Annotated in this window: 110 protein-coding genes and 1 pseudogene (2 of these 111 only partly in view); 50 read left to right on the top strand and 61 right to left on the bottom strand. The window is 60.0% G+C overall.

Annotation, left to right across the window (positions count from 1 at the left end; translation table 11 throughout):
- The 5 genes from AC3I0A_RS24160 to AC3I0A_RS24140 all read right to left on the bottom strand — a co-directional run.
- Positions 1 to 166, bottom strand: the beginning of a protein-coding gene (locus tag AC3I0A_RS24160) for a potassium channel family protein (protein ID WP_489375074.1). The gene continues 869 nt to the left of window position 1, outside the view; 166 of the gene's 1,035 nt are visible here — the first part of the coding sequence; it begins with the start codon at positions 164 to 166; the stop codon falls past the left edge of the window.
- Positions 167 to 238: 72 nt separating this feature from the next.
- Positions 239 to 802, bottom strand: a complete 564-nt coding sequence (locus tag AC3I0A_RS24155) for a rhomboid family intramembrane serine protease (protein ID WP_489375073.1) — start codon at positions 800 to 802, stop codon at positions 239 to 241.
- A 171-nt stretch (positions 803 to 973) separates the two neighbouring features.
- A complete protein-coding gene (locus tag AC3I0A_RS24150; protein ID WP_489375072.1) occupies positions 974 to 1,672 on the bottom strand; it encodes a PspA/IM30 family protein in 699 nt (232 codons plus the stop codon).
- 24 nt (positions 1,673 to 1,696) lie between these two features.
- Positions 1,697 to 2,278, bottom strand: coding sequence for a YjfI family protein (locus AC3I0A_RS24145; RefSeq protein WP_489375071.1), 582 nt, complete (start codon positions 2,276 to 2,278; stop codon positions 1,697 to 1,699).
- A 250-nt stretch (positions 2,279 to 2,528) separates the two neighbouring features.
- Positions 2,529 to 3,101 carry a cysteine hydrolase family protein gene (locus AC3I0A_RS24140; RefSeq protein ID WP_489375070.1) on the bottom strand — a complete coding sequence of 191 codons (573 nt, stop codon included), beginning with the start codon at positions 3,099 to 3,101 and terminating at the stop codon, positions 2,529 to 2,531.
- A 98-nt stretch (positions 3,102 to 3,199) separates the two neighbouring features.
- Here AC3I0A_RS24140 and AC3I0A_RS24135 point away from each other — a divergent pair, with 98 nt between their 5' ends.
- From AC3I0A_RS24135 to AC3I0A_RS24125, 3 genes are all read left to right on the top strand, one after another.
- Entirely contained in the window at positions 3,200 to 4,207 is a 1,008-nt protein-coding gene (locus tag AC3I0A_RS24135; protein ID WP_489375069.1) for a GlxA family transcriptional regulator, read from the top strand.
- 179 nt (positions 4,208 to 4,386) lie between these two features.
- The gene (locus tag AC3I0A_RS24130; RefSeq protein WP_489375068.1) at positions 4,387 to 5,496 is read left to right on the top strand and encodes a DUF3182 family protein; all 1,110 of its coding nucleotides are present in this window, start codon (positions 4,387 to 4,389) and stop codon (positions 5,494 to 5,496) included.
- Positions 5,486 to 6,241 (top strand): alpha/beta hydrolase family protein, encoded by a 756-nt coding sequence (locus AC3I0A_RS24125; RefSeq protein ID WP_489375067.1) that lies wholly within the window; start codon positions 5,486 to 5,488, stop codon positions 6,239 to 6,241. Before AC3I0A_RS24130 ends, AC3I0A_RS24125 begins: the two co-directional genes overlap by 11 nt.
- A gap of 128 nt (positions 6,242 to 6,369) precedes the next feature.
- Here AC3I0A_RS24125 and AC3I0A_RS24120 read toward each other — a convergent pair whose 3' ends face one another.
- The 5 genes from AC3I0A_RS24120 to AC3I0A_RS24100 all read right to left on the bottom strand — a co-directional run bounded on the left by AC3I0A_RS24120 (position 6,370) and on the right by AC3I0A_RS24100 (position 14,817).
- The gene (locus tag AC3I0A_RS24120) at positions 6,370 to 7,356 is read right to left on the bottom strand and encodes a lysylphosphatidylglycerol synthase domain-containing protein (protein WP_489375066.1); all 987 of its coding nucleotides are present in this window, start codon (positions 7,354 to 7,356) and stop codon (positions 6,370 to 6,372) included.
- Entirely contained in the window at positions 7,353 to 8,639 is a 1,287-nt protein-coding gene (gene clsB, locus AC3I0A_RS24115; protein ID WP_489375065.1) for a cardiolipin synthase ClsB, read from the bottom strand. The genes AC3I0A_RS24120 and clsB overlap by 4 nt, the downstream gene beginning before the upstream one ends.
- Positions 8,636 to 9,439 carry an endonuclease/exonuclease/phosphatase family protein gene (locus tag AC3I0A_RS24110; RefSeq protein ID WP_489375064.1) on the bottom strand — a complete coding sequence of 268 codons (804 nt, stop codon included), beginning with the start codon at positions 9,437 to 9,439 and terminating at the stop codon, positions 8,636 to 8,638. Before AC3I0A_RS24110 ends, clsB begins: the two co-directional genes overlap by 4 nt.
- Positions 9,436 to 10,362: a DUF72 domain-containing protein gene (locus tag AC3I0A_RS24105; protein ID WP_489375063.1), complete on the bottom strand. Its 927-nt coding sequence runs from the start codon at positions 10,360 to 10,362 to the stop codon at positions 9,436 to 9,438. The genes AC3I0A_RS24110 and AC3I0A_RS24105 overlap by 4 nt, the downstream gene beginning before the upstream one ends.
- A gap of 132 nt (positions 10,363 to 10,494) precedes the next feature.
- Positions 10,495 to 14,817: a DEAD/DEAH box helicase gene (locus AC3I0A_RS24100; protein ID WP_489375062.1), complete on the bottom strand. Its 4,323-nt coding sequence runs from the start codon at positions 14,815 to 14,817 to the stop codon at positions 10,495 to 10,497.
- Positions 14,818 to 15,131: 314 nt separating this feature from the next.
- On the opposite strand from AC3I0A_RS24100, the gene AC3I0A_RS24095 reads away from it, so the two are divergent.
- Entirely contained in the window at positions 15,132 to 16,016 is an 885-nt protein-coding gene (locus AC3I0A_RS24095; RefSeq protein WP_489375061.1) for a sugar nucleotide-binding protein, read from the top strand.
- Positions 16,009 to 16,938 carry an NAD-dependent epimerase/dehydratase family protein gene (locus AC3I0A_RS24090; RefSeq protein ID WP_489375060.1) on the top strand — a complete coding sequence of 310 codons (930 nt, stop codon included), beginning with the start codon at positions 16,009 to 16,011 and terminating at the stop codon, positions 16,936 to 16,938. The genes AC3I0A_RS24095 and AC3I0A_RS24090 overlap by 8 nt, the downstream gene beginning before the upstream one ends.
- Before the next feature lie 156 nt (positions 16,939 to 17,094).
- Here the strand turns inward: AC3I0A_RS24090 and AC3I0A_RS24085 are convergent, their stop codons facing one another.
- The 5 genes from AC3I0A_RS24085 to AC3I0A_RS24065 all read right to left on the bottom strand — a co-directional run bounded on the left by AC3I0A_RS24085 (position 17,095) and on the right by AC3I0A_RS24065 (position 21,375).
- Positions 17,095 to 17,778 carry an OmpW/AlkL family protein gene (locus AC3I0A_RS24085; RefSeq protein ID WP_489375059.1) on the bottom strand — a complete coding sequence of 228 codons (684 nt, stop codon included), beginning with the start codon at positions 17,776 to 17,778 and terminating at the stop codon, positions 17,095 to 17,097.
- Between the two features lie 350 nt (positions 17,779 to 18,128).
- On the bottom strand, positions 18,129 to 18,647 hold the full coding sequence (locus tag AC3I0A_RS24080; protein WP_489375058.1) for a DUF3299 domain-containing protein: 519 nt from the start codon (positions 18,645 to 18,647) through the stop codon (positions 18,129 to 18,131).
- A 25-nt stretch (positions 18,648 to 18,672) separates the two neighbouring features.
- Entirely contained in the window at positions 18,673 to 19,938 is a 1,266-nt protein-coding gene (locus tag AC3I0A_RS24075) for an ABC transporter permease (RefSeq protein ID WP_489375057.1), read from the bottom strand.
- A gap of 1 nt (position 19,939) precedes the next feature.
- Positions 19,940 to 20,650, bottom strand: coding sequence for an ABC transporter ATP-binding protein (locus AC3I0A_RS24070; protein ID WP_489375056.1), 711 nt, complete (start codon positions 20,648 to 20,650; stop codon positions 19,940 to 19,942).
- Between the two features lie 146 nt (positions 20,651 to 20,796).
- Positions 20,797 to 21,375: a DUF2796 domain-containing protein gene (locus AC3I0A_RS24065; RefSeq protein WP_489375055.1), complete on the bottom strand. Its 579-nt coding sequence runs from the start codon at positions 21,373 to 21,375 to the stop codon at positions 20,797 to 20,799.
- Between the two features lie 132 nt (positions 21,376 to 21,507).
- Here AC3I0A_RS24065 and AC3I0A_RS24060 point away from each other — a divergent pair, with 132 nt between their 5' ends.
- A complete protein-coding gene (locus AC3I0A_RS24060) occupies positions 21,508 to 21,855 on the top strand; it encodes a hypothetical protein (protein ID WP_489375054.1) in 348 nt (115 codons plus the stop codon).
- Between the two features lie 16 nt (positions 21,856 to 21,871).
- On the opposite strand, the gene trxA is transcribed toward AC3I0A_RS24060, so the two are convergent.
- From trxA to AC3I0A_RS24045, 3 genes are all read right to left on the bottom strand, one after another.
- Entirely contained in the window at positions 21,872 to 22,744 is an 873-nt protein-coding gene (gene trxA, locus AC3I0A_RS24055; RefSeq protein WP_489375053.1) for a thioredoxin, read from the bottom strand.
- Positions 22,745 to 22,920: 176 nt separating this feature from the next.
- Positions 22,921 to 23,577 carry a class I SAM-dependent methyltransferase gene (locus tag AC3I0A_RS24050; RefSeq protein ID WP_489375052.1) on the bottom strand — a complete coding sequence of 219 codons (657 nt, stop codon included), beginning with the start codon at positions 23,575 to 23,577 and terminating at the stop codon, positions 22,921 to 22,923.
- Positions 23,574 to 24,035 carry a hypothetical protein gene (locus AC3I0A_RS24045; RefSeq protein WP_489375051.1) on the bottom strand — a complete coding sequence of 154 codons (462 nt, stop codon included), beginning with the start codon at positions 24,033 to 24,035 and terminating at the stop codon, positions 23,574 to 23,576. Before AC3I0A_RS24045 ends, AC3I0A_RS24050 begins: the two co-directional genes overlap by 4 nt.
- 128 nt (positions 24,036 to 24,163) lie before the next feature.
- On the opposite strand from AC3I0A_RS24045, the gene nrdR reads away from it, so the two are divergent.
- From nrdR to AC3I0A_RS23995, 10 genes are all read left to right on the top strand, one after another.
- Positions 24,164 to 24,628: a transcriptional regulator NrdR gene (nrdR, locus tag AC3I0A_RS24040; protein WP_489375050.1), complete on the top strand. Its 465-nt coding sequence runs from the start codon at positions 24,164 to 24,166 to the stop codon at positions 24,626 to 24,628.
- Complete coding sequence (gene ribD / locus AC3I0A_RS24035; protein ID WP_489375049.1) at positions 24,625 to 25,758, top strand: bifunctional diaminohydroxyphosphoribosylaminopyrimidine deaminase/5-amino-6-(5-phosphoribosylamino)uracil reductase RibD; 1,134 nt, start codon at positions 24,625 to 24,627, stop codon at positions 25,756 to 25,758. The genes nrdR and ribD overlap by 4 nt, the downstream gene beginning before the upstream one ends.
- 46 nt (positions 25,759 to 25,804) lie before the next feature.
- On the top strand, positions 25,805 to 26,482 hold the full coding sequence (locus AC3I0A_RS24030; RefSeq protein ID WP_489375048.1) for a riboflavin synthase: 678 nt from the start codon (positions 25,805 to 25,807) through the stop codon (positions 26,480 to 26,482).
- A gap of 16 nt (positions 26,483 to 26,498) precedes the next feature.
- Positions 26,499 to 27,590: a bifunctional 3,4-dihydroxy-2-butanone-4-phosphate synthase/GTP cyclohydrolase II gene (ribBA, locus tag AC3I0A_RS24025; protein ID WP_489375047.1), complete on the top strand. Its 1,092-nt coding sequence runs from the start codon at positions 26,499 to 26,501 to the stop codon at positions 27,588 to 27,590.
- Positions 27,591 to 27,680: 90 nt separating this feature from the next.
- Entirely contained in the window at positions 27,681 to 28,157 is a 477-nt protein-coding gene (ribH, locus tag AC3I0A_RS24020; protein WP_028944446.1) for a 6,7-dimethyl-8-ribityllumazine synthase, read from the top strand.
- Positions 28,154 to 28,654, top strand: a complete 501-nt coding sequence (nusB, locus tag AC3I0A_RS24015; protein ID WP_419116606.1) for a transcription antitermination factor NusB — start codon at positions 28,154 to 28,156, stop codon at positions 28,652 to 28,654. Before ribH ends, nusB begins: the two co-directional genes overlap by 4 nt.
- A 28-nt stretch (positions 28,655 to 28,682) precedes the next feature.
- Positions 28,683 to 29,648: a thiamine-phosphate kinase gene (gene thiL / locus AC3I0A_RS24010; protein ID WP_489375046.1), complete on the top strand. Its 966-nt coding sequence runs from the start codon at positions 28,683 to 28,685 to the stop codon at positions 29,646 to 29,648.
- Positions 29,645 to 30,148 carry a phosphatidylglycerophosphatase A family protein gene (locus AC3I0A_RS24005; protein ID WP_489375045.1) on the top strand — a complete coding sequence of 168 codons (504 nt, stop codon included), beginning with the start codon at positions 29,645 to 29,647 and terminating at the stop codon, positions 30,146 to 30,148. Before thiL ends, AC3I0A_RS24005 begins: the two co-directional genes overlap by 4 nt.
- A 145-nt stretch (positions 30,149 to 30,293) precedes the next feature.
- A complete protein-coding gene (gene ribA / locus AC3I0A_RS24000; RefSeq protein WP_489375044.1) occupies positions 30,294 to 30,911 on the top strand; it encodes a GTP cyclohydrolase II in 618 nt (205 codons plus the stop codon).
- Complete coding sequence (locus AC3I0A_RS23995; RefSeq protein WP_489375043.1) at positions 30,908 to 31,327, top strand: MFS transporter; 420 nt, start codon at positions 30,908 to 30,910, stop codon at positions 31,325 to 31,327. Before ribA ends, AC3I0A_RS23995 begins: the two co-directional genes overlap by 4 nt.
- A 208-nt stretch (positions 31,328 to 31,535) precedes the next feature.
- Here the strand turns inward: AC3I0A_RS23995 and dxs are convergent, their stop codons facing one another.
- From dxs to AC3I0A_RS23970, 5 genes are all read right to left on the bottom strand, one after another.
- Entirely contained in the window at positions 31,536 to 33,434 is a 1,899-nt protein-coding gene (dxs, locus tag AC3I0A_RS23990; protein ID WP_489375042.1) for a 1-deoxy-D-xylulose-5-phosphate synthase, read from the bottom strand.
- Between the two features lie 110 nt (positions 33,435 to 33,544).
- Entirely contained in the window at positions 33,545 to 34,432 is an 888-nt protein-coding gene (gene ispA, locus AC3I0A_RS23985) for a (2E,6E)-farnesyl diphosphate synthase (protein WP_489375041.1), read from the bottom strand.
- Entirely contained in the window at positions 34,429 to 34,671 is a 243-nt protein-coding gene (locus AC3I0A_RS23980; RefSeq protein ID WP_489375040.1) for an exodeoxyribonuclease VII small subunit, read from the bottom strand. The genes ispA and AC3I0A_RS23980 overlap by 4 nt, the downstream gene beginning before the upstream one ends.
- Before the next feature lie 638 nt (positions 34,672 to 35,309).
- Positions 35,310 to 36,674 (bottom strand): sigma-54 dependent transcriptional regulator, encoded by a 1,365-nt coding sequence (locus tag AC3I0A_RS23975; protein ID WP_489375039.1) that lies wholly within the window; start codon positions 36,672 to 36,674, stop codon positions 35,310 to 35,312.
- Between the two features lie 150 nt (positions 36,675 to 36,824).
- On the bottom strand, positions 36,825 to 37,973 hold the full coding sequence (locus AC3I0A_RS23970) for a Fic family protein (RefSeq protein WP_489375038.1): 1,149 nt from the start codon (positions 37,971 to 37,973) through the stop codon (positions 36,825 to 36,827).
- Between the two features lie 162 nt (positions 37,974 to 38,135).
- Between AC3I0A_RS23970 and AC3I0A_RS23965 the strand changes: the two are divergent.
- Positions 38,136 to 38,626 (top strand): annotated as a pseudogene (locus tag AC3I0A_RS23965) (PDDEXK nuclease domain-containing protein); the annotation flags it as partial.
- A gap of 300 nt (positions 38,627 to 38,926) precedes the next feature.
- On the opposite strand, the gene AC3I0A_RS23960 reads toward AC3I0A_RS23965, so the two are convergent.
- From AC3I0A_RS23960 to exaC, 9 genes are all read right to left on the bottom strand, one after another.
- Complete coding sequence (locus AC3I0A_RS23960) at positions 38,927 to 39,673, bottom strand: S24 family peptidase (protein ID WP_489375037.1); 747 nt, start codon at positions 39,671 to 39,673, stop codon at positions 38,927 to 38,929.
- A gap of 230 nt (positions 39,674 to 39,903) precedes the next feature.
- Entirely contained in the window at positions 39,904 to 40,431 is a 528-nt protein-coding gene (gene ppa, locus AC3I0A_RS23955) for an inorganic diphosphatase (RefSeq protein ID WP_489375036.1), read from the bottom strand.
- A 111-nt stretch (positions 40,432 to 40,542) separates the two neighbouring features.
- On the bottom strand, positions 40,543 to 41,355 hold the full coding sequence (locus AC3I0A_RS23950; protein ID WP_489375035.1) for a M90 family metallopeptidase: 813 nt from the start codon (positions 41,353 to 41,355) through the stop codon (positions 40,543 to 40,545).
- A gap of 6 nt (positions 41,356 to 41,361) precedes the next feature.
- A complete protein-coding gene (locus tag AC3I0A_RS23945) occupies positions 41,362 to 42,018 on the bottom strand; it encodes a DedA family protein (RefSeq protein ID WP_489375034.1) in 657 nt (218 codons plus the stop codon).
- Between the two features lie 366 nt (positions 42,019 to 42,384).
- The gene (locus tag AC3I0A_RS23940; RefSeq protein ID WP_489375033.1) at positions 42,385 to 42,843 is read right to left on the bottom strand and encodes a GNAT family N-acetyltransferase; all 459 of its coding nucleotides are present in this window, start codon (positions 42,841 to 42,843) and stop codon (positions 42,385 to 42,387) included.
- Positions 42,844 to 42,936: 93 nt separating this feature from the next.
- On the bottom strand, positions 42,937 to 43,773 hold the full coding sequence (gene eutC / locus AC3I0A_RS23935; RefSeq protein WP_489375032.1) for an ethanolamine ammonia-lyase subunit EutC: 837 nt from the start codon (positions 43,771 to 43,773) through the stop codon (positions 42,937 to 42,939).
- Positions 43,774 to 43,784: 11 nt separating this feature from the next.
- A complete protein-coding gene (locus AC3I0A_RS23930; protein ID WP_489375031.1) occupies positions 43,785 to 45,179 on the bottom strand; it encodes an ethanolamine ammonia-lyase subunit EutB in 1,395 nt (464 codons plus the stop codon).
- 232 nt (positions 45,180 to 45,411) lie between these two features.
- Positions 45,412 to 46,782, bottom strand: coding sequence for an ethanolamine permease (gene eat, locus AC3I0A_RS23925; protein ID WP_489375030.1), 1,371 nt, complete (start codon positions 46,780 to 46,782; stop codon positions 45,412 to 45,414).
- 240 nt (positions 46,783 to 47,022) lie between these two features.
- Complete coding sequence (gene exaC, locus AC3I0A_RS23920) at positions 47,023 to 48,543, bottom strand: acetaldehyde dehydrogenase ExaC (RefSeq protein ID WP_489375029.1); 1,521 nt, start codon at positions 48,541 to 48,543, stop codon at positions 47,023 to 47,025.
- A 305-nt stretch (positions 48,544 to 48,848) separates the two neighbouring features.
- Between exaC and AC3I0A_RS23915 the strand changes: the two genes are divergently transcribed.
- The 4 genes from AC3I0A_RS23915 to AC3I0A_RS23900 all read left to right on the top strand — a co-directional run bounded on the left by AC3I0A_RS23915 (position 48,849) and on the right by AC3I0A_RS23900 (position 53,222).
- On the top strand, positions 48,849 to 50,765 hold the full coding sequence (locus AC3I0A_RS23915; RefSeq protein ID WP_489375028.1) for a sigma-54-dependent Fis family transcriptional regulator: 1,917 nt from the start codon (positions 48,849 to 48,851) through the stop codon (positions 50,763 to 50,765).
- A 201-nt stretch (positions 50,766 to 50,966) separates the two neighbouring features.
- Complete coding sequence (gene mpl, locus AC3I0A_RS23910; protein WP_489375027.1) at positions 50,967 to 52,316, top strand: UDP-N-acetylmuramate:L-alanyl-gamma-D-glutamyl-meso-diaminopimelate ligase; 1,350 nt, start codon at positions 50,967 to 50,969, stop codon at positions 52,314 to 52,316.
- The gene (gene ubiX, locus AC3I0A_RS23905) at positions 52,313 to 52,945 is read left to right on the top strand and encodes a flavin prenyltransferase UbiX (protein ID WP_489375026.1); all 633 of its coding nucleotides are present in this window, start codon (positions 52,313 to 52,315) and stop codon (positions 52,943 to 52,945) included. Before mpl ends, ubiX begins: the two co-directional genes overlap by 4 nt.
- Entirely contained in the window at positions 52,938 to 53,222 is a 285-nt protein-coding gene (locus AC3I0A_RS23900; RefSeq protein ID WP_489375025.1) for a YceK/YidQ family lipoprotein, read from the top strand. Before ubiX ends, AC3I0A_RS23900 begins: the two co-directional genes overlap by 8 nt.
- 132 nt (positions 53,223 to 53,354) lie before the next feature.
- Here AC3I0A_RS23900 and AC3I0A_RS23895 read toward each other — a convergent pair whose 3' ends face one another.
- From AC3I0A_RS23895 to AC3I0A_RS23885, 3 genes are all read right to left on the bottom strand, one after another.
- Complete coding sequence (locus AC3I0A_RS23895; RefSeq protein WP_489375024.1) at positions 53,355 to 53,996, bottom strand: oxidoreductase; 642 nt, start codon at positions 53,994 to 53,996, stop codon at positions 53,355 to 53,357.
- Positions 53,997 to 54,023: 27 nt separating this feature from the next.
- Positions 54,024 to 55,742: a C13 family peptidase gene (locus tag AC3I0A_RS23890; RefSeq protein WP_489375023.1), complete on the bottom strand. Its 1,719-nt coding sequence runs from the start codon at positions 55,740 to 55,742 to the stop codon at positions 54,024 to 54,026.
- Positions 55,743 to 55,841: 99 nt separating this feature from the next.
- Positions 55,842 to 56,297, bottom strand: coding sequence for a MaoC family dehydratase (locus AC3I0A_RS23885; RefSeq protein ID WP_489375022.1), 456 nt, complete (start codon positions 56,295 to 56,297; stop codon positions 55,842 to 55,844).
- Between the two features lie 181 nt (positions 56,298 to 56,478).
- On the opposite strand from AC3I0A_RS23885, the gene AC3I0A_RS23880 reads away from it, so the two are divergent.
- Genes AC3I0A_RS23880 through AC3I0A_RS23870 form a run of 3 tightly spaced genes read left to right on the top strand, consistent with a single transcriptional unit; the run spans position 56,479 to position 58,155 of the window.
- Positions 56,479 to 56,841, top strand: coding sequence for a CidA/LrgA family protein (locus AC3I0A_RS23880; RefSeq protein ID WP_489375021.1), 363 nt, complete (start codon positions 56,479 to 56,481; stop codon positions 56,839 to 56,841).
- Complete coding sequence (locus AC3I0A_RS23875; protein WP_489375020.1) at positions 56,838 to 57,554, top strand: LrgB family protein; 717 nt, start codon at positions 56,838 to 56,840, stop codon at positions 57,552 to 57,554. Before AC3I0A_RS23880 ends, AC3I0A_RS23875 begins: the two co-directional genes overlap by 4 nt.
- Positions 57,555 to 57,564: 10 nt before the next feature.
- Complete coding sequence (locus AC3I0A_RS23870) at positions 57,565 to 58,155, top strand: LON peptidase substrate-binding domain-containing protein (protein ID WP_489375019.1); 591 nt, start codon at positions 57,565 to 57,567, stop codon at positions 58,153 to 58,155.
- Between the two features lie 40 nt (positions 58,156 to 58,195).
- On the opposite strand, the gene AC3I0A_RS23865 is transcribed toward AC3I0A_RS23870, so the two are convergent.
- Entirely contained in the window at positions 58,196 to 59,410 is a 1,215-nt protein-coding gene (locus tag AC3I0A_RS23865; protein ID WP_489375018.1) for a type II toxin-antitoxin system HipA family toxin, read from the bottom strand.
- Positions 59,410 to 59,715 (bottom strand): helix-turn-helix domain-containing protein, encoded by a 306-nt coding sequence (locus AC3I0A_RS23860; RefSeq protein WP_489375017.1) that lies wholly within the window; start codon positions 59,713 to 59,715, stop codon positions 59,410 to 59,412. Before AC3I0A_RS23860 ends, AC3I0A_RS23865 begins: the two co-directional genes overlap by 1 nt.
- A 228-nt stretch (positions 59,716 to 59,943) precedes the next feature.
- On the opposite strand from AC3I0A_RS23860, the gene AC3I0A_RS23855 reads away from it, so the two are divergent.
- Positions 59,944 to 60,135 (top strand): hypothetical protein, encoded by a 192-nt coding sequence (locus AC3I0A_RS23855; protein ID WP_489375016.1) that lies wholly within the window; start codon positions 59,944 to 59,946, stop codon positions 60,133 to 60,135.
- Between the two features lie 75 nt (positions 60,136 to 60,210).
- On the opposite strand, the gene AC3I0A_RS23850 is transcribed toward AC3I0A_RS23855, so the two are convergent.
- A complete protein-coding gene (locus AC3I0A_RS23850) occupies positions 60,211 to 61,527 on the bottom strand; it encodes a bifunctional DedA family/phosphatase PAP2 family protein (RefSeq protein WP_489375015.1) in 1,317 nt (438 codons plus the stop codon).
- A gap of 106 nt (positions 61,528 to 61,633) precedes the next feature.
- Positions 61,634 to 62,320, bottom strand: a complete 687-nt coding sequence (locus AC3I0A_RS23845; RefSeq protein WP_489378593.1) for a DNA-3-methyladenine glycosylase — start codon at positions 62,318 to 62,320, stop codon at positions 61,634 to 61,636.
- A 176-nt stretch (positions 62,321 to 62,496) separates the two neighbouring features.
- Here AC3I0A_RS23845 and AC3I0A_RS23840 point away from each other — a divergent pair, with 176 nt between their 5' ends.
- From AC3I0A_RS23840 to AC3I0A_RS23780, 13 genes are all read left to right on the top strand, one after another.
- A complete protein-coding gene (locus AC3I0A_RS23840; RefSeq protein WP_489375014.1) occupies positions 62,497 to 63,768 on the top strand; it encodes a glutamate-5-semialdehyde dehydrogenase in 1,272 nt (423 codons plus the stop codon).
- Positions 63,737 to 64,459: a nicotinate-nucleotide adenylyltransferase gene (gene nadD, locus AC3I0A_RS23835; protein ID WP_489375013.1), complete on the top strand. Its 723-nt coding sequence runs from the start codon at positions 63,737 to 63,739 to the stop codon at positions 64,457 to 64,459. The genes AC3I0A_RS23840 and nadD overlap by 32 nt, the downstream gene beginning before the upstream one ends.
- 70 nt (positions 64,460 to 64,529) lie before the next feature.
- Complete coding sequence (gene rsfS, locus AC3I0A_RS23830) at positions 64,530 to 65,024, top strand: ribosome silencing factor (RefSeq protein ID WP_489375012.1); 495 nt, start codon at positions 64,530 to 64,532, stop codon at positions 65,022 to 65,024.
- Positions 65,025 to 65,033: 9 nt separating this feature from the next.
- Positions 65,034 to 65,501: a 23S rRNA (pseudouridine(1915)-N(3))-methyltransferase RlmH gene (gene rlmH, locus AC3I0A_RS23825; RefSeq protein WP_003185785.1), complete on the top strand. Its 468-nt coding sequence runs from the start codon at positions 65,034 to 65,036 to the stop codon at positions 65,499 to 65,501.
- Between the two features lie 12 nt (positions 65,502 to 65,513).
- Positions 65,514 to 67,409, top strand: a complete 1,896-nt coding sequence (gene mrdA / locus AC3I0A_RS23820) for a penicillin-binding protein 2 (protein WP_489375011.1) — start codon at positions 65,514 to 65,516, stop codon at positions 67,407 to 67,409.
- 31 nt (positions 67,410 to 67,440) lie between these two features.
- A complete protein-coding gene (gene rodA, locus AC3I0A_RS23815) occupies positions 67,441 to 68,544 on the top strand; it encodes a rod shape-determining protein RodA (protein WP_489378592.1) in 1,104 nt (367 codons plus the stop codon).
- A 17-nt stretch (positions 68,545 to 68,561) separates the two neighbouring features.
- Positions 68,562 to 69,572 (top strand): lytic murein transglycosylase B, encoded by a 1,011-nt coding sequence (gene mltB, locus AC3I0A_RS23810; protein ID WP_489375010.1) that lies wholly within the window; start codon positions 68,562 to 68,564, stop codon positions 69,570 to 69,572.
- Positions 69,572 to 70,582: a septal ring lytic transglycosylase RlpA family protein gene (locus AC3I0A_RS23805; RefSeq protein WP_489375009.1), complete on the top strand. Its 1,011-nt coding sequence runs from the start codon at positions 69,572 to 69,574 to the stop codon at positions 70,580 to 70,582. Before mltB ends, AC3I0A_RS23805 begins: the two co-directional genes overlap by 1 nt.
- 177 nt (positions 70,583 to 70,759) lie before the next feature.
- Entirely contained in the window at positions 70,760 to 71,917 is a 1,158-nt protein-coding gene (locus AC3I0A_RS23800; protein ID WP_489375008.1) for a D-alanyl-D-alanine carboxypeptidase family protein, read from the top strand.
- A gap of 79 nt (positions 71,918 to 71,996) precedes the next feature.
- A complete protein-coding gene (locus AC3I0A_RS23795; RefSeq protein WP_489375007.1) occupies positions 71,997 to 72,272 on the top strand; it encodes a DUF493 domain-containing protein in 276 nt (91 codons plus the stop codon).
- Positions 72,272 to 72,919, top strand: a complete 648-nt coding sequence (gene lipB / locus AC3I0A_RS23790) for a lipoyl(octanoyl) transferase LipB (RefSeq protein WP_489375006.1) — start codon at positions 72,272 to 72,274, stop codon at positions 72,917 to 72,919. Before AC3I0A_RS23795 ends, lipB begins: the two co-directional genes overlap by 1 nt.
- A 1-nt stretch (position 72,920) precedes the next feature.
- Positions 72,921 to 73,946 (top strand): lipoyl synthase, encoded by a 1,026-nt coding sequence (gene lipA, locus AC3I0A_RS23785; protein ID WP_489375005.1) that lies wholly within the window; start codon positions 72,921 to 72,923, stop codon positions 73,944 to 73,946.
- A 164-nt stretch (positions 73,947 to 74,110) separates the two neighbouring features.
- Positions 74,111 to 75,061: a S66 peptidase family protein gene (locus AC3I0A_RS23780; protein WP_489375004.1), complete on the top strand. Its 951-nt coding sequence runs from the start codon at positions 74,111 to 74,113 to the stop codon at positions 75,059 to 75,061.
- A gap of 112 nt (positions 75,062 to 75,173) precedes the next feature.
- Here AC3I0A_RS23780 and AC3I0A_RS23775 read toward each other — a convergent pair whose 3' ends face one another.
- From AC3I0A_RS23775 to leuS, 5 genes are all read right to left on the bottom strand, one after another.
- Entirely contained in the window at positions 75,174 to 76,496 is a 1,323-nt protein-coding gene (locus AC3I0A_RS23775) for a lytic murein transglycosylase (RefSeq protein WP_489375003.1), read from the bottom strand.
- Between the two features lie 61 nt (positions 76,497 to 76,557).
- Positions 76,558 to 76,722: an alternative ribosome rescue factor ArfA gene (arfA, locus tag AC3I0A_RS23770; RefSeq protein ID WP_489375002.1), complete on the bottom strand. Its 165-nt coding sequence runs from the start codon at positions 76,720 to 76,722 to the stop codon at positions 76,558 to 76,560.
- Positions 76,723 to 76,958: 236 nt separating this feature from the next.
- Positions 76,959 to 77,996, bottom strand: coding sequence for a DNA polymerase III subunit delta (gene holA, locus AC3I0A_RS23765; protein ID WP_489375001.1), 1,038 nt, complete (start codon positions 77,994 to 77,996; stop codon positions 76,959 to 76,961).
- Positions 77,997 to 78,035: 39 nt separating this feature from the next.
- Positions 78,036 to 78,641, bottom strand: coding sequence for an LPS-assembly lipoprotein LptE (locus tag AC3I0A_RS23760; protein WP_489375000.1), 606 nt, complete (start codon positions 78,639 to 78,641; stop codon positions 78,036 to 78,038).
- 90 nt (positions 78,642 to 78,731) lie between these two features.
- A complete protein-coding gene (gene leuS / locus AC3I0A_RS23755) occupies positions 78,732 to 81,338 on the bottom strand; it encodes a leucine--tRNA ligase (RefSeq protein WP_489374999.1) in 2,607 nt (868 codons plus the stop codon).
- A gap of 271 nt (positions 81,339 to 81,609) precedes the next feature.
- Between leuS and AC3I0A_RS23750 the strand changes: the two genes are divergently transcribed.
- Complete coding sequence (locus AC3I0A_RS23750) at positions 81,610 to 81,930, top strand: hypothetical protein (protein ID WP_489374998.1); 321 nt, start codon at positions 81,610 to 81,612, stop codon at positions 81,928 to 81,930.
- Between the two features lie 129 nt (positions 81,931 to 82,059).
- Positions 82,060 to 82,821, top strand: coding sequence for a YdcF family protein (locus tag AC3I0A_RS23745; protein ID WP_489374997.1), 762 nt, complete (start codon positions 82,060 to 82,062; stop codon positions 82,819 to 82,821).
- Between the two features lie 171 nt (positions 82,822 to 82,992).
- On the opposite strand, the gene lnt is transcribed toward AC3I0A_RS23745, so the two are convergent.
- The 5 genes from lnt to miaB all read right to left on the bottom strand — a co-directional run bounded on the left by lnt (position 82,993) and on the right by miaB (position 88,428).
- On the bottom strand, positions 82,993 to 84,516 hold the full coding sequence (lnt, locus tag AC3I0A_RS23740) for an apolipoprotein N-acyltransferase (RefSeq protein WP_489374996.1): 1,524 nt from the start codon (positions 84,514 to 84,516) through the stop codon (positions 82,993 to 82,995).
- Positions 84,517 to 84,524: 8 nt separating this feature from the next.
- Complete coding sequence (locus tag AC3I0A_RS23735) at positions 84,525 to 85,364, bottom strand: CorC family transporter (RefSeq protein ID WP_419116661.1); 840 nt, start codon at positions 85,362 to 85,364, stop codon at positions 84,525 to 84,527.
- 5 nt (positions 85,365 to 85,369) lie between these two features.
- Positions 85,370 to 85,864, bottom strand: coding sequence for an rRNA maturation RNase YbeY (gene ybeY / locus AC3I0A_RS23730; protein ID WP_489374995.1), 495 nt, complete (start codon positions 85,862 to 85,864; stop codon positions 85,370 to 85,372).
- Positions 85,857 to 86,873, bottom strand: a complete 1,017-nt coding sequence (locus AC3I0A_RS23725) for a PhoH family protein (protein ID WP_489374994.1) — start codon at positions 86,871 to 86,873, stop codon at positions 85,857 to 85,859. The genes ybeY and AC3I0A_RS23725 overlap by 8 nt, the downstream gene beginning before the upstream one ends.
- A gap of 226 nt (positions 86,874 to 87,099) precedes the next feature.
- Positions 87,100 to 88,428 carry a tRNA (N6-isopentenyl adenosine(37)-C2)-methylthiotransferase MiaB gene (gene miaB, locus AC3I0A_RS23720; protein ID WP_489374993.1) on the bottom strand — a complete coding sequence of 443 codons (1,329 nt, stop codon included), beginning with the start codon at positions 88,426 to 88,428 and terminating at the stop codon, positions 87,100 to 87,102.
- 133 nt (positions 88,429 to 88,561) lie between these two features.
- Between miaB and AC3I0A_RS23715 the strand changes: the two genes are divergently transcribed.
- Positions 88,562 to 88,888 carry a DUF1820 family protein gene (locus AC3I0A_RS23715; RefSeq protein WP_489374992.1) on the top strand — a complete coding sequence of 109 codons (327 nt, stop codon included), beginning with the start codon at positions 88,562 to 88,564 and terminating at the stop codon, positions 88,886 to 88,888.
- Between the two features lie 158 nt (positions 88,889 to 89,046).
- Here AC3I0A_RS23715 and AC3I0A_RS23710 read toward each other — a convergent pair whose 3' ends face one another.
- From AC3I0A_RS23710 to AC3I0A_RS23695, 4 genes are all read right to left on the bottom strand, one after another.
- The gene (locus AC3I0A_RS23710; RefSeq protein ID WP_489374991.1) at positions 89,047 to 89,601 is read right to left on the bottom strand and encodes a tetratricopeptide repeat protein; all 555 of its coding nucleotides are present in this window, start codon (positions 89,599 to 89,601) and stop codon (positions 89,047 to 89,049) included.
- Positions 89,602 to 89,826: 225 nt separating this feature from the next.
- A complete protein-coding gene (gene hemL, locus AC3I0A_RS23705; RefSeq protein WP_489374990.1) occupies positions 89,827 to 91,110 on the bottom strand; it encodes a glutamate-1-semialdehyde 2,1-aminomutase in 1,284 nt (427 codons plus the stop codon).
- Between the two features lie 18 nt (positions 91,111 to 91,128).
- Positions 91,129 to 91,752: a thiamine phosphate synthase gene (thiE, locus tag AC3I0A_RS23700; RefSeq protein ID WP_489374989.1), complete on the bottom strand. Its 624-nt coding sequence runs from the start codon at positions 91,750 to 91,752 to the stop codon at positions 91,129 to 91,131.
- Positions 91,753 to 91,770: 18 nt separating this feature from the next.
- Positions 91,771 to 92,568, bottom strand: coding sequence for a hydroxymethylpyrimidine/phosphomethylpyrimidine kinase (locus tag AC3I0A_RS23695; RefSeq protein WP_489374988.1), 798 nt, complete (start codon positions 92,566 to 92,568; stop codon positions 91,771 to 91,773).
- Between the two features lie 424 nt (positions 92,569 to 92,992).
- On the opposite strand from AC3I0A_RS23695, the gene AC3I0A_RS23690 reads away from it, so the two are divergent.
- The 4 genes from AC3I0A_RS23690 (at position 92,993) to AC3I0A_RS23675 (ending at position 99,570) form a co-directional block, all read left to right on the top strand.
- Complete coding sequence (locus AC3I0A_RS23690) at positions 92,993 to 95,383, top strand: hybrid sensor histidine kinase/response regulator (protein WP_489374987.1); 2,391 nt, start codon at positions 92,993 to 92,995, stop codon at positions 95,381 to 95,383.
- A 75-nt stretch (positions 95,384 to 95,458) separates the two neighbouring features.
- The gene (locus AC3I0A_RS23685; RefSeq protein WP_489374986.1) at positions 95,459 to 97,108 is read left to right on the top strand and encodes an acyl-CoA dehydrogenase family protein; all 1,650 of its coding nucleotides are present in this window, start codon (positions 95,459 to 95,461) and stop codon (positions 97,106 to 97,108) included.
- A 249-nt stretch (positions 97,109 to 97,357) separates the two neighbouring features.
- On the top strand, positions 97,358 to 98,857 hold the full coding sequence (gene amn, locus AC3I0A_RS23680; RefSeq protein ID WP_489378590.1) for an AMP nucleosidase: 1,500 nt from the start codon (positions 97,358 to 97,360) through the stop codon (positions 98,855 to 98,857).
- Between the two features lie 71 nt (positions 98,858 to 98,928).
- Positions 98,929 to 99,570, top strand: a complete 642-nt coding sequence (locus AC3I0A_RS23675; protein ID WP_489374985.1) for a pseudouridine synthase — start codon at positions 98,929 to 98,931, stop codon at positions 99,568 to 99,570.
- Here AC3I0A_RS23675 and AC3I0A_RS23670 read toward each other — a convergent pair.
- From AC3I0A_RS23670 to AC3I0A_RS23650, 5 genes are all read right to left on the bottom strand, one after another.
- Positions 99,565 to 99,774: a DUF2788 domain-containing protein gene (locus AC3I0A_RS23670; protein WP_008022976.1), complete on the bottom strand. Its 210-nt coding sequence runs from the start codon at positions 99,772 to 99,774 to the stop codon at positions 99,565 to 99,567. The two genes, AC3I0A_RS23675 and AC3I0A_RS23670, sit on opposite strands and share 6 nt — an antisense overlap.
- Before the next feature lie 218 nt (positions 99,775 to 99,992).
- Positions 99,993 to 100,472 (bottom strand): Lrp/AsnC family transcriptional regulator, encoded by a 480-nt coding sequence (locus AC3I0A_RS23665; RefSeq protein ID WP_489374984.1) that lies wholly within the window; start codon positions 100,470 to 100,472, stop codon positions 99,993 to 99,995.
- 345 nt (positions 100,473 to 100,817) lie between these two features.
- Positions 100,818 to 101,312: a GreA/GreB family elongation factor gene (locus tag AC3I0A_RS23660; RefSeq protein WP_489374983.1), complete on the bottom strand. Its 495-nt coding sequence runs from the start codon at positions 101,310 to 101,312 to the stop codon at positions 100,818 to 100,820.
- 52 nt (positions 101,313 to 101,364) lie between these two features.
- Positions 101,365 to 103,218, bottom strand: coding sequence for an Lnb N-terminal periplasmic domain-containing protein (locus tag AC3I0A_RS23655; RefSeq protein WP_489374982.1), 1,854 nt, complete (start codon positions 103,216 to 103,218; stop codon positions 101,365 to 101,367).
- Positions 103,219 to 103,309: 91 nt separating this feature from the next.
- Complete coding sequence (locus AC3I0A_RS23650; protein ID WP_489374981.1) at positions 103,310 to 103,798, bottom strand: DUF3015 domain-containing protein; 489 nt, start codon at positions 103,796 to 103,798, stop codon at positions 103,310 to 103,312.
- A gap of 278 nt (positions 103,799 to 104,076) precedes the next feature.
- Here AC3I0A_RS23650 and AC3I0A_RS23645 point away from each other — a divergent pair, with 278 nt between their 5' ends.
- The 5 genes from AC3I0A_RS23645 (at position 104,077) to bamJ (ending at position 108,988) form a co-directional block, all read left to right on the top strand.
- The gene (locus AC3I0A_RS23645) at positions 104,077 to 106,515 is read left to right on the top strand and encodes a Lon protease family protein (RefSeq protein WP_489374980.1); all 2,439 of its coding nucleotides are present in this window, start codon (positions 104,077 to 104,079) and stop codon (positions 106,513 to 106,515) included.
- 323 nt (positions 106,516 to 106,838) lie between these two features.
- Entirely contained in the window at positions 106,839 to 107,159 is a 321-nt protein-coding gene (locus tag AC3I0A_RS23640; protein ID WP_489374979.1) for a PA4575 family protein, read from the top strand.
- A 181-nt stretch (positions 107,160 to 107,340) separates the two neighbouring features.
- Positions 107,341 to 107,829: a TIGR00645 family protein gene (locus tag AC3I0A_RS23635; protein ID WP_489374978.1), complete on the top strand. Its 489-nt coding sequence runs from the start codon at positions 107,341 to 107,343 to the stop codon at positions 107,827 to 107,829.
- Between the two features lie 109 nt (positions 107,830 to 107,938).
- Positions 107,939 to 108,244, top strand: coding sequence for a DUF6482 family protein (locus AC3I0A_RS23630; RefSeq protein WP_489374977.1), 306 nt, complete (start codon positions 107,939 to 107,941; stop codon positions 108,242 to 108,244).
- A 126-nt stretch (positions 108,245 to 108,370) separates the two neighbouring features.
- Positions 108,371 to 108,988: a BamJ family beta-barrel-assembly machinery protein gene (gene bamJ, locus AC3I0A_RS23625; RefSeq protein ID WP_489374976.1), complete on the top strand. Its 618-nt coding sequence runs from the start codon at positions 108,371 to 108,373 to the stop codon at positions 108,986 to 108,988.
- A 133-nt stretch (positions 108,989 to 109,121) separates the two neighbouring features.
- On the opposite strand, the gene AC3I0A_RS23620 is transcribed toward bamJ, so the two are convergent.
- The 3 genes from AC3I0A_RS23620 to AC3I0A_RS23610 form a co-directional block, all read right to left on the bottom strand.
- Entirely contained in the window at positions 109,122 to 109,379 is a 258-nt protein-coding gene (locus AC3I0A_RS23620) for a PA4570 family protein (RefSeq protein ID WP_489374975.1), read from the bottom strand.
- Between the two features lie 207 nt (positions 109,380 to 109,586).
- Positions 109,587 to 109,928, bottom strand: coding sequence for a zinc ribbon domain-containing protein YjdM (locus AC3I0A_RS23615; protein WP_007901863.1), 342 nt, complete (start codon positions 109,926 to 109,928; stop codon positions 109,587 to 109,589).
- Positions 109,929 to 110,117: 189 nt separating this feature from the next.
- On the bottom strand, positions 110,118 to 110,487 hold the final stretch of the coding sequence (locus AC3I0A_RS23610) for a polyprenyl synthetase family protein (protein ID WP_489374974.1). It continues 599 nt past the right edge of the window; the window shows 370 of its 969 coding nt (coding positions 600–969); the start codon falls outside the window, past its right edge — the gene reads right to left on this strand; it ends in the stop codon at positions 110,118 to 110,120.

Here is a 110,487-nt window from a genome sequence, read left to right as displayed (position 1 = left end):
AGAAGTAGATAAACGTGGCGGGGGGCGTGAGGTGTTGTTCGCCCAGCAATACCAGGCCCAGATAGGCCGTGACGATGTGTATGCCCAAGGCAATGGCCAGGCCCGCCCAGCCAAATTTATGGAAAAAGGACGACGCGTATGCGCGCAATAAAAGAAAAATCGACATTTCGTCCCTGGCTCCTTGGGTTGACTCAATCCTGGCGAAGTAACCGCCCCGGATCTGAAAGCTCAAATGCGTTTACCGGACGGCATTAAACCTGCTGCGCGGCGCAGATAGAAGTACCTTCGCTGCAATAAATCCGGCGAATGCACCAAAGATATGTCCTTCGAATGAAGTGCCGTGACGGGGAAGGAAGCCAAAGATCAATCCGCTATAGAGCAGGACCACGACGCTGGCGGCGATCAGATTGCCCCAGCTTTTCTGGAACCAGGCGCGCCACAGGATATATGCCCACAGCCCGAACACCCAGGCGCTGGCGCCAATGTGCGAGCCGGGAAAGCCGAACAGCCAGACAAGCGAACCACCCAGCAGAATGATAATCGCGCTGACGGTAATGAACCGGTTGAGCCCTTCGACGATGACCAGCGTGCCCAGCATCAGAAAGGGAATCAGGTTTGCGCCCAGATGGGCAAAGGAGCCATGCAAGAAAGGCGAGGTGATGATGCCTGTCAGGCCGTGGAGTGTTCTCGGAACCAGGCCGAATGCAACGAGGTGGTTGCCGGTCGCAGCATTCAGCAGCTGCACCGCAACCATGAAGATGGCCAGGCCGGCGATTATCTTGAAGCCCTTCAGGGTATCCATTCTTGCCCTCGACTCGGCAGCCGGTAAGTTAAGCCGCAGAACCTGTGGGAGCGTGGCTTGCCCGCGAAGAACGATGACGCGTAATGCCTGAAAAACCGCGGTGTTTTCTTCGCGGGCAAGTCGGATCGCCGCACCGCCGCTCCCACAAGATATCGTCGTGTTACCTGGTGGTTACTCGGCCGATTTTTTCTTCAGGCGGTCCAGGATCGCGCTGGCGCTGCCCTGGTCCGGGGTAATGCCGGCCTCGCGCAGCTTGCGCTCCAGGTCGGTGCCGGTCGATGCGTCGGCCAACTCATCGTGGGCTTCCAGCTCGGCAGCGCGTTGCTGCTGCTTGGCCTGGAGGCGATTCAGGGTGCCGACAGCCGTTTCCAGCTTGCCGTTGGCGCCGCCACTGGCGATCGAGGCGCTGACCTGGGCTTTTTGTACGCTCTCCCGGGCCTTGGCCATATCCACTTGTTGGCGCAGGCTTTTGATGCGGCTTTCGGCTTTGCTGATGTCTTTACGCATTTTCTCTGCGTAAGCGCCGAATTCGCTGCTCTGCTTTTGCTCGGCATCGAGTTCGTTGGTCAGGGTCGAAATGGCTTCGGCCACTTCCAGCGCCAGATCTTCACGGTTGGCCTGGATCGCGGCCATGGCCTTGGACTCCAGGTCCTTGATCTTGGCGTTGTACTCGCCCACGCGATCGGTCGAGAGTTTGTGCTTGGCCATAATGGTGACCAGCTCACGCTTGGCGTTGGCCAAGGCGCCGTCGGCGTCGCGGATTTCCTGATCGAGGATGCGCAGGGCCTGTTGGTCGGCGATGGCTTCGCCGACTTCGCTGGCGCCGCCGCGCAGCGCGGTGAACAATTTGCTCCAGATGGACTGAGTCATTGGATATTTCCTGTTCCCGAAAAATTAAATGAAGAAGCGTTCAAAGGCTTCGCTGGCGCGCTGGACGTTGTCGACGAGGATTTTGACCTCGGTGACGACGTTGGTCAGGCTGGAGTCGGAGCTCAGTGCGCCGAACATGTTGTAGACGGTCTGCCCGTTCGGCATGGATTCGATGCCAATCGAGGACAGCGGGAACATTTCCCGGCTGCGCAGTACGGCATCATTGAATGCCTGCACGTCGTTGATCGATTCGAGGTCGACCAGGACGGTGTCGACAATGATCTGTTCGCCAACGACCGCGATGTAAATCGGCAAGCCACCGAAATCGTTCATTTCCAGCTTGATGCTGGGTTCCGAGCCCTGGACGAGGGACAGGGTGATGTCGTTCGAGACCACGTCATCAAGGGCCTGAAGGGCGCTGAAGAGGCGATCGATGTTCCAGTTGTTACCTGCGCTCATGTAATCCTCCGACATGAATGAGCCAGCCAGAATCGGTTGGCGTAGCTGTTTCTCCATCTGCTTGAGCAGGCTTCGGTTTTCGGGAAGCACCCAAGTCTCGTGTTTCACATAACCGGCGGCAGCCAGGCCCGCGCGCATCTGCTTCATATAAAAGCTGGATGGTTTTTTCGCGGACGGTTTCGAGCGCTCTCCCTTTTGGCTCTCTGATGCAGTAACGGGCTCGGCGGGCGAACCTGATGGAGAGCGGTTTTTCATGCAGTGACTCCGTTGTAAAAAAATCTCACGCGTGAGAAACACTACAGGTAATTTTTACAATCATCAATAGCTCACGCGTGAGCTGCACCGCGACAGGAAAAATGGCCCGCAGCGCTAAAACGCGGTGGGCCATCGGGTCGGATCAGCCTTTGGCAAACGCCTTCATGTTGGCAGCCAGGAAATCGTTGGTGGACACCACGCTTGCATAGGCAAAGCCCAGTGCCGACATGAAGGCGGCATGCACGTAGGCGGCCGGAACGGTAAGGCCATTGAACTCAAGATCACGAGTGGCACAGGCGTCGTGGATCACCATGACCTTGTAGCCAAGGTCGGCCGCGGCTCGAGTAATGCCATCGACGCACATGTGGCTCATGTTGCCGACGATCACCAGGTTCTCGATGTCCTGCTGGTCGAGGATTGACTGTAGTTCGGTTTCGCGGAACGAGTTGACGAAGTGTTTGAGCACCACCGGCTCGTCGGCGCGGTTGATGACTTTAGGGTGCAGGTACGCGCCTTCAGAGCCAGGGGTGAAGAACGGCGCTGCGTCGCAGGTGAATTCATGGCGGATGTGCACCACCGCGTCACCGGCATCGCGAAAGGCCTGAATCAGCCGTGCGGCGTTGTCGGCGGCGGCTTCGACGCCCACCAGCGGCCATTTTCCGTGGGGAAAGTAGTCGTTCTGGATATCGACTACGATGAGTGCTTGCTTGGCCATGGGTGTTTCCTCGGAAGTGTTTGTGTGGAATCAAGTATTGGGTCTGGTCGGCCGTTCGAGGATTGGCCGCACCGACAATAGAAGGGGGAAAACTGACAATGGGCGTAGAACGCGCAGTCGTCGAATTGGGCGTGCTGATCTATCCCGGCGCGCAGATGGCGGCGGTACATGGCTTGACCGATCTGTTTGGTGTGGCAAACCGCATTGCTGCCGAACATCAGGCTACGCAACTGCCGCTGCTGCGGGTCAGTCACTGGCGCGCAGATGCCTTTGAGGCGCCGGTGCGGGTCTTCGACAGTCATCCGGGGCCTGATCAGGCGTTGATGGCGGTGCTCATCCCGCCGTCGATTGCCGGCTTTTCTGCCGGTCAGGCGCCGTCAGCGGTGATCCACTGGATTCGCCAGCAACACGCCAGCGGTGCGACCCTCGGCGGGGTGTGCGTGGGTTCTATTCTGATGGCCGAAAGCGGTTTGCTGAATGGCCGCAGCGCGACCACTCACTGGACCTCGGCGAAACAATTCGCCGAGCGTTACCCGGCGGTCAAACTCAACGCCGACAAGCCTATTGTCGATGACGGTGACCTGATCACCACTGCGGGCCTCATGGCGTGGGCCGAACTGGGTTTGCGCCTGGTGGACCGTCTGCTCGGGCCGAGCATTGCGACCAGCACTGCGCGGTTTCTGGTGGTCGAGCACAGCGACAGTGCGAGCCAGTGCGGCAGTAACTTTGCGCCGATACTCGGCCATGGCGACCCGACGATTCTCAAGGTCCAGCATTGGCTGCAAGGTAACGGTGCGGTGGAAGTCTCGCTGGCCGCGATGGCGCAGCAGGCCGGGCTGGAAGAGCGCACCTTCCTGCGGCGCTTTCGGACGGCGACCGGGCTGAAACCCACCGAATACTGTCAGCACCTGCGAGTCGGCAAGGCCCGGGAGATGCTTGAGTTCACCAACGCTACCATCGACCATATTGCCTGGACCGTCGGCTACCAGGATCCGAGCGCTTTTCGCGCGACCTTCAAAAAGATCACCGGTCTTGCCCCCAGCGATTACCGGACCCGCTTCGGCGTCAGTGCGCCAGCGGTGGCGGCGAGGGTGGAACAGGGCTGAAACACGTATCGTGCAAAATGCGCTGCCCACGACAGTGGTCGTGCAAAATAAAACAGGCCAAATGCCAGTAGCCGCCCATCAACCCGCTGATCTGGGGGCGTGTTGTCACCTGCCTTATTGGCCTGATCCCTGCAGACATCAGGGAATACTCATTACGCGCATTGCCAGAGGGGGAACGCATGACCCCGGCACAACGCAAGAAACTGGTGGTCGCCCATTCGGTCCGACCCCAGGCACCGCTGCATGAAGTCGAAACCAACCGTGCGCTGGCGCGATGGTTGGCGCAGATTCTCGGGCTCAAGTTCGGCGGCAGTTATGACGTCGAGCGACACGCCACTCGCGACCTTTATCTGGTGCCGACGCAAACTATCGTCGGCGCCGAGGGCGCAAGGCAGTTTGGGCTCAAGGGCCCGGATGACCTGTGGGGCGGTTATGTCGAGCACGCCTTTATCTGCACCAAAGCCATTACCCATGGGCTGTTGAATAAAGACGCGGTAGCGCCCGAGGGCTGGTCGCCGCTGTTTTGCGAAAGAGTTCGCACCGTGGTGCTGGACGGCATCAGCGTCTTTTCGCTGAGGGATGCGCGGCCAGCGGCAAGCCATCTGCTCTATAGCGGCCCGATCCGGATGAAACCGATTCACGCCTGCGCGGGTCGTGGTCAGAAAGTTATCAACAGCCTCGACCAATTCGATGAAGTCGTTGCCCGGCCTGATGCCGCGAAGCTATTCAGCGAGGGTGTGGTACTCGAGCAGGATCTGCACAACGTCATGACCCACAGCGTCGGCCAGACTTCTATCGCCGGCAAACTCTTGAGCTATTGCGGCGAGCAGTACCTGACCGAAGACGGCCAGGGTGAAGAGGTCTACGGCGGCTCTGACTTGCTGGTGGTGCAGGGCGGTTATGACGATTTGCTCGCCCTTGAACTGCCGGATGACGTGCGTCTGGCGATCCGCCAGGCGCGAGTGTTCGATGCGGCGGCGGACGAGGCTTATCCGACGTTCTTCGCGTCGCGGCGCAATTACGACATTGCCCAAGGGATGGATGCCGATGGCCATAGTCGCAGCGGCGTGCTGGAGCAGTCATGGCGCATGGGTGGCGCCAGCAGCGCGGAAGTGGCGGCGCTACAGGCATTCGTCAACGATCCTTCGATGCGCGCGATCAGGGTGTCTTCGGTGGAGACCTATACTGATCAGGCATTGCCGGCGGATGCGATCGAAGTGTTCCGGGGCCCGGCTCAATGCAGTGATTTCCTTCTCAAGTACGTAACGGTTAAATCCTATGACGGCTAGAAGCGAAACGATTCAGATCGATATCGACAATGAACAGATGAGCGGGACCTTTCTCAGCCCCAAATCGAAAGTCCCGGGAGTATTGTTTGTGCATGGCTGGGGCGGCAGTCAGGAGCGGGATCTTGAACGGGCCAAGGGCATCGCCGGCTTGGGTTGCGTGTGCCTGACGTTCGACTTGCGCGGCCATGCCGGTAACGGTATTGCGCTGTCGCAGGTCTCCCGCGAAGACAACCTGCGTGACCTGCTCGCCGCCTATGACCGCTTGCTGGCGCACCCGGCGCTCGACACCTCGGCGGTTGCGGTCGTCGGCACCAGTTATGGCGGTTATCTGGCGAGCATCCTGACCTCGTTGCGGCCGGTGCGCTGGCTGGCGCTGAGAGTCCCGGCGCTGTACCGCGATGACCTGTGGCACACCCCCAAGCGCGATCTGGATAAAGCCGATTTGCTCGATTACCGCAGCAGCCGGGTGAATGCCGCAAGCAATCGTGCGCTGCATGCGTGTGCGGCGTTTACCGGGGATGTGTTGATCGTTGAATCCGAACACGATGAGTACGTGCCCCACGCGACCATCATGAGTTATCGCGCGGCCTGTCAGCAGACTCACTCGCTGACTCACCGGATCATCGATAGCGCCGATCATGCCCTGAGCGATCCGGTTTCCCAACAGGCCTACACCTCGATTCTGGTGAACTGGGTTACCGAGATGGTGGTGGGCGAGCGGTTGAGCATCATTCAGTCGCAATGAGGTGCGATTATTCGCGAGCAAGCTCGCTCCCACAGGGGATCTGCAGCGTTCACAAATCCTGTGTCCACAGAAGATCCAGTGTGGGAGCGAGCTTGCTCGCGATGGCGGCATCAGCTTCAACGCACCTCTCAAGTCGGCTTCTTCTTCACCCGCAACGCCTTGGCCTTCGCTTCGATCAACAGATACATCAACAGCGCAATCAGCAGTGGCACAATGAAATAAATGGCGCGATAGGCAATCATCCCGGCCAGCACGCTGCTGCGCGATGCCTCATGTTGCAGCAGCGTGACGAACACCGCTTCCAGCACACCGAGCCCGGCCGGGACATGGACAATTATCACGGCGATGCTGCTGATCAGCAAAGTGCCCAGCACCATCGGGTAGTCAAGTTGCCTGGGCAGCAAGGTGAAAACCACCGCGGCCATCAATGACCAGCTGAGCGTGCCCAGTAGCAGTTGCACCAGGGCCATGCGCAACGAAGGCAGGTTGATTGCGATACCGCGTAACGTCCAGGTCCGTCTCCGGGAGAAGTGACAGGCGAGGAGATAGGCCGCACTCAGCACCAGCAACACAAACCCCACCCCTTGCAACGCATCGCTGCTGAGCTTCCAGCCTGGCGGCAGATTAACCAGACCGCTGCTGAATACTGCCCCGGCCAGGGTCATATAGCCCAGCCAGTTCGTGGCAATGCTCAGACCGAGGATCCTGGAGATATTGCCGGTGCTCACGCCCAGGTGCGAATACAGCCGATAACGCATGGCCATACCGCCGATCCAGGCGCCGAGGTTGAGGTTGAAGGCGTAGCTGATGATCCCCACCGGCAACACCTGTCGCCAGCCCAGATCTTGTCGAATATAGGTCCGGCTGATCAGATCAAAGCTGGCGTACACCAGAAAATTCACCAGCGTCAGACCCCCAGCGAGGGCCAGCGTACGCAATTTGTAGTCGGCCAGGGTTTCGATCACTTCCGCCCAGTCGATACGCCGCGCGAGCATCGTGAACAGCACGATCAACAGTAAAAAGAACACAACGCTCAGCGCGCGCTTCAAGCGTTTCCAGCCCGGTTTTCCATGGGCGGTGTGAGGTTGTGCCGGATGTGAGTCGGGAGAGGTCATGGCACCTGTTCCCCGGCGTTATGGATAAAGGGCTTGAGGCGCGGTTTGTGCGCCGGCAGCCAACCGGCCCAGGCCGGAAAGTGCCGCAGAATGTGGAACACCAGAAAACCAATGGTCAAGTGCCATAGCCGCCCGCGAGGGGTGCGGTTTTCCGGCATGCTCGTGCAGTGCTCACGGGTCAGTTCATCGAGTCGTTCGAACAGCTCGCGATTGAACGCACGGTCGCGGATCAGCACATTGGCTTCCAGATTCAGCGCCAGGCTCAGCGGGTCGAGGTTGCTCGAGCCCACGGTGCTCCATTCCTCATCCACCAGCGCGACCTTGCCATGTAATGGCCGGTCGCAATACTCGTAGATAACCACGCCATCCTTGAGCAGATAGTCGTAGAGCAGCCGCGCCGCGAGCTTGGCGACCAGCATGTCCGGCTGACCTTGCAAAATCAGCCGAACCTCGACCCCGCGCCGCGCCGCGTTGCGGATCTCGCGCAGCAAGCGATAGCCGGGGAAGAAATAGGCGTTGGCGATGACCACCCGTCGTCGAGCTTTGCGCAGGACCTGTAAGTACACCTCCTCGATGTCCGTTTGGTGCTCGCGGTTGTCGCGATAAACCAGGCGTACCTGGCCGTCATGTTCACTGAGCGCCAGCTCCTTGCGTCGCAGGTGTCGACGCTGCCACCAATATTTGGCGCGGGCCGGGCGACCATTTTCCAGCAGGACGAAATGATGGATGTCGACCACCGCCGGGCCCTGCACCTCGACCGAGTAATCCTGCTTGGCTTCGGGCCCGAAGTCGGCCAGATGATCGGCAGAAAAATTGATTCCGCCAAGGAAGGCAATTTCGCCGTCGACCACCACGATCTTGCGATGCAGGCGGCGAAACCAGTTGGTGCGCATACCAAAGGTCCGGGGCGCCGGGTCGAATATTTGCAGCCGCACTCCGGCAGCGCTAAAGGCCGCCAGAAACCCGGTGCTCAGTTCACCGCAGCCGAAGCCGTCCAGGCTCATGCTGACCCGCACGCCGCGTTGCGCTGCTTCGATCAGGATGCTTTGCAGCTCGTTGCCAACCTTGTCCTCGAACAGGATGAAGGTCTCAATCAGGATTTCGTTCTGCGCCTGGCGAAGGGCTTCGAACACCCTGGGGAAATACTCTTCGCCATTTTCCAGTAACTGCACCCGATTGTTGCTCTGCCAACCGTACTCGATATCTTCAAGCGCCCGGTCCCGTAAGGATTGGGTTGTGGATAAGTTATCCACCGGGGTTTTCTCCATCGGCGTGCTACTCATAGCTCGACCTCCACCGACAGCGGCGCATGATCGGACAGATGCGACCAAGGGCGTGCCTTCAATACTTTCGGATGCTGCGCCTTCAAATTGCGCACGTAAATCCGGTCCAGACGCAAGGCGGGCAGCCGCGCCGGGAAACTGCGCGCCGGCTTGCCATAGTGTTCGGCGAACACTTCGCGCAAGCCGCTGGGTTTGAGCAGCGCATCGGCACGCTGGCGCCAGTCGTTGAAGTCGCCGGCAACAATCACCGGTGCATCGGCGGGGAGTGCTTCCAGGCGTTGCGCCAATAGCTGCAACTGCTGGCGGCGATGGATTTCGAGCAAGCCAAGATGGGCACAAATCGCGTGCACTTCACGGTCGTCACCGGGCAAGCGCAATACGCAATGCAATATCCCGCGGTTCTCTTGCCTGGAACCTGTGATCGATACGTCAAGGTTGTCATGGCGAATGATCTCGAATTTCGACAGCAGCGCATTGCCGTGGTCGCCATCGGGATACACCGCGTTACGTCCATAGGCGAATTGCGGCCAGATACTGTCGGCGAGGAATTCATATTGCGGCATCGTCGGCCAATTGCTGTAGCGCCGTGGATGACGCTCGTGGATGCCGTGCACTTCCTGGAGAAACACCACGTCGGCGGACACGCTGCGCACCGCTTCGCGCAGTTCCGGCAGGATAAAGTGTCGATTGAGGGCGGTGAAACCCATGTGGATATTGACGGTCAGCACGGTAAAGCGGCAGATCGCGGTGCTGCCCGGGGGGATGTCGCAATGTTCGCCCGTCGGTTCCGTGAGGCTCATGGCAACACCCCAGGCGCCGGTGATTTGCCCGGTTCGGTCGCCAGTGCGGTATCGAGACCCAAGCGCTGCAGCAGGCTGCGGGCATCGAAGGGCGCCCGGACTTTGATGTCATTGTCGAAATAACAAAACACCTCGCGGGTTTTTCGCGCTTTGGGTTTTTGTTCGGGGTCGATCAGGTGCGCATCGGACGGTTGTTTGCCGTGAGTCCAGGTTTCGATTCGATGACCCCAGCGCTCCAGTGCCTCGGGCGTGTAACCGCTGGCGTAGAGCTCTTTGTCACCGTGCAAGCGCATATAAACGAAATCACCGGTCAGGTCTTCGCGGTAGGGCCACTTGCCAGCCGTATCGGCGATAACCAGCGCCGCCCCATAACGCTTGAGCAAGCTGACAAACTCCGGGATGGCAAAGCTTTCGTGGCGGATTTCCACGGCGTGCCATAGCGGTTTTTTCGTATGGGCCTTCAGGCTGGCTTTGCCGTTCAGGCGGGGTTCGTGCTGGCGGGCGAGGGTCGCGGCTTGCTCGGTGCGAGTGGGTAATTGAGCGAGAAAGGCTTCGAACAATACGGGGTCGAATTTGAAGCTCGGCGGGAATTGCCAGAGGATCGGTCCGAGCTTGTCTTTGAGCTCAAGCAGCCCTGAGGCGAAGAAATTGGCCAAGGGTTTGTGGACGTCCCGCAGGCGCAGGATATGGGTGATATAGCGAGGCGCCTTGACGCTGAAAACAAAGTTTTTCGGGGTGTCGGCGTACCACTCGGCATACCGCTGCGGCGTTTGCAACGCATAGAACGAACCGTTGATTTCGATGCTGTTGACCGCCCGCGAAGCGAACTGCAACTCGCGGTCCTGGGTCAGCCCCTCGGGGTAGAAATCACCGCGCCAAGGCTTGTAGCGCCAGCCGGAAATGCCGATATGAATCGCCGCCATGATTCCTCCCGTTCCTTGTCGCTCAATCACCCCACTCTTCAGATGACTGCGTTGTTGACGAGAAAGTTTCGACGGGGCTACAGACGGTGCCAAACCCTGTGGGAGCGGGCTCCCACAGGTCCAGTGTTGTGTTCAGAATTTATGTTGGATCAATTTGCTGCGCAGCTCTGCACTGGCCTGCTGATCCAGTTCCAGCCAGAAATGCTGTTTTCCGGCGATTTCGGCGGCGGCGGGCAAGCCGTCGCGGTAGACCAACCGATTACTGGCCAGCGCCGGGACTTTGCTGCCTGGCAGCAGCGTGCCGGCGAGGTTCAGCGGATCGACGCCGCAGACACCGATCAAGCTGCCGTCATGGGGGCGTCGACGGACTTCTCGCAACAGGGGAATCGCCTCCGGCAATGCAAACTGCTCACCCGCAAGACCGCTGACAAACCGCCCGCCGCGAATCTCGCCTCGGGCCTCCAGTCGATGGAAAGTGCGCAGCAGCTCGCGCCAGCTCGGCAACCAGTCGGCCTCGCGCTCCAGCAGTCGCCAGAACACCACGCCGTAGCGGCGCAGCAAGGTCATGGCGACATGTTCCAGGGTCGCCATCGGGGTTTGTCCGGGGCGAGCATTTTCGCTCACCGCGACAGGCGCAGGGCGTCGCAACAAGGCCCAGCGTCCGGCATCGTCCATCCCGCCGATATAGGCTCCGCGTCCACGATGGCTGCTGCGAGCCTGACGTTTGCTGGCCGGGGTGATCAACGCGCGCAGCCCGGCGAAGCTGTCGGCATTCACCAGCCCGGCGCCCACCAGTTCCTGCAAGGCGATTTCCAGTTCGCTGCGCAGCAGATGAGCTTCATGCAGCAATTCGTCGAAGAACAAGGCGCCGTGTTGGGTCAGGGCCTGGTGGACTTTCCGGGTTTTGGGCGACAACTCGCTGCTGTCGGTCTGTTCGGTCAAGCCGCTCCAGAGCGCAACCTGGCTGCGCGGCAGCAATACGATTGGGGTACTGCGCAGCGCCGCGCTCGCCGGTTTGTTGTGCGCCGTCAAACGGCTCCAGATCACTTTTCCGCTGCGGCACAGGTCATCCAGCCAGCTGGCTGAATAGTCTTTGAACCGCGCTGGAAAAATATCGCTGTCCCACGCCGAAGCTGCCGCCGGATAGCCTTCGAACTGGCCGACGATCTCTGGCAAAACGGCGCGGCCCTGGCCCTGAGTAGCGGTTGAAAGATGCTGCCAGTCGAACAGAAATCGCATGAAGTCCTGCAACGCCACCGGCTCGATTTCCCGCCGCAGGCGTTTGACCGTGTAGCGATGAATGCGCGCCAGCAAATGCCGTTCACACCATTGATCCTGGGTGGCGCCCGGGCTGAAGCGTCCGCGCAGCACATAACCTTCGCCTTCCAGTTGCGCCAAGGCCTGAGTGACGTTGGCCATCGGCAGCGCCAGCGGTTCGGCGATCTCGCTCAATGGCAAAGGACCGAAACCACTGAGGCGGGCGCGGATCACTTCCACCAGCGCCTCATCGAAATCCCAGGCTTCATCGAAGCCGGGCAAGGCCTGCAATGCTGGCTGCAGCGTAGCGTCGGGATAGAGCGCCCGCAGACAGGTCAGCCGCTCCAGCGCCAGCCATAACGACTGCTTGGTATTGATCTGCAAACGGCTGGCGCGGCCACTGTCGGCCAGGGCCTGCAACCAGCTCAGCCACTGCGTATTGGCCTGCGCTTCGGCATCGCTGATGCACGCCAGGCTCATCAGCGCTTCGTGCATTTCATCGACGCCCGTGGGCGCCGGCCAGGCCTCGTCGCGTACCGCCTGAATCGCTTCGCTATCCAGCGCACCCAGATCATCGGTCGATTGCGGGTCGCTCCAGCGGCGGTTGAGTACCGCTTGGGTGCGCCGTTCTTCCAGCGGTGCGTCATCGAGAAAGGTGTAGGGCCGGGCACTGAGAATCTCGGCGGCCAAGGGCGAGGGCGCCGGCAGGTCGCGGCTGATCAGGCGGATTTCACCGTTCTCCATGCGCCGCAGCAAGGCGAGCCAGCCTTCGCTGTCCATGGCGTCGTGCAGGCAGTCATCGAGGGTTTGCTCCACCAGTGGATGTTCGGGAATTTCCCGTTCGCCGGCGAGGTTTTCCAGGCAGGCGATCTGATCGGGAAACACGCTGGCAATCAGGTCTTCACTTTTCATCCGCTGGATTTGCGGCGGGACTTTGCGCCCGCCGGAATAACGCGGCAGGGCCAGCGCGACACTGGCATTCCAGCGCCAGCGCACACCGAACAACGGCGCCTCCAGCACGGCTTGAATCAGGATGTGCTCGGCGCTGTTGCTGTGCAGATAACGCCAGACTTCGTCCAGTTCAAAGCTGTGGCTGGTGGACAGCGACAGCACGATGGCGTCCTCGCTGGCGGCGGCCTGCAATTCGAAATTGAAGGTGCGGCAAAAACGCTTGCGCAGCGCCAGGCCCCAGGCGCGATTGATGCGGCTGCCAAACGGTGTGTGGATGATCAGCTGGGTGCCGCCGGACTCGTCGAAAAAACGCTCCATGATCAGCGTGTCCCGGGATGGCAATGCGCCGAGGGTCAAACGTGCGCGCGCCAGATACTCCACCAGTTGCTCGGCGCTGGCGAGGTTCAGGCCGAGGCTGTCGATCAACCAGTCGAGGCTCGGTTGCAAGTCGCCGGGACTGGCGCCGAGCAGCTCATCGAGTTGCGCTTGCAGGCGCGCCACGGCGAACGACAGTTCCGCACTGCGACCCGGTGCCTCACCGAGCCAGAATGGAATGGTCGGCGGTTGGCCCTGAGCATCTTCGACCCGCACTTTGCCGGTTTCGACCCGCAGGATCCGGTACGAGGTATTGCCCAGCTGGAAGATATCGCCTTTGATGCTTTCGACCGCGAAGTCCTCGTTGACGCTGCCGATGTTCAGGCCCTGAGGCTCCAGCAATACGCTGTAATCGGCGTTGTCCGGGATGGTCCCGCCACTGGTTACGGCGGTCAGTTTGCTGCCGCGACGACCGCGCAGGGTACGGGTCAGGGCATCGCGATGGAGGTAGGCGCTGCGGATGCCCTGACGGCCGTTGTAGCCCTCGGCGAGCATCTGCAATATTGCCTGGAAGTGCGCTTCATCGAGGTCGGCATAGGGCGACGCGCGGCGGATCATTTCCAGCAGCGACTGCTCCTGCCATTCCTGGCAGCTGACCTCGGCGACGATCTGCTGGGCCAGCACGTCCAGCGGTGCCGTGGGGATCAGCAAGGTGTCGAGTTCACCGCGGCGCACGCAGTCGAGCAGGGCCGCGCATTCGATCAGGTCGTCCCGTGTGGTGGCGAACAAGCGTCCCTTGGGCGTACCGCCGACCTGGTGCCCGGAGCGGCCGACCCGTTGCAGAAACGCCGCTATCGAGCGCGGCGAGCCGATCTGGCAGACCAGCTCGACATCGCCGATATCGATACCCAGTTCCAGCGATGCGGTGGCGATCAGCACTTGCAGGTCGCCGCGCTTGAGCCGTTGCTCGGCGTCCATGCGGAACTCTTTGGCCAGACTGCCGTGGTGGGCGGCCACCGCCTCTTTACCCAGGCGTTCGCTCAAATGCCGGCTCAGACGCTCGGCCAGACGCCGGGTGTTGACGAAAATCAGCGTGGTTTTGTGCTCGCGGGCCAACGCGGCGAGTCGGTCATAGACCCGCTCCCAGACATCATTGGCCATCACCGCCGACAACGGCACCGGCGGCACTTCGATAGCCAGATCACGCGGGCGGGCGTGGCCGATGTCGACGATCGCGCACGGCCGATCACGACCGACTAAAAAGCGTGACACTGCTTCGATGGGTTTTTGCGTGGCGGACAGGCCAATGCGCATCAAGGGTTTGCCGCACAACGCCTGCAAACGCTCCAGACTCAGGGTCAGGTGACTGCCGCGCTTGCTGGCGGCGACGGCATGGATTTCATCGACGATGAGCGTACGGGTGCTGGCGAGCATGCGTCGGCCGGAGTCAGAACCGAGCAGTACGTAAAGCGATTCAGGGGTGGTCACCAGAATATGCGGCGCGCTTTTGCGCATCGCCGTGCGGTCTTTTTGGCTGGTGTCGCCGGTGCGCACGGCGGTGTTTATCTGTAATTCGGGCAAGCCCATGCGCTGCAATTGCCCGGTAATCCCGGCGAGCGGGGTTTGCAGGTTGATCTGAATGTCGTTGGATAGCGCCTTGAGGGGGGAAACGTAGACCACCAGCGTCTCGTCTGGCAGTTTGCCGCCATGCTCCAGGCCCTGATGGACCAGATCATCCAGTACCGCGAGAAACGCCGTGAGGGTTTTCCCGGAGCCGGTGGGCGCGGCGACCAGGACCGAGCGGCGCTGGCGAATCAACGGCCACGCCCGGGCCTGGGCGGCGGTGACCGACGGGAAAGTCGCGTTGAACCAGGCGCTGACCGCAGGGTGAAAGCCGGTCAGGGCGCTGTCGGCTGATTCGGGAAGATTCATGGGGAGATTTATGCGACCGGACATGGGAAGTTGCAAGTATTGGCCAAGATTTACCTTGGTTCGCAGGCCGCCTTCGCGGGCAAGCCACGCTCCCACAGGTATTGCGCGGTCCTTGTGGGAGCGGCGGTGCGACGATTCGACTTGCCCGCGAAGGGGCCGTATTGCCGGGCCCTGATTCGGCCGTTCTACACTTTGCGGGTGACGGTTGCGCTGGAAACCCGCAAAATGCAACGATTCTGGCAAATGCCAACGGCAAGGCCACACGGCTTTCCGATAAAAACCATCGTTCTACACAGACTGGGCCTGCTGACTCTATGCGAATGCGCCTTATGTTACTGGGCGGCGGAAATGCCCTTGGGCAAGCGCTGATTCGCCTCGGTGCGGAGGAAGACATCGGTTTCCTCGCCCCCCGTCCGCCGCAAGACGGCTGGGATGCCGCGAGCCTGACGCAACTGCTCGATGACACCCGCCCGGATGCCTTGATCAACCTTGCCTATTACTTCGACTGGTTTCAGGCGGAGGCGGTCGGCGAGGCACGTCTGGCCGGGCAGGAGCGTGCGATCGAGCGGCTTGCCGAGTTGTGCCAGCATCACAATATCGTGCTTGTGCAGCCCTCCAGCTATCGGGTCTTCGACGGCTCGCGAGCGACCGCCTACAGCGAAAAAGACGAACCGGTGCCGCTGGGGCTGCGCGGCCAGGCCTTGTGGCGGATCGAACAGAGCGTACGTGCGACCTGTCCGCAACATGTTTTGTTGCGCTTTGGCTGGCTGCTCGATGACAGCCCCGATGGCACCCTTGGGCGCTTCCTGGCGCGGGCCGAACTACCCGAAGAGCTGCTGATGGCTGACGACCGACGCGGTAATCCGACGCCGGTGGATGACGCGGCGCGAGTGATCATCTCGGTACTCAAACAACTCGACTGTGCGGCGCCGTTGTGGGGCACTTACCACTACGCCGGGCAGGAGGCGACCACGCCGCTGGCATTGGGTCAGGCTATCCTTACCGAGGCCCGTCAGTTGCATCCGCTGGCGATCGAATCACCGACTGCGCAAGCCCATGCTGCGCGCCCTGATGCTGGCGAAGAGCCGCAACACGCGGTGCTGGCTTGCAAGAAAATTCTGCACACTTTCGGGATCAAGCCGCGTGCATGGCGCGCGGCGCTCCCGGGCTTACTGGATAGGTTTTATCGCCATGGCTGACGGCCCTGTTTTGATCACCGGCGGTGCCGGGTTTATTGGTTCGCACCTGGTCGACGCCTTGCTCGCCAAGGGCCATTCGGTGCGGATCCTCGATGATCTGTCCACTGGTAAACGCAGCAATCTGCCGCTGGATAATCCGCGGGTCGAATTGATCGAAGGTGACGTTGCCGATGCCGCGTTGGTGGCGCAGGTGATGATCGGTTGCCAGGCCGTCGCGCATTTGGCAGCGGTGGCTTCGGTGCAGGCCTCGGTGGACGATCCGGTGCGCACTCACCAGAGCAATTTCGTCGGCACCCTGAATGTCTGCGAAGCCATGCGGCAGGCCGGGGTCAAGCGTGTGCTGTACGCTTCGAGCGCGGCGGTCTATGGCAACAATGGCGAAGGCGAGTCGATCGACGAAGACACGCCCAAGGCACCGCTGACGCCTTATGCCGCGGACAAACTGGCGAGCGAGTACTACCTCGATTTCTACCGTCGCCAGCACGGGCTGGAGCCAGTGGTTTTTCGCTTCTTCAACATCTTCGGTCCGCGTCAGGATCCCTCGTCGCCGTATTCCGGGGTGATCAGCATATTCAGCGAGCGAGCGCAAAAAGGCCTGCCGATCACCGTGTTCGGTGACGGTGAGCAAACCCGTGATTTCGTGTATGTCGAAGACCTGGTGGATGTGCTGGTGCAAGCCATCGAGGCTCCACAGGTCGCAGAGGGCGCAGTCAACATCGGGCTGAATCAGGCGACCACGCTCAAGCAACTGCTCGAAGCCCTTGCCGAGGTGGTGGGAGAGTTGCCGCCAGTGGGCTACGGTCCGGCGCGTTCGGGCGATATCCGCCATTCCCGGGCGAACAATCAACGGCTGTTGCAGCGCTTCAAATTCCCCGAGCAGACGCCGATGAGTGTCGGGTTGGCGCGGTTGCTGGGGCACTGAGGTTTATTGAAGTCATGAAGAAGGCGCCTTTTGAGGTGCCTTTTTTTGTCGTCTGCAGACCCTGAGTGTCAGAACTGACGCCTTCGCGGGCAAGCCCGCTCCCACAGGTACGGCGGTGCTCTTGTGGGAGCGGGCTTGCCCGCGAATGAGGTTGAATCAGAACTTGTAGCCAATACCGACCATATAAACCCACGGGTCGACATCCACGTCGACTTTGGTGCGACCAACGCCCAGTGCAGTCGGGCCGTCGACGGTGGCTTCGGTGTCGATGTCGACGTACCAGACCGAGGCGTTGACCAGCACGTGTTCGGTGAGCAGGTAGTCGAAGCCCAGTTGTCCGGAGATACCCACCGAGTCCTTGAGTTTCAGGTTGCTGAAGCCTTCGTTTTTACGCTGGCTGGTCAGTTCTTCGTCGAAGAACAGGGTGTAGTTGATACCGACACCGGCATAGGGCTGGAACTTGGACGAAGCGTCCAGTGGGTAGTACTGCAACGACAAGGTCGGTGGTAGTTGCTTGACGTCGGCAAGCTTGCCGTCCAGCGCCGGGCCAAGGCCTTTGACGCCGACTTCGTGCTGGAAGGGTGTGGCCGCCAGCAGTTCGAGACCGATGTGGTCAGTGATCATGTAGGCGAATGTCAGGCCCAACTGGGTGTCACTGGTCAGGGTCGCTTTGGTACCGGAAATTTTCGCACCGTCGAGCTTTAGCTCACCGCTGTCTTCGTTAGGCGCGGTGGTAATGGCACCAGCACGGGCGATGAAGTCACCGGACTGGTAAGCGTGAGCGAGCGGGGCTGCGAGCGCGAGGGCAAACAGGGAAGCGCTAAGCAAAGACTTGTGCATGGAGTCTCCAAAGGACGATTCAAGTTGACTGTGTCCAATGGTAAAGAGCGTCAGGAACAGGGCTTTGACTCAGCTCAATGAAATGATGATGGGGATAAAAGCGCAGAATTTTCAAGGTGCCACTATTGCGTAGCAGCCTGCGTTCGGCGACGTAGTCGTCGTAAATGCGGAAAACCGGGTCGGCCTGCAGAACCGCAGTGTCTGATCTTACGACTGCTTCAGCCGATCGCGAGCAAGCTCGCTCCCATATTTGATCTCCATTGATTGCAGAATTTGCATCCAACACAAATCCCTGTGGGAGCGAGCCTGCTCGCGATGGCTATCTTGCAGGCGATGAACAACGACCTGACTCACTCCGGCAACTCGTAAACATAGATCTTCTCGGCATCCATCCGATACCCGGCATCGGCCAGGTCGCTGGTGGACGCTTTGACTTGCAACGCACCTTCGATCCAGTACGGCTGATACAGCTCATCGAGCTTCACCCCGACCTCGCTTTTGACGTGGACGATCTGGTTTGACGGTGGTGGCGGCACATGGATGCAAGCGCCGAAATACGGCACCAGCAGAAACTCCGTGGTCCGGCCTGCTTCGCTGACTTCCAGTGGCACGATATAACCCGGCAAGCGGATCCGCTGGCCGTCGAGGCTCTTCACCACCGGGGCATCAGGCATGTCCTGCCTGGTCGCCGGTGCAGCTTCGGCGGACAGGGCGTCGCTCATTTTCGAGAGATCGTGCAACGGCGTCATGTTCGGCACTTGCGGTGCGGCATCCGGCGGGATCATTTCCGACCAGGCCAGGTCTTTCGGCTCGGCGGCCCACAACGGTATGGCGACCAGCAACAACAGCGCAAGCAGGGCGCGGGGCATGGTGTGCCTCCTCATAAACAGATAGTCATAAACGAATGGACAGGCCGTCGGCCAGCGATTGTCGGTAGGCGCGCCAGGCCGGCACGCTGCCCATCAGCAACGCGGCGATCAGGATACCGCCGAGCAGCGTCCACTCATACTCGCTCGGCCAGGCCAGCGGCAGGTACAAACCATAAGTCGACTGCACATAGCCTTGCGCCAGGGCGATGCTCAGGTACAGCAGACCGAGACCGGCAATCACCCCGGACAGCGCCAGGGCAAAGGCTTCAAGCACCAGCAAGGTCGCGATATGCCAAGGCCGGGCGCCGACCGAACGCAGAATCGCCATCTCCCGGCGGCGTTCGTTGAGGCTGGTGAGAATCGCCGTGAGCATGCCGATCAACCCGGTCAGCACCACGAACAACGAAATCACAAACAAGGCTTTTTCCGCCGTGCCCATCATGCTCCAGAGTTCCTGCAAGGCCACGCCCGGGAGGATCGCCAGCATCGGCTCGCCACGGAATTCGTTGATCTCGCGTTGCAGGGCGAAGGTCGAAATCTTGCTGTTGAGGCCGAGCATGAACGCGGTGATGGCTTGCGGCGTCAGGTCCATGTTGCGTGCCTGATCGGCGCTGATGCGGCCGTTGCCTTGCGCTGGCGCGCCGTTATGCCAGTCGATGTGAATCGCCTCCATGCCGCCGAGGCTGATGTGCAGCGTGCGATCCACCGGAGTGCCGGTGCGCTTGAGAATGCCGACCACGGTGAACGGCTTGTCGTCGTGTTTGACCAGGCTGATCACCGCCACGCCGTGGGCCAGCACCAGCTGGTCAGCGAGTTTGTAATGCAGGGCGTCGGCGACTTCGGCACCGAGCACCACTTCAAAAGGGTCGGTATTGAAGGCGCGACCGCTGGCCAGTTGCAGGCTCTGTTGGCGGCCGTATTGGTAGTGCTGGAAGTAGGCGTCGGTGGTGCCCATCACCCGATAACCGCGATGGGAGTCACCAAGGGAAATCGGAATCGCCCACTTTACTTTCGGGTTGTTGGCGAAGTGCTCGAAGCTGTCCCAGCGGATGTTGTTGGTAGCGTTGCCGATGCGGAATACCGAATACAGCAGCAGATTGACCGAGCCTGCGCGGGCGCCGACGATCAGGTCGGTGCCGCTGATGGTGCTGGCGAAACTGGCGCGGGCTTCGGTGCGCACGCGCTCGACTGCCAACAGCAAGCAGACCGACAGGGCGATGGCGAACGCCGTGAGGATCGCGGTAAAGCGGCGGTTAGCCAGGCTGGCCATGGCTAGACGAAACAAATACATCTCAAACCTCGAACGGGGTGGCGGCGCGATTGAGATCGGCCAGCGACAGGTTGCGATCGAACAGCGGCGCCAGGCTCTGGTCGTGGCTGACGAACAGCAGACTGGCCCCGGCTTCCCGGCACTCGGCGAACAACAAACGGATAAACGCCTCACGGGCGTCATAGTCCAGGGCCGAGGTCGGTTCGTCGGCGATCACCAGTTCCGGTTGGCCGATCAGCGCGCGAGCAGCGGCGACCCGTTGCTGCTGGCCGATGGACAGTGAGTCGGCGCGCCGGCTGAGCAGGTTCGGATCTTTCAAGCCCAGGTGGGCGAGCAGGGTCGCGGCGGCCTGGTCGACGCTGCCATGGCGCTGGATCGCGCGGCTGGCGCGTAATTTGGAGAAGTGGCAGGGCAGTTCGACGTTCTCGCGCACCGAGAGAAACGGTAGCAAGTTGAACTGCTGGAAAATGTAGCCCGTGTGGTCGACGCGAAAATGGTCACGGGCACCGGCCGAGAGTTCGGTCAGTTCCTGGCCCAGCAGGCGAATGCTGCCGCGATTGGGCTTCTGCACCCCGCCGAGCAAGCCGAGCAGGGTGGTTTTGCCACTGCCGCTGGGGCCTTTGAGAAACAGCGTTTCACCGGCTTCGAGGCGAAACGCCGGGATGTCCAGCAATTGCGGATGGCCGGGCCAGCTGAAGCCCAGGTCGGACAGTTCGATAAGTGCTTGGGTCATGTGGCCGATTTCATGGGTGTTGAGTTCTTGTGGGAGCGGGCTTGCCCGCGAAGAAGTCACTGCGGTCTGTCAGATGAACCGCGTCTTCGTTCTTCGCGGGCAAGCCCGCTCCCACAGGTTCAGTGTCAAACCTGAGCTCTCTTGATTCAGAACTTCAAGATGGCAGCCTTGGCTGTCGCTTCAACGCCTTGCTGGCCACTCGGACTAATGAGTTGTACCTGAATTTTCCGGGTGGCGGGGAAGGTCTTGAAGACTTGCGTCAGGTCCAGACTCTTCAGCGCGGCCGGTGTGGCGCAGGTGAATTGGTAATGGGCGTGGATCTCGCTGTGTTCGTCATGATCTTCATCTTTGTCGTGATCATCGGCATCCGGCTTGTCGCCGAACAGCGGGCTTTCCAGTTCCTGCTTGGCGACCACGCAACCGGCGGCTTTTGGCAGGCTGAACAGCACCAATGGTTGCTCCAGCTGAGCGCGGACCGCGGCGACTTTGGCTTTGTCCTTATCGGTGCTGGCAACGTGTTCAAAACCCACCAGGTTCATCGCCGGGCTTTCCAGTTCCAGCTCCAGGGATTGACCGTCCAGCACCGCGTTCAAGTGCCCGACGCCATGTTCATGGGCGCCGAGGCTGCCGTGTTCTTGCTCGTGATCATGATCATGGACCTCGGCGGCATGAGCGACAGCCAGCGGCAACAGGGCAAACGGCAAGGCGAGAAGCAGGCGGCGCATAGCAAGTCTCCGGGAGGGAATATGAAATTATGTTATGTGATCTTATAACAATAGTGGCGAGAGTTTGACCCTCTGCTTGGCGTTGCGCAAGACGCATGGGAGCATGCTCATCAGAAACTTGAGGGAAAACCTATGTTGCGGATTCGTGGAAGCATCGGCGACTGGCCGGTGGATTTGACCCTGGAGCTCGATGAGGGGGATTGGGCGCAGCTGGGTGCGCAGTTGCAGGCGAGCAAGCCTGAGAGCAGTGCGCCTGCGACCAAGCCGGTGAATCAGGACGAGGCGCTGTGGCAGATCGCCAAGGACCTGTTGCGCAAGGCCGGACAGATGAGTGGACCGGATCTGCTCGAGCAGATGGAAGCCCTGACCGGCAGCGCCGCAGCCGGCAAACGCTTGCTGGTGCGCCTGCGCCACTGCGCTGAGGTCAAGGTGCAGAGCGGCGCAGATACGCCGCTCTACAGCTGGCGCGAGCCAGCGTAGGCGCGTGTAAGCCCGATCAATACAACGCGGCGAACAACTTGCGGCGGTAAGTGGTGACCAGTGGGTGATCGTTACCCAGCAGGTCGAACACTTGCAGCAAGGTCTTGTGCGGCAGGCCTTCGCTGTAGCTGCGGTTGCGGATGAACAGCTTGAGCAAGGCGTCCAATGCAGCGTCGTATTGCTGACGGGCCAGTTGCTGAACGGCCAGTTGGTAGACGGCTTCATCGTCCAGCGGGTTTTGCGCCAGGCGGGTTTTCAGGTCGGCGACGTCCGGCAGGTCTGCGGCCTGTCCCAGAAACTTCAACTGCGCCTTGGCACCGGCCAGTGCAGCTTTGTGCTCGTCACCCGAGACCGCGTCGAGCACGATCTGCGCTTCGCCCAGCTCGCCACGTTCGGCCAGGCAGCGGGCGTACAGAATCAACGCTTTGGCGTTGCTGTTGTCTTCGCCCAGCAAGGTTTTCAGCGTAGTTTCGGCGTCGGCGAAACGGCCTTCGTCGAACAGTGCCTGAGCTTGCTCGAAGGGGTCGGCAGCAGCCGGTGGCGGCATCTGTACATGAGGCTCAAGCAGGGCGCGGACTGCGGACTCCGGTTGCGCACCGGCAAAGCCGTCCACCGGTTGGCCGTCCTTGAACAGCACCACGGTCGGCAGGCTGCGGATGCCGAAGCGGGAAACGATGTCCGGTTCGGCGTCGCAATTGACCTTGGCCAGCAGCAACTCGCCCTGATAGCTCTCGGCGATCTGCTGCAGCATCGGCATCAACGCCTTGCACGGCGCACACCATTCGGCCCAGAAATCCACCAGCACCGGTTTGTGGAAAGAGTTCTCGATCACCGACTGATCGAAATCGGCAGTGCTGGCGTCGAAGATATACGGCGTGTCTTGACTCATGGGGCATCTCTTGGAAGCGTGAATGGGCTCACTATAAGGGCTGGAGGGGGGTGGCTGAAAGCGGGGTGACGGTGATCGTTCCCACGCTCTGCGTGGGAATGCCTCTATGGACGCTCTGCGTCCACTGTGACGCAGAGCGTCACGGGCTGCATTCCCACGCGGGAGCGTGGGAACGATCATTCGCGCCGCGCGTGGTACAGGCTCACGTTGCGAAATTCTTCAGGCTCCGCTAGATCCGGCAAGGTAAACGCTTGGAGCATTTCCAGCCGCTGATACAGCGGATGCCGAAAGTCCCGCACTCGCGAATCCGCCACCAGCGCTTCTTGCCCTCGGCTCAGAAACTCATCGAGCAACGGCAGATTGGCCCGGTCGTAGAGCACATCGGCAACCAGAATCAGATCAAAGCGATCCGCCTCGGCGAAAAAGTCCGTCGAGTAGTTCAGCTGCACATTGTTCAGTTCGGCATTCGCCCGGCAGGCCGCAATCGCCAGTGGATCAAGATCGCAGGCCACCACTTCCAGCGCACCGGCCTTGGCCGCGGCGATCCCGGCAACCCCGGAACCGGCACCGAAATCCAGCACCCGCTTGCCTTCGACCCACTGCGGGCGCTCGGCGAGATAGCGCGCCAACGCCAGGCCGCTGGCCCAGCAGAAACTCCAGTAAGGCGGCTCATGCAGAATTCGCCGGGTTTCTTCCGGCGTGAAGGCGCGGTCCATGTTTTCGGCGTCGATCAGCCAGAGTTTCAGCCCGGTTTCTGGCAGCTGACAGGCGACAAGCTTTGCGTCGCCGAGCAAATCACCGAGGGCCTGTTGCAGGTCGAGCGGTGCAATCATGGCGCTTTGACGAATTGCAGCTGACCCAAGGCCTGGGTGGTCGGTTGATTGATGCGTTGCGCCGGCAAATGCAGAATCAGTTGCCCGGACTGGCTGGCGCGGCCGCGCAATTCAACGCGAGCACCGACCGGGAAGGCCTCCGGATTGAAGCGCAGGCGGAACGCCAGCACCTGGTCGTTGCCGATCAGGTTGGAGTTGGCCAGCAATTGTTGCGGCCGGCCGCGCTCGTCGATCACCAGCAGCGCCAGTTCGACTTCAGCGCCGGTCGGCACGCCCTGCAGGGTGCCGCTCAATTCACGTTGAAAGACCGGCAGCGGGCCGAGGCTGGCCGATGCCTGAGCTTTCTTCTGCGCCTGCTGTGGCGCCGGCCCAGGCAGAGGCGGTGCGGGTTTGGGCGCACTGCTGCACGCGACCAGCAGGCCGAAAAGACTGAGCAAAACGAGCGGTCGTAGCGGCATGTGAAGCTCCAGCAAGGCTAAGTTCCGTGTGCAGACATAATAGCCAGTCTATATACCGTAAAGCCTATGGCTTGTCTTGCCAGTGGGATGCGCTACCATGGCCCTCCCTTTTTTTGTTGCCTGCCACCATGCACTGTCCCTTCTGCGGTGCCAACGACACCAAGGTCATCGACTCACGTCTGGTCGCCGAAGGCGAACAGGTGCGCCGCCGGCGTGAATGCCTGGCCTGCGGTGAGCGTTTCACCACCTTCGAAACCGCCGAACTGGTGTTGCCGCGCCTGATCAAAACCGACGGCAGCCGTCAGCCATTCGACGAAGAAAAACTGCGCGCCGGCATGCAGCGCGCCCTGGAAAAACGTCCAGTGAGCGTCGAACGCCTGGAAGCCGCGCTGGCGCACATCAAGCACAAGCTGCGGGCGACTGGCGAACGTGAGGTCAAATCACTGGTGGTCGGTGAACTGGTGATGGCCGAGCTGCAAAAGCTCGATGAAGTCGCGTATATCCGTTTCGCCTCGGTTTATCGGCGCTTCCAGGACCTCAACGAGTTCCGCGAAGAGATCGATCGCCTCGCTCGTGAGCCTGCCAAAGAATGACTATTGCCTCTGAACAAGCGGTCCTCGACGCCCACTACATGGCTCGAGCCCTGGAGCTGGCGCGCAAAGGCCTCTATACCACTCACCCGAACCCGCGCGTCGGTTGTGTGATCGTGCGTGACGGGCAGATTGTCGGCGAAGGCTGGCATGTGCGCACCGGCGAGCCCCATGCCGAAGTCCACGCCTTGCGCGCCGCCGGTGAAAACGCCCGGGGCGCTACCGCTTATGTGACCCTCGAACCTTGCAGCCATCACGGTCGCACGCCGCCCTGTGCCGATGCGCTGGTGCATGCCGGCGTGGCCCGGGTCGTCGCGGCCATGCAGGACCCGAATCCGGAAGTCGCCGGTCGTGGCATGCAGCGTCTGGCTCAGGCTGGCATAGCGATCCACAGCGGCGTACTCGAAGGCGAGGCGCGGGCGATCAATCAAGGTTTTCTCAAGCGCATGGAACACGGCCTGCCCTTTGTGCGGGTCAAACTGGCCATGAGCCTGGACGGTCGCACCGCCATGGCCAGCGGCGAAAGCCAATGGATCACTGGCCCGGCCGCGCGTTCCGCGGTGCAGCGCCTGCGTGCCCGGGCCAGTGTGGTGCTGACCGGCGCCGACACGGTGTTGGCGGACGGTGCCCGGTTGACCGTGCGCGCCGATGAGCTGGGGCTGGATGCCGAGCAGACAGCGCTGGCGCTCAGCAGACCACCCTTGCGCGTGCTGATCGATGGCCGCCTGCGGGTGCCGCTCGATGCGCCGTTCTTCAAGGCCGGCCCGGCATTGGTCGCCACCTGTGTCGCGGTGGAGGAGCAATACGCCAATGGCCCGGAATGCCTGATCGTGCCCGGCCTCGATGGCCAGGTTGATCTGCGCAAGCTGCTAACCGAACTGGCGGCCCGCGGGGTCAACGAGGTGCTGGTGGAAGCCGGTCCGCGTCTGGCGGGGGCTTTCGCTCAGCAAGGTCTGGTGGACGAATATCAAATCTTCATCGCCGGCAAGTTTCTCGGCTCATCGGCGCGTCCATTGCTGGACTGGCCGCTTACGCTTATGAGTGAGGCGCCGCAGTTGAAAATCATTGAAATCCGCGCGGTTGGCGATGATTGGCGAGTCATCGCCATTCCTGTGCCATCAGCCGGCGTATAATTCCCGGTCTGCGCCAAGCACAGGCCCTGTTCTCGAGGAGGACTCCATGTTTACCGGCATCATCGAATCCATCGGCAGTATTCGTGCATTGACCCCAAAAGGCGGCGATGTGCGGGTCTACGTAGAAACCGGCAAGCTCGACCTGAGTGACGTCAAACTCGGCGACAGCATCGCGGTCAACGGCGTCTGCCTGACGGCGGTTGAACTGCCGGGCAATGGCTTTGCGGCGGATGTCAGTCGCGAAACCCTCGACTGCACCGCGATGAATGACCTGAAAAGCGGCAGTCCGGTCAACCTGGAAAAAGCCCTGACCCCGACCACCCGCCTCGGTGGGCATCTGGTCAGCGGCCACGTCGATGGCGTGGGCGAAGTGGTTGCCCGTACTGAAAATGCCCGGGCCGTGGAGTTCCGCATCCGGGCTCCGAAAGACCTGGCCAAGTACATCGCCCACAAAGGTTCGATCACCGTCGACGGCACCAGCCTGACGGTGAACGCGGTCGATGGCGCCGAGTTCTTGCTGACGATCATTCCGCACACCCTGAGCGAAACCATCATGGCGTCGTACCAGCCGGGTCGCCGGGTGAATCTGGAAGTGGACTTGCTGGCACGTTATCTGGAGCGCCTGTTGCTGGGCGACAAGGCCGCAGAGCCAAGCGACTCCTCGCAAAAGCCGGGTAACATTACCGAAAGCTTTCTGGCCGCCAACGGCTACCTCAAATCCTGACCCAAGGGGGTGCCTTGTGGCGCTCAATAGCATCGAAGAACTGGTTGAAGACATCCGCCAAGGCAAGATGGTCATCCTCATGGATGACGAAGACCGCGAGAACGAAGGCGACCTGATCATGGCCGCCGAGTGCTGCCTGCCCGAGCACATCAACTTCATGGCCAAGCACGCCCGTGGCCTGATCTGCATGCCGATGAGCCGCGAGCGTTGCGAACTGCTCAAGCTGCCGTTGATGGCACCGCGCAACGGTTCCGGTTTCGGCACCAAGTTCACCGTCTCGATCGAAGCCGCTGAAGGCGTCACCACCGGTATTTCCGCTGCCGACCGTGCGCGCACCGTGCAGGCCGCCGCCGCCAAAGACGCCAAGGCTGAAGACATCGTCAGCCCGGGCCACATCTTCCCGCTGATGGCCCAGGCCGGCGGTACGCTGGCCCGCGCCGGCCACACCGAAGCCGCCTGCGATCTGGCACGGATGGCTGGTTTCGAGCCGAGCGGAGTGATCTGCGAAGTGATGAACGACGACGGCACCATGTCCCGTCGTGCCGAACTCGAAGCCTTTGCTGCCGAACACAACATCAAGATCGGCACCATCGCCGACCTGATTCACTACCGGATGATCCACGAACGTACCGTTCAGCGGATTGCCGAGCAGCCATTGGACAGCGAACTGGGCCAGTTCAATCTGGTGACCTATCGTGATTCAGTGGAAGGCGACGTGCACATGGCGCTGACCCTGGGCACCATTTGCGCTGACGAGCCGACCCTGGTCCGCGTGCACAACATGGACCCGCTGCGCGACCTGTTGATGGTCAAGCAGCCCGGCCGCTGGAGCCTGCGTGCGGCCATGAGCGCAGTGGCCGAGGCCGGCAGCGGTGTGGTGCTGTTGCTCGGTCACCCGCTCGATGGTGACGTGGTGCTGGCGCATATCCGTGAAACCGCGGAGCACCTTCCGGTAAAAAAACCGACCACCTACAGCATCGTCGGTGCCGGTTCGCAGATCCTGCGTGACCTCGGCGTACGCAAAATGCGCCTGATGAGTGCACCAATGAAATTTAATGCGATATCCGGTTTCGATCTGGAAGTTGTAGAATACGTGCCCTCCGAATAAAGACCGGCTGTTCCGGCCTTTGATTCGCGGTTCAAATATCACTGAGGGACGTGTACTGAACGCGTCCCGGCTCTTTAAGAGATTTGTCGAATGACCCTGAAGACCATCGAAGGTACCTTCATCGCCCCCAAAGGCCGCTATGCCCTGGTGGTCGGCCGCTTCAACAGCTTCGTCGTCGAAAGCCTGGTGAGCGGTGCCGTGGATGCCCTGGTTCGCCATGGCGTGAGCGAAAGCGACATCACCATCATCCGTGCGCCTGGCGCCTTCGAAATTCCGCTGGTTGCGCAGAAAGTCGCTCAGCAAAGCGAATACGCGGCGATCATCGCCCTGGGTGCGGTCATTCGTGGCGGCACTCCGCATTTCGAATACGTGGCTGGCGAATGCACCAAGGGCCTGGCCCAGGTGTCCATGGAGTTCGGCGTGCCGGTCGCCTTCGGCGTGCTGACGGTCGACTCGATCGAGCAAGCTATTGAACGTTCCGGCACCAAAGCCGGTAACAAAGGTGCCGAAGCTGCCTTGTCCGCTCTGGAAATGGTCAGCCTGCTGGCGCAGTTGGAGGCCAAGTGATTAGCGACGAAAGCGATCGTTTCAACCCGCGCGATCCGAAACCTGCGGACGCTGGCAAGCCATCCAAGAGCGTCAAGCGTCGCGAAGCCCGTCAGCTCGCGACTCAGGCGCTGTATCAATGGCACATGGCCAAGACTTCGCTGAACGAGATCGAAGCGCAGTTCCGGGTCGATAACGATTTCACCGACGTCGATTCGGCGTACTTCCGTGAAATCCTGCACGGCGTGCCGGCGCACAAGACCGAGATCGATTCTGCGCTCGCTCCGTGCCTGGACATCACCATTGACGAGCTCGATCCGGTTGAACTGGCGGTCCTGCGCCTGTCCACCTGGGAGCTGCTCAAGCGCGTCGACGTTCCATACCGCGTGGTGATCAACGAAGGGATCGAACTGGCCAAGGTCTACGGTTCCACCGACGGCCACAAGTTCGTCAACGGTGTGCTCGACAAACTGGCCCCGCGTCTGCGTGAAGCTGAAGTGAAGGCGTTCAAGCGCTGATTGGCGCTTGAAATGTCGACACGAAGCCATGGGCGAGTTTGAACTGATCCGTAACTACTTCGCTGCCGCGCCTTGTGCGCAGGCAGGCGAAGGCGTTGCATTGGGGATCGGCGATGATTGCGCCTTGCTGGCTGTTCCCCCAGGGGAACAGTTGGCTATCTCCACCGACACCCTCGTGGCCGGTGTGCATTTCGCAGACCCCTGCGACCCCTTTCTGCTCGGTCAGCGTTCGCTGGCGGTGGCGGTCAGCGATCTGGCCGCCATGGGCGCATCACCTCTGGCATTTACCCTTGCCCTGACCTTGCCGACGGATGCTGCCGATTGGCTGCAAGCCTTTGCCCGTGGTTTGAACGCCATGGCGCAAAGCTGCGGCGTGCGGCTGGTAGGCGGCGATACCACTCGCGGTCCGTTGAGTCTGACCATGACCGTGTTCGGCCGCGTGCCGGCAGGTCTGGCCCTGACCCGCAGCGGCGCGCAACCGGGTGATTTGTTGTGTGTCGGCGGCGAACTGGGGAATGCGGCGGGCGCCTTGCCGCTGGTGTTGGGGCAGCGCACAGCCGAACCGGCTATCGCCGAGCCGTTGCTGACGCACTACTGGTCGCCACAACCGCAACTCGCGTTGGGCCAGGCATTGCGCGGCAAGGCGACCTCGGCGCTGGATATCTCCGATGGCCTGCTCGCCGACTGCGGGCATATCGCTTTGGCTTCAGCTGTCGGCTTGCTGATCGAAAACGAAAAGCTGCCGTTGTCCAAGGCACTGCTGGCGTTTCTCGGCGAGAATGCGGCCCGGGTTGCAGCCCTCAGCGGCGGCGATGACTACGTGCTGGCCTTTACCTTGCCGCCCGCCGAGCTGCCGCAGTTGCTGGCGGATGGCTGGCCGGTGCAGGTGATCGGTCGCGTCGTGGCCGGGCAGGGCGTAACCCTTTTAGCCGCCGACGGACAAGACATCACCCCGGCTACCCGGGGTTATCAACATTTCCAGGAGACACCGTGACAGATCATCCCAAACAGGGCTCGGCAGAGTTCGTGCCGCCTTCGGTCTGGCGTAATCCCTGGCATTTCCTGGCGTTCGGCTTCGGTTCGGGCACCTTGCCCAAAGCGCCCGGCACCTGGGGTTCGTTGGTTGCGCTGCCCTTTATCCCGTTGTGGCAGATGTTGCCCGATTGGGGTTACTGGCTGATGCTCGGCATCACCATGCTGTTCGGCTTCTGGCTGTGCGGCAAGGTTGCCGATGATCTGCGGGTCCGCGACCACCAGGGCATCGTCTGGGACGAAATGGTCGGGATGTGGATCACCCTGTGGCTGGTGCCGCAAGGTTGGTACTGGTTGTTGGCGGGATTCCTGATGTTCCGCTTCTTCGACATTCTCAAGCCATGGCCGATTCGCTGGATCGACCGGCATGTGCACGGCGGTGTCGGGATCATGCTCGATGACGTGCTGGCCGGTGTGTTTGCCTGGTTGGCGATGCAAGGCCTGGTGTGGTACTTCGTCTGAGGGATCGAAAACAGCAAGCCAGCGGGATAGTGATCGAACATCTTGATCGTTATAGCCGATAATTCAGCCTAAGCGTCTGTTGGAACCTGCTGTTACAATGCCGCCTCTGCGAATCTCCAGTCCTCATACAGATCAGGAGCACACGGTGCCCGTCGTTTTCGTCGCTGCTTCCAAGCTGCCAACCCCTTTTGCGCAATTCACCATGCATGGCTTTCTCGATGAAGCCACTGGCCGCGAGCACGTTGTACTCAGCCTGGGTGACTTCGCTGACGGCACACCGGTGCTCGGCCGGTTGCACTCTGAATGTCTGACCGGCGATGCCTTGTTCAGCCAGCGTTGCGACTGCGGCTCGCAACTCGAGGCTGCCTTGCAGGCGATCGCCCGCGAAGGCCGTGGCGTGTTGCTGTATTTGCGTCAGGAAGGTCGGGGCATTGGCTTGCTGAACAAGATTCGCGCCTATGAATTGCAGGATGGCGGCGCCGACACCGTTGAAGCCAACGAGCGTCTGGGCTTTGCTGCCGATCAGCGCGACTACGCCATCTGCCTGCCGATGCTTGAGCATCTGGGGGTGAAATCCTTGCGCCTGATGACCAACAACCCGCGCAAGGTCAAAGCGTTGACCGAGATGGGCATCGTGGTCGCCGAGCGCGTGCCGCTGCACACCGGGCACAACCCGCACAACAAACTCTACCTGGCCACCAAGGCCAACAAGCTCGACCACATGATGGGCAACGAGCACCAGGGCGAGGCTGATCGGGCGTGACCCGCGGTCAAGTGCGGCGGCGTCTGTCCGTCAGCTGGTGGCAATACCTGGCGCTGTCCTTGTTGCCGCTGTTGGTGATTAACGCTGTGTTCGGCAAGACTGAGGCTGTGTTGCCGGTTCTGGCGATGCCGTTCTTTATCGCCGGCATGGCATCGATGTTCGTCAGCCTGCGTTTCTTCGGCGGCTACAAGCATGCCTTGATCGCCACCCAGAAAGCCCTCGACACCCCTGAAGAACCTGCCGCCTGGGTTGCTTTGGCTGCCAAGCGCCGGACAGCGTTCCTGGCCGCCGGGCTGCCGGCGTGGATCGCTGCGCTGGCGGTGTTCGTCGGTCTCGAAGCGGTGCCGCTGATTCTGCTGGCGCTGTCCACGACGGTGCTGTTCTACCTCTACCGCATTCCACGTCAGCTCGGTTGATGCGCAATTGGCTGGCGGTTCTGCTGTGAGTTGATAGCGCCGGATTTGTGAGACCGAGGCGCCTGCTTCGCGGGCAAGCCACGCTCCCACAGGAGTACGCAATCACCTGTGGGAGCGGGCTTGCCCGCGAAGGCGTCGGTGTGGACAGCACAGAAGTAACTTTTAGATCTCTGGCGTCCAGGTACCCCGATCTTCTACGGGGGCGGGTTTACAACCCTAGAAGCTGCAAGCGCTCGCGAACGGACGCTTCAATGCCGTCTTCGTCCAGACCACACTCGGCGAGCATTTGCGCAGGTTTGGCGTGTTCGACGTAAACGTCCGGCAAGCCCAGATGCAGCATGGACTTGAGGATATTTTCCCGGGCAAGGAACTCGCTGACCGCACCGCCGGCGCCGCCCATGATCGCGTTCTCTTCGATGGTCACCAGCAACTCATGACGGGCGGCCATTTCCCGAACCAGGGCTTCGTCCAATGGTTTGACGAAACGCATGTCGACCACTGTCGCATCGAGCTTCTCGGCGACTTTCAGCGCCTCACTCAGTTGCACACCGAACACCAGCAGAGCGACGTTGCTGCCCTGACGGCGGATCACGCCTTTGCCGATTTCAATCGGTTCGAGGCTTTTCTCGATCGGTGCATTCGGACCGGTGCCGCGCGGGTAACGCACAGCGGCCGGGCCGTTATAGAGATGGCCGGTGCTGAGCATTTTGCGCAGTTCGTTCTCGTCGCTCGGGGTCATCACCAGCATGCCGGGGATGCAGCGCAGGAACGACAGGTCGAAACTGCCAGCGTGGGTCGGACCGTCTTCACCCACCAGCCCCGCACGGTCGATGGCGAACAGCACGTCGAGGTTCTGCACCGCGACGTCATGCACCAGCTGGTCGTAACCGCGTTGCAGGAAGGTCGAATAGATCGCCACTACCGGCTTGGCGCCTTCGCAGGCCATGCCGGCAGCGAAGGTCACAGCGTGCTGTTCGGCAATCGCCACGTCGAAATAGCGCAGCGGGAAACGTTCGCTGAAGGCCACCAGGTCGGAGCCTTCCTTCATCGCCGGAGTGATCCCGACCAGGCGCGGATCGGAAGCGGCCATGTCACACAGCCATTCGCCGAACACGCTGGAATACTTCGGTCCGCCGGCTTTTTTTGGCGCTGCGGCCGGAGCATCCAGAGGTTCGAGTTTGGTGATGGCGTGGTAGCCGATCGGGTCGACTTCGGCTGGGGCGAAACCTTTGCCTTTCTTGGTGACCACATGCAGGAACTGCGGACCCTTGAGGTCACGCATGTTACGCAGGGTGGCGATCAGTGTCGGCAGGTCGTGGCCATCGATCGGGCCGATGTAGTTCCAGCCCAGCTCTTCGAACAGCGTGCCCGGGACCAACATGCCTTTTGCGTATTCTTCGGTGCGACGGGCGATTTCCCAGGCGCCAGGCAGGCGCGACAGGACCTTTTTGCTGCCCTCGCGCATGCTTGCGTAAGTGCGGCTGGAGAGGATTTTCGCCAGATAATTCGACAGCCCGCCGACGTTGCGCGAGATCGACATGTCGTTGTCGTTGAGGATCACCAGCATGTTGGCGTCGACTTCCGGCGCATGGTTCAGCGCTTCGAAAGCCATGCCGGCGGTCAAGGCGCCGTCGCCGATCACCGCGATCGCCTTGCGCTCGCTGTTCTGCAGGCGGGCGGCAATCGCCATGCCCAGCGCTGCACTGATCGAGGTGCTGGAATGGCCGACGCCAAAGGTGTCGTATTCGCTCTCGGAGCGGCGCGGGAAGGCCGCAATGCCGTCCTTCTGGCGCAGGGTGCTCATGCGCTCGCGACGGCCGGTGAGGATCTTGTGCGGATACGCCTGATGGCCCACGTCCCACACCAGCCGGTCGTCCGGGGTGTCGAAGACGTAATGCAGCGCAACGGTCAGCTCGATGACGCCAAGGCCGGCACCGAAATGCCCTCCCGTCTGGCCGACCGTATAGAGCAGCTCCTGGCGCAATTCATCGGCCAGGGTTTCGAGCTCGGCTTCACCTAACCGGCGCAGGCCGGCCGGCGTGTCGGCACGGTCGAGCAAGGGCGTGGCAGGGCGTTTGCGGGGGATCTCATGAAACGTCGTGGGCATCAGGCGAATCGTTATAGGTATAAGAAGAGGCGGCAGTTTACCTTATGGATCGCAAGCTGCCCACGGGAGGTCGGAAGTTGACCAATATGCGGCCCAGAGTCGCGGCTTTTTCAGCTGCGACGCTCGACTATATAGCGCGCCAGGTCCCGCAACGGCTCGGCCGACGCGTCAAACGGTCGCAGGGCGTGCAAGGCTTGATCGCGCAGCTCCAAGGCATAAGCCTTGGCCGCTTCCAGGCCGAGCAGCGCCGGATAGGTCGGTTTGTCCCGGGCGATGTCGGCGCCCTGGCGTTTGCCGAGGGTCTCGGTATCGCTTTCGACGTCGAGGATGTCGTCCTGCACCTGAAACGCCAGACCGATGGCCTGTGCATACGTCTGCAAGGATTTGAGTTCGGTTTTCTCGGCGCGCCCGCTGGCCAGGGCGCCCAGTTTGACGCTGGCTTCGATCAGCGCGCCGGTCTTGTGCCGGTGCATGTATTCCAGCGCCGCTTGATCGAGCTTGAGGCCGACCGAACCGAGGTCGATGGCCTGGCCGCCAACCATACCCGCCGGGCCTGCCGCCAACGCCAGGGCGCCGACCATCTGCAGACGGGTTTCGGCGTCTGACGAACTCAGGCGCGGGTCGAGCAAGGCACTGAACGCCAGGCTTTGCAGACCGTCACCGGCGAGAATCGCGCAGGCTTCGTCGAATTTCTTATGGGTGGTCGGCTGGCCGCGACGCAGATCGTCGTCGTCCATCGCCGGCAAATCATCATGTACCAGCGAATACGCGTGAATCAGCTCCACCGCACAGGCCGCGCCGTTGGCTTGCTCGGCCTTACCACCCAATGCTTCGCAGGCCGCGTAGGCCAGCAGCGGGCGCACGCGCTTGCCGCCATTCATCACGCTGTAGCGCATGGCTTCATACAAGCGGGCCAGCTCAGGGCTGGGGGCGCAAAACAGGGTTTCCAGTGCAGCGTTGACGCGGGCCTGACTGCTGGCCTGATAGGCGGCAATCATTGCGGTTGTTCCGCGTCGAAGGGTTCCTCGGCCAGCTCCCCGTCGCGCTCCAGCAGAATCTGTACCTTCTGCTCGGCCTGGGCCAGCGCAGCCTGGCAATCGCGGGTCAGGCCGATGCCTTGTTCGAAGGCCGTCAACGAGTCTTCCAGCGACAGCTCGCCGTTCTCCAGACGCTCGACCAGCGATTGCAGGTCAGCGAGGGATTGTTCGAAATCCAGTGCAGCTTTTTTGCGGGCCATGGCGGCTATCCCGGTTGACGTTAAACCGGCGCGACACTAGCAGAGAGAGGGGGTTGGGGCAAATAGGCGGGCGAATCCATCGGTCCGGCCACTGCGGTCGAGATCCTTTTCTGTACCGAGATATTGTTGAGGACGGCTGCCGATTTGCGGCACAGAACGTCTTTTCTCACTGTTCGTTTTCTGAACACTCAGGCGGCAATTTATCATGATAGTTGTTCATTTTTGTACAGGAGAGTCATAGTCAAATATCGGCTGATTAAAAAATGATCTGAAAATGGTCTCAATTCGGCGTAAGCCAGGCGGTCAAGGAGGGGATGGCTGGTGTGAATTCAGGGCTGCAGTTCGGGTTCGGCGTCCTCGTTCTCATCCCATAGCAGGATCATCGGCGTAACACTGGGATGGAACCGCTGGCACAAGAGGTATTTGCGGTGACGGTGATACCTGGTCAGGAAGGGCGGGGCAGCGAATAAGGGAAAGGTGTAGTGGTCGGCTTTTTGCTCCGACCCCACATTGTCGACATCATCCGCACGCCTCTTCAGCGGTGCTTTGCGGTTGGTCGAGCGTCGCTCTCGCCGGTACATAATCGTTTTTCCTCCCGAACTGGGGAGAAAATGTGCAAAAAGCGAGCCAGTCGTGTCTCAACGGATGCCGTACTTGTCCATTATCCGGTACAGGGTGACGCGGGACACACCGAGCAGCCTGGATGCGTGGGATACATTGTTCATCGAATGGTTCAGGCAGCTGCGCACCGCCAGTTCTTCCGCATGCGCCCGCACCTGTTCCAGGGGTTTGACCTCAAGCAGTTCTTCACTTTCCTCCAGCCCCAGGTCCCTGGGGGTAATCATGTGGTTCTCGCTCATCACCAGCGCACGGCGGATGCGGTTGATCAGCTCGCGGACATTGCCCGGCCAGCCATAACACAGCATGGCGGCGATGGCCTGGTGGGTGAAGCCGCGCACACTACTCTCTTGCTCCTTGGCGAATTTGTGCAGGAAATAACGAGCCAACAACTCGATGTCACTGCCGCGTTCTGCCAGGCACGGCACGTCGATATTGAGGACATTCAGGCGATAGTAGAGATCTTCGCGAAAACGCCCATCGATTACCGCCTGTTCCAGATTGACGTGGGTCGCCGCCAGCACCCGCGCGTTGACCGCCACGCTCTGGTTACCGCCGAGGCGTTCGATGGTCTTCTGTTCGAGAAAACGCAGCAGATAAACCTGCAGCTGGGGCGGAAGATCGCCGATCTCGTCGAGAAAGATGGTGCCGGATTGGGCCGATTCGATGCGCCCGATCTTGCGTTTGTAGGCGCCGGTGAAGGCGCCCTTTTCATAACCGAACAACTCGGCATAGATCAGGGATTCGGGCAGGGCACCGCAATTCACCGCAACGAAGGGGCCTGCGTGTTGCTTGGAGCGCTGGTGGATGGCGCGGGCGATCATCTCCTTGCCGACGCCCGTCTCGCCGCGGATCAGCACCGGCGCTTCGACCGCCGCGACCCGGCGGATCAGGTCGAAGATCGCGAGAAATTGCTTGGTGCCGCCGACCATCTGGCACTCCTCGATCGGCAGCAGCATTTCCTGCTCCAGATCGCGCAGCATGGACATGCCATGCAGGTGGCCGAGGGCGTGTTTCAGGTGGCTGTAGTTGTCGTCCAGCGGCAACGAGAAGTAGTCGTAGAAATGCTCGTAGATCAACCGGCGGAACTCCAGATCCTCGAGGTTCTCCGGGTTGGTCAGGGCGATCCAGGAGAGGTGCTCGTCGGCACTGAGCAAGGCCTCGACCTGCTCGCGCTGCTGCTCCGTCAGGTTGTTCGGCAACAGGGCGACCCCGATGCGATAGAGGCCTTGTTTCAGCAGGGCTTGGTTATTGCTTGCCGAGGTGATCCGGTCGAAGGTCCAAGCGGGCAGGTGCAGGGTGGTATATAACCGTTCATCGTTTGACAGGTCGAGCAGCAGTGCTCTGCGTGACGATCCAGGCAATGGATAAGCGGTGGAAGGCATTTTTTCAAGTCCTTGATACACATTTATCTTGCATCAACTCCCTACCGTTACAACTGTTACAACTCACCTAGGAGCATAGTTTCAGTGTTGGTGGTTTTCCGACCAAGTGACGAAAGGAGTGGCGACCAGCCAGTACGTGGCGAAGATAGTTCAAGGCTTCGTACCGTCCGGGTGGTTGATCTGGTACCGGGTACTACGGCCGCCGCCGGGCAGACGGATCAGGTAACCCTTACCCAGCAACTCAGCGAGGTGGCGAGTCGCGGTGGCCTTGGAGACTTTTGCTACTGCCTGGTACTGGGCGGCACTGATACCCTCTTCAAACCCGTTCTCGCCACCATCGAGCAGGCGATTGAGCACTTTGGCCTGCTCCGCGGACAGGGTCAGGCCTCGGTGTTTCTGCCAAAAGCGGGCCTTGCCGAGTACTGACTCGATACGGGTCATGGCTTGTTGCAGGCTGCGCAATAGTGTCTGCAGAAACCATTCGAGCCAGTCGGTGATATCCAGGGTGGCTTTCTGACTGGTTTCCAATGCACGGTAATAGCCGGACCGATCGTCGAGAATGCTCGCCGACATGGCGTAAAAGCGGATTGCCTGATCCTCGGCCTGGGCGAGGGCCAGGTCGGTAATAGCCCGAGTCAGGCGGCCGTTGCCATCGTCAAAGGGATGAAGCGTGACGAACCAGAAGTGAGCGATGCCGGCACGCAGCAATGGATCAAGCTGGGCCTGAGCACGGCTGATTTCGAACCAGTCGAGGAAGGCCTCGAGCTGTTGCTCCAGCCCGTGCCGGGAAGGAGCCTCGAAGTGGACGGTTGGTCTGTCCAGACGACCCGACACCACCTGCATCGGTTCATTACCGCGCAGCGCGCCGACGTGGACTCGCTGCTGGATGAAGTCGTCGTCTTGAGCAGCAAACAACCATTCATGCCAATGCAACAAACGTGCGAGGGTAAGCGGCTGATCGAAGTGCTGGGTCGCGTCCAGCATCAACTCCGCCAGCCCTTCGCTACGCTTGCTCACGCGGCGGCCATCGACCTGTTCGATACCCAGGCGACGCGCCAGAGATGAGCGCACCGAACCGACGTTCAACTGCTCACCTTCAATGGCGGATGACGTCACGATGTTCTGCAACAGCGTGTCCAGCTCGCTTTGCGCGCTGAATGCTCTACCCGCCGAACTGGACATGCCCAGCAGTTGCCCTTGCGCCTGCACGCACTCGCGCAACAAAGGCGCCAGGCGCTCAGGTTGCCAGTGAAAATGCGGCCAGTCAGGCTGTTGCCATATCCAGCGAAGGTGTTCCATAGGCTCGTACTCTGGGAGATGAGCCGAATAAGGGCTTTATTCGGCTCATTTGGTGAGCCGATTGTGTGTGGGATTCGGCTCGTCGTCCAGCATGTATTTGATGCTTGTAGGCTACAAAATTAAGACATTCGGCTATTTTTGTAGCTCGTGGGCTATAAAACTCACCTCGCGCGTACCCAACCTGAATTGCGCGGCTTTACACGTCCTAACCTCTTTCGTATGCGTCAGTTTTACGAGGCGTACAGGCATGACGCAAAAGTCTCAGCACTGCTGCGACAATTACCCTGGACCCAAAACCTGATCATCCTCGGCCAGAGCAAGCAGTCTGAAGAGCGCAAGTTCTACTTACGTATGGCGATTCAGGAGAAATGGTCGAGTCGTGAGTTGTAGCGCCAGTTCAAGCCCACCTTGTTCGAGCGCTCGGTCACTCAACGGGCAAAAGTCTCGGCAGTGCTGAGACAAACCCACCCTGAAGCTTTGAACGTGTTCAAGGATGCCTACATGGTCGAGTTTCTCGACTTGCCGGATGGGCATGCCGAGGCTGATTTGCACAGTGGACTGTTGCAATGCTTAAAGGATTTTCTGATCGAGCTGGGCGGGATTTTTGCTTCGTGGGTTCTGAGTGCCCGCTGCAGGTCGGTGCTCGCGACTTTTTTGAGCCGGTACCGCGCAGAATCACTTTCTTCCAGGCATTAAAAAGCCGGCTTGTGGCCGGCTTCTCGGGGACTGGCTTGGCTTATTTTTGGTAAGCCGCGCCAGCCTTCAAAACGTACATCCAGATTCTTGCGTCTGGCTGTGGGACTTGGCGAGAAAGTCATCTGCCTTGTCGGGGCGATCTGGCCGTTCTGGACGGTCGATGCGCAAATGTGGGGCGCAGCATACTGATTTTTTTGAAGAATTCCCAGCCCAAAGGGCGATCCAGAGCTGTCGCGTTCTCAATAATTCGTTCGAGACTATTTGGACGGCACCGGTGGGCGGGGTTTGTTGAGGGTTGACCACCAGAACACCCAGCCCAGGATGTGAATGTTTTGGGTCTGGATCTGCTCGGCGCTGAACACTTCGTCGGGGTATTCGGCGCTGTTGTGGCTGCGCAAACGCAAAGCGCGGCCGGGGAGGCGGTAGAGGTATTTTACTCGCAGCATGCCGTCGTGTTCGAGGGCGTAGATGGCGCCGTCCACCACTTGCGTCAGGCTGCGGTCGATGGCGAGGGTGGAACTGTCTTCGATCTTTTCCGCCATGCTGTTGCCGGTCATCGGTGCGCAGATGGCTTGCGCCGGATCGACTTCAAGGGATTCCAGATGACCTCGCGGCAGACGAACGCTGATTCCCAGGACTTCGATAACTTGGGTTTTATTTGCGTCAAGCGTAGTGCAGGTTTCTTTATAAAACGGGAGTTCTACATCGCTCGAGTTGATAATTGCGGTGTAGATTCCGTGAACTTCCTGGGCTACAAAAATATTGCCTGACTGATCGGTAACCTGCAGGCGGCCAGGATGCTTCGGACCTTCGCCAGTGCGCAGCCACAGGCTGTTGACGGTCAGCAGCCCGGCAATCTCATCCATTCGGTAGGACGGTACGCCGCGGTTGTACCAGTTGTTCACGTCCTGGGGCTTTACGTTGTACAACTTCGCAAAGTCCGAGGATCTGATGTTGGCCTCATTGAGGAGGGCTTTAAAGCGATCGCCGCTGGATATCTTCATGCGCACGAAGTTTACGGATGAGCGGTAATGGTTTAAATAAACAACGCGTTCAAATTGTGCGAGAAATAGTGACTAGTTGAAAGAGTGTTTCAATGTATAAGAAACATGGTTAAACAAGTTTGCTTTATTGTTTAAACATGCAGTGTATTCTCTGTTTTTATCCAGGCATAAAAAACCCCGGAAAACCGGGGTCTTTTCGAAGAGGTCAGTGGCGTTCAGCCAATGCCGTCTCAGCCTTTGTAAGCAGCAACCGACTTCATGATCTCGGCGCGAGCGGCTTCTGCATCGCCCCAACCTTCGATCTTCACCCATTTGCCTTTTTCGAGGTCTTTGTAGTTCTCGAAGAAGTGCTTGATTTGCTCGAGCAGCAGACCTGGCAGGTCGGTGTACTCTTTGACGTCGACATACAGCTGAGTCAGCTTGTCGTGTGGTACTGCGATCACTTTGGCATCGCCGCCGCCATCGTCGGTCATGTGCAGGATGCCGACTGGACGTGCGCGGATTACCGAGCCTGGAGCAACCGGGTAAGGGGTCACGACCAGCACGTCGAGAGGATCACCGTCGTCGGCCAGGGTGTTGGGGATGAAACCGTAGTTGGCCGGGTAGAACATTGGGGTGGCCATGAAACGGTCAACGAACAGGCAATCGCTGTCCTTGTCGATTTCGTATTTGATCGGCGCGTGGTTGGCCGGAATCTCGATGGCGACGTAGATGTCGTTCGGCAGGTCGTTGCCAGCCGGAATCTTGCTGTAGCTCATTGGGCGATGCCCCCGTGATTGGCCAAATGACTTGGCCGGATTGACCTAAAAGTGGCGGCGATTATAGGCATATTCCGCCATCGATGCCACGTACCAGAGGTCGTGTAGACCTTAGTCGTGTACCTGATAAGCCGGATGGCGTAGTTGCAACTGTTTGAGTCTGGTCAGCGGATCCTGACGATAAAACAGCTGCAATTGCTGATAGACCTCAGGATAGGCGCTGTTCAGCAAGTCCGGCGCGCTGAAAAAATACTCACTGGTCACAGCAAAGAACTCCGCCGGATTTTCCGCTGCATAGGGATCGATCTGTGTTTCGGCGTCGGGATTGCGATCCAGTTGGCGATTGAGATGGTCGTAGGCGCTCTGCATCACCGAAGCCCATTCACTGGCGCGCATGTCGCTGTGCAGCGGCGGTTGGCCATTGGCGTTGCCGTTGAGCATGTCGAGTTTATGCGCCAGTTCGTGAATCACCAGGTTGTAGCCTTCCCAGCCACCGCTGGCAAGCACGCCGGGCCAGGCCAGAATCACCGGGCCTTGTTGCCAGGCTTCGCCGCTGTGCTCGCCTTTCCACTCATGCTCGACGCCGCTGGCGTCACGATGCCGCTGTGGGCTGAGGAAGTCATCGGGGTAGAGCACGATTTCGTGAAAACCCTGATACCAGTTTAGATCACCCAGATGCAGCAGCGGCAATTGCGCCTGTGCGGCCAGTAGCAGACGTTCTTCCTGATGAAGTTCGACGCCGGGCAGGGCGGTCAGGTGCTTGTCTTGCAGGAACAGCACGCTGGACTCGCGCAGCCATTGGTCCTCGGCGTCGCTCAGGCCATCGAGAAAGCTCAGGTGTTGACGCACCCGTTGCCAGGTTTCAGCGGCAACGGGATGCTTGGCCAGCGTACGCTGCCGACGCCAGGCGCTAAGCGACCACATAGGCGATCAGAGTAAGTCGGCTTTTGAGGCCGAGTTGGCGAGGCGCTTGCGTACGATGCCGATAATCATCGGCAGCAACGACACCAGGATGATTCCCACGACCAGCAGCGACAGGTTCTTCTTGATAAAGGGCACGTTGCCGAAGAAATAGCCCAGGGTGACCAGCCCGCCAACCCACAGAATGGTGCCGGCAACGCTGAAACAGAGGAACCGCGGGTAGGGCATTTTGGCGACGCCGGCGACGAACGGAGCGAAGGTCCGGATGATCGGGATGAACCGCGCCAGAGTCACGGTTTTGCCGCCGTGTTTATCGTAGAAATCGTGGGTTTGCTGCAGGTAGTCGCGGCGGAAGATTTTCGATTTCGGGTTGCTGAAGAGGCGTTCGCCGGCCGTTCGACCAATCACGTAGTTGGTGCTGTCACCGAGGATCGCCGCCAGCATCAGCAGTCCGCCCAGCAGCACCGGGTCCATGCCGCCACCAGCGGCGACGGCGCCAGCGATGAACAGCAGCGAGTCACCCGGCAGGAACGGCGTTACCACTAGACCCGTTTCGCAGAAAATCACCAAAAACAGAATGGCGTAGATCCATGACCCGTAGTTGGTTACCAGCAAATCGAGATAGACGTCGAGATGCAGAATAAGGTCGAGCGGGTTGAAATCCATGGATGGCACCTGTGGTGATGGCCCGACTCAGCAGGCCTGTGCGAAGGCTTCGGGCTATAAGACTACAAGGAGGTGTAGTTTATCTTACGGTCCGGGAAGGTCGGCATTATACGATCTGAGATGTGAATTGCGTGTTGAGTTTGTAGCGGGGGATGTCGCGGGTGGCAACGAGGACTTTCGGGCGTTCGACTATTTACTGTGGGAGCGGCGGTGCGGCGATCCGACTTGCCCGCGAAACAAACACCACAGTTCTTCAGGCATTGCGCGTTATCGTTCTTCGCGGGCAAGCCACGCTCCCACAGGTTCTGCGCCTTAACTACCGGCATTGGGGCAACAGGAAGCTCCTTCTGCCACAGGTATTGCGTTTCAATCTTCGCTGATAGGCAGTATGTAGTTCTTGAACTCGGTGTCTTCGCGAAAACCGATGGATTCGTAGGTCTTCTGCGCCACTTCGTTATTGCTGCTGGTGGATACCCGCATGCGTACCGCATGAGTTTCCTTGGCCATTTTTTTTGCGGTGCGGATCAGATTGTCGGCCACCAGCTGCCGCCGGGCGTCTTCGGCGACATAAATGTCGTTGAGGATCCATACGCGTTTCAGCGATAGGGAAGAAAAACTCGGATACAACTGGCAAAAACCCAGCAACTTGCTGTCGTCGTCATCGGACAAGGCCAGGTAGATCACCGATTCCTTGCGCCGCAGACGCTTTTCGAGAAAGGCTCGGGAGGAGTCGGGAAACGGCAGAGAGCCATAGAATTCGCGATACTTCACGAACAATGGGGTCAACAGATCCAGGTGTTCCAAGGTCGCTTGAGTAATCCGCATGACAGGCCTCAGCTTCAAATGGGTACGACGGCAAACGGTTCATTACTCGGGCAGCCGTGGTTCGATGCTGCCTAAAGACCGCCGAAAGCGCAATCAGAATGCCGTCAATTGCGCCGATCTGGAGAGTAGGAAGTTGCCATTTGAGTGGGTGGCAGCGTCCGAATCCAGTGTCTGAACCTGTGCTTCATCCTTTAAGTTAACCCCTGACAGCTGCCGGCGACAGGCCTCACGCATCAAATACAGCAAGCGATGGGCGGCCATTCCGTAACTTAACCCTTCCAGCCGAACATTGGAGATGCAGTTACGGTAGGCGTCAGTCAGGCCGACCTTGGGATTATAGGTGAAGTACAGGCCGAGGCTGTCCGGCGAACTGAGGCCGGGGCGTTCGCCGATCAGGATGACCACCATTTTCGCGCCCAGCCGTTCACCGATTTCATCGGCCACCGCGACCCGACCCTGTTCCACCAGAATGACCGGTGACAGCGACCAGCCTTCGGCCAGGGCCTGTTCCTCCATGCGCGCCAGAAACGGCAGGGTATGTCGATGCACAGCCAGCGCCGAGAGGCCGTCAGCCACCACCACGGCCAAATCGATGCCACCAGGGTGTGCTGCTGCATAGTCCTGCAGCTTTTGCGCCGAGTCGTCACAAAGGCGTCGACCGAGATCGGGGCGCTGCAGATAGCTGTTGCGATCGGCGGCGGCACTGTGCAGCAACAGGCTGTCGCGCCCGCGCTCGGACAGTTGGGTGCTGAGCCCGGCATGATCGAACGGTAGATGTACCGCGTCGCGGGCCTGGGCGTGGGCATATTGAAAGTCAAGCTGCGCGCTGGTCGGCATGCTGGTGCCGGTGCGACCGAGGGCAATCCGGGCCGGGGTCAGGCGACGCAGTTCCAGCCACGGGTTCTGGCTCTCGGTAGGCGGTTTTTCCATGAATCTATCACTCATCCCAGTTGCGCCAGAGCCTGACGGAAGGCAGGTGGCAGGCTGTTGCCGAAAAGCACCTTGCCGTCCGCCTGAGTAAATATGCCCATTTTCGCCAGCCATTGCTCGAATTCCGGCGCCGGCTTGAGGCCGAGCGTCTGCCGGGCATAGAGCGCGTCGTGGAACGAGGTGGTCTGGTAGTTGAGCATAATGTCGTCGGAGCCGGGAATGCCCATGATGAAGTTGATCCCGGCCACGCCGAGCAAGGTCAGCAGGGTGTCCATATCGTCCTGATCGGCCTCGGCATGGTTGGTGTAACAGATATCGCAGCCCATAGGGACGCCCAGCAACTTGCCGCAGAAGTGATCTTCCAGGCCGGCGCGGATGATCTGCTTGCCGTTGTACAGGTATTCCGGACCGATGAAGCCGACCACGGTGTTCACCAGAAACGGTTTGAAATGCCGTGCCACAGCGTAGGCGCGGGTTTCGCAGGTTTGTTGGTCGATGCCATGGTGGGCATTGGCCGACAGGGCGCTGCCCTGGCCGGTCTCGAAATACATCAGGTTCTGCCCCAGCGTCCCGCGATTGAGGCTCAAACCGGCGTCGTAGCCTTCCTGCAAGATGTTCAGGTTGATCCCGAAACTGGCGTTGGCCGCTTCGGTGCCGGCAATCGACTGGAACACCAGATCCAGCGGCACGCCACGGTTGATCGCCTCGATGGAGGTGGTGACGTGGGTCAGCACGCAGGCCTGGGTGGGGATTTCGAAGCGCTGAATGATCGCGTCGAGCATCTCCAGCATTGCGCAGATCGAGGCGATGCTGTCGGTGGCCGGGTTGATGCCAATCATTGCGTCGCCGTTACCGTAGAGCAGTCCGTCGAGGATGCTTGCGGCGATCCCGCCCGGTTCGTCGGTCGGGTGGTTGGGTTGCAGGCGAGTGGACAGCCGCCCGCGCAGGCCCATGGTGCCGCGAAATTGAGTCACGACGCGGATTTTCTGCGCCACCAGCACCAGATCCTGCACGCGCATGATCTTCGACACGGCGGCGGCCATTTCCGGGGTCAGGCCGGGTGCCAGGGCGCGCAGGCTTTGTTCGTTGGCCGCGTCGCTGAGCAGCCAGTCGCGAAAACCGCCGACGGTGAGGTGGCTGACCACGGCAAAAGCGGCTTTGTCGTGGCTGTCGATGATCAGTCGGGTGACTTCATCGTTTTCGTAAGGGATCAGCACTTCTTCGAGAAAATGCTTGAGCGGGATGTCTGCAAGGGTCATCTGCGCGGCGACCCGTTCGCCATCGTTGAGGGCGGCGACGCCGGCCAGAAAGTCCCCGGAGCGTGCCGGACTGGCCTTGGCCATGACGTCCTTGAGGCTCTCGAAGCGGTAGGTCCGGGCGCCGACGGTATGGGCAAATGCGGCCATGGGCGGTGTCCTCCTGAATTCTGTGGTTTTTGCTTTCTGCTTTCTGTGGGAGCGGCGGTGCGACGATTCGACTTGCCCGCGAATGGCGCGACGCGGTCTATCAGGGACTCCGCGTCATCGTTCTTCGCGGGCAAGCCCGGCTCCCACAGGGTTTCGCAGTGTTCTCGGTAGCGGGTTCATCCCGCACCGGGATAAGGCATTGCGCCGGGGATCAGCCCGGCGCAGGTGCAACTTAGATACCTGTGAGCATGGCGTCAGCCGGTGCATCGAAACGTTGTTTGGCGGTCAGCTGGAAGTAGATGAAGCCGGCCGCCATGAAGCCAAGGAAGATCAGGCCGATCAGCGGGTTGAACCAGGCCATCGCCACCAGGCAGACCACCGCCAGGAACAAGGCGATTCCCGGCACGATCGGATAGCCCGGCGCGCGGAAGGTGCGCTCCAGCAGCGGCTCGGTTTTGCGCAGTTTGAACAGGCTGAGCATGCTGATGATATACATCACGATGGCGCCGAATACTGACATGGTAATCATCGCGGCGGTCAGGGTCATACCTTGCAGGTTGATCAGGCCATCGCTGTAGATCGCCGCAATGCCGATCACGCCGCCGGCCAGAATCGCCCGGTGTGGCGTCTGGAAGCGCGACAGTTTGGCCAGCCCGCGTGGCAGGTAACCGGCACGGGCCAAGGCGAAGAACTGCCGCGAATAGCCAAGAATGATGCCATGGAAACTCGCCACCAGACCGAACAAGCCGATCCATACCAACATGTGCATCCAGGTGGAATTGTTGCCGACCACGGCTTTCATCGCCTGTGGCAGCGGGTCGTTGATGTTCGACAGCTGGCGCCAGTCGCCGACGCCGCCGGCCATCACCATTACGCCAATCGCCAGGAACACCAGAGTCAGAATGCCGCTGACATAGGCTTTGGGGATGGTGCGTTTCGGGTCCTTGGCTTCTTCGGCGGCCATGGCTGCGCCTTCAATGGCGAGGAAGAACCAGATGGCAAAGGGTATCGCTGCGAACATCCCGGGAATCGACGCCACAGTGAACTCGTTGGAGCCGGACCAGCCATTGAGCACGAAATTGCTGAAGCTGAAGCCCGGTGCGACCACGCCCATGAATACCAGCAACTCGGCCACCGCCAGAACAGTCACCACGAGTTCAAAGGTCGCGGCAATGCTGACGCCGAGGATGTTCAGGCCCATGAACACGAAGTAGGCGCCGACCGCGGCGATTTTCGGGTCCAGTTCCGGGTATTGCACGTTCAAGTAGGCGCCGATGGCCATGGCGATAGCCGGCGGCGCAAAGACGAACTCGATCAGCGTGGCGATCCCGGCAATCAATCCGCCTTTTTCGCCAAATGCCCGACGGCTGTAGGCAAACGGCCCGCCGGCGTGGGGAATGGCCGTGGTCAATTCGGTGAAGCTGAAGATGAAGCAGGTGTACATCGTCGCCACCATCAATGCGGTGACGAGAAAGCCCAGTGTGCCGGCCGTACCCCAGCCGTAGCTCCAGCCGAAATACTCGCCGGAAATCACCAGGCCCACGGCAATACCCCATAAATGCAGGGTGCCGAGGGTGGGTTTGAGCTGTGTTGTTGAAGTCATAAGTCCTCTCTGTTTTTTTTGTTTGATCTATTGGACTTTCAGTAGCGGTTGTCTGGATTAGGGAACGCTGTTCACGCAGCGGTTTATCTGTAGTGCAGGCACGCAAAGCCCGTGCCAGAGCGGCAGGGCGATGTTCGTTGTGTCAGTGGCGGCGCCTTCGCGGGCAAGCCCGCTCCCACAGGGTTATGCAGTGTTGTGGGAGCGGGCTTGCCCGCGAAGGGCTCACCCGGATTTCAGGGCTTAGAAGAAACCCAGTGGATTGATGTCGTAGCTCACCAGCAGGTTTTTCGTCTGTTGGTAGTGGTCGAGCATCATTTTGTGGGTTTCACGACCGACGCCGGATTTCTTGTAGCCACCGAACGCGGCGTGGGCCGGGTACAGGTGGTAGCAGTTGGTCCAGACGCGACCGGCCTTGATTGCCCGGCCCATGCGGTAGGCGCGGTTGATGTCGCGGGTCCAGAGACCGGCGCCAAGGCCGAACTCGGTGTCGTTGGCAATCGCCAGGGCTTCGGCTTCGTCCTTGAAGGTAGTGATACTCACCACCGGGCCAAAGATTTCTTCCTGGAACACGCGCATTTTGTTGGTGCCCTTGAGCAGGGTCGGCTGGATGTAGTAACCGCTGGCCAGGTTGCCCTCGAGTTTTTCCACCTTGCCGCCGGTCAGCAGCTCGGCACCTTCGCCCTTGGCGATTTCCAGGTAGGACAGGATCTTGTCGAATTGCTGTTCGGACGCCTGCGCGCCGACCATGGTCTCGGTGTCCAGCGGGTCGCCGCGCTTGATTTGCAGGACCTTCTTCATGACCACTTCCATGAAGTCGTCATAGATCGACTCTTGCACCAGTGCCCGTGATGGGCAGGTGCAGACTTCGCCCTGGTTGAAGAACGCCAGCACCAGACCTTCGGCAGCTTTTTCGATAAAGGTCGGTTCGGCTTGCATGATGTCTTCGAAGAAGATGTTCGGCGATTTGCCGCCCAGTTCAACGGTCGACGGAATGATGTTTTCGGCGGCGCATTTCATGATGTGCGCGCCGATCGGGGTGGAACCGGTGAACGCGATCTTGGCGATGCGCTTGCTGGTGGCCAGGGCTTCACCGGCTTCACGGCCGAAGCCTTGCACCACGTTGAGCACGCCCGGCGGCAACAGGTCACCGATCAGCTCCATCAGTACGGTAATGCCCAGCGGGGTTTGCTCGGCAGGCTTGAGCACCACGCAGTTGCCGGCGGCCAGGGCTGGTGCAAGTTTCCAGGCGGCCATCAGCAGCGGGAAGTTCCACGGGATGATCTGTCCGACCACGCCCAGTGGTTCATGAATGTGATAAGCCACGGTGTTGCCGTCGATTTCCGCGGCGCTGCCTTCCTGGGCGCGAATGCAGCCGGCGAAGTAGCGGAAGTGGTCAGCGGCCAGCGGGATGTCGGCGTTCAGGGTTTCACGCACGGCCTTGCCGTTGTCCCAGGATTCGGTGACGGCCAGCACTTCGAGGTTCTGTTCGATGCGGTCGGCGATTTTCAGCAGGACCAGCGAGCGGGCCTGAGCCGAGGTGCTGCCCCAGGCAGCGGCTGCGGCGTGGGCGGCGTCCAGCGCTTTGTCGATATCTTCGGCGGTGGAGCGCGGGAATTCTGCAATAGGTTGGCCGTTTACCGGCGAGGTGTTGGTGAAGTACTGACCTTTGACAGGCGCGACGAATTCGCCGCCGATGTAGTTACCGTACTTGCTTTTGAACGAAACGATAGCGCCTTCAGTACCGGGGTGAGCGTAACGCATGGTGGGTATCTCCTTGGCTTTTGTACTTATTAGGAAGGACGCGCTGTTGCGCTTATATAAGCGTAGAGCAAGGGTCGGGCCAGTGCTTTGCAGGTCAGGTAAATCAAGGGGTTACGGGCTTTTGAGGGAATGAGCGGAGCAAGGACGTGACAGTTGTGGCACAGCCTGGGTGACACTTTGTGCCACAAGCGGTACAGGCTGTGACTCGCCGTCGAGGCGCGATTGCAATAAGTTGGAGGCAGGAGGATGCTGGGCGTCGAGTATTCCTGGGAACGAGCCAGGCCCTGCCGGGAGAACAATAAGAAATGCAAAACAATCATTTGAGTCGGCACGCCCAACAGGTGCTGACCGTGACTCAGGGCAAATCCCACTTGCATGGCCCGGGCAGCGATCCGTCCATTGCCCGTTCCTGGCTGCGTTGCCTTGAGGACTATCACCTCGATCCGGCCCTGAGCATCGCGCCGACGGTGCTCGAACACGGTCGCGTGCTGGAAAGCCGCGAGCGTTTGCAGCAGGTGCTGCAGATCGCCGGCACCGAGATGACCAGCCTGCATCAACAACTCTCCGGCGCCGGCCATGCGGTGCTGCTGACCGACGCCCGTGGCGTGATCCTCAACTGTGTCACCGCGCCCACCGAACGCAAGATTTTCGAACGCGCCGGGCTCTGGCTCGGTGCGGACTGGAGCGAAGCCTGCGAAGGGACCAACGGTATTGGCACCTGTCTGGTAGAGCGCCAGTCGCTGACCATCCACCAGGACGAACATTTCCGCGGTCGCCACACCGGGCTTACGTGTTCGGCGAGCCCGGTGTTCGACCCTCACGGTGAACTGCTGGCGGTGCTCGATGTGTCGTCGGCGCGCCATGACGTGTCGCGTCAGAGCCAGTTCCACACCATGGCACTGGTCAATCTCTCGGCGAAGATGATCGAGAGCTGCTATTTCCTGCGTTACTTCGACAATCAATGGCTGCTGCGCTTTCATTTGCAGGCCGAGTCCGTCGGCCTGTTCAGCGAAGGGCTGCTGGCGTTCGATGGGGAAGGGCGGATCAGTGCGGTCAACCAGAGTGCCTTGAATCTGCTGGGGCATGTGCGCGGCGGGCTGCTTGGCAAACCGGTGGAAGCCTTTTTCGATTGCTCCCTGGACGAACTGCTCGGTCGTGCCAGTGTGAACGCCAGCGCCAGTTGGCCGCTGCGCACCCGCGACGGGCGCGGCTTGTTCGCGGTGTTACGGGGTCAGCCGCGCAGCGTGCCGACCCCGGTGATAGCGACTGCACGGGTCACCGAGCGTGCACGGCTGTCCGGCATCTGTCTGGGGGATGTGGCGTTGCAAAACGACTTCCGCAGGGCCCTGCGGGTGTTCGAGCGCGATGTACCGCTACTGATCAACGGCGAAACCGGTTCCGGCAAAGAAGCCTTCGCCAAGGCTGTGCATCACGCCAGCCAACGGGCGGATAAAGCCTTCGTCGCACTCAATTGTGCGGCGATTCCGGAAAGCCTGATCGAGAGCGAACTGTTCGGCTATCGCGGCGGCAGTTTCACCGGTGCGCGCAAAGAAGGCATGCGCGGCAAGTTGCAACAGGCCGATGGCGGCACCTTGTTCCTCGATGAAATCGGCGACATGCCGCTGGCCCTGCAGACCCGGCTATTAAGAGTGCTGGAGGACCGGCTGGTAGTACCCATCGGCGGCGAGCCGCAGGCGGTGAACGTCCGAATTATCAGCGCGACCCACCGTAACTTGCTCGATCGGGTGCAGGACGGCAGTTTCCGTGAAGACTTGTATTACCGGCTCAATGGCCTGGAAATCGCCTTGCCGGCGTTGCGTGAGCGTAGCGACAAGGCACAGTTGCTCGACTTCCTGCTGGCCGAAGAGGCCGCCGAGCAAAACGTCCTGCTCGACGGCCCGGCGCGCCAGGCGCTGCTGGACTTCGCCTGGCCGGGCAACGTGCGGCAATTGCGCAATGTGCTGCGTACCCTGGCGGCGCTGTGCGAGGACGGGTTGATCGGTTTTGAGGATTTGCCGGTGATGATCAGGCAAAGCCGGCCGGCTCCGATGCTGATGGCCGTCGACGAAACTTCCGAGCGCCCGCTGGACGATGCCGAGCGCCTGGCATTGCTCAATACCCTGGAGCAGCAGCGCTGGCACATGACCCACACCGCTGAGCAGCTGGGAGTCAGCCGCAATACGCTTTACAGGAAGCTGCGCAAGCATGGAATCGCCCGCTAGAACGGCGCCATTTGTGGGAGCGGGCTTGCCCGCGAAGGCTGCAGCGCGGTTTGTCTGAAGCACCGTGTTATCGTTCTTCGCGGGCAAGCCCGCTCCCACAGGTTCGGTGGTGTTCTTGTGGGTGCGACCTTCAGCCTGAAACACAAGGTGCGATTTCCAGCCCTCTACGCTAACCTGCCTCGATGTTTTACGAGGTTGACTATGCACATTCATATTCTTGGTATTTGCGGCACATTCATGGGTTCGTTGGCGGTACTGGCCAAAGAGCTGGGCCATCGCGTGACCGGCTCCGATGCCAACGTCTATCCGCCGATGAGCACCCAGTTGCAGGCTCAGGGGATTGAGCTGACACAGGGCTACGATCCCGCCCAACTCGATCCGGCGCCGGATCTGGTGGTGATTGGCAATGCCATGTCGCGTGGCAATCCGGCGGTCGAATACGTATTGAACAAAGGCCTGCCGTACGTTTCCGGCCCGCAGTGGCTGGCCGACCATGTGCTGCAAGGTCGCTGGGTGCTGGCGGTTGCCGGGACTCACGGCAAAACCACCACCAGCAGCATGCTCGCCTGGGTGCTGGAGTACGCGGGCATGAGCCCGGGCTTCCTGATCGGCGGTGTGCCGCAGAACTTCGCGGTGTCGGCGCGTATGGGTGATACGCCGTTCTTCGTGATCGAGGCGGATGAATATGACAGTGCGTTCTTCGACAAACGTTCGAAGTTCGTTCACTACCGCCCACGCACGGCGATCCTGAACAACCTTGAGTTTGATCACGCGGACATCTTCCCCGATCTGCCGGCCATCGAGCGTCAGTTCCATCACCTGGTGCGGACTATCCCCAGCGAAGGCCTGGTGATCCATCCGACCACTGAGCCTGCCTTGCAGCGTGTGATCGACATGGGCTGCTGGACCCCGGTGCAAACCACCGGCGCTGGCGGCCAATGGCAGGTCAAGCTGCTCAGCGAAGATGGCTCGAAGTTCGAAGTCATGTTCGAAGGCGTTGTCCAAGGCGTGGTCGAGTGGGACATGACCGGTCAGCACAACGTTGCCAATGCCTTGGCCACCTTGGCCGCGGCGCGACATGTCGGCGTCGTGCCATCCATGGGTATTGCTGCGTTGAGCGCCTTCAAAAGCGTCAAGCGGCGAATGGAAAAAGTCGCTGAAGTTCACGGCGTCACTATCTACGACGACTTCGCGCATCACCCGACGGCGATTGCCACCACCCTTGATGGCTTGCGCAAGCGTATCGGCGACGCGCCGTTGATCGCGATCATCGAACCGCGTTCCAACTCCATGAAGCTCGGTGCGCACCGCGACGGTTTGCCGGAAAGTGTGGTCGATGCCGATCAGGTGATCTGGTACTCGCCGGCCAACCTTGGCTGGGATCTGGGCGCGACGGCGGCGCTGTGCTCGGTGCCGTCGATTGTCAGCGATTCGTTGGAAGGCATCATCGAGCGGGTGAAAAGCCAAGCCAAACCCGGCACCCACGTGGTGATCATGAGCAACGGCGGCTTTGGCGGCCTGCACGGCAAACTGGCCGAGGCGCTGCAATGAACAACAGCCCGGAACGCATCACCCTGGCGATGACCGGTGCCTCCGGCGCGCAATACGGTTTACGCCTGCTCGACTGCCTGGTGCGCGAAGACCGTGAGGTGCATTTCCTGATCTCCAAAGCCGCGCAACTGGTGATGGCCACTGAGACCGACGTTACGCTGCCGCCGAAAACCCAGATGATGCAGGCCTTCCTCACCGAATACACCGGTGCCGCCGCCGGACAGATTCGGGTGTATGGCAAGGACGACTGGATGTCGCCGGTGGCCTCCGGTTCCGGCTCGCCGAGTGCGATGGTGGTAGTGCCATGTTCCACCGGGACCTTGTCGGCAATCGCTACCGGCGCGTGCAACAACCTGATCGAGCGCGCCGCCGACGTCACGTTGAAGGAGCGTCGTCAGCTGATTCTGGTGCCGCGCGAAGCGCCATACTCCAGCATCCATCTGGAGAACATGCTCAAGCTGTCGAACATGGGCGTGACCATCCTGCCGGCTTCACCGGGCTTTTATCATCAGCCACAGACCATCGACGACCTGATCGACTTCGTCGTGGCGCGGATTCTCAATCTGCTGAACATCCCGCAAGACATGCTGCCGCGTTGGGGCGAACACCATTTGAGCAGCGATGAATAAGCTGCTGAGTATTGTCCTGGCCCTGCAATTGGCCGGCTGCGCCACGGCCCGAACCCTGGACGCCGCCAAACCGGGGGCGCCGATCGTGTATTCGGGCACGCGTCTGGACTTGTATGCGCTGCAAGGCGGGTGCTGTGCCATGGACCGCTTCGGCGCCGAAGCGCCGAGCTATCCGGGTGTCGACCTGCCGGCCAGCGCATTGCTCGACACCTTGTTGTTGCCGCTGTCGTTGTTGACCGCGATGGGGGTAGGGTTTCAGGCGACGGGTGGGTTGTAGGCGCTAGCGCTTGAGTTCGCGTTGAACCATTCGCGGGCAAGCCCGCTCCCACGGGGGTATGCGGTCAACTGTGGGAGCGGCGGTGCGACGATTCGACTTGCCCGCGAAGGCATAATGTCAGGCGCCGCTGAATTACTTGCCCAGTTTGCGCAACTCATCCGACTCGACGATTCGCACCCCATCCTGTTCTTCCAGTGCCAGACGCCACATGGCCCGGGCCAGTTGGCAGGCTTCGATGCCGTGGTATTTGCCGGGTAACAGTCTGGAAAATGGTGCTGCCAGTTGTTCGGCCAGGCGCGGTTCCAGACGCTCACCCAGCAACAGGGAAGGGCGGACGATGGTCAGCTGCGGCCAGTTCTGGGCCTTCAAGGCATATTCCATTTCGCCTTTGACTCGGTTGTAGAGCACCGAGGACCTCCGATCGGCGCCGATGGCGCTGATCACGATCAGATGCCGCGCACCCATCTCCCGGACGCGTTTGCCGAAGGCCACGACCAGGTCCAGGTCCACCGCCCGAAATGCTTGCTCGGAACCGGCCTTTTTGATGGTAGTGCCCAGGCAGCAGAAAGCCAGATCGACGCGTCCACTGAGCTGTGGGAGAAGCGCTGCGGGGTCGCCTACCGGATTTTCCAGGTGAGGATGCTCGGCCAGGGGCCGGCGTGAGGGTGCCAATACACGGGTAATCGTCGGCTCACTGAGCAGCCGGTCGAGTAGGTGTTCACCGGTCAGACCGGTGGCTCCGGCAAGCAAGACATGCTGAGGCGTCAAGTACATAGTGTTTCCCCCTTGATACCGTTCAGCTTAGTTGGTCTTTGCTTCCTTGTTATTGAGCGAGGCACTTTCGAGGGCCTTTCGTGCTTGCTGCTTGCGCAGCAGCTGCCAGCGCGCAAGGACGCCCTTGGGGGCCCAGATTTGTGGTTCCGACGCTTCGAACTTGTCTGCCTGCTCACGATCGGCGACGGTGGCCTTGGCCAGGGTGAAGGCTTGTTGCAGGTCGTCGGTCTGGTTCAGGGCCTGGGCGAACAGTGCGTCGCCAAAGTAGGTGAAGTCCGCTTCTTCCGAGCAACCAAAGGACACCCGATCAGTCCGCGAGGCGGTCATGATCATCGTCCGGTCATCTTTGAGCGCAGGAATAAAACCGCCGGAGTAGCAGGCCGAGATCACAATGATCTTGTCGCGATTCTTCAGCGGCGCAAGCACTGTGGCCAACTCGTCGGCCGGCAGATCGGCCAGCTCCAGACGTGGCTGGTCCAGCACCAATTCATGTTCGTGAGTGCCGTGGCTGGTCAGGTAGATGAACAGCAAATCTTCCGGACCACTGCGTTCGGCCAGGGTCAGTGCCGCCCGCCGCAGGCTCTCTCGGGTGGCCATGGGACGGTCACCCAGATGATCGCGGTGGTTAACCAGACGGATCTGGCCATAGGCGCCAAAGCGACTGCTGAGCAGGTTGCTGACATAGTCGGCCTCGCGCAGGAACACACTTTGTTTGCCGTCACCGGCCAGCGTCAGGCTGTATAACTCGACCGCCGGGGTGGAGGCGGGCACATTGCTCATGGCTTGTTCGAGCAAGCGACCTTGAGCCAGCAAGCCGACTTCGAGAGTGTCCGGCAGCAGTTTTTCATCGGCATCACGCACCCGTTGGCCGTTGACCCAATAGCCGCTTTGCACGGTGCCATCGCGCAGCACCAGGGTCCCGTGGCCCTGATAGCTGTCGCTCTCGAACTGGCCGATATAGAAACTGCCATCGCTGAGGTTCAAGCGGCCCTGGCCGGTAAAGCGCCAGTCACTGAACCGCCCGATGTAATGGCTGCCGTCGACGCCGATCAGCTCACCTTTGCCACTCAGTGCACCTTCCTTGAACTGGCCGATCCAGACATCCCCATCGGCATTTTCGTAGCGGCCCTTGCCATGCAACTGGTTCTGCTTGAAGCCGCCGACGTACATATCGCCCTCGGCGCTATTGAAGGTGCCGTTGCCTTCCAGTTGACCATCGACGAAGTGGCCGGTGAACTGGTTGCCGCTGGCATCGCCGCGCTGGCCCTCGCCATTGGGTTTGCCGTGGGCGAACTGGCCCTGGTATTGGCTGCCGTCTTCGAGCTCCAGACGACCGAGCCCCGAATATTGATCGGCCTTGAATTCGCCGCGGTAGGTCATGCCGCCTTCTTTGAGTGTGCCCTCACCGTCGCGTCGACCGAGCTTGAAACCACCGGTGTAACTGCTGCCGCTGGTGGTCAGGGTGCCCTGGCCATCGAACAGGCCTTGCTGGAACTGCCCGCGGTACACCTCGCCGTTGCTGCCGTGCCATTCGCCCTGGCCATGCCACTGGCCCTTGTCGAACTGACCGGCGTACCAGCTGCCATTCGGGTAGTCGACGCGGCCCTGCCCCTGCAACAACCCGTTGACCACATCGCCGCGATAGCGCCCGCCGTCCGGCAAGCGGGCATCGGGCGGCAACAGCGATTCGCCATCGCCGCATGCGGTGAGCAACAGGATAAGAGCGAGGGGTGCAAGTGAGCGCATAGCGGGATCCGGGCAATTAGGTGACCGAGTATGCCGCAGCTATGGGTCTTATATAAGGGGCGAGCGAAACAGCCAAAGCTGTTTCGCATCCGGGATGGTTTAAACGAAGCAGAGGGACAGGGGCTCAGCGATATACGCTGGTTTTTCCTGGCCTTCGATTTCCAGGGTCGCGGTGGCTTTGAGCAACCATTGGCCGGGTTTCTTTTCGGTGACTTCAGCCAGGTCGACCTTGAGGCGGACTTTGGAGTTGACCTTGACCGGCTGGATGAAGCGCACGCTGTCCAGGCCATAGTTGACGACCATTTTCACCCCTTCCGGCAAGACCATAATGTCTTCCATCAGTTTGGGGATCAACGACAGCGACAGGAAACCATGGGCAATGGTGCCGCCAAACGGCGTTTGTGCAGCCTTTACCGGATCAACGTGGATGAACTGAAAATCGCCTGTGGCTTCAGCGAACAGGTTGATGCGCTCCTGGTCGATGGTGAGCCAATTGGAACGTCCGAGCTCCTTGCCGACATAATCTTTGAGCTCTGCAACTGGAACATAGGGCATTGAGACTCTCCTTGGGTTCATCGGTTTTATAGTTTTTGAGTGAGGGGTTGCCCCCCCTTGGCAACCGCTTTAGATCATCATGGCATTGTGCTCCGGTCAACCATTTATGGTTTTCGCGAATGCCGGTTCATAGCGCGCGGCGTGCTTATAATGCCCGGCGCGATTTTGCTGGAGATGACGGATGTTGTTACGCGGCCTGACCTGGCTGGTGCTGTTTCAATTGCTCGGCACGGCTATCAATCACTTGTTCTTGCCGGTGCTGCCCGGGCCGATTGTCGGCTTGCTGCTGTTGCTGATGTTTCTGATTGCCCGTGGCGAAGTCGCTGAACCGATCAGTCTGGCCGCCAGCAGTTTGCTGCGCTATTTGCCGTTGCTGCTGGTGCCGCCAGCGGTGGGGGTGATGGTCTATGCCGCCGATATCGCCGCGGATTTCTGGGCAATCGTCGGCGCGTTGGTGTTGTCGCTGGTGATCGCCATGGCCTTCGCCGGGGTGCTGATGCACAAGCTGGTCAAGCGCCAGGCGCGTCGGGAGGATGCCCAATGAGCTTCGATTGGCAGGGAGCCCTGGCGGCGGTCATTCATCATCCGTTGTTTGGTATCGGCATTACCTTGGGCGCCTATCAGCTGGTGCTGGCGGCTTTCGAGAAAACCCGCTGGATATTTTTGCAGCCGGTGCTGGTGTCGATGCTGCTGGTGATTGGTGTTCTGCTCGGTTGCGGGCTGACCTATGCCGAGTACCGGAAAAGCACCGAAATCCTCAGCATCCTGCTGGGTCCGGCCACCGTGGCCCTCGCGGTACCGCTCTATCTCAATCTTCGGCGGATTCGGCAGTTGTTCTGGCCGATATTTACTACGCTGGTGATTGGTGGTGTGGTGGCGACCGGTCTCGGTGTGTTGCTGGGTTGGTCGTTCGGCGCCGAACACATGATCCTGATGACCATGGCACCCAAGTCGGTGACCTCGCCGATCGCCATGCTGGTGGCCGAGCAAATTGGCGGTGTCGCGGCGTTGGCAGCGGTGTTTGTGTTGATCACCGGGGTGATCGGGGCGATTGTCGGGCCGAGTCTTTTGACCCGACTAGGTGTCCATAGCCCTGAGGCCCGCGGTATGGCGCTGGGGATGACGGCCCATGCGGTCGGCACCTCGGTGGCGTTGCAGGAAAGTGAAGAATGTGGCGCTTTCGCCGCGTTGGCGATGAGTTTGATGGGCGTGGCCACGGCGGTGCTCCTGCCGCTGGCCGTGTCGATGGTGGTTTAAGGAAACCTTTATGAGCCTGGCGCTTTTCCCTCTGAACACGGTGTTGTTCCCTGGTTGCACCCTTGACTTGCAGATTTTCGAGGCGCGCTATCTGGACATGATCGGTCGCTGCATGAAACAGAGCAGCGGCTTTGGCGTGGTGTGCATTCTCGAGGGCGAGGAAGTGGGCATCGCCCCTGAGGGTTATGCGCTGGTCGGTTGCGAAGCGTTGATACGTGATTTCAAACAGCAGGACAATGGCCTGCTGGGGATTCGCGTCGAGGGCGGGCGCAGGTTCCGGGTGCTGCGCACCGAAGTGCAGCGCGATCAACTGATGGTGGCCGACGTCGAGTGGCTGGACGAGGCGCCCGAGCAACCCTTGCAGGATGAAGACGCCGACCTGGTCGCCTTGCTCAAGGCGCTGGCCGAGCACCCGATGGTCGAAGCCTTGAACATGGGCACCGAGGCAACGGGTCAACAGTCATTGGCCAATCAACTGGCTTATCTGCTGCCGTTTTCCGAGCTGGACAAGATCGATCTGCTGCAACTCGACGATCCGCAACAACGCCTGGATGCGATTCAGGCGTTGCTCGATGAGTTGCAGGGGGAGTTGTTCGCCTGAGGTTGACCCAAGCCACGCATCGCGTGGCTGTAGATTACCTCTACATCACCCTGGCGCTGCTGATCGCCCCAATGGCCGCTTCATAGTCCACTCCGACGAGTTGGGCGCGGTAGTGTTCCCGCAGTTCAGCCTCCCATCCCAGTACCCGGTCAAGAATTGCCTCGGCGGCCGTCATCTCAAGCCCGAAGTGTTCATGGTGGCTGAGCATGTTTTGTCGGCTGATCAGCGTGCCCTCTCGGCCGAGGGCCATCGCCATCGTGGCGGGTGATTCAATCGGGGACGGGACCACGTCATACATAGGTGAAAGGCGCCAGGTTCCTCCCTGCCAGATGATGGCCAGATTCTTGGCGTGTGCATCGTCATTCCCGACCAGAACGTGAAAGCACATTTGCATGAAAAACTCTTCCAGGTCCTGCTGGGGCACTCCGCGCCTGCGCATTTCGTCTGCAACACCTGCATAGCGCCAACGACTGTGGTCAGTTGAGTTCCAGTCGGCATCCAACAGTGTCAGCGCACTGAGCATCGGTACCCGGCGTATGTGGCCGTCTACTTCCACGCGATCAAAGCGATCCACCAGTAGCGTTGAGCGCTTGTCGGTGATCAATCGTGTTCTCGCGGTGCGAATGCCCTTTGAGGCTGCGAACGTCATGCAGGCATGCTCAATTGCAGGTATGTCGACCGTGTCGAAGCGGTCTCGGGCCTTGGCCAGCACAAGCGAACTGCCATCGCGCAGCGTCCTTTTGGGGCGGGCACCGCCAAGGGACGATCGCTGGCGTGCAAGCAGGATTTTCTGTTTGTCGAGATCGATCAACTGGTGACTCTGGATGATGTCAGCCGTATCGATGAACTCGCTCAGGCCAAGGAGCGTGGGGATTTGCTCTCTTCCAACACCTTGCGGAGGAACTCGTACCTGTCCAGCCATCAGATTGCCGGAGCGATCATTGTTTGGAGATCTGATCAGCATTTCCACAGCCGTCATGGCCTGGCCGTGCAGTGATTTGAGCAGCATCTCACCCCATGAGTCAGGCATGCAGTCCCGAATGAAGCCAGGAACGCCCTGGTTCGTCACCACGCGAAAGACACGATCACTGAGCGGATAGCGAATAGGGTCAGGCACCCATTGGTTTTGCCCGATGTATGCAGGGGAGTACACGAAGTCGCAACCTCCGTCGCGAGCCATGCTCAGACGTCCCAAGGTGAGCGTCTCGCCCGAGATGGGGTGTTCCATGTAGATGTAGGCCGCTGCCGTACTCATCAGAAATTCCCTTCGGTCACGCGCTTGATACGCACACGCTGGCTTGGGAGCTCAGGAGGAGTCTTGCTGATCGGCATGTCATTAAATATCTCCGAGAGAAGACCCAGGTGCCATAGCACCAGCATGAATGTGCGAAGTTCAACGACCGGATCGCCTGCCTCGATTTTTCCAAGAGTGCCCGTAGACACACCCACCAGTTTGGCGAGGTCTTTTTGCCTTAAACCTCGCTCTTGGCGTCGATTTTTAACCACAAGGCCAATATTTATGAGGCTTTCAGAGCAGTCTAATGGAAAAAAACTTGTCATTAAGAATCGCCATGGTAATCTTTAAGCCTGTTAAGAAACAGTATAGAAGGCTTTATAAGTACGCAAGGCAGGATGGAATGTTTGCTTGAAGTGCGCCAGCATCGTGGGTGCCCGGTCGCAATCAGTAGCAGTTTTGGCGCTGTGCCTGCATTGCGTCACGGGGTTGCTTGAAATAGCTTCTGACCCCTCACATGCAGTGGGTCCATGGACGAGACAAGGGGGTTGAAGATGATTCATGTAGCGGAGTCGGAGCAAGCGGTCTGGGATGCTTATCTCATCAGTGTAATGCCGCAGGTCTTTGTGGAATTGGCGCAAAGGACTCCCGAGCAAATCGCGGAAAGAGCCGCCGAAATTGCCGACGAAATGCTGGTGGAGCGCCGGGAACGCCGTCCTCAGTCCTACAGAAAGGTACCCGTCTAGGGATTCTTCTGTACTCAATCAACAAAGGCCCCATGGCTGAGGCCTTTGTTTTTGTGGGTGGTCCAGCCAATCCTCTTAGTAGGCATACTGCTCTATCGCCTTAGGCAAATGCCACAGCGCGAAGAACCCAAACAACGCCACCAGCGCCGGCAGCACCAGCCACCAGACTTTGGCAGACATTGCATTCAAGGAGGTCTGGCGTTGGTTCAGGTTCAGGCTGGCGGCGCAGATGCAGGCCGCAAGCATGGCGCCGGCCAACACATCGGTCGGCCAGTGCACCCCGAGATAAACCCGCGACATAGCGATCGACAATGCTGGCAGGCACCCCAGCAACAGCCAGGTCAGGCGCATCCGTGGCGGTTGGCCGCGACCGGCGAGCACCGCCAGGGTCAGGAAAAACGCGAACGAGCCGGAGCTGTGGCCGCTGGGCATGCTGTAGCTGGTCAGCGGGTCGGTGAGAATTTCCGGACGCATACGAGCAAAAAACCATTTGGTCCCGGTGTTGGCCAAGGCCGTGCAGAGCAGTGCGCTGCCAGCGAAAATCGCCTGGCGCCATTGGCGAGCCACCAACAGCAAAATCGTCAGCAGGCTGCCGGCAAAGAGTTGTGTGCGAAAATCGCCAAGGCGGGTCACCAGCACGGCGGCGACATCTACGGTGCTGCTGCGGTGTTCCTGGATCAGGGTCATCAGGCCCTGATCGAACTGATTCAGATGGCGATAGCCGATAAACATCCCGGCCAGAATGGCGAAACTCAGGGCGGTGATCAGCAGTGTGGCACTGCGGTGACGGCGCAAGGTGCTGTTAATGCTCAGGCCGACCAATACGACGATGCTGCCGACGACCATCCCGGCTTGCGGCCAGAAACCTTCCGGCAGCGGCAGGCGGATTGCCGCGCCGGTCGCCCAGCCGGGCAACAGATAGGCCACGGTCCAGCCCGCTGCCGCCAACACGCTGACAGCAATAAAGCGTGGAAACGACATGTCGAACATCCCGGCAACCATCGGCAGCATCGGGCGCAACGGGCCAATAAAACGCCCGACCAGCAGGCTGGCAATGCCGTAACGCTGGAAATACGCTTCGGCACCGCTGATCCATTCGGGGTGATGGCGCAGCCCCGGCAAGCGCCGGATATTCTGATGAAAGCGTCTGCCAAGCAGGTATGACACTACATCGCCGAGCAAACCGCCGAGCAGACCCAGGAGCAGGGTTTCACCCAGGGACAACGCGCCACTGCCGGCCAATACCGCAATGGCGAATAGCAGTACGGTGCCCGGCACGATCAGTCCGGCAATCGCCAGACATTCGACACAGGCCACGATGAACAGCGCTGCGGCCAGCCATTGCGGGTTTGCCGTCAACCAGCCGGTCAGGCTATCGAGCCATGGGCCCATAAAAACAACTCCATCAGAATTTTTAATCGGCCCCAAGGGGCGTACGCAATCTTCGCAACACTACAGATCCCCCATGAGACTGCTTTTGCTCAAGTCCGAGCACATCTCAGGACAGCAAATAATAGTCGCGCCCTTCGACCTGGCCGCGGCGTAGCGGGTTCCGGGTGCAGTAAGGGGCGTAGGCGGCATCGACGAAGCGGTACATCAAATGTCCGTCGCGCCCGTCCGGGATGCCCAAGCGAGTGGTTTGAATGACGTGCGCCGGTGGCGTGCCGACATCTTCGACAAACAGCAGTTCATGATCGAAGCGTTTCGCGTCCCAGATGGGCACTTTCAGGCCCAGTGCTTTGCACAGCAAGGTCTGGCCGGCGCAGAGCTTCTGTGACGGGCGCGGTCGGCCATTGGCGTCGGGGTTGTTCAACAGCATTTGCGCCAGGCTGGCGGGCCCCGACCATTCGTCGACCCAGGGATAGGCCGATTTGATCAGAACAGCATTGCCTGGCCCTTGGGCGCTGAAATTCAGCGAGTCGCCGCCACGGGCGTAGTACATATAAATGTGGCCGCCATCCAGAAACAATGCCTTGCGTTTTTCCGTGTAGCCAAGGGAGGCATGGCTGCCTTTCTCGGCGCAGTAATAGGCTTCGGTTTCGATGATTCGCGCCGAAAGCCACAGATCGCCGATCCGATGGCGGATGATTTTGCCGAGTAGGTCGCGGGCAAGCATCTGAGCGTCCCGGTCGAAAAAATGGTCGGGCAGAGCATTGGGCAGGTTGTCGGTGGTCAGATTGGACATGATGGCCAAGGGTAATTCGGCTAAATATGACCGAATGATAACAACTTCAGCCTTAATCGAGGCTGAACACCGGGTATTTGTAACCCATTTCGACCATCCGCCCGTCACCGCTGTTAGTAGGAGAGCGCGACAGCTATAATCTGCCGCTTTCCTCTTTGCCAAGACCACACCAGACCATGACTGAGTCCGTTCTTGACTACATGACCCGCCTGGGTCGCGCTGCCCGCGAAGCCTCCCGCGTGATCGGCCGTGCCAGCACCGCGCAGAAAAACCGCGCGCTGCACGCTGCCGCCGCCGCTCTGGATGCCGCTCGCGACGAGTTGACCGCTGCCAATGAACTGGACCTGGCCGCTGGCCGGGCCAATGGTCTTGAGCCGGCCATGCTCGAGCGTCTGGCCCTGACCCCGGCACGGATCGACAGCATGATTGTCGGTTTGCGTCAGGTGGCCAGCCTGCCGGACCCGGTTGGCGCGATCCGCGACATGAGCTATCGGCCGTCGGGCATTCAAGTCGGCAAGATGCGTGTGCCGCTGGGCGTTGTGGGAATTATCTATGAGTCGCGTCCGAACGTGACCATCGACGCCGCGAGCCTGTGCCTGAAGTCGGGCAACGCGACCATCCTGCGTGGCGGCTCCGAGGCCATTCATTCCAACCGCGCCATCGCCGCCTGCATTCAGCGCGGCCTGGCCGAGGCCGGTTTGCCGGCTGCCGTGGTGCAAGTGGTTGAAGTGACGGATCGCGCGGCCGTTGGCGCGCTGATCACCATGCCCGAATACGTCGACGTGATCGTACCTCGGGGCGGCAAAGGCCTGATCGAGCGCGTCAGTCGTGATGCCCGCGTGCCGGTGATCAAGCACCTGGACGGCATCTGCCATATTTATGTCAGCGCTCATGCCGAACTGCCGAAGGCCCAGCGCATTGCGTTCAACGCCAAGACCTACCGTTACGGCATCTGCGGCGCCATGGAAACCTTGCTGGTTGACCAGGCAGTTGCCGCCGCGTTCCTGCCGGCCATGGCCGAAGAGTTCCGCGCCAAGGGTGTCGAGTTGCGGGGTTGCGAGCGCACGTGCGCGATCATCGATGCCATTGCGGCCACTGAAGAAGACTGGAACACCGAATACCTGGCACCGATTCTGTCGATCCGCGTGGTCGATGGGCTGGACGAGGCCATCGAACATATCAACCATTACGGTTCCCATCACACCGACTCGATCGTCACCGAACATCAGGCCGAAGCCCGGCGTTTCGTTGCTGAGGTCGACTCCAGTTCCGTGATGATCAACACCCCGACGTGCTTCGCCGATGGCTTCGAGTATGGATTGGGTGCGGAGATTGGCATTTCTACTGATAAGCTGCACGCCCGCGGCCCGGTGGGCCTCGAAGGTTTGACCTGCGAGAAGTACATCGTGGTCGGTGATGGCCAGTTGCGCGGCCAGGAGCCGGTCTGACTTGGCCGATAAACGCCAGTCAGCTGCCTTGACTCCAAGCGAACCTCAGCCTCGACGCATTGGGGTGCTGGGCGGGACCTTCGATCCGGTACATATCGGCCATTTGCGCAGTGCGCTGGAGGTGGCCGAATCGCTGGCGCTCGATGAGTTGCGTCTGACACCCAGTGCCAGACCGCCGCATCGGGATACGCCGCAGGTTTCGGCCGTCGACCGTCTGGCGATGGTCGAATGTGCGGTGGCGGACGTTGCGCCGTTGGTGGTGGACGCTCGTGAGCTGCAACGGGACAAACCGTCCTACACTATCGACACCCTGGAACTGATGCGGGCCGAGTTGGCCGCTGATGACCAGTTATTTCTACTTTTGGGCTGGGACGCATTTTGCGGCCTGCCCACTTGGCACCGCTGGGAAGAGTTGCTCCAGCATTGCCACATCCTGGTGCTGCAACGCCCGGATGCCGACAGCGAACCGCCGGATGCCTTGCGCAACCTGCTGGCAGCGCGCTCGGTGAGCGACCCGCTGGCCCTCGAGGGGCCGAGCGGACACATTGCATTCGTCTGGCAGACACCGCTCGCGGTATCCGCCACCCAGATCCGTCAACTGCTGGCCAGCGGTAAGTCGGTACGATTCCTGGTGCCTGACGCGGTCCTGGCCTATATCGATGCGCACGGGCTGTACCGTGCGTCGAACTGAAACGGAGTGCTTCAAGGCACGAATGAACGTGAATTGAAGCGCCCGAACACATGAGCAAAACGAGTTTTATATGACGAACAACGACGTAAACAAAGTAAAGCGCAAAGGCTCGTTCAAGAGCGCTCCGCTGCCGGAAAAGGTTATCAGCGGCGAGCCCCTCAAAGGCCAGGCGCTGGTCGATGTGGCCGTAGCCGCCCTGGAAGACGTCAAGGCCCAGGACGTTCTGGTCATTGATGTCCGTGACAAGCAAAGCATCACTGACTACATGATCATCGCCACCGGTACGTCCAACCGCCAGATCGGCGCGATGCTGGATAAGGTTCGCGAGGCGGTCAAGGCCCTGGGCGTCAAGCCGTTGGGCGAAGAAGGCAAGGGCGACAGCGATTGGGTGCTGTTGGACATGGACGAAGTGATCGTGCACATGATGACTTCCAATGCCCGCCAGTTCTACGACCTGGAACGCCTGTGGCAGGGCGCCGAACAGAGCCGTGCCAGCAGCGCTGCTCACCACAGCCCGGAAAACACCCACGAGCATTTCATCAAGCTCAACAAAGACCAGGAGTAAGGGACCGCTGTGCGACTGCGTCTGATCGCCGTCGGTTCTCGCATGCCCAAGTGGGTGGAAGAAGGCTGGCATGAATATGCCAAGCGTCTGCCATCCGAACTGGCGCTGGAACTGGTGGAAATACCGCTCAATACCCGTGGCAAGAACGCTGACGTGGCGCGCTTTATCCGTCAGGAAGGCGAAGCCATGCTGGCCAAGGTCGGCCCGAATGAGCGGATTGTCACGCTCGAAGTGCACGGCAAGCCCTGGAGCACCGAGCAACTGGCGGTCGAACTGGATCGCTGGCGGCTGGATTCGCGCACGGTAAATTTCATGGTCGGCGGCCCCGAGGGGCTGGCGCCGGAAGTCTGCGCGCGGGCCGATCAGCGCTGGTCGCTGTCGCCGCTGACCTTGCCGCATCCGCTGGTGCGGATTCTGATTGGTGAACAGCTGTATCGCGCCTGGACAGTTCTGTCCGGGCACCCTTATCACAAATAGCATCGCGCCCTAATGTCCCAACCGATTCGTATCAAGGACCACGAGAAAGACGCCCGTCTGGTGCGTGGCCGGGTCGTGTTCGGTGCAATAGCGGTGGTGTGCCTGATCGGGGTGCTGATCGCGCGGCTGTATTTCCTTCAAGTGATCCAGTACGAGTATCACTCCACGCTGTCGGAGAACAACCGCGTTCACGTGCAGCCGATTCCGCCGACCCGCGGGCTGATTTTCGACCGTAATGGCGTTGTGATCGCCGATAACCGGCCCAGCTTCAGCCTGAGCATGACCCGCGAGCGTTCCGGGGACTGGCGGCAAGTGCTCGACGTGATCGTCGAGGTCTTGCAGCTGACCCCGGAAGACCGGGTGCTGTTCGAGAAACGCATGAAGCAGGGGCGCCGCCCCTTCGAGCCGGTGCCGATTCTGTTCGAACTGAGCGAAGAGCAAATCGCCCGGATCGCCGTCAACCAGTTCCGTTTGCCGGGTGTGGAAGTGGTCGCGCAACTGGTGCGCCACTACCCTCAGGGCGCGCACTTTGCGCATTCCGTGGGTTACATGGGGCGGATCAACGAGAAAGAGCTCAAGAGCCTCGATCCGGTCAATTACAGCGGCACTCACCATATCGGCAAAACCGGCATCGAGCGCTTCTACGAGGCCGAGCTGCATGGTCAGGTGGGTTACGAAGAAGTCGAGACCAACGCCCGGGGGCGCGTGTTACGGGTGCTCAAACGTACCGATCCGGTTCCCGGCAAGGACATTGTCCTGAGTCTGGACATCAAACTGCAGGAAGCCGCCGAGCTTGCCCTGGGGGGCCGACGTGGGGCCGTGGTGGCGCTGGAACCGAGCACCGGCGAGGTTCTGGCAATGGTCAGTCAGCCGAGTTTCGACCCGAACCTGTTCGTCACCGGCATCAGCTTCAAGGCTTACGCCGAGTTGCGCGATTCCATCGATCGCCCGCTGTTCAACAGGGTTTTGCGCGGTTTGTATCCACCGGGCTCGACGATCAAACCGGCGGTGGCGATTGCCGGGCTGGATGCCGGAGTGGTCACCGCCTCGAGCCGCGTGTACGACCCCGGTTACTACCAGTTACCCAATTACGATCACAAGTACCGTAACTGGAACCGCACCGGCGACGGTTCTGTGGATCTGGACACGGCGATCATGCGTTCCAACGACACCTACTTCTATGATCTGGCCCACAAGCTGGGGATCGATCGGCTGTCTGCTTATATGGGCAAGTTCGGTCTCGGTCAGAAGGTGTCTCTGGACATGTTCGAAGAGTCTCCGGGCCTGATGCCGTCACGGGAATGGAAACGCGCGACCCGACGTCAAGCCTGGTTCCCGGGTGAGACGCTGATTCTCGGGATCGGCCAGGGCTACATGCAGGCCACACCACTGCAACTGGCTCAAGCCACGTCGCTGGTGGCCAGCAAAGGCCGTTGGTATCGCCCGCACCTGGCCAAAACCATCGAAGGCGAGAAACCGCGCGATGAGAACCCGATCGCCGATATTATCCTGCGCGATCCGTCCGACTGGCTGAAGGTCAATCACGGCATGCAGCAGGTGATGCACGGCGCCCGCGGCACTGCGCGCAAGGCAGCCATCGGCTCGCCCTACCGAATTGCCGGCAAAAGTGGTACGGCCCAGGTCGTGGCGATCAAGCAGGGCGAGAAATACGACCGTTCGAAGGTTCAGGAACGTCACCGCGACCACGCCTTGTTCGTCGGTTTTGCTCCGGCCGAAAACCCGAAAATCGTGGTGTCGGTCATGGTCGAGAACGGCGAGTCCGGTTCCGGCGTGGCCGCACCGGTAGTGCGTCAGGTGATGGATGCCTGGCTGCTCGGCCAGGACGGCCAGCTCAAGCCTGAGTTCGCCAGCCCTATAAGCGCGGAGGCTACGGCCCGTGAAGAGTAATTTTGATCGCATCCTCTCCAGTGAGGATGTGATGCGTCGCCGCGCGACACTGTTGCAACGCATGCACATCGACGGCCCATTGCTGATTCTGCTGCTGACACTCGCCGCGGGCAGCCTGTTCGTACTGTATTCGGCCAGTGGCAAAAGCTGGGATCTGCTGGCCAAACAAGCCACTTCGTTTGGTATCGGCCTGGTATCGATGATTGTCATCGCTCAGTTCGAGCCACGCTTCATGGCGCGCTGGGTGCCGATGGCCTACGTACTTGGCGTGGTGCTGCTGGTGATGGTGGACGTGATGGGCCACAACGCCATGGGCGCTACGCGCTGGATCAACATTCCCGGGGTGATCCGCTTCCAGCCCTCGGAATTCATGAAGATCATCATGCCGGCGACCATCGCCTGGTACCTGGCCAAACGCTCGTTGCCACCGCAGCTCAAGCACGTAGGTATCAGCCTGATGCTGATCGGGATTCCGTTCATTCTGATCGTGCGTCAGCCCGACCTCGGCACCTCGCTGCTGATTCTTGCCGGCGGCGCGTTCGTGTTGTTCATGGGTGGGCTGCGCTGGCGCTGGATCCTCAGCGTGATCGCCGCCGCCGTTCCCGTGGCCGTCGCCATGTGGTTCTTCGTCATGCATGACTACCAGAAGCAGCGAATCCTCACTTTCCTCGATCCGGAGAGCGATCCGCTCGGCACCGGCTGGAACATCATTCAGTCCAAAGCCGCCATTGGCTCGGGCGGTGTGTTTGGCAAAGGCTGGCTACTTGGCACCCAGTCCCATCTGGATTTTTTGCCGGAAAGCCACACCGATTTCATCATCGCGGTCCTGGGTGAAGAGTTCGGCCTGGTGGGCATTTGCGCGTTGTTGCTGATTTACCTGCTGTTGATCGGTCGTGGGCTGGTGATTACCGCTCAGGCGCAGACATTGTTTGGCAAATTGCTTGCCGGCAGCCTGACCATGACGTTTTTTGTTTACGTTTTCGTCAACATCGGTATGGTCAGTGGCCTGTTGCCGGTAGTCGGGGTGCCGTTGCCCTTCATTAGTTATGGCGGAACCTCGCTGGTGACACTGCTGTCAGCGTTTGGGGTTTTGATGTCGATCCATACCCATCGCAAGTGGATCGCTCAGGTTTGAATAAGGTGAAGATTTCAATGCAAGTAATGCGTGGCTGGGCTACTCGATACGCTCCATGGGTCGGCCTGGTAAGCATCCTTGGTGCGGCGCAGCAAGCGCTGGCCGGTGATTATGAAGGCTCGCCGCAAGTCGCCGAATTCGTCGGTGAAATGACCCGCGACTACGGTTTCGCCGGGGAACAGTTGATGGGTGTGTTCCGCGAAGCCGAGCGCAAACAATCGATTCTCGACGCGATCTCCCGGCCTGCCGAGCGAGTCAAGCAATGGAAAGAATACCGTCCGATGTTCCTCACCGACGCGCGCATTGCCCGCGGTGTGGATTTCTGGCGTCAGCACGAGGCCGTTCTGGCCCGTGCCGAGCAGGAATATGGGGTGCCGGCCCAGGTGATCGTGTCGATCATCGGCGTTGAAACCTTCTTCGGCCGCAATACCGGCAACTATCGGGTGATCGACGCATTGTCGACCCTGGGTTTCGACTATCCGCCGCGCGCCGAATTCTTCCGCAAGGAATTGCGTGAGTTCTTGTTGCTGGCTCGTGAAGAACAGGTCGACCCGATGACCCTCAAGGGGTCTTACGCCGGCGCCATGGGCTTGCCGCAGTTCATGCCGAGCAGCTTTCGCGCCTATGCTGTGGACTTCGACGGTGACGGCCACATCAATATCTGGACCAATCCGGACGACGCCATTGGCAGTGTCGCCAGCTACTTCAAGCGTCACGGCTGGGTGGCCGGTGAGCCAGTGGTCAGCCAGGCAGCGGTGCGCGGTGATCAGGTCGACGAGGGTTTGACCCCGGGAATCGATCCGGTCAAAACGGTCGGGGAGTTGCGGGCGCTGGGCTGGTCGAGTCATGATGCGCTGCGCGATGATATGCCGGTCACGGCTTTTCGCCTGGAAGGTGACAATGGCCCCGAATACTGGGTGGGTCTGAGTAATTTTTACGCGATTACGCGCTATAACCGCAGTGTGATGTACGCCATGGCCGTGCATCAGCTGTCTGATTTGCTGGTCCAAGCACGGGGCGTCAAGTAATGCGGGCAATGCCGATTCACAAACCCCTGAAGCTGATGGCTTTGGCCGCGCTGTCGTTGCTGGTGGTCAGTTGTTCGACCAGCCGCGCGCCGCAGCACAAATCCCAGGCCGGCGTTCGCGCAACGCCGGGCCTGGATATCAACCGCGCCCATAAAGACGGCGCGCCGTGGTGGGATGTCGATGTTTCGCGCATTCCGGACGCCACACCGACCCTGCATTCCGGCCCCTACAAGGCCAATCCGTATACGGTGTTGGGCAAAAGTTATTTCCCGATGAGCGAGTCGAAGAACTATGTCGCCGCGGGCACGGCCTCCTGGTACGGCACCAAGTTTCACGGCCAGAACACTGCCAACGGTGAAGTCTATGACCTGTACGGCATGAGTGCCGCGCACAAGACCCTGCCTTTGCCGAGTTATGTCAAGGTGACCAACCTGGACAACAACAAGAGCGTGATTCTGCGCGTCAATGATCGTGGGCCGTTCTACTCTGACCGGATCATCGACTTGTCTTACGCGGCCGCCAAGAAACTGGGTTACGCCGAAACCGGCACCGCACGGGTCAAGGTCGAAGGCATCGATCCGCAGCAATGGTGGGCCCAACGTGGCCGGCCGGCGCCGTTGATGCTCAACGAACCGAAAGTGGCGCAATCCGCCGCTCCCGTGCTGACGGCTTCGGCCGGTACGGTCGAGCAATGGACACCGCCACCACAACAACACGCCGCGGCCGTTGTGCCGATGCAGATGGATGCAAAAAAAAACGCTTCTGCACCAGCCTCTGGCCAGTATCTTCAGGTGGGCGCCTTCGCCAACCCGGACGCTGCCGAGCTGCTGAGGTCGAAGCTGAGCGCGATGGTGCAGGCCCCGGTGTTCATCAGTTCGATCGTGCGCAATCAGCAGACGTTACACCGGGTGCGGATGGGGCCGATCGGCACGCCGGGTGAAATCCAGCAAGTGCAAAACAGCGTGCGACTGGCCAATCTCGGTCAGCCGAGCCTGGTAACAGCAGAATAAGTGACACTGGATTGAGGGCCCGGCCTTTGTAGGGGCGGGTTCCGGTTGTTGGCTCGTCGAAGAACAAAAGCCCGAGCAGGGTTTAGGGCGAACAACTGAATACGCGACAATCGGGACCGGTTGTCAGATTAGTTTTGCCCGCGAGGGCAAGTTTCCATTAGTAATTTCGAGAGACGGATGAATATCACCACCTTTGCCAAACGCCTGTGCCTGCTTGTCCCGCTGCTCATCACGCCTGCCGCCTGGGCGGTAGAGATGATGCCGTCGCCACCGCAACTGGCCGCCAAAGCCTATGTGCTCATGGACGCCAGCAGCGGTAACGTGCTGGTCGAGAACAATGGTGACCAGCGTCTGCCGCCGGCCAGCCTGACCAAACTGATGACCGCGTATCTCGCGACCCTGGAAATTCGTCGCGGCCAGATCGGTGAAAACGATCCGGTGACCGTCAGCGAGAACGCCTGGCGTACCGGCGGTTCGCGGATGTTCATCAAGGTTGGTACTCAGGTAACGGTCAGCGACCTGCTGCACGGCATCATCATTCAGTCGGGTAACGACGCCAGTGTTGCACTTGCCGAGCACATTGCCGGTAGCGAAGACGCGTTCGCCGACATGATGAACAAAACCGTCACCGATCTGGGCATGACCAACAGTCACTTCATGAACCCGACCGGTCTGCCGAACCCTGAGCACTACTCGTCGGCTCACGACATGGCGGTTCTGGCTCGCGCGATCATTCACGAAGACCCGGCTCACTATGCGATCTACTCGCAGAAAGAGTTCTTCTGGAACGGCATCAAGCAACCGAACCGCAACCTGCTGCTGTGGCGCGACAAGACCGTCGATGGTCTGAAGACCGGTCACACCGACGAAGCCGGCTACTGCATGGTGTCTTCGGCTGTACGTGACGGTATGCGTTTGATCGCTGTGGTCTTCGGTACCGTCAGCGAAACGGCTCGCGCGGCTGAAACCCAGAAGCTGCTGACTTACGGCTTCCGTTTCTTCGAAACCCAGACGTTCTACCAGAAGGGCGCCGAGTTGGCTCAGGCTCCAGTCTGGAAAGGCACCACCAATCAGATCAAGGCCGGTCTGGCTCAAGACCTGACCATGACCCTGCCAAAAGGCCAGCTGAAAAAGCTCGCTGCCAGCATGACCATGAATCCGCAACTGATCGCGCCGATCGCCAAGGGTGACGTGATCGGTAAAGTCGAAGTGAAACTGGACGATAAAGTCGTGCACAGCGCCGACCTGATCGCGCTGGACGCGGTCGACGAAGGTGGTATCTTCCGCCGCATGTGGGATAGCATCCGTCTATTCTTCTACGGCTTGTTCAACTGATAGTGTGGTCCGCGTGCCCCCCGCTCCGACATGGCGCGTGGGGTATGTCCGTCGCCACGGCTTACGAGGCCGTTACGCCATGACAGATACAGAAGTAAAGGCACCAAAAATCGAATTCCCTTGTGCCGACTATCCGATCAAAGTGATCGGTGATACCGGCGTAGGTTTCAAGGCCCTGGTCATCGAGATCCTTGAGAAACATGCCGAGGTCGATCACCAGTCTCTGGCCGAACGCCAGAGCACCAATGGCAAGTACACCACCATTCAGTTGCATATCATTGCCACCGGTCAGGATCAGTTGTACGACATCAACAGTGAGTTGCGTGCGACCGGTCAAGTGCACATGGTGCTGTGATGCCGCAAACGCTGGGCTTTCGCGAGCTCGGCCAGATGGCTTACGAGCCGGTCTGGCAGGCCATGCAACGCTTTACCAACGAGCGTGGGACTGAGGCTGCGGATGAGGTCTGGCTGGTCCAGCATCCGCCGGTCTTCACCCAGGGCCAAGCGGGCAAGGCCGAGCATTTACTGCTCCCCGGGGATATTCCGGTGGTGCAGGTCGACCGCGGCGGGCAAGTGACGTATCACGGCCCCGGCCAGTTGGTGGCTTACCTGCTGCTGGACGTGCGCAAGCTGGGGTTTGGTGTGCGCGATCTGGTCAGCCGGATGGAGCAATGCCTGATCGAGCTGCTGGCCAGCTATGGCGTCACGGCTGTGGCCAAGGCCGATGCACCGGGCGTTTACGTCGACGGGGCGAAAATCGCCTCGCTGGGCTTGCGGATCCGTCACGGTTGCTCCTTTCACGGCCTGGCCCTGAACGTGGATATGGATCTGGAACCGTTTCGACGAATTAATCCCTGTGGCTATGCCGGGCTGGCGATGACCCAGCTGAGCGATCACACAGGACCGATTGAATTTGCCGAGGTAAGTGCCCGGCTGCGCGCGCAGCTCGTCAAACACCTCGACTATGCTGAGCAGACGACCCTAACGGGCGGAATCGATTGATATGACTACTGCGCAAGACGCTGTGCAAACCCTGATCCCGGCGCTGGATGTATCCGAGCGTGCGGCTCGTCCGAAAGTTGAAGCCGGCGTTAAATTACGCGGTGCCGAAAAGGTCGCGCGTATTCCGGTGAAGATCATTCCGACCACCGAACTGCCGAAAAAACCAGACTGGATTCGCGTGCGCATCCCGGTTTCGCCGGAAGTCGACCGCATCAAGGCGCTGCTGCGCAAACACAAGCTGCACAGCGTCTGCGAAGAAGCCTCCTGCCCGAACCTGGGTGAGTGCTTCTCCGGCGGCACCGCAACCTTCATGATCATGGGCGACATCTGCACCCGTCGCTGCCCGTTCTGCGACGTCGGCCACGGCCGTCCGAAGCCACTGGACGTCAACGAGCCGGAAAGCCTGGCCATTGCCATCGCCGACCTGAAACTCAAGTACGTGGTGATCACCTCGGTAGACCGCGACGACCTGCGTGACGGCGGTGCCCAGCATTTTGCCGACTGCATTCGCGAAATTCGCAAGCTGTCGCCGCACGTGCAGCTCGAAACCCTGGTCCCGGACTACCGTGGCCGGATGGACGTGGCACTGGAAATCACCGCCGCCGAGCCGCCGGATGTGTTCAACCACAACCTGGAAACCGTTCCGCGCCTGTACAAGGCTGCGCGCCCGGGTTCGGACTACCAGTGGTCGCTGACCTTGCTGCAGAAGTTCAAGCAAATGATGCCGCACATTCCGACCAAATCCGGCCTGATGCTCGGCTTGGGCGAGACCGACGAAGAAGTCATCGAAGTCATGCAGCGCATGCGCGAGCACGACATCGATATGCTGACCCTCGGCCAGTACCTGCAGCCATCGCGCAGTCACTTGCCGGTGCAGCGCTTCGTGCACCCGGACGTGTTCGCCTGGTTTGCCGAAGAGGGCTACAAAATGGGCTTCAAGAACGTTGCATCCGGTCCGCTGGTGCGTTCTTCGTATCATGCTGATGAGCAGGCGAAGCTGGTTAAAGCTGAGCTGATGTCGTCCTGATCCAAGCCACCCGCAAGGCTTTTCAGCCTTGCGGGTGTTTTTATTAGCCGTGCCTACGGCAACTACAGTCTTCTCCTGCAACCTGCGGGGTGACTGATCCTCTTCTGTTTGTCCCCGTTCCTGACTACTGTGTGCTGAAGCTTTTCGCGCAGGGAGATTCATGGATGACCGTTCGACCGACCCACGCTCTGCTTCCTCACGCACCCGTTCCGGCCTTGCCGTCGCAAGGGCTGATCGGCGTCATCGCGCCCGCCGGTCCCGCAGCGCTGGATACTGATAAAGCCATTGCCTGGATGCGCGCTCGAGGGTATTCGCTGCGGGTGTTTCCCGGCGTATACGAGAGCGATGGCTATCTGGCCGGTAGCGATGACGTGCGGCTCAATGACCTGCATGCAGCCTTCGCCGACAGCGAGGTCGATGCGATCATCTGCCTGCGCGGCGGTTACGGTACGCCGCGGTTGCTTGATCGTATCGATTTCGAACTGCTGCGCGACAACGCCAAGCTGTTCATTGGCTACAGCGACGTCACCGCGCTGCATTTGGCGATCAGTCGATATGCGGGGTTCGTGACCTTTCATGGTCCGATGCTCAATGCTGACTTGTTGGGCGATAAGCAAAAGCCGACCGAGTCTTCGTTTTTCAACATGCTGCGCGGGCAGGTGAAAGCGGGCAGCGTGCTGGCGCACCCGGTGGCCTGGCCGTTGACCACCATCGAGCCTGGCATCGCTCACGGGCGTTTGCTGGGGGGCAATCTGTCGCTGATCGCCGCGACCATGGGCACGCCTTACGAGATTGATGCCGAAGGCGTCATTCTGTTCATCGAGGACATCAACGAGCCGCTTTATCGTATCGACCGACTACTGACCCATCTAAGACTGGCCGGCAAGCTGAGCAAGCTCTGTGGGGTCCTGGTGGGGGACATTGCCGGGGTGGATGAGCAGGCGCTGGCGGTGTTGCTCAAGCAAACCTTCGAATCGTTACAGATTCCGGTACTCGCCGGCTGGCGTAGCGGGCACTGCGATCCGAACCTGACCTTGCCGATGGGGGCGTTGGTCAGGCTGGATGCGGGGGCTCGGGAGTTGGTGCTGGAGCAGGATGTGGTAGTTCTTTCTTAGATCTTCGTTGCCAGAAATGCAGCCTTCGCGGGCAAGCCCGCTCCCACAGGAGAACGCGTACTCCATGTGGGAGCGGGCTTGCCCGCGAAGCTTTTAAGAGTTGTACGGCTACTCAACGATTACGCAAACCTTCCAGCAGCTTATGCGTCGGATACCCATCCGCCGGCCAGCCAAAAGACTGCTGTGCGGTGCGAATCGCCTTACGGGTATTGGCGCCGATAATACCGTCGGCAGTACCTGCGTCGTAGTTGTTGGCGCTCAACAGGTTTTGCAACTCGATCCGCTCGGAGCGACTCAACGGCAAGTCATCTTTCGGCCATTCACCATTGATCAGGCCAGCGCCGCTAAAGCGCTCGGACAGCAGACTGACGGCCAGGGCATAGGACGACGAGTTGTTGTACTTGAGAATGGCGCGGAAGTTGTCGAGGATCAGGAATGCCGGGCCGCGATAACCGGCCGGCAGCAGCAGGGCTGCAGACAGTTGTTCGGAGCTGGCCGGTACGCTTGCACCGCTGGGCAGTTTGAGCCCTAGTTGCATCCACTCGGCGACTGTCTTGCGGATCGAGCCATCGGCCAGTGCATAGTCGAAACCGTCCGCCAGTTGCACTTCGAACCCCCAAGGCTGACCTTTTTGCCAGCCGGAGCTTTGCAGATAATGCGCAGTCGAGGCCAGGGCATCGGCCGGGCTGCCCCAGATATCGCGCCGACCGTCGCCGTCGAAGTCCACCGCGTGGGTGTTGTAGGTCGTTGGAATGAACTGGGTCTGCCCCATCGCGCCGGCCCAGGAGCCGAGCATCTTCTCGGGCTCGATATCACCCTGCTGAAGAATCTGTAGCGCGGCCAGCAATTGGCTGTGAGCAAAGCCCGGACGCCGGCCTTCATAGGCCAGGGTCGCCAGCGACTGGATCACCGACTTGTCGCCCTGGAAGCTGCCGAAGTTGCTTTCCATGCCCCAGACGGCCACCAAAGCCTGGCGATCAACGCCATAACGCTGTTCGATGCTTTGCAGGATATCGGCATATTGATAGAGCAGTCCCTGGCCCTTGCGGACACGCAGGGCGGACAGGGCGCCGTCGAGGTATTCCCACACTGGCCGGGCAAACTCGGGTTGGCTGCGGTCGGCGCGGATCACGCTCATGTCCGGTGTGACATTGGCAAACGCACGGTCGAAAAGCTCGGGGCTGATGCCTGCGGCCAGAGCGTCTTTGCGAAACGTGGCCTGCCATTCGGCGAAAGTCTGCGTTGGCTGGATGTCCAGGCTCTCGCCGGTCGGGACCACTGGAGGAACAACGGCCGGAGCGGGCACGGCTGAGGTGGTCTGGAGCGGCTGGGCGTCGGCGGCGGTCGGTTTTTCCGCGCAGGCGACTAACAGAATAAGGCTGGAGGCAGCGATCAGTTGGCGTAAGTGCCAACGACGGGAAAGACAAAAGGGCATGCACGGGTCCAGAGAATACGAATCAGGTGCCGACCTTACCATGTCAGCGGATTCTCTGCTTTCAGGCGGTCAGAAAGTAAGAAGCCTCCCAGCTATTAGACTGGAAGGCTTCGCGGCGGTAGCTGCCTTTGCCCTTGCCGGCTGGTTCCTGACGGCTGCGGAACAGTGGCTGGGCGATGATGGATTTGGCCTTGTTGGGGCCATGCGTTGATGGCTTTTTGCTCATGATGAGATCTCGCTCGTGGGTGGGTTATGCGGTGCCGATCATCGGGCAGAGTCGAGGTTCTGTCCAGCCCCCGCAATGTGTAGGAAATGATGACCTGTGGCGAGGGAGCTTGCTCCCGCTCGGCTGCGCAGCAGTCGTAAAGTCGACGAATGCGTTCTACCTGACAAAGCGCGGTTACCGATTTTAGGACCGCTTCGCGCTCCAGCGGGAGCAAGCTCCCTCGCCACAATGTCCGATCACTCAGCCGGCAATGCCAATCGCTGTCCGGCCATCAATAACGACAAACGGCTAAGGCTCATCCACGGCGAACCTGCCGCCTGGCCTTTGATCTGCGCATCGATACGCTGGGCATCGAGCAGCAGTTGCCCCCAGCGCTGGGCTGAGTGGCGTTGCAGGGCTTTGCTCATCAGCGGCTTGCGCTTGTCCCAGACCGGCGGTCGGGCCAGGCTGAAGGCTTTGTCCAGCGGAACGCCCTGGCTGTATTGCAGCGACAGGTTGGCCAGCAGACGCAGCTCCCGGGCCAGCGCCCAGAGAATCACCGGCGGTTCGACGCCTTCACCGCGCAGGCCTTCGAGCATACGCAAGGCGTGGGCGGCTTCACCGTTGAGAATCGCATCCACCAGCCCGAAGACATCGAAACGCGCACTGTCGGCGACTGCGGCTTGCACCGTATCGACCGTGATCTGACCACCTTCGGCCATCAGTTTGAGCTTTTCGATTTCCTGAGCCGCGGCCAGCAGATTGCCCTCCACCCGCGCCGCAATCAGTTCGACAGCATCCTGGCTGGCGGCAAGGCCGGCCTGAGACAAACGCTGGCGAATCCATTGTGGCAACTGGTTGGCATCCACCGGCCAGATTTGCACGAACTGGGTCTGCGCACCTTCCATCAGGGCTTTGCCCCACTTGGTTTTCTGCGCGCTGCCGTCGAGCTTGGGCAGGCTGATCAGCAGCAGGGTGTCTTCGGCAGGACGTGAGCAGTATTCGATGAACGCCGCTGCACCTTTATCGCCGGGCTTGCCGGAAGGCAAGCGCAGTTCCAGCAAGCGCTTTTCGGCGAACAACGACATGCTGGCACCCGCTTGCAGCAGCGTGCCCCAATCGAAGCTGGCGTCGGCGCTGAACACCTGGCGCTCATCGAAGCCTTGCTGGCGGGCAGCAGAACGGATGGCATCGGCGGCTTCCTGGCACAACAGCGGGTCATCGCCACTGATGATGTACACAGGCGCAAGGTTGCCTTGCAGGTGTTTGGCGAGTTGGGCGGGGGCTAGTTTCATAAGAAGAGGCGAACGGGGCGCTGGAGCGCCCCGTAAGGCTTACTGATTCTGCAATTGCAGAGGCGATTGGCGAGGCGTTTGCGCTTCGACCTCTTGTGCCGCTTTCAGTGCGTCGGCTTCAGCCTTGGCTTTGGCATCAGCGGTTTGCTGCAGTTGGTCCAGTTGCGCCGGGCTCAACTGTTGCAGACGCAGCATCATGCGTTGCACGAGGTCGCGACGCATTTCCTTGCGAACCTCATCCGCTTCCTGGTCGGAACCTGTCAGGTTGTTACCGTCGTGGAGGAAGACCTTCTGCACTTGCAGCTTGTCGCTGAGTAACGACAGGTTGTCGTGGCCCTGGATTTCGTAGCTCAGTACGTTAGTCAGTTCGTATTCGGCCGAGCGGCCTGAACCGGCATAGCTGAGGGTGCGCTGGGATTCCTGTTCATCAGTCAACGTCAGCTTGTACGGTGCACCGGCATAGACTTTTACGCCGCTGCTTTGCAGTACCTGGCGCAATTGCGTGACGGTCTCGCCGTAGGCGTTGCGGGCACTCAAGTCGAGTTCTTTGATAGCGAGCTCGGTGGTGCCGGTACCGCGTAGCTGGAAGCCACAGGCGCTCAGCAGTACAGCGAGGCCCATAACCAGCAGATTGCGTTTGATCATCTTGATGCTCCCCTTGAAACCATATGGGCCGACTGTGCGACCCTGGAGGTTTTGTTCGGCGCCAGGTGCATGACCTGGCGCCTGATCCAATTAGCTAGCGACGATATTGACCAGTTTGCCGGGCACTACGATCACTTTACGAATAGTCAGGCCTTCGGTGAAGCGCAGCACGTTTTCATTGGTCCGTGCGGCGGCTTCTACTTCTTCGCGGCTGGCGCTTGCAGGCATTTCGATATGACCGCGCAGCTTGCCATTCACTTGAATGACAAGCTGCAGGCTGTCCTGTACCAGGGCGCTTTCGTCCAGCACCGGCCAACCGGCATCGATGACCGGATCGGCGTGGCCCAAGCGATGCCACAGCTCGTGGCTGATGTGTGGGGTAATCGGCGCCAGCAACAGGGCGACGGATTCCAGGCCTTCATGCAGCAGCGCGCGATCCTGATCGGTGCCTTGAGGGGCTTTTTCCAGTACGTTCATCAAGGTCATCACCTGAGCGATGGCAGTGTTGAATTTGTGGTACTGGCCGACGTCCTGGCTGGCTTGTTTGATGGCCAGGTGGATCGCCCGGCGAATGACTTTTTGCTCATCATTCAGCGTGCCGAGATCCAGCGTCCCCGGCAGGCCTTGGCCAACATGGGCCTGAGCCAGACGCCAGACACGCTTGAGGAAGCGATGGGAGCCTTCAACGCCGGAATCGGACCATTCCAGGCTCATGTCAGGTGGCGAAGCGAACATCATGAACAAACGGCAGGTGTCGGCACCGTACTGGTCGATCATCGACTGCGGGTCAACGCCGTTGTTCTTCGACTTGGCCATCTTCTCGGTGCCGCCGATCTCCACCGGCAGACCGTCGCTGATCAGCTTGGCGCCAATGATCTTGGCTTTGCTGTCGCGTTCCAGCTCGACATCGGCCGGGTTGTACCAGGTGAAACTGCCGTTGGCTTCGCGGCGATAGTAGGTCTCGGCGATCACCATGCCCTGGGTCAACAGGTTCTTGAACGGCTCGTTGGAGCTGACCAGGCCTTCGTCGCGCATCAGCTTGTGGAAGAAGCGCGCGTAAAGCAGGTGAAGAATCGCGTGTTCGATACCGCCGATGTATTGATCGACCGGCAGCCAGTGGTTGGCTGCGGCCGGGTCGACCAAACCGCCTTCGTAATGCGGCGAGGCGTAACGGGCGTAGTACCACGATGACTCGACGAAGGTGTCCATGGTGTCGGTTTCACGCTTGGCCGGCTTGCCGCATTTCGGGCAGCTGCATTCGTAGAACTCAGGCATGCGCGCCAATGGCGAGCCGGCGCCGTCGGGTACGACGTCTTCAGGCAGCACGACAGGCAGTTGGTCTTCCGGTACCGGCACATCACCGCAGCTATCGCAGTGGACGATCGGGATCGGGCAGCCCCAGTAGCGTTGACGGCTGATGCCCCAGTCGCGCAGACGGAACTGGGTGCGCGAGGCACCGAGGTTTTTCTTGATCAGCGCCACTTCCATGGCGTCGAAAGCGCCCGCGAAGTCGAGGCCATCGAACTCGCCGGAATTGATCAGCGTGCCGTATTCGTTGTAAACGTCCTGCCACGGAGCCGGAGTTTCGTCGCCGGCGCTGGTGCGCACGACAGGCTTGACCGGCAGGTTGTATTTGGTAGCGAACTCGAAATCACGTTCGTCGTGCGCCGGGACGGCCATTACCGCGCCATCGCCGTAGTGCATCAGCACGTAGTTGGCGACCCACACCGGGAGTTTCTCACCGGTCAGCGGATGCTCGACGAACAGCGAAGTGCGCAGGCCTTTCTTCTCTTGAGTGGCGACGTCGGCTTCGGCAACGCTGCCGCCCTTGCATTCAGCGATGAACGCTTGCAGCTCAGGGTTGTTCTGCGCAGCCAGGGTAGCCAAATGGTGTTCGGCGGCCACTGCGACATAGGTCGCGCCCATCAGGGTGTCCGGACGGGTGGTGAAAACTTTCAGAACGCCGGCTTCGCCGATGGACGCGACGTCGTACGGGAACTGTACTTCCATGCCGCGGGATTTGCCGATCCAGTTGCGCTGCATGGTCTTGACCTGCTCAGGCCAGCCGGTCAGTTCGTCAAGGCTTTCCAGCAGCTCATCCGCGTAGGCGGTGATCTTGAAGTAGTACATCGGAATTTCGCGCTTCTCGATCAGCGCGCCGGAACGCCAGCCGCGACCGTCGATCACCTGTTCGTTGGCCAGGACGGTCTGGTCGACCGGGTCCCAGTTGACGGTGCCGTTTTTACGGTAGATCACACCTTTTTCGAACAGGCGAGTGAACAGCCATTGTTCCCAGCGGTAGTAATCCGGCTTGCAGGTGGTGACTTCGCGGGACCAGTCCACTGCCAGGCCCAGGCTGCGCAGCTGGGTTTTCATGTAGGCGATGTTTTCGTAGGTCCACTTGGCCGGCGCGACGTTGTTTTTCATCGCGGCGTTTTCCGCCGGCATGCCGAAGGCGTCCCAACCCATGGGTTGCAGGACGTTCTTGCCTTGCATGCGCTGGTAGCGGGAGATCACGTCGCCGATGGTGTAGTTGCGCACGTGCCCCATGTGTAGCTTGCCGCTGGGGTAAGGGAACATCGACAGGCAGTAGAACGTCTCCTTGCCTGGCTGTTCACTGACTTCAAAGGACTTTTGCTCGTCCCAGAACGATTGGGCGGCGGCTTCGATTTCACGGGGCTGATATTGTTCGTGCATGGCTACTTTTGAACTGAATAGGGGTGGCCTAATCCTCTTCAATGCGACGCTGGGCGGTGACGACGCCAAATACGGCGTTTTCGGTGCCCAGTCGAGCTGGAAGTGGAGTTACAGGAAGCGCCGTAGCATACATGACCGCGCTCTACCGAGGGAAACCCTGATTGCACCCAGAGGCGCCCCTTGGGCCGTTGGTCGCGGCAGCAGGACGGTTTGCTCAGCGGGGCTAAGCTCTTAAAGGGGGAGTGATTCTTATCTTCAATGAGGTGAGCGGATGGTTGAGTCGCAGCAAAAAGGAACAAAACCCGAGTTGTACGAACGGCTGATCAACCGTCTTGGTCTGGCGCTGGATGCGGCAAAAACCGCAGATCGGTTGCGCGACGAACATCCTGTCGAGTTGGAACTACGTGGTTTGAGTCGCGCTGAGTTTGAGTTGGTCAAGGCTTATCTGGACCGCAGCGAACGTGAGGCATATTCAAACGTATTGGAAGCTATTAAGCATAAAGAAGCACCACGTTCGGCCAAGATCATCTGGTTGAGAGGCAAGGCACCTGTCGGGGACGCGGTAAAGGTCCGGTCCCTGCCGTTCAAATAAGTGTATGCGGCCCCTTGTCGGGCACTCTGCATGACGTCACACGTCCAGGCTTTCGATTGAAATGCCTTCAACATCTGTTGTCGCGTTGCTTCAACCCACTTAGGCTTCGGGCATCTCTGGAGATGCTCGATGCCTTTTCGTTATTTCGTTAAACAACTGCTTTTGCCGCCCGGCATTCTTTTGCTGCTGCTTCTGTTTGCCTGGTGGTTGCGTCGCTCCCGGCCACGCTTGGCAGGCGCGTGCTTTGTGCTGGGAGTTGGCGGCTTCTGGCTGATGAGCTTGCCGATTGTCGTGGAGTGGAGTGCCCGCGCACTTGAGCGCGAGCCACCGCTGGCCCGTAGCGAATGGGCGACGCTGGCCGAGCGCGCAGATGCGATTGTGGTATTGGGCTCGGGCCGGGAGCGGGGTGATCCGGCCTGGGGCTCGGATCAGCCGACCGGCGTGGGGTTGGAGCGCGAACGCTATGCGGCCCGCCTGGCCAAGGCCTCAGGCTTGCCGGTGTTGACCAGCGGCGGTCTGCACTATGGAACACCACCCACTGAAGCGGCGCTGATGGCCGAGTCTATGCAGGATGATTTTGCGGTGACGGTCCGTTGGCAGGAGGGACGCAGCCGCACGACCTGGGAGAATGCCCGGTTTACCGCAGAGGTGCTTCAGCCGCTGGGTATCAAGCGGGTGGTCGTGGTGACACAGGCCTGGCACATGCCGCGTTCGGTGTGGAGTTTCGAACGGGCAGGTTTCACCGTCGTAGCCGCTCCGGTGGGTTTTTTAGGGGTTGATAATGCCCGGCCATTGGGTGGCTGGATGCCCGAATTCAAATCGATTTGGCAAAGTGGGCAGTTGCTTAATGAGGCGGTGGGGCAGGTGGGGTATTCGTTGTTTTATCGGTAGTTCGAGCCAAGCCCGGCCCCTGTGGCGAGGGAGCTTGCTCCCGCTGGGTGGCGAAGCCGCCCCAAAACCTGCAACAGTGTTCTGTCTGGCACACCGCATGTATCGGTTTTACGACCGCTTCGCGGCCGAACGGGAGCAAGCTCCCTCGCCACAAAAAAAGGTTGAAGCCTGTTAAACCGTTCTGGCCATCCGGCTGGCCAGCAACGCCCAGCTGAACAGCAGCACGCACAGAATGATCAGCGGCCACGAACGCCATTGCAGGTACGGCGTCAGGTTGTGCATCGGTACCACTTCGCCGTAGAGGATGCCGCGCTCGAATTGCGGGATTTGCACGGTGATTTTGCCGAACGGATCGATCAGGCCGGTGACGCCGTTATTGGTGGCGCGAATCATCCAGCGTCCGGCCTCCAGGGCGCGCATTTGCGCCATCTGCAAGTGTTGCAGCGGGCCGATGGAGGTGCCGAACCAGGTGTCGTTGCTGATGGTCAGCAGCAGGTCGCTGCGAGCCGAAAGGCCGGCGGCGAATTCCGGGTAGACCACTTCGTAGCAGATGAACGGCGCAATCTGATAGCCCTTGGCTTGCAGCAACGGCTGATCGGCCGAGCCGCGAGCGAAGTCCGACATTGGCAGGTCGAAGAAGGCGATAAGTCCGCGTAGCAGATCCTGCAACGGCACGTACTCGCCAAACGGTACCAGTTTCTGTTTCAGGTAGGTGCCATCGCCTTCGCCGACTACGGTGATGCCGTTGAAGTAACGCTTTACATGGCGTACTTCCTCACGGATCGGCACGCCGGTAATCAGTGCGGAATTACGCTCTGCGGCGAAGTTGCCGAGCATGTTCAGATAACCTTCGGCCGATTCCTTCAGCACCGGGATCGCCGTTTCTGGCCAGATGAGCAAGTCCACACGTTTGGAGCTGAAGCTCATGTCGCGGTACAGCGCCAGTTGCGCGTTCAGCTGCGTCGGGTCCCACTTCATGCTTTGTTCGACATTGCCCTGAATGGCCGCAACCGACAGCGGCGCACCGGATGGACTGGTCCAGGCGTGGCCTTTGAGCGCGATGCCGATAGCCCATGGGGCAATCAGCAATAGCAGGCCGGCGGCGATAAATCCTCTGTGACCGGACTTGATCAGGCGCGGCAGGTTGTACAGCAGTGCCGCGGTCAGGGCCAGGGTGAAGGAGATCAGCCACATGCCGCCCAACGGCGCGAGCCCGGCCAGTGGTCCGTCGAGCTGGCTGTAGCCGGAATAAAGCCACGGGAAACCGGTCAGGAACCAGCCGCGAAATGCTTCCTGACCCACCCACAACGCGGCAAACGCCAAGGCATCGGCCAGCGGCGCTTCATTGCGACGCAACCAGCGCGCCCAGAGCCAGGCGGGCAGGGCGAAGAACCAGGCGATCGCAACAGTGAAGGCCAGCATCAGCAACCCGGCCAACAGCACCGAGGCGCCGCCAAAATTGTGAATGCTGTAATAGATCCAGCTGGTTCCGGCGGCAAACAGGCCGAAACCGAAGCACCAGCCACGGCCCAGCGCCTGACGGGGGCTCAGCTCGCGTAAGCCGGCGTAAAAGAAACCGACCGCCAGCAATGCCAACGGCCAGATATCGAACGGCGCCAGGGCCAGAGTGGTGAGTGCACCGGCCGCCACGGCCAGCAGGTTACCGGGCCAGCCGGGGCGGGTTACGCGGAGCATGTCAATCCTTAACGGGCAATGGGTGTCAGACGCAGCAAGTGAATCCGACGGCTGTCGGCGTTCAGGATGCGGAAGCGATAGGCGCCGATTTCAGTGATTTCGTTGCGTTTTGGCAAATGCCCGAACGCGCTCATCACCAGACCACCGACGGTGTCGAATTCATCGTCGGAGAATTCGCAGTCGAAAAACTCGTTGAAGTTCTCGATCGGGGTCAGCGCCTTGATCAGGAAATCACCGCTGGGCAGCGGCTTGATGTAGCTGTCTTCTTCGACGTCGTGCTCGTCTTCGATGTCGCCGACGATCTGCTCCAGCACGTCTTCAATGGTCACCAGGCCGGCTACGCCGCCGTATTCGTCGATGACGATGGCCATGTGGTTATGGTTGGCGCGGAATTCACGCAGCAGCACATTCAGGCGCTTGGACTCGGGGACGAAGGTCGCCGGACGCAGCAAATCCTTGACATTGAAGCTGTCGCCGTTTTCCTGAAGGATCAGCGGCAGCAGATCCTTGGCCAGCAGAACGCCCATGACGTCATCGTGGCTTTCGCCAATCACCGGATAGCGCGAGTGCGCGGAATCGATGACGGCCGGGAGGAATTCGCGGGGTGTCTGGGTCGCCTTGATGCTGATCATCTGCGAGCGCGGAACCATGATGTCCCGTACTTGCAGGTCAGCGACCTGGATGGCGCCTTCGACGATGGCCAGCGCCTCGCTGTCCAGCAACTTGTTCTGATGGGCTTCGCGCAGCAGCTCCAGCAGCTCCTGACGGTTTTTCGGCTCGTGGGCAAAAGCTTGGGTCAGTTTACCCAGCCAGGACTTTTGCCCGCTGCTCGATCGGTCTTCGCTCATAGCGATTACTCTAAATCCTTGGTTGTTACAGTTGGAGGTTCGCAGGTTTCGTCATCTGCATACGGGTCAGGATGACCCAGTTCAGCAAGCAACGTTCGTTCCAGTGCTTCCATTTCTTCGGCTTCGTCGTCATCTATATGGTCATAACCCAGCAGATGCAAACAGCCGTGAATCACCAGGTGCGCCCAGTGGGCGTCGAGTGCCTTGCCTTGTTCGGCGGCCTCGCGCACGACCACGGGCACGCAGATCACCAGATCGCCAAGCAGCGGGATGTCCAGCAGTTCGTCCGGCACATCGGCCGGGAAGGACAGCACGTTGGTGGCGTAATCCTTTTGCCGCCAGGTGTGGTTCAGCTCGCGGCCTTCGGGCTCGTCGACCAAACGAATGGTCAGCTCCGAATCGGCGGTGCGTTGGCGCAACGCCAGTTCGCACCATTGACGGAACTCGGCTTCGCTGGGGGCAGGTGCATCGGTGGCTTGTTGCAGATCGAGCTCAAGCATCGTGGCGGTTGTCCTTCGCAGAGGAAAACCTGGCCGGTTCGCCTTCGGCACGATGTTCGAAACGCTCGTAGGCTTCGACGATGCGTTGCACCAGTGGATGGCGCACGACGTCTTTGGAGGTGAAGTGGGTAAAGCTGATGCCCGGCACTTCCTTGAGCACGTCGATCACATGGATCAGCCCGGACTTTGTGCCCTTGGGCAAGTCGATCTGGGTGATGTCGCCGGTAATGACCGCGGTTGAACCAAAGCCGATTCGCGTCAGGAACATCTTCATCTGCTCGACGGTGGTGTTCTGGCTTTCGTCGAGAATGATGAAGCTGTTGTTCAGCGTTCGTCCGCGCATATAGGCCAGTGGTGCGATCTCGATCACTTGACGTTCGATCAGTTTGGCAACGTGTTCGAAGCCGAGCATTTCGTACAGCGCGTCATACAGCGGACGCAGGTACGGGTCGATTTTCTGCGCCAGGTCGCCAGGCAGGAAACCAAGCTTTTCGCCGGCTTCAACCGCTGGACGCACCAGCAGGATGCGGCGTACTTGCTCGCGCTCCAAAGCGTCCACTGCACAGGCAACCGCCAGATAGGTCTTGCCGGTACCGGCCGGACCGATGCCGAAGTTGATGTCGTTGCCGAGGATTTCCTTCACATAGCGCTGCTGATTCGAGCCGCGAGGGCGAATCATGCCTTTTTTGGTGCGCAGTGCGACGGGCTCGGCGCACGGATGGTTGTCCATCTCTTGCACGGCGGATTCCTGCAGGAACAGGTGAACCATGTCCGGCGACAGCTCGGTAGCCTTGGTTTCCCGGTACAGGCGGCGCAGGAGGTTTTCCGCGGAGGTGGTGTGTTTTGGTTCGCCGATCAGTTCGAACTGGTTTCCGCGGTTGCGGATCTCGATGCTCAGGCGCTGTTCGATCAAGCGCAGATGCTCATCGAACTGCCCGCACAGATTGGCGAAGCGGCGAGCCTCAACGGGCTCGAGGATGAAACGATGTGGTTCTATGGGTGCGTTCAAGGTCGTTTTTAGCCGCCCTAAGGCAATGGAGATGATTCAAGGATAGCGCCAGTGGGCTGGGTGCGAAAGCTCTTAAATGAATGAGCGCGCCCTCAAGAACAACGCAGTTCCAATGTGGGAGCGAGCTTGCTCGCGATAGCGGTGTATCAGACAACATCAATGTTGAATGAAAGTTCGCTATCGCGAGCAAGCTCGCTCCCACATTTGATCTCCAGTGTCTTGACGATTACTGCAACAAAGAACCGCGCAGCGAGTGCGGTTGCGCGGCATCGATACGCACATCGGCGAACTGGCCGATCAGTGTGGGATTGTCGCAGCGGAAGTTGACGATACGATTATTCTCGGTGCGCCCCTGCAGTTCGCCCGGGTCTTTCTTCGAATAATCGGTCACCAGAATGCGCTGAGTGGACCCTACCATTTGTCGGCTGATCTCGAAGCCTTGCTGATTGAGTCGATGTTGCAGGGCGTTCAGGCGCTCTTTCTTCAGCTCTTCCGGCGTTTCATCGAGCAGATCGGCCGCGGGGGTGCCCGGGCGCTGGCTGTAGACGAACGAGTAGGAAAAATCGAAACCGACGTCTTCGATCAGCTTCATGGTCTGTTCGAAGTCTTTCTCTGTTTCGCCGGGGAAGCCGACGATAAAGTCCGAACTGATGCAAATGCCCGGCACGGCGGCCCGCAGTTTGCGCAGTTTGGATTTGTATTCCAGCGCGGTGTGGTTGCGTTTCATCGCCGCCAAAATGCGGTCCGAGCCGGATTGCACCGGCAAATGCAGGTGTTTGACCAGTTCCGGCACTTCGGCGTGAGCCTGAATCAGGCTGTCGGAGAATTCCAGCGGGTGCGAGGTGGTGTAGCGAATACGCTCGATACCCTCGACGGCAGCGACTACGCGGATCAGTTCGGCAAGGTCTGCGAGGCGACCGTCATGGGTCTGGCCGCGATAGCCGTTGACGTTTTGCCCCAGCAAGGTGACTTCACGCACGCCGTTTTCGGCCAGGTGGATGATTTCGGCCAGCACATCGTCGAACGGTCGGCTGACTTCTTCGCCGCGGGTATAAGGCACCACGCAGAACGTGCAGTACTTGCTGCAGCCTTCCATCACCGAAACATAGGCGCTTGGGCCATCAATGCGCGGTTCTGGCAGGTGATCGAACTTCTCGATTTCCGGGAACGAGACGTCGACTTGCGGCAGCTTTGTAAGGCGCGCGGCGTCGATCATTTCCGGCAGGCGGTGCAGGGTCTGCGGGCCGAACACCACGTCGACATAGGGTGCGCGGTCGCGAATTGCCGCGCCTTCCTGGCTGGCCACGCAACCGCCGACGGCGATCACCATGTCCGGGTTGGCCAGTTTCAGTTCGCGCCAGCGGCCGAGCTGGGAGTACACCCGATCCTGGGCGCGTTCGCGGATCGAGCAGGTGTTGAGCAGGATCACGTCCGCGTCTTCGGCGCGGGCGGTGACTTCCAGGGCCTGATGTTCACCCAGCAGATCGACCATGCGCGAGCTGTCGTACTCGTTCATTTGGCAACCGTGGGTTTCAATGTAGAGCTTCTTGGCCATGGGGGTTCATCAAGTGGTTCAAAGAACCGCGTATTATAGTGGTCATGTCCGCAGGTTCCTAGCGTTGCGCGTCCGGTGGCTATGCTATAGTTTGCGCCCTCTTTTATGTCCCCCGATTTGTTACCCGCCCACCATGACCAAACGTGAAGCTCCAATCTACAAGGTGATTTTCCTCAACCAGGGCCAGGTGTTCGAAATGTACGCCAAGCAGATCTATCAAAGTGATCTGTGGGGCTTCCTGGAAGTGGAAGAGTTCGTCTTTGGCGAGCGCACACAGCTGGTCGTCGACCCAGGCGAAGAGAAGCTCAAGGCGCAGTTCGAAGGTGTGGTACGCAGTTTTGTGCCAGTGCATTCGATCGTGCGCATCGACGAAGTCGAGCGCCTGGGTACGCCGAAGATCACCGAAGCCCGCGGCATGAGCAACGTCATGCCGTTTCCGATGCCGATGCCGGATAAGTAAATCGCGGTACCCTGTGGCGAGGGAGCTTGCTCCCGCTGGGTCGCGAAGCGGCCCTAAAACCTGCGACCGATTGTTATTTGGCACACCGCATTAACTGATTTTACGACTGCTGCGCAGCCGAGCGCGAGCAAGCTCGCTCGCCACGAAAAGCCCGCAGGTCAGGGCAACGGTGAGAAAGGCGAACGCCCGTCGGCGCTTTGCAGTTCCAGCAGGTATTTGCGGAAAATCTGCCCCAGTACCTGAGTGGCGACTTCCAGCTCATCACGCTTCATGTGTTCGGCAACTTCGTCGGCAGTGTCCAGCGCATCCTCGGCGCCATTGACCGCCGCCATCTTCAGCACGATATACGCCTGAACGTTATTGGCCGGAACGCCTTCGCCGTGGAAAAACATGGTCCCGAGCTTGAATTGCGCCTGAGCATGGCCTTGCAGAGAGGCTTTCTCGAAGTAGCTCAGGGCTTTATCGAGGTCGCGCGGCACATTTTTGCCGGCGTAATAGAATTCACCCAACTCGTATTGCGCTTGCGCATCCCCGGCATCCGACGCTTTCTGGCAGGCGGCAAGCGCCTCGGACAAGTCTTGCGGCTGAGTATTGAGGGTGCAGCGACCCATCGCCGGGATCAACAACGGGTTGCCGCCTGCTTGTGCGTGCGCGAGCAGGGGCTGAAAGAGCAACAGGCAGCCCAATGCAAGGGTGCGGCCGGTGCGGTTCATGGGAATCGACTTACCTCTGAGGGGCGCGTGGACCCATCGAGGGGATCCAATAAGCGCGCATTATGAAATAAGCAGGGCCAACCTTACAAAGTCTTTACTCGTTTTTCTGCTGCGCGGCCTGATATCTCCCGGTTTGTAGGAGATTTTGTGCTTTAAAGGGCGCAAAAGAGACATAAAGACCTGGAAAAAACCTGACGCCGCGCAAGCAGCGTCAGATCGGTAGGCTTATTTCAAAGCAGCAAATGCACGTTCGGCAGCATCCAGCGTCAGTTTCAGCTCGGCATCGCCATGAGCGATCGAGGTGAAACCGGCTTCAAAGGCGCTCGGCGCCAGGTAAACGCCGCCTTCGAGCATCAGGTGGAAGAAGCGTTTGAACAGGCCGGCATCGCTGCCCATGACGTCATCGAAAGTCACGATGTCGTCAGCGCCGCTGAAGTACAGGCCGAACATTCCGCCGGCCTGAGTGGTCACGAACGGAATACCGGCTGCGTCGGCGCGCTGTTGCAGGCCGTCGAGCAGGCGGCTGGTGTAGTCGCTCAGTTCGGCATGGAAGCCCGGACGGCTGATCAGGCGCAGGGTGGTCAGGCCGGCAGCCATGGCCAGCGGGTTACCGGACAGGGTGCCAGCCTGGTAGACCGGTCCCAGCGGGGCGATGTGCGACATGATTTCGCGTTTGCCACCGAAGCAGCCCACCGGCATGCCGCCGCCAATGATTTTGCCGAAAGTGCTCAGGTCCGGAGTGACGCCGTAATGTGCCTGGGCGCCACCGAGGGCGACGCGGAAACCGGTCATCACTTCGTCGAAAATCAACACCACGCCGTGTTTGTCGCAAAGCGTGCGCAGGCCTTCGAGGAAACCTGGCGCCGGTGGCACGCAGTTCATATTGCCGGCCACCGGCTCGACGATGATGCACGCCACTTCCTGACCGACTTCGCTGAGCATTTGCTCGACTGCGTCAATGTCGTTGAACGGCAAGGTCAGGGTGTGTTTTGCAAATGCAGCGGGTACGCCCGCAGAGCTTGGAACGCCTTGGGTCAGTGCGCCCGAACCGGCTTTGACCAGCAGGCTGTCGGAATGGCCGTGGTAGCAACCTTCGAACTTGATGATGCTGTCACGACCGGTGAAACCACGGGCCAGACGGATCGCGCTCATGGTCGCTTCAGTACCGGAACTGACCATCCGAACCATTTCCATCGATGGCACGATGGAGCAGACCAGGTCGGCCATCTGGGTTTCCATTTCGGTCGGGGCGCCATAGGACAGCCCATGCTCGAGCTGCTTGCGTACCGCATCGAGCACTTGCGGGTGGCTGTGGCCGAGGATCATCGGGCCCCACGAACCGACGTAGTCGACATAACGTTTGTCATCTTCGTCCGTTACATAGGCGCCTTCGGCATGCTTGAAGAACAACGGCGTGCCGCCGACGCTCTTGAAGGCACGAACGGGCGAGTTCACGCCGCCGGGAATGTGTTTCTGGGCATTGGCAAACAGGGTTTCGGAACGAGACATGATCGGGCTCTCAAAAAATCAGGATTTGAATAATTCATTAAAGGCGCGGGCACGGCGCGTTACTTCAGCAGTGCTCTCGGCGCCAAACAGACCATGGACCACCGCCAGCAGATCGACCCCGTGGGCCACCAGCGGCGCAGCGTTGTCCAGAGTGATGCCGCCGATCGCGCAGATCGGCAGGTGCAGTTTGCTGCGGGCCTGATCGAGCAGTTCGAGGCTGCAGGCCGGTGCGCCGGGCTTGGTGTTGGAGTTGAAGAAGCGACCGAAGGCGACGTAACTGGCGCCTTCTTTGGCAGCTTGTTCGGCGAGTTCGAGTTGCGCGTGGCAGGTCGAGCCGATGATTGCCTGACGACCGAGCAGTGCCCGAACCGGCATCAGTGGGCCATCGGTCTGGCCCAGGTGCACCCCGACGTTCAGGCGTGCCGCCAGTTCGGCGTCGTCGTTGATGATCAGCCGGGTCTTGTAGCGTTCGCACAGCTCGCGCAGGGCTTCGGCCTCACGCAGGCGGCGGGCCTCGTCGCTGCTCTTGTCGCGGTATTGCAGCAGGGTGACGCCGCCTTCGAGCGCCGCCTCCACGTACGAAAGAAATTTCCCGGCCAGTAACTGGCTGTCGGTAATGGCGTACAGGCCACGTAGTTTCATCGGACAGGCCTCATGGCGTTACGAACAGAAATCCAGTGGCAGGCGGCGCGGCACGAACTGGCCTTTGCCCAGTTGCTCCGCATCACGCAGAGTGCGCCAAGTGTAGTCAAGCGCGCTCTGTACGGCACTGGCGAGGTGTTCACCCTGGGCCAGGCGACCGGCGAGGGCGCTGGCCAGCGTGCAACCGGAACCGTGATAACTGCCGGGCAGGCGCTGGCAGGTAAAGGTTTCGCGGCGACCGTCGCGGCTATACAGGCGATTGTGTATTTCGTGCTCGTCGCCATGACCGCCGGTGATCAGCAGATGTTTGACGAACGGCAGGAGTTTTTCAGCGCACTCGTCCGCGGTGCCTTCGGGCAGTTCGGCGAGGATGCGCGCTTCGGGAAGGTTGGGGGTGGCAATGATCGACAGCGGCAGCAGGCGTTCGCGCATCGCGTAGCCGACTTCGTCTTTGCCCAGTCGTCCGCCGCCACCGGCGCGCAATACCGGGTCGCAGACCACCGGCAAATGCGGGTGCGCCGAGAGCAGTTCGACTACGGTGTCGACCATTTCCAGGGAACCGAGCATGCCCAGCTTGACCGCCGCGACGGTCGAGTCGTTGAGCACGGCGTTGGCTTGAGCCAATACCCACTCGCGATCGAGGACGCGGAAATCGCTGACATTGACTGTGTCTTGCACGGTCAGAGCGGTCACTGCGGGAGCTGCATGACAACCCTGAGCGAGCAGGGCTTCGATATCTGCCTGCAAGCCGGCGCCACCACTTGGGTCGTGGCCGGAGAGACAGAGGACAACGGGGCGAGAGCTGTAGATATTCATGGTGCGCGAGCTTACCACCAAACGCTTTTTTCGGGGCAGTGACCCTATAAAGATGGCGGGTGAATGCAAAACCGTAGGAGCCGAGCTTGCTCGCGATGGTCGTTAACGATTACGCGTGTTTTCTGACGAAATGCGTCAGCTTCAAGTTCATCGCGAGCAAGCTCGGCTCCTACAAAAGGCATATAGCAACAGTAGCTTGGGCGGGCCTTGTCACAATATGACCGACCCAACAGCTCTAAATCAACAAGTGCTAGTGAGACGCCCGTCCTAGAGCCTTCAAACTAAAATTTTCAATGGTGCTCAATAGCCACCAGCGGCTATGCTAGAGTGGATCCAAACCAATAACAGGTAATGCCGGTTTTACGTCTGCTCAAAGGGAATGGGGGGCTTCCTGACACAACCGGACAGGCCACGCTGGGGCTCTATGCGCTATTTGCTGATATTGCTGTTGAGCTTGCCGATGCTGGCTGGCGCGGCCGAGTTTGATGAGTTCACTCAAAGCCTCCCTTTGGGCCGAGTGATACAAGTGTTCGAAGACGCGAGCGGCGAGGCGAGTATTGCCGATGTCAGTTCTCAAACCTTGGCTGGCAGTTTCAAGACTCAGGATAAAGCCACCCTCAATGCCGGTTACTCGCACTCGGTGTTCTGGCTGAAAGTCGACCTGCATTACCACCCGAGCAACCCGGCCGCTCAGCGCAGCTGGTTGCTGGAACTGGCCTATCCGCCCCTCGATCATCTCGACCTGTACCTGCCCGATGCCGCCGGCCGCTATCAATTGGCCCGGCGCACGGGCGATGCCTTGCCGTTCGCCAGTCGACAGATCCGTCAGAACAACTATCTGTTCAACCTGGACTTCGCCCCGGATGAGCACAAATCCCTGTATCTGCGCCTACAAAGCCAGGGCTCGATCCAGGCACCCTTGACCCTGTGGTCGAGTACCGCCTTTCTGGAAGAACAGCCGGTGCGTCTGTATGTACTGGGCATGATCTATGGCGTACTGCTGGGCATGCTGGTCTACAACCTGTTCATCTACCTCGCCGTGCGCGATACCAGCTATCTCTATTACATCTTCTATATCGCCTCATTCGGTTTGTACCAGCTGTCGGTGAACGGTGCTGCCGTGGAGTATTTATGGCCGAACAATCCCTGGTGGGCCAACGCGTCGACACCGTTCTTCATCGGTGCTGCGGGTTTGTTCGGCAGCCAGTTTGCCCGCAGCTTTTTGCGCACGGCCAGCCACAGTCGCTGGCTTGATCGGCTGCTGGTGCTGTTGATCGCGTGCAGCGCGGTGGTCGTAGCGCTGTCGTTGATGACCAGCTACGCCTTGGCTTTGCGTCTGGCGACAGCGTTGGCGCTGACTTTTACCGTGACGATCTTCGCTGCGGGGATTTTTGCCTGGTGGCGCGGTCTGCGGGTGGCCCGGTATTTCATCATTGCCTGGTCGGCGTTTCTGCTCGGCGGTGTGGTCAACACGCTGATGGTGTTGGGCTACCTGCCGAACATGTTCTTGACCATGTACGCCAGCCAGATCGGTTCGGCGATTGAGGTGGCGTTGCTGTCGTTGGCGCTGGCCGATCGCATCAACTCAATGCGCGAACAGCAAGCCCGGACCTTGTTCGATGCCGGTCAGAAACTCGAGGTGTTGAACCAGGAGCTGGCCCACAGCAACCGGCTCAAGGACGAATTCCTCTCGACCCTGACCCACGAATTGCGCACGCCGATGAACGGGGTGATCGGTTCGCTGGAACTCATGCAGACCGTGGATCTGGACCCGGAGCTTGCGCAATACCAACAGACCGCCGCTGGCTCGGCGCGAGACATGATGCGCATGGTCAACGGCATCCTGACCCTGACGGAGTTGCAAGCCGGCAGGCTCAAGGTGCAACGGGAGGATTTCAGCCTGCATGGCGTGCTCGACAGGCTGCGACTGCAGTTCGCCGCCAGCGCCATGAGCAAGGCGCTGGATTTCGAGATAGAGGTGGCGACGGGTCTGCCAGACCGCCTGCAAGGTGACAGCAGCAAACTGATTCAATGCCTGGAGTGCTTGCTGGACAACGCCATCAAGTTCACTCGCGAGGGAGGGCTGGTGCTGCGGGTGACCGGTCAATCGGCGGGCGAGGGGCGGATGGCGCTGTCTTTCGCGGTGATCGATACCGGTATCGGCTTTACCTATCTGGATGAAGCCACCCTGTACCAACGGTTCTTCCAGCTCGACGGTTCGATGACCCGCGAGTACGGCGGTCTGGGTGTCGGGTTGGCCATTTGTCGGCAGCTGATCGAGTTGCTTGGTGGGCGCTTGACCCATCAATCGCAGCCAGGACGCGGCAGTCGTTTCCAGTTGGAAGTCGAGTTTGATGTGCGCGATGCGCCACTGCCTGCAGCAGAGCAAATGTTCAAAGGCTATACGCCGATAAGCTGTCGGGTGCCTCAGGAGTGCAGTGTGCTGTTGGTCGATGACAACAGCATCAATCAGCTGGTGGTGCGCGGCATGCTGCTCAAATTGGGCTATCGGGTGCGCACGGCGGACAGTGGCCGGGCGACACTGGAACTGCTGCGACGCGAGTCCTTCGATGCAGTGTTGCTCGATTGTCAGCTGCCACGGGTCGATGGCGTTTCGATTGGCTGCCAATTGCGCGCTCTGCCGGGTTGTGCCGAGTTGCCGGTGCTGGCGGTGGTTCAGAGTGTCGAACGCGAGCGTTGCCAGACGGACGGGGTGACGGACTATTTGAGTAAACCGGTGAAGTTCGAAGAATTGCAGGCGACTTTGTACCGCCGGGTGTTGTGTCCTAAACAAGGTGAAAGCGCCGAGATTTAGGCGTGTATGCCACTTTGTTCGGGCAGGGGGCGGTGATTTACTGAGGTTCTGGTCCACCCTCCAAGGAGCCCTGTCATGAACCTGCATCAGTTCGCCGAAACCCACGAGGTCACCAATCAGCCACCTTCGCTGGATGGCACCAACCTCTATCGTATCGACCTGCCGCTGCAGGAATGGGCCAGGCGTTTTGGCGCGGGCTGGGCCGAAACGCGGATCGATGAGTATGGTGCACTGGCCGGCGGACCCTTGATGGCGGCCGGGTTTCTGGCCAATCAGAACAAACCGGTGTTCTCGAGTCATGACCGTTATGGTCATCGCATCGATCTGGTTGAGTTTCATCCGGCCTACCATGAGCTGATGCGCACCGCGATCGAGCACGGTTTGGTCTCATTGCCCTGGACCGATCCGCAAGCCGGTGCACACGTGGCCCGTGCGGCCATGACCTATCTGCACAGCCAGGCCGAAGCCGGCAGTGGTTGCCCGCTGACCATGACCTTCGCTTCTGTGCCGGCATTGCGACTGCAGCCGGACATTGCCGAGCAATGGCTGCCGAAAATTCTCGCCACCGAATACGATCCGCGCAACGTCGGCATCGCCCATAAGGCCGGCGCCACCATCGGCATGGCCATGACCGAGAAACAGGGCGGCACCGATGTGCGGGCCAACACCACCCAGGCTTTTCCGGTGGGGGCCGCAGGTCCGGGCCAGGCCTATGAGCTGATCGGACACAAATGGTTCTGTTCGGCACCGATGTGCGATGCCTTCCTGACCCTGGCCCAGACCGACAAGGGCTTGACCTGCTTCCTGCTGCCGCGCCATCGGCCGGATGACAGCCATAACCAGTTCTACATCCAGCGCCTGAAAAACAAACTCGGCAATTGCTCCAACGCCTCCAGTGAAGTGGAGTTTCGTGGCGCTCTGGCCTGGATGGTCGGCGAGGAAGGCCGCGGGGTGCCGACCATCATCGAGATGGTCGCCATGACCCGCTTCGATTGCATGGTCGGTTCCAGCGCCCTGATGCGTCAGGCATTGACCCAGGCCAGCCATCACTGCGCCCACCGCATGGTCGGTGGCAAGTTGCTCAGCCAACAACCGCTGATGCAAAACGTGCTGGCCGATCTGGCGCTGGAAAGTGAGGCCGCGCTGGCCTTGAGCCTGCGCATGGGCCGGGCGCTGGATCATCTCGACGATTCCCGGGAAGCCAAATTCGCCCGGCTGGTGACGGCAGTGGGCAAGTATTGGATCTGCAAACGTGCGCCGGGCATGATCAACGAAGCCGCCGAGTGCATGGGTGGCGCCGGTTACGTCGAAGACAGCATCCTGCCGCGTCTGTACCGTGAGGCGCCGGTGAACTCGACATGGGAAGGTTCTGGCAATGTGCAGTGCCTCGACGTGCTGCGGGCCTTGTCGAAAGAGCCGGGCGTGCTCGATGCGTTGTTTGCCGAATTGGGCGATGGTCATGGCGACAAGCGTCTGGCCGCGCACATCAGCCAGTTGCAGGCGGCGTTCAAGGACACTAACGACATTCAATATCGCGCTCGGCAACTGACCGAAGACATTGCGCTGGGGCTGCAAGCCAAGCTGTTGCTGGAGGCGGGCAATGCTGCGGTCAGCGATGCCTTCATTGCCAGTCGCCTGGGGGCGGCCGGTCGAGTCTATGGCACTTTGCCTCGAGGTCTGGACGTCGAGGCGATTGTCGCGCGTTCGACACCTCAGGGCTTCTGATCGTAGGTGTTGGCAAGCACAGGTCTATTGCCTGGTGAATCATTGTGGCGAGGGAGCTTGCTCCCGCTCGGCCGCGCAGCGGTCGTAAATCCGGCTGACGCGGTCTGCCTGATAAATCGCATTTACAGGTTTTAGGCCCGCTTCGCGGTCCAGCGGGAGCAAGCTCCCTCGCCACAGGTTATGTGTCTGACCCTGAAGCGCTTGATCGCCGAAACTCCACTGTTCCCGTCCGACGGCGATACAGGCAAGATGAAGGCCTGCAAGTCAGAACACAGGATGCTGATCGTGACCGAAGCTTTTATTGTCGTTCAAACCGCCGAGCAAGCCGTGGACCGGCTTGCCACTCTGCACGAGCGTGCCACCAGCGCACTCAGTCAGGCCCTCAAACGCTACCTGAAGGATCGGGTCGAGCCGGGCGCCGAGCAGCGCGCCTTGTTTCGTTACCCCGAATTGCGCCTGACCTACCTTTGCCAGGGCGAAGTCCCGCAGACCACTCGGGCTTACGCCAAAGTCCAGTTGCCCGGCACCTACAGCGTCACCGTCACCCATCCTTCAGCTTTCCGTAATTATTTACTGGAGCAACTGGTGCCGCTGATGCACGACTTCACCGTGACGGTGGAAGTAGGTGTCAGCGAGCAGAACATTCCTTATCCGTATGTAGTCGAGCAGGGCGACGAGCTCGGCGGTTCCGGTGTGACTGCTGCGGCGCTGGCGCGGGTGTTCCCGAGTACCGACTTGTCGGCCGCCACCGATGGCATTGCCGATGGCCTGTACGATTGGGAAAACACCGATCCGCTGCCATTGGCGCTGTTCGACGCGGCGCGGGTCGACTTCTCGCTGCGCCGTCTGGTGCACTACACCGGCAGCGACTGGCGGCATGTGCAGCCATGGATCCTGCTGACCAACTATCACCGTTACGTCGACCAGTTCATCGTTCACGGCCTCGAGCAATTGCGCACCGATCCGCGGTTTGTGCGCATGGTGTTGCCGGGCAACGTGATCATCGAAAAGAGCATGGACCACGGCGAAGCCTCGGCGATTGCCGCCGGGGTGGTCTGGCATCGTTATCAAATGCCCGCTTATCACCTGCAAGCCAGCGATGGCCATGGCGTGACCCTGGTGAACATCGGTGTCGGCCCGTCCAATGCGAAAAACATCACCGACCATTTGGCGGTGCTGCGTCCGCACTGCTGGCTGATGATCGGCCACTGCGGCGGCTTGCGTCAGTCGCAGACCATTGGCGATTACGTGCTGGCTCACGCCTATATGCGTCGCGACGGGATTCTTGATCGGGTCGTGCCGCCGAACATTCCGATTCCGGCCCTGGCCGAAGTGCAGATGGCGCTTCAGCAGGCTGCGGCCAACGTCACGGGCGAGAAGGGTGACGACCTGAAAAAACGCCTGCGCACCGGCACCGTATTGACCTACGACGACCGTAACTGGGAACTGCGCTGGGCTCAGGAGCGTCCGCTGATCAACCTGTCGCGAGCCGTGGCCGTGGACATGGAAAGCGGCACCATCGCCGCCCAGGGTTATCGCCTGCGAGTGCCTTATGGCACCTTGCTGTGTGTCTCGGACAAACCGTTGCACAGCGAAATCAAACTGCCGGGTTCGGCCAACGCGTTCTACGAACGTGCAGTCAGCCAGCATTTGAAGATCGGCATCGCCGCCGTGGACCTGCTGCGCACCGAGCTCAATTCGTTGCACTCACGCAAACTGCGCAGCTTCGACGAACCGCCGTTCCGCTGATCGTTGCGATGGTCATTTAGCGATCAGGGCACTAGCATTAGCAGCCCTGACCGTTAGATGTTCTTTTTGCCATGCCTCCTCCACCTCGTCCCGCTTCCCGCCGTCCAGGCGCGAATAACCCGCAATCTTCCTCGGCACCACGCCGGGTCGCTAAAGCACGGCCGGCTGAGCCGAAGTTGATTCTGTTCAATAAACCCTTCGATGTGCTGACTCAATTCAGCGACGGCGAAGGGCGGGCGACACTCAAGGATTTTATCGACATCCCCGGCATTTACCCGGCGGGCCGGCTGGACCGAGACAGCGAAGGCTTGCTGCTGCTGACCAACGATGGCCAGCTACAGGCGCGGATCGCCGACCCCAAACACAAGTTGGCCAAGACCTATTGGGTGCAGGTCGAGGGCGAACCAAGCGCTGAGCAATTGCAACGTTTGCGCGACGGTGTGGAGTTGAACGACGGCATGACCTTGCCCGCCGAGGCGCGGCAGCTTGAAGAACCGCAGCTATGGCCGCGTAATCCGCCGGTGCGCTTTCGCATGAGCGTGCCAACCAGTTGGCTGGAGCTGGTGATTCGCGAAGGGCGTAATCGACAAGTACGACGGATGACGGCCGCGGTAGGCTTGCCGACGCTGCGCCTGGTGCGCGTGCGAATCGGCGACTGGACGATCGAAGGGCTTGATCAGGGGCAGTGGAAAGAAGTCCCGGCGCGTTTATAACGTGCCGGATTCGATCAGGCCGATGACCACGCTTTTGATCACGAACGCGGCAACGCCCAGACCGAGTACGAAGAACAGGATAAAAGAGCCGAACCGCCCGGCCTTGGATTTCTTCGCCAGATCCCAGACGATGAAACCCATGAAAATGATCAGGATGGTCACCAGACCGGTCATCATCCACTCTTCGAATACAGCAGGATCCATCGAAACTCTCCAGCGCGGGCAGGGTAAAAAAGGCCGGCGGAGTATACGCCAAGGGGTAGGGGTGGGGCATTGATCTGTGTCGGTCAGACAACCGTTGATCGTTCCCTCGCTCTGCGTGGGAATGCCGCCATGGACGCTCTGCGTCCGCTCCGGATGTGACGCAGAGCGTCACGGGATGCATTCCCACGCGGGAGCGTGGGAACGATCATCTTCTGTGTTCAGCTGCGAAGGTGAGTCAACGGCAACTCAGTGCTGTTGAGCACCTGATTGAGTACAAAGCTCGACCTCACGCTGGTCACGCCTTCAATGCGGGTCAGGTGGCCGAGCAGCAGTTTCTGGTAGTGATCCATATCCGGTACCACCACTTTGAGCTGATAGTCGGCGTCCATACCGGTCACCAGGCTGCATTCGAGCACCTGTGGCAGGTTGCGAATCGCCGCTTCGAAGTTCTCGAAGCGCTCGGGTGTGTGGCGGTCCATGCCGATCAGTACGTAGGCGGTCAGGCTCAGTCCAAGCTTCTTGCGATCGAGCAGGGCGACCTGGCGGGAGATATAGCCGTCATCCTCCAGCTGCTTGACCCGCCGCGAGCAGGGCGATGGCGACAAGCCGATGCGTTCAGCGAGCTCTTGATTAGAGATACGGGCATCACGCTGCAATTCCGCCAGAATGCTCAGGTCGTATCGGTCGAGTTTGCTCATGGATCAGGCCTTTGTCATAACTATTGCGTTTAATTATCTATCTCTAGTTAAAAATTGCGCAAGCTATGTTTATTTGAGCAATCTTCGCAATCCTCTGTCGGTGCCCAAAGCCTATTCTTATTACCAGAATCACTGCCCGGACAAACAGTCCAGTGCGGCTCGCCGAATCAGGCCAGCTGCGGTCGCCACCCCCACAGGGTTGAGTCGGCCCCCGGGCTACACACTGTCCAGAAGACGGAGTGAGGTGAGCCGGCGTCATAAGCGTCGAGCACGGACTAAGTTTTCAAGGGGAGGCCGACGGGTCTCCCTTTTTTCTGTGGGTCTGAAATGGCCCCGGGGTGTTGTTCAGGCGGGTTCGATGCGGATGATCTCGATCAACTGATCCCCAGCCGGTCGCTTCCACTGCACTTCATCGCCGAGCTGCGCGCCAAGCAGCGCGCGCCCTAGCGGTGAGCCCCAATTGATCAGTCCGTGGGCGGCATCGGCCTGGTCTTCGCCGACCAATTGCACGCGCTGTTCCACGTCGTGTTCGTCGGCAAAGGTTACCCAGCTGCCAATCTGCACTTTCTCGGTGGAAGTCGCCGGTACGACCACTTGAGCGCTTTGCAGACGCTGATTGAAGTAGCGCAGATCGCGTTCGATATCGACCTGACGTTGCTTGTCGGCCTGTTCACCCAGGGCCGATTGTTCACTGTGCTGCGTCTGCAGTTCAGCAACTTTCGCCTGGAGTTGAGCCAGACCTGCGGGGGTGACGTAATTGAGCTGCGCGCTGACCTGTCGTTCTACCGGCTGGTCGGTTTGCGCAGCGGCTAGTTCTTCATTGACGAAGGCGCGGCTCATGGCATTTCTCCCTTGATGGCGTTTGGGTCATGGTCGCAGGATGAGGGATGGCTCAATAGTGATACCACTTCACTTCCAGCATCACCTCATTCTGCGGTGATGCCAAGTGGCTGAACTCGCGCTGTGCGCTCAGGCGCAAGCCGAGGTTGCGGGATAATTCCCACTGCTGGTTAAGGCTCAGGCTGCGGCGCACTTCGCCGTTGGTGAAGTAATCGCTTTTGGCTTCCAGGCTGAGATTGCCCAGCGGGTTTTGCCAGAGCAGACCGGTATTGAACCCCGCTGCCGGGGCGATGAATTCGGCAAAGTCGGCGTTGTGCTCGACGCGCACGGTGCCGAGGGCGAACCCCAGCATCTGCCCGCCGAGCTGCCAGGTGCCGCCACCGCCGCCGTTGACGTGGCTGACCAGGGTTTCATCGTCATGCTTGCCCGGAACCCGCTCCAGGCCGCCGGTGACTTGCCAGGACATGGGTTGCAGCAACTCGTTACGCGGTGTCAGCGAGCGGATGGTCGCCAGGTCCAGTTGCTGCAGCTGCCAGTGATTGCCTTCGTACTGGCGCAGCTTCATTTGCAGGATTTCGATCTGCGCACCGAGGGGGAAACCCTCGGCATTGTCGTTGAGATCGTGATAGGCCATGCGCAGGCCATATTCGCCAAAAGCCTTATCACCCCGGGTGCCGATGCCGGCTTGCCAGGTACGTGATTCGTGGCCGTTCTCGGGTAACCCAGGACGCTCTATCTGCAACTCCGGCGGCGGGTTTTGATTGATTGCCCGCAATAATTCGAAGCTGCGTTGTGAGCGCTGAGGATCGCGCTCCTGACCATTGGCGCGATAGCGCTCAAGACGATAGGCCGCATCGATGATCAATGCCTGACGGGGCCGTGGCTGCGCCTTGAAGGCCGGATCCTGCAATTGCTTCTGGTCGGCGCTGACTTTCAGCACCCAATCCTGTTCTTCGCCGGTCAATGGCTCGGCGCGACTCAGCAGTTCGCGCTCGCGGGACGGCCGATAGTCGATCTTTTCCACCAGCCCGGCTTCCTTGACCGCTTTCACGGTGTCGGTGGGGATGGCGGTCAGCGGGAATTGTCCGGTCAGCTTCAAACCCGGTCGCGCCACCTGCAGCAGTTCCAGCAAGCGGTAGGAGCAGTTCTCGTCGAAAAAGAAGTAGTCGAACTGAATCTGCTTGAGCTCCCAGACATGCTCGACCATGCGCTCGGTTTCTTCTTGGGTAAGATTCAGCCGGTATTCCCACAGATCGCGGTTTTCCAGGCTGCGGTATTCGGCGAGTTTTTCCTGATAGGGCACCAGCGCGAACAGGCCGGGATAACCACCCATCAGGCCTTTCCAGGCGTAGAGAATGCTGTTGTCCGAGCCTTCGATATACGCACCGAAGTTGATCGCGTAGCTGAGCAGGGCGGTCTGGTCTCTCTGCACGTCGGCCTGGTCGATACGCAGCAAGGTGTGGCCGAACATCGACGACGGGCTGTTCAAATAAGCCGCCGGGAAAATCATCACCGCGCTGTGGGGCGCGACATCCTTGAACCACTGCTTGAATTCAGTGCAGTCCACGGCAGGTAAATCGGTCAGATTCAGCTGTGCTTTCAGCCAGCGGGTGCGTGCCGGGTAAACGCATTGCGCGTGTTTTTCGCCGGCACTGGCCGGGGCGTACAAAGCCTGCACGGTCGCTGAAAGCTCGGCATCGGGATGATGGGCGCCATCGGCCGCGAGGAAAAACTTCGGGTCGCTGACATAGCTGCGCCAGCCGCCGAGCTTGGCGGTTTCGTAGTGACCCAAGGAGATCCAGAAGGTGTCGTTGGCCAGTTGCTGCAAACGTTGATTGTCGATATGAGGTGCGGCGGACAGCGGGGCGCAGACACAGAGCGCCAGGCAGGCAAGGCGTTTGAGCATGGTGGGCAACTTGGAAGTCGAAAAAAAGACCCAAAGCGGGACAGGTCGAAAAAACAAATCCCGCCCCTCGAAGGGAGCGGGCGGTTCGAGCTTAAGCCGGGGTAGCGTATTTGGCCAGGCGAGCATCGCCTTTGAGTACGGCCAGGGTATTGGTGTGCACATCATCAGCCGTCACATCGGCTTTGCTGAAGATTTGCTGGAAGTGCTGGTGAGTGACAGCGGCGAAATGCGCGCGGTCTTCAGGGGCCACACCCAACACCACCGCGTAGGTAGTCAGCGCTTCGCCCTGACCCTTGGCCATGTCTTCGGACAGCTCATTCATCATGCCATTCATGGCAATCCAGGACTTGCCGCCATAGGTCAGCGAAGCGTTCGTCGCGCAACCGTTGGTGCCGGAAGTCATACCGAAAGTGGCGTTACCGGAGGTGCCGTTGGTGGTGGATGCCAGGAAGTGCGCCGGAGTGCCGCGCTGACCTTCGAACAGCATGTTGCCCCAGCCGCAATCCGGGCCGCCTGGCGCCTGGGCCATTGCGTTGATGGATACAGCGGTGAAAAGAGTACCGAGAAGAATCCGTTTCATAGCGTTGTTCTCTTTAAAGTGCATACCAATGGACAAGGGTTCTGGCCCATGTCGGCGCCAGTTGGGCCGGTTATTAGTCCAGCCGCGCAGCCTGCAGTTTAGGCGCGATCCAGGGGTTCCGTTATTTTTTGCAAAACATTCGTCGAAATGGCCTGTTTTTCCCCGACGCACCTGGGGTTTGTCGCTTGTCTGTACTTTGCCTCACGGCGTGCCTTGCCAGCCGGGTATACCCGGCGCCAGAATGCCTTCATCTGCCCCGCCTGATGTAAGGAAGCCCGATGCCTGATCCTGTTGCTGCCAGCTTGCGTTTAGCGCCCGAAGCGCTGACCCGTCCGTTTTCCGCTGAACAGTTCAGCTTCTCTACAACCAATGATCTGGAGCCTTTTCGCGGAATACTCGGCCAGGAGCGTGCGGTCGAAGCGTTGCAGTTCGGCGTGGCCATGCCGCGCCCCGGTTACAACGTGTTTGTCATGGGCGAGCCCGGCACCGGCCGGTTTTCTTTCGTCAAACGCTACCTCAAGGCCGAAGCCAAGCGCTTGCAGACCCCGGCGGACTGGGTCTACGTCAATAATTTCGATGAGCCGCGAGAGCCGCGTGCGCTGGAACTGCCTTCGGGTGCGGCCGGTGCGTTCATTACGGACATCAATGGCCTGATCGACAACCTGCTGGCGACCTTTCCGGCGGTGTTCGAGCACCCGTCCTACCAGCAGAAGAAAAGCGCCATCGACCGTGCTTTCAACCAGCGTTATGACCGCGCACTGGATGTGATCGAGCGCCTGGCGCTGGAAAAGGAAGTCGCCCTTTACCGCGACAGTACCAACATCGCCTTCACCCCAATGAGCGAAGGCAAGGCGCTGGACGAAGCCGAGTTTGCGCAACTGCCGGAAGTTGATCGGGAGCGTTTTCACGTCGATATCGCCGGGCTGGAAGAACGTCTCAACGAAGAGCTGGCGAGCCTGCCGCAATGGAAGCGCGAATCCAGCAACCAGATGCGTCACCTCAACGAAGAAACCATCACTCTGGCCCTGCAGCCGTTGCTGGCGCCGCTGTCGGAGAAGTACGCGGAAAACGCCGGGGTTTGCGGTTACCTGCAAGCCATGCAGGTTTACCTGCTGAAAACCGTGGTCGAGCAATTGGTCGACGACAGCAAGACCGACGCGGTGGCCCGCAAGTTGCTGGAAGAGCAGTACGGCCCCAGCCTGGTCGTTGGACATCATGCCAGCGGTGGTGCGCCAGTCGTGTTCGAGCCGCACCCGACCTACGACAACCTGTTCGGTCGCATCGAATACAGCACCGATCAGGGCGCGCTCTACACCACCTACCGGCAGTTGCGCCCGGGGGCCTTGCATCGGGCCAACGGCGGCTTCCTGATCCTCGAAGCCGAGAAAATGCTCAGCGAGCCGTTTGTGTGGGATGCGCTGAAACGCGCGTTGCAGTCACGCAAACTGAAAATGGAATCACCGCTGGGTGAACTGGGTCGGCTGGCGACGCAGACGCTGTCACCTCAAATGATCCCGTTGCAGGTCAAGGTCGTTATCATTGGTGCCCGGCAGTTGTACTACGCGTTGCAAGACCTGGATTCAGACTTCCAGGAGATGTTCCGGGTGCTGGTGGACTTCGATGAAGACATCCCGATGGTCGATGAAAGCCTCGAGCAGTTCGCTCAGTTGCTGAAAACCCGTACCTCGGAAGAAGGCATGGCGCCGCTGACCGCCGATGCGGTGGCACGCCTGGCGACCTACAGTGCACGGCTGGCCGAGCATCAAGGGCGATTGTCGGCGCGTATCGGAGACCTGTTCCAGTTGGTCAGCGAAGCGGATTTCATCCGTGATCTGGCGGGCGACAAGATGACTGACGCCGGGCACATCGAACGCGCCCTGAAAGCCAAGGCGACTCGCACCGGGCGCGTTTCTGCGCGGATTCTCGATGACATGCTGGCGGGCATCATCCTGATCGACACCGCGGGCGCGGCGGTGGGCAAGTGCAACGGTCTGACCGTTCTGGAAGTCGGTGACTCGGCGTTCGGCATACCCGCGCGGATCTCCGCCACGGTCTACCCGGGTGGCAGCGGGATTGTCGATATCGAGCGCGAGGTCAACCTTGGACAGCCGATACACTCCAAGGGCGTGATGATCCTCACCGGGTATCTGGGCAGCCGTTATGCCCAGGAATTCCCGTTGGCCATCTCTGCGAGTATTGCCCTGGAGCAGTCCTACGGTTATGTCGATGGCGACAGCGCGTCCCTGGGCGAAGCCTGCACCTTGATTTCAGCGCTGTCGAAAACGCCGCTCAAGCAGTGTTTTGCGATCACCGGGTCGATCAACCAGTTTGGCGAGGTTCAAGCGGTCGGCGGGGTCAACGAGAAGATCGAAGGTTTCTTCCGTCTCTGCGAAGCCCGCGGTTTGACTGGCGAGCAGGGCGCGATCATCCCGCAGGCCAACGTTGCGACCTTGATGCTCGATGAGCGCGTGCTGTCGGCGGTGCGAGCCGGGCAGTTCCACGTCTACGCGGTGCGCCAGGCTGATGAAGCACTGAGCCTGCTGGTTGGTGAACCTGCCGGCGAGCCGGATGCAGAAGGTCAATTCCCTGAGGGCAGCGTCAACGCGCGGGTGGTTGAACGCCTGCGAGTGATCGCCGAAATGATCCACGAAGAAGACCTCAAGGAAGCGGAGAAAGAGATCATTCAGGAGGCGTTGGCACGGGCCAAACCGGTCTGAGGCTGACGGGGGCTTGCTTCTTTGTGGCGAGGGAGCTTGCTCCCGCTGGTCTGCGCAGCAGGCCCAAACCCTGCAATCGCGTTTTATCGGTTGGAACGCATTGGCAGGTTTTGCGAGTGCTGTGCACTCGAGCGGGAGCAAGCTCCCTCGCCACAGAGGCTGGCGTCAAGGTTCGCAAAATAACCATTCGGCGCCGCTGGTCTTTGCAGGCGCGCAGTCCGGACTTTTCCTCTATTCTCAGGACAAGGATATCGACAGTAATCACTGGATCGAGACAGTCTTCCTGTGAGGGCTGAATACCGGATCTACCGAGGGTCGCCGCTATGCCGCGCAACCTCTGCCTTACCCGCCAGTGCCTTGGCCTGGTTACCCGTATCGAATGCAGCATTCGCCCGCTTGCAGGGGACACCGGTATGTGGACCTTGCTTTTCGCCGCCGGAATGGCCGGTGAACAACCTTCCGCCATCAAAGCTCAAGGCCCGTTTCATGGGCCTTTCGTGGCCGAATCAATCCTTGAAACCATCGTTGAAAGCCTGACGTTGCATGGCTATGAGCTGGCCGATGATCCGCAAATCTGGTGCTTGCATCTACAAGCGCAGCTGCGGGAAATCAACGGAGGACGTTCTCGTCCCGGTAATTTTTAACCTGGCGAACACTGAGCCACCTACTCGACAGGGTTTTCTGTTTGCGCCCTGTCGAGTTTGACCTTCGACACTAGCAGAAAAACCCTTCGGCAGACGTGCAGGTCATGGATTTGCCAGCGGTTTATGGGTTTTTGACCGGCTGATATACTCGCCGCCGTTTTTAGACCTGATGTGGGATTCAATGGAACGCTTTATCGAAAATGCAATGTACGCCTCGCGCTGGCTGCTGGCGCCGATCTACTTCGGTCTGTCCCTTGGTTTGCTGGCCCTGGCGCTGAAATTTTTCCAGGAAGTCTTTCACGTTATCCCCAACGTGTTTTCGATGGCCGAGTCGGATCTGATTCTGGTGTTGCTGTCGTTGATCGACATGGCGCTGGTGGGCGGCCTGCTGGTGATGGTGATGATTTCCGGTTATGAGAACTTCGTCTCCCAGCTCGACATCGATGAAGACAAGGAGAAGCTCAACTGGCTGGGCACGATGGACTCCTCCTCATTGAAAATGAAGGTGGCCGCCTCGATCGTGGCCATTTCCTCCATTCACCTGCTGCGCATATTCATGGATGCGAAGAACGTCGATCCTGAGCACCTGAAATGGTATGTGGTCATTCACATGACCTTCGTGATCTCGGCATTCGCCATGGGTTACCTGGACAAGCTGACCAAGCACTGATTGTGTGGCCGTTGTGAAACGGACGGGCGGCGGCGTTTCTGGCTTGTGCTTTTTTACCGCGAGGCATATGCCTGTAACTGTCTTGGGCTGAGTTGCGCGAGGTGCGGTCATGAACCTGCAAGAGTTGAATGCTTATGCCGTCGCAGGGAAAGTCGACGAGCTGAACCTGATCTCCCTCGACGGCGTTAGCTACCTGATCGAGGCGCGAATACACGGCGCGGCCCATCCGCTGAGCGACTCCCATGGCCAGGTGATGCAGGTGCGTTCGGTGGAGCATGCCCGTGAAGTGCTGCACGCGTTTCCGGAACTTATGATGAACCTGATCCAAAACCCGGTTGACGATGAAATGTGCGGGATGTCGGACAGCACCGAGGGAAGCCGGCGGGTAACGATTGCTTTCAAGTCACCCGAGTAGGCTGGACACGCTCATCACAGTCACGGCTTCTGTGCTAGTCTGCTCGCCCTTTTGGTTCCGGGCGCCCCGGAATGCGCTGTGCATGCACGGCAATTTCCAGAGCCGTCCACACAGCGGAGCAGCGTTATGTCCGAAGTAAATCTGTCCACCGACGAAACCCGCGTCAGCTACGGCATTGGCCGTCAGTTGGGCGACCAACTGCGCGACAACCCGCCGCCGGGCGTTAGCCTGGACGCGATCCTGGCTGGCCTGACCGACGCCTTCGCCGGCAAGGAAAGCCGTGTTGGCCAGGACGAGATGTCCGCCAGCTTCAAGGTTATCCGTGAAATCATGCAAGCCGAAGCGGCTGCCAAGGCTGAAGCTGCTGCTGGCGCTGGTCTGCAATTCCTGGCTGAAAACGCCAAGCGTGACGGCATCACCACTCTGGCTTCCGGCCTGCAATTCGAAGTACTGACGGCCGGTGAAGGCGCCAAGCCATCGCGCGAAGACAGCGTGCGTACTCACTACCACGGCACTCTGATCGACGGCACTGTGTTCGACAGTTCCTACGATCGTGGCCAGCCTGCAGAGTTTCCGGTAGGTGGCGTGATCGCTGGCTGGACCGAAGCCCTGCAACTGATGAACGCCGGTAGCAAATGGCGTCTGTATGTGCCGAGCGAGCTGGCTTACGGCGCGCAAGGCGTTGGTAGCATCCCGCCGCACAGCGTACTGGTATTCGACGTCGAACTGCTCGACGTTCTGTAAGACCCGATCCAATGTGAATGCGGGCCCTGTGGGAGCGAGCTTGCTCGCGATGGCGGCATGGCAGTCGACAGAGATGTTGAATGTTAGTCAGCCTTCGCGAGCAAGCTCGCTCCCACAGTTTTTGCAGTGGCCTTCATATCTGGAACCTGGTACTCAGATCCCCCGCCGGGCGCAGCGCCCGGGCATAGCAGAACAGAAAAAGGTTACGCACCAGTTCCTTGAGCACTACCGGTTCGCTGGAACTCAGGCCGTTGACGTCCAGGTCGCCCTGATCCTGCAGCTCGTTCAATGCGTCTTCTTCCAATACCGCACAGACTTCCCCGGTTTCCCGATGCAGGATCCTGAGGTAAGGGTGTGGGCGGTCCAGCCAGGCATCGATCAAATAAGTCATGGTTCTCATCTCCTTGATGGGTTGCAATGAGAATAATTCTTATTCAGTTAATAGCAAGTACCTATTGGCGGTTTCTACTTTTTTCTGTGGGGGAATTGCTGTCGATCAAAAGGGCTGGCTTTTGGTTATTAACGCGGGAGTTGTTGCGGGGACGAGGCGAGGGTGAAGCACCATCCCACGCAAGGCGCGGGATGGAATACAGCAGGCTCAGACCTTTCTGACGAACTCGGACTTGAGTTTCATCGGGCCGATGCCGTCGATCTTGCAGTCGATGTCGTGGTCGCCATCGCACAGGCGGATGTTCTTGACCTTGGTGCCGACCTTGACCACCAGCGAAGTGCCTTTGACTTTGAGGTCTTTGATCACGGTGATGGTGTCGCCATCTTGCAGGACATTGCCGACCGAATCTTTTTTCACGGTATCGTCGGACGCAACCTCGGCTTCGCCGCTTGCGGACCACTCATGGGCGCATTCCGGGCAGATCAGCTGAGCGCCGTCTTCATAGGTGTATTCGGAATTGCATTTTGGGCAGGGTGGCAACGTGCTCACTAAAGCTCCTTGGATTCAGGATGGCTAAAAAGCGCACATTGTATAGGGTTTTAAGCAGGAGAGGGCGAGGCGCCGATAAACCTGTGGGAGCGAGCTTGCTCGCGATAGCGGTATAACAGTCGACACGAGTGTTGAATGTCAGTCCGTCTTCGCGAGCAAGCTCGCTCCCACAGGGTTCGTGCAATAGGATCAGTGCGTACGCGCGACCGCAAACTCACTCAATTCCACCAGCGCATCGCGGTATTCGCTGGCTGGCAGCGCTTCGAGGCAGATGATGGCGCGAGCCACGTAATCACGGGCCAGCTGCGCGGTGTAATCCAGTGAGCCGGAGGCTTCCACGGCAGCACGAATGCTTTCCAGATCTTCGATACCGCCTTTCTGGATCGCCTGGCGCACCAGTGCCGCTTGCTCCGGAGTGCCTTCGCGCATGGTGTAGATCAGCGGCAGAGTCGGTTTGCCTTCGGCCAGATCATCACCGACGTTCTTGCCCAGGGTTTCGGCGTCGCCGCGATAATCGAGCAAGTCGTCGACCAGCTGGAAGGCCACGCCAAGGTGATCG

This window comes from Pseudomonas sp. KH_024_B2, assembly GCF_057839965.1.
The sequence above is the reverse complement of the archived record's forward strand: the minus strand, read 5'-3'. Positions and strand labels throughout refer to the sequence as shown.

What these genes read in the sequence shown, in the direction of transcription:
- AC3I0A_RS24155 (WP_489375073.1), bottom strand. Translation starts at nt 802, where the DNA reads ATGGATACCCTGAAGGGCTTCAAGATAATCGCCGGCCTGGCCATCTTC.
- AC3I0A_RS24150 (WP_489375072.1), bottom strand. Translation starts at nt 1,672, where the DNA reads ATGACTCAGTCCATCTGGAGCAAATTGTTCACCGCGCTGCGCGGCGGC.
- AC3I0A_RS24145 (WP_489375071.1), bottom strand. Translation starts at nt 2,278, where the DNA reads ATGAAGCAGATGCGCGCGGGCCTGGCTGCCGCCGGTTATGTGAAACAC.
- AC3I0A_RS24140 (WP_489375070.1), bottom strand. Translation starts at nt 3,101, where the DNA reads ATGGCCAAGCAAGCACTCATCGTAGTCGATATCCAGAACGACTACTTT.
- AC3I0A_RS24135 (WP_489375069.1), top strand. Translation starts at nt 3,200, where the DNA reads ATGGGCGTAGAACGCGCAGTCGTCGAATTGGGCGTGCTGATCTATCCC.
- AC3I0A_RS24130 (WP_489375068.1), top strand. Translation starts at nt 4,387, where the DNA reads ATGACCCCGGCACAACGCAAGAAACTGGTGGTCGCCCATTCGGTCCGA.
- AC3I0A_RS24125 (WP_489375067.1), top strand. Translation starts at nt 5,486, where the DNA reads ATGACGGCTAGAAGCGAAACGATTCAGATCGATATCGACAATGAACAG.
- AC3I0A_RS24120 (WP_489375066.1), bottom strand. Translation starts at nt 7,356, where the DNA reads ATGACCTCTCCCGACTCACATCCGGCACAACCTCACACCGCCCATGGA.
- clsB (WP_489375065.1), bottom strand. Translation starts at nt 8,639, where the DNA reads ATGAGTAGCACGCCGATGGAGAAAACCCCGGTGGATAACTTATCCACA.
- AC3I0A_RS24110 (WP_489375064.1), bottom strand. Translation starts at nt 9,439, where the DNA reads ATGAGCCTCACGGAACCGACGGGCGAACATTGCGACATCCCCCCGGGC.
- AC3I0A_RS24105 (WP_489375063.1), bottom strand. Translation starts at nt 10,362, where the DNA reads ATGGCGGCGATTCATATCGGCATTTCCGGCTGGCGCTACAAGCCTTGG.
- AC3I0A_RS24100 (WP_489375062.1), bottom strand. Translation starts at nt 14,817, where the DNA reads ATGAATCTTCCCGAATCAGCCGACAGCGCCCTGACCGGCTTTCACCCT.
- AC3I0A_RS24095 (WP_489375061.1), top strand. Translation starts at nt 15,132, where the DNA reads ATGCGAATGCGCCTTATGTTACTGGGCGGCGGAAATGCCCTTGGGCAA.
- AC3I0A_RS24090 (WP_489375060.1), top strand. Translation starts at nt 16,009, where the DNA reads ATGGCTGACGGCCCTGTTTTGATCACCGGCGGTGCCGGGTTTATTGGT.
- AC3I0A_RS24085 (WP_489375059.1), bottom strand. Translation starts at nt 17,778, where the DNA reads ATGCACAAGTCTTTGCTTAGCGCTTCCCTGTTTGCCCTCGCGCTCGCA.
- AC3I0A_RS24080 (WP_489375058.1), bottom strand. Translation starts at nt 18,647, where the DNA reads ATGCCCCGCGCCCTGCTTGCGCTGTTGTTGCTGGTCGCCATACCGTTG.
- AC3I0A_RS24075 (WP_489375057.1), bottom strand. Translation starts at nt 19,938, where the DNA reads ATGTATTTGTTTCGTCTAGCCATGGCCAGCCTGGCTAACCGCCGCTTT.
- AC3I0A_RS24070 (WP_489375056.1), bottom strand. Translation starts at nt 20,650, where the DNA reads ATGACCCAAGCACTTATCGAACTGTCCGACCTGGGCTTCAGCTGGCCC.
- AC3I0A_RS24065 (WP_489375055.1), bottom strand. Translation starts at nt 21,375, where the DNA reads ATGCGCCGCCTGCTTCTCGCCTTGCCGTTTGCCCTGTTGCCGCTGGCT.
- AC3I0A_RS24060 (WP_489375054.1), top strand. Translation starts at nt 21,508, where the DNA reads ATGTTGCGGATTCGTGGAAGCATCGGCGACTGGCCGGTGGATTTGACC.
- trxA (WP_489375053.1), bottom strand. Translation starts at nt 22,744, where the DNA reads ATGAGTCAAGACACGCCGTATATCTTCGACGCCAGCACTGCCGATTTC.
- AC3I0A_RS24050 (WP_489375052.1), bottom strand. Translation starts at nt 23,577, where the DNA reads ATGATTGCACCGCTCGACCTGCAACAGGCCCTCGGTGATTTGCTCGGC.
- AC3I0A_RS24045 (WP_489375051.1), bottom strand. Translation starts at nt 24,035, where the DNA reads ATGCCGCTACGACCGCTCGTTTTGCTCAGTCTTTTCGGCCTGCTGGTC.
- nrdR (WP_489375050.1), top strand. Translation starts at nt 24,164, where the DNA reads ATGCACTGTCCCTTCTGCGGTGCCAACGACACCAAGGTCATCGACTCA.
- ribD (WP_489375049.1), top strand. Translation starts at nt 24,625, where the DNA reads ATGACTATTGCCTCTGAACAAGCGGTCCTCGACGCCCACTACATGGCT.
- AC3I0A_RS24030 (WP_489375048.1), top strand. Translation starts at nt 25,805, where the DNA reads ATGTTTACCGGCATCATCGAATCCATCGGCAGTATTCGTGCATTGACC.
- ribH (WP_028944446.1), top strand. Translation starts at nt 27,681, where the DNA reads ATGACCCTGAAGACCATCGAAGGTACCTTCATCGCCCCCAAAGGCCGC.
- thiL (WP_489375046.1), top strand. Translation starts at nt 28,683, where the DNA reads ATGGGCGAGTTTGAACTGATCCGTAACTACTTCGCTGCCGCGCCTTGT.
- dxs (WP_489375042.1), bottom strand. Translation starts at nt 33,434, where the DNA reads ATGCCCACGACGTTTCATGAGATCCCCCGCAAACGCCCTGCCACGCCC.
- ispA (WP_489375041.1), bottom strand. Translation starts at nt 34,432, where the DNA reads ATGATTGCCGCCTATCAGGCCAGCAGTCAGGCCCGCGTCAACGCTGCA.
- AC3I0A_RS23980 (WP_489375040.1), bottom strand. Translation starts at nt 34,671, where the DNA reads ATGGCCCGCAAAAAAGCTGCACTGGATTTCGAACAATCCCTCGCTGAC.
- AC3I0A_RS23975 (WP_489375039.1), bottom strand. Translation starts at nt 36,674, where the DNA reads ATGCCTTCCACCGCTTATCCATTGCCTGGATCGTCACGCAGAGCACTG.
- AC3I0A_RS23970 (WP_489375038.1), bottom strand. Translation starts at nt 37,973, where the DNA reads ATGGAACACCTTCGCTGGATATGGCAACAGCCTGACTGGCCGCATTTT.
- AC3I0A_RS23960 (WP_489375037.1), bottom strand. Translation starts at nt 39,673, where the DNA reads ATGAAGATATCCAGCGGCGATCGCTTTAAAGCCCTCCTCAATGAGGCC.
- ppa (WP_489375036.1), bottom strand. Translation starts at nt 40,431, where the DNA reads ATGAGCTACAGCAAGATTCCGGCTGGCAACGACCTGCCGAACGACATC.
- AC3I0A_RS23950 (WP_489375035.1), bottom strand. Translation starts at nt 41,355, where the DNA reads ATGTGGTCGCTTAGCGCCTGGCGTCGGCAGCGTACGCTGGCCAAGCAT.
- AC3I0A_RS23945 (WP_489375034.1), bottom strand. Translation starts at nt 42,018, where the DNA reads ATGGATTTCAACCCGCTCGACCTTATTCTGCATCTCGACGTCTATCTC.
- AC3I0A_RS23940 (WP_489375033.1), bottom strand. Translation starts at nt 42,843, where the DNA reads ATGCGGATTACTCAAGCGACCTTGGAACACCTGGATCTGTTGACCCCA.
- eutC (WP_489375032.1), bottom strand. Translation starts at nt 43,773, where the DNA reads ATGGAAAAACCGCCTACCGAGAGCCAGAACCCGTGGCTGGAACTGCGT.
- AC3I0A_RS23930 (WP_489375031.1), bottom strand. Translation starts at nt 45,179, where the DNA reads ATGGCCGCATTTGCCCATACCGTCGGCGCCCGGACCTACCGCTTCGAG.
- eat (WP_489375030.1), bottom strand. Translation starts at nt 46,782, where the DNA reads ATGACTTCAACAACACAGCTCAAACCCACCCTCGGCACCCTGCATTTA.
- exaC (WP_489375029.1), bottom strand. Translation starts at nt 48,543, where the DNA reads ATGCGTTACGCTCACCCCGGTACTGAAGGCGCTATCGTTTCGTTCAAA.
- AC3I0A_RS23915 (WP_489375028.1), top strand. Translation starts at nt 48,849, where the DNA reads ATGCAAAACAATCATTTGAGTCGGCACGCCCAACAGGTGCTGACCGTG.
- mpl (WP_489375027.1), top strand. Translation starts at nt 50,967, where the DNA reads ATGCACATTCATATTCTTGGTATTTGCGGCACATTCATGGGTTCGTTG.
- ubiX (WP_489375026.1), top strand. Translation starts at nt 52,313, where the DNA reads ATGAACAACAGCCCGGAACGCATCACCCTGGCGATGACCGGTGCCTCC.
- AC3I0A_RS23900 (WP_489375025.1), top strand. Translation starts at nt 52,938, where the DNA reads ATGAATAAGCTGCTGAGTATTGTCCTGGCCCTGCAATTGGCCGGCTGC.
- AC3I0A_RS23895 (WP_489375024.1), bottom strand. Translation starts at nt 53,996, where the DNA reads ATGTACTTGACGCCTCAGCATGTCTTGCTTGCCGGAGCCACCGGTCTG.
- AC3I0A_RS23890 (WP_489375023.1), bottom strand. Translation starts at nt 55,742, where the DNA reads ATGCGCTCACTTGCACCCCTCGCTCTTATCCTGTTGCTCACCGCATGC.
- AC3I0A_RS23885 (WP_489375022.1), bottom strand. Translation starts at nt 56,297, where the DNA reads ATGCCCTATGTTCCAGTTGCAGAGCTCAAAGATTATGTCGGCAAGGAG.
- AC3I0A_RS23880 (WP_489375021.1), top strand. Translation starts at nt 56,479, where the DNA reads ATGTTGTTACGCGGCCTGACCTGGCTGGTGCTGTTTCAATTGCTCGGC.
- AC3I0A_RS23875 (WP_489375020.1), top strand. Translation starts at nt 56,838, where the DNA reads ATGAGCTTCGATTGGCAGGGAGCCCTGGCGGCGGTCATTCATCATCCG.
- AC3I0A_RS23870 (WP_489375019.1), top strand. Translation starts at nt 57,565, where the DNA reads ATGAGCCTGGCGCTTTTCCCTCTGAACACGGTGTTGTTCCCTGGTTGC.
- AC3I0A_RS23865 (WP_489375018.1), bottom strand. Translation starts at nt 59,410, where the DNA reads ATGAGTACGGCAGCGGCCTACATCTACATGGAACACCCCATCTCGGGC.
- AC3I0A_RS23860 (WP_489375017.1), bottom strand. Translation starts at nt 59,715, where the DNA reads ATGACAAGTTTTTTTCCATTAGACTGCTCTGAAAGCCTCATAAATATT.
- AC3I0A_RS23855 (WP_489375016.1), top strand. Translation starts at nt 59,944, where the DNA reads ATGATTCATGTAGCGGAGTCGGAGCAAGCGGTCTGGGATGCTTATCTC.
- AC3I0A_RS23850 (WP_489375015.1), bottom strand. Translation starts at nt 61,527, where the DNA reads ATGGGCCCATGGCTCGATAGCCTGACCGGCTGGTTGACGGCAAACCCG.
- AC3I0A_RS23845 (WP_489378593.1), bottom strand. Translation starts at nt 62,320, where the DNA reads ATGTCCAATCTGACCACCGACAACCTGCCCAATGCTCTGCCCGACCAT.
- AC3I0A_RS23840 (WP_489375014.1), top strand. Translation starts at nt 62,497, where the DNA reads ATGACTGAGTCCGTTCTTGACTACATGACCCGCCTGGGTCGCGCTGCC.
- nadD (WP_489375013.1), top strand. Translation starts at nt 63,737, where the DNA reads ATGGCCAGTTGCGCGGCCAGGAGCCGGTCTGACTTGGCCGATAAACGC.
- rsfS (WP_489375012.1), top strand. Translation starts at nt 64,530, where the DNA reads ATGACGAACAACGACGTAAACAAAGTAAAGCGCAAAGGCTCGTTCAAG.
- mrdA (WP_489375011.1), top strand. Translation starts at nt 65,514, where the DNA reads ATGTCCCAACCGATTCGTATCAAGGACCACGAGAAAGACGCCCGTCTG.
- rodA (WP_489378592.1), top strand. Translation starts at nt 67,441, where the DNA reads ATGCGTCGCCGCGCGACACTGTTGCAACGCATGCACATCGACGGCCCA.
- mltB (WP_489375010.1), top strand. Translation starts at nt 68,562, where the DNA reads ATGCAAGTAATGCGTGGCTGGGCTACTCGATACGCTCCATGGGTCGGC.
- AC3I0A_RS23805 (WP_489375009.1), top strand. Translation starts at nt 69,572, where the DNA reads ATGCGGGCAATGCCGATTCACAAACCCCTGAAGCTGATGGCTTTGGCC.
- AC3I0A_RS23800 (WP_489375008.1), top strand. Translation starts at nt 70,760, where the DNA reads ATGAATATCACCACCTTTGCCAAACGCCTGTGCCTGCTTGTCCCGCTG.
- AC3I0A_RS23795 (WP_489375007.1), top strand. Translation starts at nt 71,997, where the DNA reads ATGACAGATACAGAAGTAAAGGCACCAAAAATCGAATTCCCTTGTGCC.
- lipB (WP_489375006.1), top strand. Translation starts at nt 72,272, where the DNA reads ATGCCGCAAACGCTGGGCTTTCGCGAGCTCGGCCAGATGGCTTACGAG.
- lipA (WP_489375005.1), top strand. Translation starts at nt 72,921, where the DNA reads ATGACTACTGCGCAAGACGCTGTGCAAACCCTGATCCCGGCGCTGGAT.
- AC3I0A_RS23780 (WP_489375004.1), top strand. Translation starts at nt 74,111, where the DNA reads ATGACCGTTCGACCGACCCACGCTCTGCTTCCTCACGCACCCGTTCCG.
- AC3I0A_RS23775 (WP_489375003.1), bottom strand. Translation starts at nt 76,496, where the DNA reads ATGCCCTTTTGTCTTTCCCGTCGTTGGCACTTACGCCAACTGATCGCT.
- arfA (WP_489375002.1), bottom strand. Translation starts at nt 76,722, where the DNA reads ATGAGCAAAAAGCCATCAACGCATGGCCCCAACAAGGCCAAATCCATC.
- holA (WP_489375001.1), bottom strand. Translation starts at nt 77,996, where the DNA reads ATGAAACTAGCCCCCGCCCAACTCGCCAAACACCTGCAAGGCAACCTT.
- AC3I0A_RS23760 (WP_489375000.1), bottom strand. Translation starts at nt 78,641, where the DNA reads ATGATCAAACGCAATCTGCTGGTTATGGGCCTCGCTGTACTGCTGAGC.
- leuS (WP_489374999.1), bottom strand. Translation starts at nt 81,338, where the DNA reads ATGCACGAACAATATCAGCCCCGTGAAATCGAAGCCGCCGCCCAATCG.
- AC3I0A_RS23750 (WP_489374998.1), top strand. Translation starts at nt 81,610, where the DNA reads ATGGTTGAGTCGCAGCAAAAAGGAACAAAACCCGAGTTGTACGAACGG.
- AC3I0A_RS23745 (WP_489374997.1), top strand. Translation starts at nt 82,060, where the DNA reads ATGCCTTTTCGTTATTTCGTTAAACAACTGCTTTTGCCGCCCGGCATT.
- lnt (WP_489374996.1), bottom strand. Translation starts at nt 84,516, where the DNA reads ATGCTCCGCGTAACCCGCCCCGGCTGGCCCGGTAACCTGCTGGCCGTG.
- AC3I0A_RS23735 (WP_419116661.1), bottom strand. Translation starts at nt 85,364, where the DNA reads ATGAGCGAAGACCGATCGAGCAGCGGGCAAAAGTCCTGGCTGGGTAAA.
- ybeY (WP_489374995.1), bottom strand. Translation starts at nt 85,864, where the DNA reads ATGCTTGAGCTCGATCTGCAACAAGCCACCGATGCACCTGCCCCCAGC.
- miaB (WP_489374993.1), bottom strand. Translation starts at nt 88,428, where the DNA reads ATGGCCAAGAAGCTCTACATTGAAACCCACGGTTGCCAAATGAACGAG.
- AC3I0A_RS23715 (WP_489374992.1), top strand. Translation starts at nt 88,562, where the DNA reads ATGACCAAACGTGAAGCTCCAATCTACAAGGTGATTTTCCTCAACCAG.
- AC3I0A_RS23710 (WP_489374991.1), bottom strand. Translation starts at nt 89,601, where the DNA reads ATGAACCGCACCGGCCGCACCCTTGCATTGGGCTGCCTGTTGCTCTTT.
- hemL (WP_489374990.1), bottom strand. Translation starts at nt 91,110, where the DNA reads ATGTCTCGTTCCGAAACCCTGTTTGCCAATGCCCAGAAACACATTCCC.
- thiE (WP_489374989.1), bottom strand. Translation starts at nt 91,752, where the DNA reads ATGAAACTACGTGGCCTGTACGCCATTACCGACAGCCAGTTACTGGCC.
- AC3I0A_RS23695 (WP_489374988.1), bottom strand. Translation starts at nt 92,568, where the DNA reads ATGAATATCTACAGCTCTCGCCCCGTTGTCCTCTGTCTCTCCGGCCAC.
- AC3I0A_RS23690 (WP_489374987.1), top strand. Translation starts at nt 92,993, where the DNA reads ATGCGCTATTTGCTGATATTGCTGTTGAGCTTGCCGATGCTGGCTGGC.
- AC3I0A_RS23685 (WP_489374986.1), top strand. Translation starts at nt 95,459, where the DNA reads ATGAACCTGCATCAGTTCGCCGAAACCCACGAGGTCACCAATCAGCCA.
- amn (WP_489378590.1), top strand. Translation starts at nt 97,358, where the DNA reads ATGAAGGCCTGCAAGTCAGAACACAGGATGCTGATCGTGACCGAAGCT.
- AC3I0A_RS23675 (WP_489374985.1), top strand. Translation starts at nt 98,929, where the DNA reads ATGCCTCCTCCACCTCGTCCCGCTTCCCGCCGTCCAGGCGCGAATAAC.
- AC3I0A_RS23670 (WP_008022976.1), bottom strand. Translation starts at nt 99,774, where the DNA reads ATGGATCCTGCTGTATTCGAAGAGTGGATGATGACCGGTCTGGTGACC.
- AC3I0A_RS23665 (WP_489374984.1), bottom strand. Translation starts at nt 100,472, where the DNA reads ATGAGCAAACTCGACCGATACGACCTGAGCATTCTGGCGGAATTGCAG.
- AC3I0A_RS23660 (WP_489374983.1), bottom strand. Translation starts at nt 101,312, where the DNA reads ATGAGCCGCGCCTTCGTCAATGAAGAACTAGCCGCTGCGCAAACCGAC.
- AC3I0A_RS23655 (WP_489374982.1), bottom strand. Translation starts at nt 103,218, where the DNA reads ATGCTCAAACGCCTTGCCTGCCTGGCGCTCTGTGTCTGCGCCCCGCTG.
- AC3I0A_RS23650 (WP_489374981.1), bottom strand. Translation starts at nt 103,798, where the DNA reads ATGAAACGGATTCTTCTCGGTACTCTTTTCACCGCTGTATCCATCAAC.
- AC3I0A_RS23645 (WP_489374980.1), top strand. Translation starts at nt 104,077, where the DNA reads ATGCCTGATCCTGTTGCTGCCAGCTTGCGTTTAGCGCCCGAAGCGCTG.
- AC3I0A_RS23640 (WP_489374979.1), top strand. Translation starts at nt 106,839, where the DNA reads ATGCCGCGCAACCTCTGCCTTACCCGCCAGTGCCTTGGCCTGGTTACC.
- AC3I0A_RS23635 (WP_489374978.1), top strand. Translation starts at nt 107,341, where the DNA reads ATGGAACGCTTTATCGAAAATGCAATGTACGCCTCGCGCTGGCTGCTG.
- AC3I0A_RS23630 (WP_489374977.1), top strand. Translation starts at nt 107,939, where the DNA reads ATGAACCTGCAAGAGTTGAATGCTTATGCCGTCGCAGGGAAAGTCGAC.
- bamJ (WP_489374976.1), top strand. Translation starts at nt 108,371, where the DNA reads ATGTCCGAAGTAAATCTGTCCACCGACGAAACCCGCGTCAGCTACGGC.
- AC3I0A_RS23620 (WP_489374975.1), bottom strand. Translation starts at nt 109,379, where the DNA reads ATGACTTATTTGATCGATGCCTGGCTGGACCGCCCACACCCTTACCTC.